The 100,447-nt window shown below is 73.4% G+C and carries 82 protein-coding genes and 6 pseudogenes; 36 read left to right on the top strand and 52 right to left on the bottom strand.

The window, feature by feature from the left end; translation table 11 throughout:
• Window positions 1–129: 129 nt before the first annotated feature.
• Both AB0D46_RS20020 and AB0D46_RS20015 read right to left on the bottom strand, forming a co-directional pair.
• On the bottom strand, window positions 130–333 hold the full coding sequence (locus tag AB0D46_RS20020) for a cold-shock protein (RefSeq protein ID WP_362879098.1): 204 nt from the start codon (window positions 331–333) through the stop codon (window positions 130–132).
• 134 nt (window positions 334–467) lie between these two features.
• Window positions 468–833, bottom strand: coding sequence for an HGxxPAAW family protein (locus AB0D46_RS20015; protein ID WP_362879096.1), 366 nt, complete (start codon window positions 831–833; stop codon window positions 468–470).
• Window positions 834–923: 90 nt separating this feature from the next.
• Here AB0D46_RS20015 and AB0D46_RS20010 point away from each other — a divergent pair, with 90 nt between their 5' ends.
• On the top strand, window positions 924–1,421 hold the full coding sequence (locus AB0D46_RS20010) for a helix-turn-helix domain-containing protein (RefSeq protein WP_362879094.1): 498 nt from the start codon (window positions 924–926) through the stop codon (window positions 1,419–1,421).
• A gap of 287 nt (window positions 1,422–1,708) precedes the next feature.
• Window positions 1,709–3,085, top strand: coding sequence for a DEAD/DEAH box helicase (locus AB0D46_RS20005; RefSeq protein WP_362879104.1), 1,377 nt, complete (start codon window positions 1,709–1,711; stop codon window positions 3,083–3,085).
• 51 nt (window positions 3,086–3,136) lie between these two features.
• Here the strand turns inward: AB0D46_RS20005 and AB0D46_RS20000 are convergent, their stop codons facing one another.
• The 4 genes from AB0D46_RS20000 to AB0D46_RS19985 all read right to left on the bottom strand — a co-directional run bounded on the left by AB0D46_RS20000 (window position 3,137) and on the right by AB0D46_RS19985 (window position 6,559).
• On the bottom strand, window positions 3,137–4,078 hold the full coding sequence (locus AB0D46_RS20000) for a class I SAM-dependent methyltransferase (protein WP_362879092.1): 942 nt from the start codon (window positions 4,076–4,078) through the stop codon (window positions 3,137–3,139).
• Between the two features lie 235 nt (window positions 4,079–4,313).
• Window positions 4,314–4,886 (bottom strand): hypothetical protein, encoded by a 573-nt coding sequence (locus tag AB0D46_RS19995; protein ID WP_362879090.1) that lies wholly within the window; start codon window positions 4,884–4,886, stop codon window positions 4,314–4,316.
• A gap of 73 nt (window positions 4,887–4,959) precedes the next feature.
• Window positions 4,960–5,490 carry an SRPBCC domain-containing protein gene (locus AB0D46_RS19990; protein WP_362879089.1) on the bottom strand — a complete coding sequence of 177 codons (531 nt, stop codon included), beginning with the start codon at window positions 5,488–5,490 and terminating at the stop codon, window positions 4,960–4,962.
• Window positions 5,491–5,551: 61 nt separating this feature from the next.
• The gene (locus AB0D46_RS19985) at window positions 5,552–6,559 is read right to left on the bottom strand and encodes an NUDIX hydrolase (protein WP_362879088.1); all 1,008 of its coding nucleotides are present in this window, start codon (window positions 6,557–6,559) and stop codon (window positions 5,552–5,554) included.
• A gap of 221 nt (window positions 6,560–6,780) precedes the next feature.
• Here AB0D46_RS19985 and AB0D46_RS19980 point away from each other — a divergent pair, with 221 nt between their 5' ends.
• Entirely contained in the window at window positions 6,781–8,532 is a 1,752-nt protein-coding gene (locus tag AB0D46_RS19980; protein WP_362879087.1) for a VanW family protein, read from the top strand.
• A gap of 120 nt (window positions 8,533–8,652) precedes the next feature.
• Window positions 8,653–9,210, top strand: coding sequence for a hypothetical protein (locus tag AB0D46_RS19975; protein WP_362879086.1), 558 nt, complete (start codon window positions 8,653–8,655; stop codon window positions 9,208–9,210).
• 144 nt (window positions 9,211–9,354) lie between these two features.
• Here the strand turns inward: AB0D46_RS19975 and AB0D46_RS19970 are convergent, their stop codons facing one another.
• Window positions 9,355–9,753 (bottom strand): hypothetical protein, encoded by a 399-nt coding sequence (locus tag AB0D46_RS19970; protein WP_362879085.1) that lies wholly within the window; start codon window positions 9,751–9,753, stop codon window positions 9,355–9,357.
• Between the two features lie 81 nt (window positions 9,754–9,834).
• On the opposite strand from AB0D46_RS19970, the gene AB0D46_RS19965 reads away from it, so the two are divergent.
• The 4 genes from AB0D46_RS19965 to AB0D46_RS19950 all read left to right on the top strand — a co-directional run bounded on the left by AB0D46_RS19965 (window position 9,835) and on the right by AB0D46_RS19950 (window position 18,028).
• Entirely contained in the window at window positions 9,835–11,658 is a 1,824-nt protein-coding gene (locus AB0D46_RS19965) for an RNA ligase family protein (RefSeq protein ID WP_362879084.1), read from the top strand.
• Window positions 11,658–14,834: a poly(A) polymerase gene (locus tag AB0D46_RS19960; protein WP_362879083.1), complete on the top strand. Its 3,177-nt coding sequence runs from the start codon at window positions 11,658–11,660 to the stop codon at window positions 14,832–14,834. Before AB0D46_RS19965 ends, AB0D46_RS19960 begins: the two co-directional genes overlap by 1 nt.
• Window positions 14,835–15,235: 401 nt before the next feature.
• Window positions 15,236–17,392, top strand: coding sequence for a discoidin domain-containing protein (locus AB0D46_RS19955; protein WP_362879082.1), 2,157 nt, complete (start codon window positions 15,236–15,238; stop codon window positions 17,390–17,392).
• 399 nt (window positions 17,393–17,791) lie between these two features.
• Complete coding sequence (locus AB0D46_RS19950; protein ID WP_362879080.1) at window positions 17,792–18,028, top strand: discoidin domain-containing protein; 237 nt, start codon at window positions 17,792–17,794, stop codon at window positions 18,026–18,028.
• A 128-nt stretch (window positions 18,029–18,156) separates the two neighbouring features.
• Here the strand turns inward: AB0D46_RS19950 and AB0D46_RS19945 are convergent, their stop codons facing one another.
• The 3 genes and pseudogenes from AB0D46_RS19945 to AB0D46_RS19935 form a co-directional block, all read right to left on the bottom strand.
• Complete coding sequence (locus AB0D46_RS19945; protein WP_362879102.1) at window positions 18,157–19,074, bottom strand: NADP-dependent oxidoreductase; 918 nt, start codon at window positions 19,072–19,074, stop codon at window positions 18,157–18,159.
• 41 nt (window positions 19,075–19,115) lie between these two features.
• Window positions 19,116–19,328, bottom strand: a pseudogene (locus AB0D46_RS19940) (hypothetical protein); the annotation flags it as partial.
• A gap of 87 nt (window positions 19,329–19,415) precedes the next feature.
• A pseudogene (locus tag AB0D46_RS19935) lies at window positions 19,416–19,586 on the bottom strand (sugar ABC transporter permease); the annotation flags it as partial.
• A 198-nt stretch (window positions 19,587–19,784) separates the two neighbouring features.
• Between AB0D46_RS19935 and AB0D46_RS19930 the strand changes: the two are divergent.
• Window positions 19,785–21,167 (top strand): ROK family transcriptional regulator, encoded by a 1,383-nt coding sequence (locus AB0D46_RS19930; RefSeq protein WP_362879078.1) that lies wholly within the window; start codon window positions 19,785–19,787, stop codon window positions 21,165–21,167.
• A gap of 165 nt (window positions 21,168–21,332) precedes the next feature.
• Here the strand turns inward: AB0D46_RS19930 and AB0D46_RS19925 are convergent, their stop codons facing one another.
• On the bottom strand, window positions 21,333–22,139 hold the full coding sequence (locus tag AB0D46_RS19925) for a LacI family DNA-binding transcriptional regulator (RefSeq protein WP_362879076.1): 807 nt from the start codon (window positions 22,137–22,139) through the stop codon (window positions 21,333–21,335).
• A gap of 686 nt (window positions 22,140–22,825) precedes the next feature.
• On the opposite strand from AB0D46_RS19925, the gene AB0D46_RS19920 reads away from it, so the two are divergent.
• Complete coding sequence (locus AB0D46_RS19920; protein WP_362879074.1) at window positions 22,826–24,649, top strand: CocE/NonD family hydrolase C-terminal non-catalytic domain-containing protein; 1,824 nt, start codon at window positions 22,826–22,828, stop codon at window positions 24,647–24,649.
• A gap of 92 nt (window positions 24,650–24,741) precedes the next feature.
• Here AB0D46_RS19920 and AB0D46_RS19915 read toward each other — a convergent pair.
• The 3 genes and pseudogenes from AB0D46_RS19915 to AB0D46_RS19905 form a co-directional block, all read right to left on the bottom strand.
• Window positions 24,742–25,499: pseudogene (locus tag AB0D46_RS19915) on the bottom strand (LysR family transcriptional regulator).
• Window positions 25,500–25,645: 146 nt separating this feature from the next.
• Complete coding sequence (locus tag AB0D46_RS19910) at window positions 25,646–27,841, bottom strand: GAF domain-containing SpoIIE family protein phosphatase (RefSeq protein ID WP_362879101.1); 2,196 nt, start codon at window positions 27,839–27,841, stop codon at window positions 25,646–25,648.
• A gap of 387 nt (window positions 27,842–28,228) precedes the next feature.
• Window positions 28,229–29,017, bottom strand: coding sequence for an SDR family oxidoreductase (locus tag AB0D46_RS19905; protein ID WP_362879072.1), 789 nt, complete (start codon window positions 29,015–29,017; stop codon window positions 28,229–28,231).
• A gap of 125 nt (window positions 29,018–29,142) precedes the next feature.
• Between AB0D46_RS19905 and AB0D46_RS19900 the strand changes: the two genes are divergently transcribed.
• Window positions 29,143–29,745 carry a TetR/AcrR family transcriptional regulator gene (locus AB0D46_RS19900; RefSeq protein ID WP_362879070.1) on the top strand — a complete coding sequence of 201 codons (603 nt, stop codon included), beginning with the start codon at window positions 29,143–29,145 and terminating at the stop codon, window positions 29,743–29,745.
• Between the two features lie 166 nt (window positions 29,746–29,911).
• A complete protein-coding gene (locus tag AB0D46_RS19895; RefSeq protein ID WP_362879068.1) occupies window positions 29,912–30,700 on the top strand; it encodes an SDR family oxidoreductase in 789 nt (262 codons plus the stop codon).
• Window positions 30,701–30,788: 88 nt separating this feature from the next.
• Here the strand turns inward: AB0D46_RS19895 and AB0D46_RS19890 are convergent, their stop codons facing one another.
• Complete coding sequence (locus AB0D46_RS19890; RefSeq protein ID WP_362879066.1) at window positions 30,789–32,753, bottom strand: ATP-binding cassette domain-containing protein; 1,965 nt, start codon at window positions 32,751–32,753, stop codon at window positions 30,789–30,791.
• A 384-nt stretch (window positions 32,754–33,137) separates the two neighbouring features.
• Here AB0D46_RS19890 and AB0D46_RS19885 point away from each other — a divergent pair, with 384 nt between their 5' ends.
• Window positions 33,138–33,998 (top strand): sugar nucleotide-binding protein, encoded by an 861-nt coding sequence (locus tag AB0D46_RS19885; protein WP_362879064.1) that lies wholly within the window; start codon window positions 33,138–33,140, stop codon window positions 33,996–33,998.
• A gap of 44 nt (window positions 33,999–34,042) precedes the next feature.
• On the opposite strand, the gene AB0D46_RS19880 is transcribed toward AB0D46_RS19885, so the two are convergent.
• Window positions 34,043–35,119, bottom strand: a complete 1,077-nt coding sequence (locus AB0D46_RS19880; protein ID WP_362879063.1) for an RNA ligase (ATP) — start codon at window positions 35,117–35,119, stop codon at window positions 34,043–34,045.
• A 224-nt stretch (window positions 35,120–35,343) separates the two neighbouring features.
• Between AB0D46_RS19880 and AB0D46_RS19875 the strand changes: the two genes are divergently transcribed.
• Window positions 35,344–36,087, top strand: coding sequence for an SDR family oxidoreductase (locus AB0D46_RS19875; protein WP_362879061.1), 744 nt, complete (start codon window positions 35,344–35,346; stop codon window positions 36,085–36,087).
• An 88-nt stretch (window positions 36,088–36,175) separates the two neighbouring features.
• Window positions 36,176–36,826, top strand: coding sequence for an HAD family hydrolase (locus AB0D46_RS19870; RefSeq protein WP_362879060.1), 651 nt, complete (start codon window positions 36,176–36,178; stop codon window positions 36,824–36,826).
• 234 nt (window positions 36,827–37,060) lie between these two features.
• Here AB0D46_RS19870 and AB0D46_RS19865 read toward each other — a convergent pair whose 3' ends face one another.
• The 3 genes from AB0D46_RS19865 to AB0D46_RS19855 form a co-directional block, all read right to left on the bottom strand.
• The gene (locus AB0D46_RS19865) at window positions 37,061–37,804 is read right to left on the bottom strand and encodes a peptidoglycan-binding domain-containing protein (protein ID WP_362879058.1); all 744 of its coding nucleotides are present in this window, start codon (window positions 37,802–37,804) and stop codon (window positions 37,061–37,063) included.
• A gap of 158 nt (window positions 37,805–37,962) precedes the next feature.
• Entirely contained in the window at window positions 37,963–39,084 is a 1,122-nt protein-coding gene (locus AB0D46_RS19860) for a choice-of-anchor A family protein (protein ID WP_362879056.1), read from the bottom strand.
• Between the two features lie 96 nt (window positions 39,085–39,180).
• Entirely contained in the window at window positions 39,181–40,485 is a 1,305-nt protein-coding gene (locus tag AB0D46_RS19855) for an MFS transporter (protein WP_362879054.1), read from the bottom strand.
• A 600-nt stretch (window positions 40,486–41,085) separates the two neighbouring features.
• On the opposite strand from AB0D46_RS19855, the gene AB0D46_RS19850 reads away from it, so the two are divergent.
• Both AB0D46_RS19850 and AB0D46_RS19845 read left to right on the top strand, forming a co-directional pair.
• Window positions 41,086–41,601: a hypothetical protein gene (locus AB0D46_RS19850; RefSeq protein ID WP_362879052.1), complete on the top strand. Its 516-nt coding sequence runs from the start codon at window positions 41,086–41,088 to the stop codon at window positions 41,599–41,601.
• Between the two features lie 94 nt (window positions 41,602–41,695).
• Window positions 41,696–42,529 carry a MerR family transcriptional regulator gene (locus tag AB0D46_RS19845; protein ID WP_362879051.1) on the top strand — a complete coding sequence of 278 codons (834 nt, stop codon included), beginning with the start codon at window positions 41,696–41,698 and terminating at the stop codon, window positions 42,527–42,529.
• Here the strand turns inward: AB0D46_RS19845 and AB0D46_RS19840 are convergent.
• A complete protein-coding gene (locus AB0D46_RS19840; protein WP_362879049.1) occupies window positions 42,498–42,836 on the bottom strand; it encodes a hypothetical protein in 339 nt (112 codons plus the stop codon). The genes AB0D46_RS19845 and AB0D46_RS19840 overlap by 32 nt on opposite strands.
• A 115-nt stretch (window positions 42,837–42,951) precedes the next feature.
• Between AB0D46_RS19840 and AB0D46_RS19835 the strand changes: the two genes are divergently transcribed.
• On the top strand, window positions 42,952–43,431 hold the full coding sequence (locus AB0D46_RS19835; RefSeq protein ID WP_362879047.1) for a hypothetical protein: 480 nt from the start codon (window positions 42,952–42,954) through the stop codon (window positions 43,429–43,431).
• A gap of 163 nt (window positions 43,432–43,594) precedes the next feature.
• On the opposite strand, the gene AB0D46_RS19830 is transcribed toward AB0D46_RS19835, so the two are convergent.
• Window positions 43,595–46,327 carry a LamG-like jellyroll fold domain-containing protein gene (locus AB0D46_RS19830; protein ID WP_362879045.1) on the bottom strand — a complete coding sequence of 911 codons (2,733 nt, stop codon included), beginning with the start codon at window positions 46,325–46,327 and terminating at the stop codon, window positions 43,595–43,597.
• A gap of 444 nt (window positions 46,328–46,771) precedes the next feature.
• Here AB0D46_RS19830 and AB0D46_RS19825 point away from each other — a divergent pair, with 444 nt between their 5' ends.
• The 3 genes from AB0D46_RS19825 (at window position 46,772) to AB0D46_RS19815 (ending at window position 48,357) form a co-directional block, all read left to right on the top strand.
• Window positions 46,772–47,074, top strand: coding sequence for a hypothetical protein (locus AB0D46_RS19825; protein WP_281211262.1), 303 nt, complete (start codon window positions 46,772–46,774; stop codon window positions 47,072–47,074).
• A 162-nt stretch (window positions 47,075–47,236) separates the two neighbouring features.
• Complete coding sequence (locus AB0D46_RS19820) at window positions 47,237–47,698, top strand: cyclic nucleotide-binding domain-containing protein (RefSeq protein ID WP_362879043.1); 462 nt, start codon at window positions 47,237–47,239, stop codon at window positions 47,696–47,698.
• A gap of 215 nt (window positions 47,699–47,913) precedes the next feature.
• Window positions 47,914–48,357, top strand: coding sequence for a subtilase-type protease inhibitor (locus AB0D46_RS19815; protein WP_362879041.1), 444 nt, complete (start codon window positions 47,914–47,916; stop codon window positions 48,355–48,357).
• Between the two features lie 58 nt (window positions 48,358–48,415).
• Here the strand turns inward: AB0D46_RS19815 and AB0D46_RS19810 are convergent, their stop codons facing one another.
• Complete coding sequence (locus tag AB0D46_RS19810; protein WP_362879039.1) at window positions 48,416–49,279, bottom strand: GNAT family N-acetyltransferase; 864 nt, start codon at window positions 49,277–49,279, stop codon at window positions 48,416–48,418.
• A gap of 127 nt (window positions 49,280–49,406) precedes the next feature.
• Between AB0D46_RS19810 and AB0D46_RS19805 the strand changes: the two genes are divergently transcribed.
• Window positions 49,407–50,141: a Sir2 family NAD-dependent protein deacetylase gene (locus AB0D46_RS19805; RefSeq protein WP_362879038.1), complete on the top strand. Its 735-nt coding sequence runs from the start codon at window positions 49,407–49,409 to the stop codon at window positions 50,139–50,141.
• A gap of 53 nt (window positions 50,142–50,194) precedes the next feature.
• Here AB0D46_RS19805 and AB0D46_RS19800 read toward each other — a convergent pair whose 3' ends face one another.
• The 7 genes from AB0D46_RS19800 to AB0D46_RS19770 form a co-directional block, all read right to left on the bottom strand.
• A complete protein-coding gene (locus tag AB0D46_RS19800) occupies window positions 50,195–50,677 on the bottom strand; it encodes a VOC family protein (RefSeq protein ID WP_362879036.1) in 483 nt (160 codons plus the stop codon).
• Window positions 50,678–50,821: 144 nt separating this feature from the next.
• Window positions 50,822–54,397 (bottom strand): bifunctional glycosyltransferase family 2 protein/CDP-glycerol:glycerophosphate glycerophosphotransferase, encoded by a 3,576-nt coding sequence (locus AB0D46_RS19795; protein WP_362879035.1) that lies wholly within the window; start codon window positions 54,395–54,397, stop codon window positions 50,822–50,824.
• 185 nt (window positions 54,398–54,582) lie between these two features.
• Complete coding sequence (locus AB0D46_RS19790; protein WP_362879033.1) at window positions 54,583–54,957, bottom strand: hypothetical protein; 375 nt, start codon at window positions 54,955–54,957, stop codon at window positions 54,583–54,585.
• Between the two features lie 95 nt (window positions 54,958–55,052).
• Entirely contained in the window at window positions 55,053–55,493 is a 441-nt protein-coding gene (locus tag AB0D46_RS19785) for a roadblock/LC7 domain-containing protein (RefSeq protein ID WP_362879032.1), read from the bottom strand.
• Between the two features lie 71 nt (window positions 55,494–55,564).
• The gene (locus tag AB0D46_RS19780; protein WP_362879030.1) at window positions 55,565–56,329 is read right to left on the bottom strand and encodes a transcriptional regulator; all 765 of its coding nucleotides are present in this window, start codon (window positions 56,327–56,329) and stop codon (window positions 55,565–55,567) included.
• Window positions 56,326–56,736 (bottom strand): hypothetical protein, encoded by a 411-nt coding sequence (locus tag AB0D46_RS19775; protein ID WP_362879029.1) that lies wholly within the window; start codon window positions 56,734–56,736, stop codon window positions 56,326–56,328. Before AB0D46_RS19775 ends, AB0D46_RS19780 begins: the two co-directional genes overlap by 4 nt.
• A gap of 295 nt (window positions 56,737–57,031) precedes the next feature.
• Window positions 57,032–57,595, bottom strand: a complete 564-nt coding sequence (locus AB0D46_RS19770) for a TetR family transcriptional regulator (RefSeq protein WP_362879027.1) — start codon at window positions 57,593–57,595, stop codon at window positions 57,032–57,034.
• 126 nt (window positions 57,596–57,721) lie between these two features.
• Here AB0D46_RS19770 and AB0D46_RS19765 point away from each other — a divergent pair.
• Window positions 57,722–58,861: pseudogene (locus AB0D46_RS19765) on the top strand (helix-turn-helix domain-containing protein); the annotation flags it as partial.
• Window positions 58,862–58,889: 28 nt separating this feature from the next.
• On the opposite strand, the gene AB0D46_RS19760 reads toward AB0D46_RS19765, so the two are convergent.
• Window positions 58,890–60,884 carry an APC family permease gene (locus tag AB0D46_RS19760; RefSeq protein ID WP_362879026.1) on the bottom strand — a complete coding sequence of 665 codons (1,995 nt, stop codon included), beginning with the start codon at window positions 60,882–60,884 and terminating at the stop codon, window positions 58,890–58,892.
• Between the two features lie 152 nt (window positions 60,885–61,036).
• On the opposite strand from AB0D46_RS19760, the gene AB0D46_RS19755 reads away from it, so the two are divergent.
• Entirely contained in the window at window positions 61,037–61,450 is a 414-nt protein-coding gene (locus tag AB0D46_RS19755; protein WP_362879024.1) for an SHOCT domain-containing protein, read from the top strand.
• An 82-nt stretch (window positions 61,451–61,532) separates the two neighbouring features.
• Here AB0D46_RS19755 and AB0D46_RS19750 read toward each other — a convergent pair whose 3' ends face one another.
• On the bottom strand, window positions 61,533–61,988 hold the full coding sequence (locus AB0D46_RS19750) for a (2Fe-2S)-binding protein (protein ID WP_362879022.1): 456 nt from the start codon (window positions 61,986–61,988) through the stop codon (window positions 61,533–61,535).
• A gap of 15 nt (window positions 61,989–62,003) precedes the next feature.
• Window positions 62,004–64,259 (bottom strand): molybdopterin cofactor-binding domain-containing protein, encoded by a 2,256-nt coding sequence (locus AB0D46_RS19745; RefSeq protein WP_362879020.1) that lies wholly within the window; start codon window positions 64,257–64,259, stop codon window positions 62,004–62,006.
• A gap of 452 nt (window positions 64,260–64,711) precedes the next feature.
• Here AB0D46_RS19745 and AB0D46_RS19740 point away from each other — a divergent pair, with 452 nt between their 5' ends.
• Complete coding sequence (locus AB0D46_RS19740; RefSeq protein ID WP_362879019.1) at window positions 64,712–66,136, top strand: SpoIIE family protein phosphatase; 1,425 nt, start codon at window positions 64,712–64,714, stop codon at window positions 66,134–66,136.
• Between the two features lie 156 nt (window positions 66,137–66,292).
• Here the strand turns inward: AB0D46_RS19740 and AB0D46_RS19735 are convergent, their stop codons facing one another.
• Entirely contained in the window at window positions 66,293–67,792 is a 1,500-nt protein-coding gene (locus AB0D46_RS19735; RefSeq protein ID WP_362879017.1) for a hypothetical protein, read from the bottom strand.
• A gap of 229 nt (window positions 67,793–68,021) precedes the next feature.
• Here AB0D46_RS19735 and AB0D46_RS19730 point away from each other — a divergent pair, with 229 nt between their 5' ends.
• Window positions 68,022–69,146: an aminoglycoside phosphotransferase family protein gene (locus tag AB0D46_RS19730; protein ID WP_362879015.1), complete on the top strand. Its 1,125-nt coding sequence runs from the start codon at window positions 68,022–68,024 to the stop codon at window positions 69,144–69,146.
• A gap of 97 nt (window positions 69,147–69,243) precedes the next feature.
• Here the strand turns inward: AB0D46_RS19730 and AB0D46_RS19725 are convergent, their stop codons facing one another.
• Window positions 69,244–69,738, bottom strand: coding sequence for an FBP domain-containing protein (locus tag AB0D46_RS19725; RefSeq protein ID WP_362879014.1), 495 nt, complete (start codon window positions 69,736–69,738; stop codon window positions 69,244–69,246).
• A gap of 93 nt (window positions 69,739–69,831) precedes the next feature.
• Between AB0D46_RS19725 and AB0D46_RS19720 the strand changes: the two genes are divergently transcribed.
• From AB0D46_RS19720 to kstD, 3 genes and pseudogenes are all read left to right on the top strand, one after another.
• Window positions 69,832–70,437, top strand: coding sequence for a TetR/AcrR family transcriptional regulator (locus tag AB0D46_RS19720; RefSeq protein WP_362879012.1), 606 nt, complete (start codon window positions 69,832–69,834; stop codon window positions 70,435–70,437).
• Window positions 70,434–71,364 (top strand): annotated as a pseudogene (locus AB0D46_RS19715) (hypothetical protein). Before AB0D46_RS19720 ends, AB0D46_RS19715 begins: the two are co-directional and overlap by 4 nt.
• A gap of 159 nt (window positions 71,365–71,523) precedes the next feature.
• Window positions 71,524–73,317, top strand: coding sequence for a 3-oxosteroid 1-dehydrogenase (gene kstD / locus AB0D46_RS19710; protein WP_362879010.1), 1,794 nt, complete (start codon window positions 71,524–71,526; stop codon window positions 73,315–73,317).
• A gap of 47 nt (window positions 73,318–73,364) precedes the next feature.
• On the opposite strand, the gene AB0D46_RS19705 is transcribed toward kstD, so the two are convergent.
• From AB0D46_RS19705 to AB0D46_RS19670, 8 genes are all read right to left on the bottom strand, one after another.
• Window positions 73,365–73,865: a hypothetical protein gene (locus tag AB0D46_RS19705; RefSeq protein WP_281209983.1), complete on the bottom strand. Its 501-nt coding sequence runs from the start codon at window positions 73,863–73,865 to the stop codon at window positions 73,365–73,367.
• 271 nt (window positions 73,866–74,136) lie between these two features.
• Window positions 74,137–76,965: an AAA family ATPase gene (locus tag AB0D46_RS19700; protein WP_362879007.1), complete on the bottom strand. Its 2,829-nt coding sequence runs from the start codon at window positions 76,963–76,965 to the stop codon at window positions 74,137–74,139.
• Between the two features lie 99 nt (window positions 76,966–77,064).
• Window positions 77,065–77,475 (bottom strand): ACT domain-containing protein, encoded by a 411-nt coding sequence (locus AB0D46_RS19695; RefSeq protein WP_362879005.1) that lies wholly within the window; start codon window positions 77,473–77,475, stop codon window positions 77,065–77,067.
• A gap of 346 nt (window positions 77,476–77,821) precedes the next feature.
• A complete protein-coding gene (locus AB0D46_RS19690) occupies window positions 77,822–78,061 on the bottom strand; it encodes a DUF397 domain-containing protein (RefSeq protein WP_362879003.1) in 240 nt (79 codons plus the stop codon).
• A 184-nt stretch (window positions 78,062–78,245) separates the two neighbouring features.
• Window positions 78,246–79,430 carry a thiolase domain-containing protein gene (locus AB0D46_RS19685; RefSeq protein ID WP_362879001.1) on the bottom strand — a complete coding sequence of 395 codons (1,185 nt, stop codon included), beginning with the start codon at window positions 79,428–79,430 and terminating at the stop codon, window positions 78,246–78,248.
• On the bottom strand, window positions 79,427–80,464 hold the full coding sequence (locus AB0D46_RS19680; protein ID WP_362879100.1) for a thiolase domain-containing protein: 1,038 nt from the start codon (window positions 80,462–80,464) through the stop codon (window positions 79,427–79,429). Before AB0D46_RS19680 ends, AB0D46_RS19685 begins: the two co-directional genes overlap by 4 nt.
• A 101-nt stretch (window positions 80,465–80,565) precedes the next feature.
• The gene (locus AB0D46_RS19675; RefSeq protein WP_362878999.1) at window positions 80,566–81,555 is read right to left on the bottom strand and encodes an OB-fold domain-containing protein; all 990 of its coding nucleotides are present in this window, start codon (window positions 81,553–81,555) and stop codon (window positions 80,566–80,568) included.
• A gap of 71 nt (window positions 81,556–81,626) precedes the next feature.
• Entirely contained in the window at window positions 81,627–82,427 is an 801-nt protein-coding gene (locus AB0D46_RS19670; RefSeq protein WP_362878997.1) for a crotonase/enoyl-CoA hydratase family protein, read from the bottom strand.
• A 199-nt stretch (window positions 82,428–82,626) separates the two neighbouring features.
• On the opposite strand from AB0D46_RS19670, the gene AB0D46_RS19665 reads away from it, so the two are divergent.
• Window positions 82,627–84,258: an acyl-CoA synthetase gene (locus AB0D46_RS19665; protein ID WP_362878995.1), complete on the top strand. Its 1,632-nt coding sequence runs from the start codon at window positions 82,627–82,629 to the stop codon at window positions 84,256–84,258.
• A gap of 200 nt (window positions 84,259–84,458) precedes the next feature.
• Here the strand turns inward: AB0D46_RS19665 and AB0D46_RS19660 are convergent, their stop codons facing one another.
• A complete protein-coding gene (locus AB0D46_RS19660) occupies window positions 84,459–84,674 on the bottom strand; it encodes a hypothetical protein (RefSeq protein WP_362878993.1) in 216 nt (71 codons plus the stop codon).
• Here AB0D46_RS19660 and AB0D46_RS19655 point away from each other — a divergent pair.
• The 3 genes from AB0D46_RS19655 to AB0D46_RS19645 all read left to right on the top strand — a co-directional run bounded on the left by AB0D46_RS19655 (window position 84,664) and on the right by AB0D46_RS19645 (window position 87,164).
• Complete coding sequence (locus tag AB0D46_RS19655) at window positions 84,664–84,801, top strand: hypothetical protein (protein ID WP_362878991.1); 138 nt, start codon at window positions 84,664–84,666, stop codon at window positions 84,799–84,801. The genes AB0D46_RS19660 and AB0D46_RS19655 overlap by 11 nt on opposite strands.
• 88 nt (window positions 84,802–84,889) lie before the next feature.
• Window positions 84,890–86,221 carry a phenylacetate--CoA ligase PaaK gene (paaK, locus tag AB0D46_RS19650; RefSeq protein WP_362878989.1) on the top strand — a complete coding sequence of 444 codons (1,332 nt, stop codon included), beginning with the start codon at window positions 84,890–84,892 and terminating at the stop codon, window positions 86,219–86,221.
• Between the two features lie 82 nt (window positions 86,222–86,303).
• A complete protein-coding gene (locus AB0D46_RS19645) occupies window positions 86,304–87,164 on the top strand; it encodes a YhjD/YihY/BrkB family envelope integrity protein (protein WP_362878987.1) in 861 nt (286 codons plus the stop codon).
• Window positions 87,165–87,185: 21 nt separating this feature from the next.
• Here AB0D46_RS19645 and AB0D46_RS19640 read toward each other — a convergent pair.
• The 5 genes and pseudogenes from AB0D46_RS19640 to ctaD form a co-directional block, all read right to left on the bottom strand.
• Window positions 87,186–87,359, bottom strand: a pseudogene (locus AB0D46_RS19640) (acyl-CoA synthetase); the annotation flags it as partial.
• A 126-nt stretch (window positions 87,360–87,485) separates the two neighbouring features.
• Window positions 87,486–87,959 carry a DUF1360 domain-containing protein gene (locus AB0D46_RS19635; RefSeq protein ID WP_362878985.1) on the bottom strand — a complete coding sequence of 158 codons (474 nt, stop codon included), beginning with the start codon at window positions 87,957–87,959 and terminating at the stop codon, window positions 87,486–87,488.
• Window positions 87,960–88,817: 858 nt separating this feature from the next.
• The gene (locus AB0D46_RS19630; RefSeq protein WP_362878983.1) at window positions 88,818–89,111 is read right to left on the bottom strand and encodes a hypothetical protein; all 294 of its coding nucleotides are present in this window, start codon (window positions 89,109–89,111) and stop codon (window positions 88,818–88,820) included.
• 342 nt (window positions 89,112–89,453) lie between these two features.
• Window positions 89,454–89,792, bottom strand: a complete 339-nt coding sequence (locus AB0D46_RS19625) for a hypothetical protein (RefSeq protein WP_362878981.1) — start codon at window positions 89,790–89,792, stop codon at window positions 89,454–89,456.
• Between the two features lie 19 nt (window positions 89,793–89,811).
• Window positions 89,812–91,551, bottom strand: a complete 1,740-nt coding sequence (gene ctaD / locus AB0D46_RS19620; RefSeq protein ID WP_362878979.1) for a cytochrome c oxidase subunit I — start codon at window positions 91,549–91,551, stop codon at window positions 89,812–89,814.
• Window positions 91,552–91,854: 303 nt separating this feature from the next.
• Between ctaD and AB0D46_RS19615 the strand changes: the two genes are divergently transcribed.
• The gene (locus AB0D46_RS19615) at window positions 91,855–92,295 is read left to right on the top strand and encodes a hypothetical protein (RefSeq protein WP_362878977.1); all 441 of its coding nucleotides are present in this window, start codon (window positions 91,855–91,857) and stop codon (window positions 92,293–92,295) included.
• 281 nt (window positions 92,296–92,576) lie between these two features.
• Here AB0D46_RS19615 and AB0D46_RS19610 read toward each other — a convergent pair whose 3' ends face one another.
• Both AB0D46_RS19610 and AB0D46_RS19605 read right to left on the bottom strand, forming a co-directional pair.
• Window positions 92,577–92,978, bottom strand: coding sequence for an STAS domain-containing protein (locus tag AB0D46_RS19610; RefSeq protein WP_362878975.1), 402 nt, complete (start codon window positions 92,976–92,978; stop codon window positions 92,577–92,579).
• Between the two features lie 456 nt (window positions 92,979–93,434).
• Window positions 93,435–94,574: an ionic transporter y4hA gene (locus AB0D46_RS19605; RefSeq protein WP_362878973.1), complete on the bottom strand. Its 1,140-nt coding sequence runs from the start codon at window positions 94,572–94,574 to the stop codon at window positions 93,435–93,437.
• Window positions 94,575–94,728: 154 nt separating this feature from the next.
• Between AB0D46_RS19605 and AB0D46_RS19600 the strand changes: the two genes are divergently transcribed.
• Window positions 94,729–95,277, top strand: coding sequence for a DinB family protein (locus AB0D46_RS19600; protein ID WP_362878971.1), 549 nt, complete (start codon window positions 94,729–94,731; stop codon window positions 95,275–95,277).
• Between the two features lie 45 nt (window positions 95,278–95,322).
• Here AB0D46_RS19600 and AB0D46_RS19595 read toward each other — a convergent pair whose 3' ends face one another.
• Both AB0D46_RS19595 and AB0D46_RS19590 read right to left on the bottom strand, forming a co-directional pair.
• Window positions 95,323–96,888 (bottom strand): acyl-CoA synthetase, encoded by a 1,566-nt coding sequence (locus tag AB0D46_RS19595; RefSeq protein ID WP_362878969.1) that lies wholly within the window; start codon window positions 96,886–96,888, stop codon window positions 95,323–95,325.
• Between the two features lie 124 nt (window positions 96,889–97,012).
• Window positions 97,013–98,119, bottom strand: coding sequence for a nitronate monooxygenase family protein (locus tag AB0D46_RS19590; protein ID WP_362878967.1), 1,107 nt, complete (start codon window positions 98,117–98,119; stop codon window positions 97,013–97,015).
• A 312-nt stretch (window positions 98,120–98,431) separates the two neighbouring features.
• Between AB0D46_RS19590 and AB0D46_RS19585 the strand changes: the two genes are divergently transcribed.
• Window positions 98,432–100,249: a serine hydrolase gene (locus AB0D46_RS19585; protein WP_362878965.1), complete on the top strand. Its 1,818-nt coding sequence runs from the start codon at window positions 98,432–98,434 to the stop codon at window positions 100,247–100,249.
• The last annotated feature ends 198 nt before the right edge of the window (window positions 100,250–100,447 follow it).

Genomic DNA, 100,447 nt, shown 5'->3' with positions numbered 1-100,447 from the left:
CCGCATGGCCACGACCATGTCGATCTCCCCGTCGATCCGCATGATCAGCGCCGGGTGGCCGCACGTGCGGGAGCCCCCGCCGGTGTCCGGCGGGGGCTCCTCGTCACGGGCTGGGCTCGCGAAGCGGTGTTACAGCGCCACCACTTGCTCGGCCTGGGGCCCCTTGGGGCCCTGCGTGACGTCGTACTCGACCTTCGCGCCCTCGGCCAGCTCCTTGAAGCCGGTCGTCTGGATCGCGGAGAAGTGCACGAACACGTCGGGGCCGCCGTCGTCCTGTTGGATGAAACCGAACCCCTTCTCCGAGTTGAACCACTTCACGGTGCCAGTTGCCATGGGTACTGATCCTTCTCAACGTTCCACGCGGGCCGCACGTGCAGCCGTCTCGATAGTGCCCACCCGCCGCTCGCGGCACACGCCGAACGCGGCCAACCGTGGCACTTCGAACACATGACCGCATCGCGCGGGGCTCACATCGCGCCGTCCCCGACGGGCAGCTGCGCTGCCGGTCGGGGGACGCGCGCGGCGGCGGCCCGGCGGGGACCCCCGACCCGACAGCCCAGGCAGTGCGCGTGCCCGGCGCGGGCCGCGGTGTCCCGGGTGCGCCAATCCCACTCGGCGCGCGGCCTGGGGCCGCTCGGCTTGCCCCAGCCGGCGAGGTGGAGCAGCCAGGTGACGATCCCCGCCACCGGGATCAGGCCGAGGCCGAGCCGGATGCCGGGCGTCCAGGCCGCGCAAAGGGCCACGCCCGCTCCCGCGCAGCCCAGCAGGGCCAAGGTCGTTCCGGTCCAGCCGGCCACGGTGTGGCCGAGGTCGACATCGCCGTGCGCGCTCATGATTCTCCCTGGGGGTACGGGCGCCAGTACGCTCGGAGCAGGATCTTTTATCTCACGAGCTAAGTAACTTAGATACTAAGGAGTGTGTGGGTGCACGGCAAGTCCCGCCCCCCGGCGACGGCCGGCGAGGCCATCGCGCGCATGGACCAGTACGTGGCCCTCGGCCTCATAGGCCAGCAGGAAGTGGCCCAGTTGCTCGGCCTGAACGTCACCGACCTCACCTGCCTGGGCCACGTACTGGGCGCCGGGGACGCCCCGCTCTCCGCCGGTGACCTCGCCGAACTGACCCACCTGACGACCGGCGCCGTCACCGGGGTGATCAACCGGTTGGAACGCGCCGGGTACGCGCACCGCCGGCCGGACCCCACCGACCGGCGCCGGGTACGGGTGGTGGCCGACCCGGCGGCGGCAGTGCGGGTCGTCGCGGTGTACGAGCCGTTCTACGCCCGGCTCGGGGCGTTGTTCGCCGACTACTCCCCTGCCGAGGTCGCCGTCATCGCCGACTGGTTCGGGCGGGCCACGGCCGAGATGCAGGCCCACCTGACCCGCGTACGGGCCGGGGAGATCGGCCCCCCGCCCGCGGAGTGACCGGCTGGTAAAATGGCCGGGAAACTTGAGGCGCGGGGTGTTTCCACCCGATGCGGACGCGTACGACGAGCCGGGACCCGTACCGAAGGGGTACGGACCCCGGCTCGTCGCCGTTCCCCGTCCCGTTCGACCGCCGCGCTCGCTCACCTCACGGAAGGTTCTGCATGAAGAACCCGTCAGCTCACAGGCGTTTCGGCATCAAGGCCGGAGCGAAGGCCGGCTCCAAGCCCGGAGCCAAGGGCGGCGGCAAGACTCCCCGCACCCTCGGCCCCCAGGGCGAGTTCACCATGCCCCGGACCGTCACCCCGGCGCTGCCCCCGGTGACCTCGTTCGAGGAGCTCGACCTGCCCGCCGAGCTGCTGAGCACCCTGGCCGAGCAGCAGGTGCGCGAGCCGTTCCCGATCCAGGCCGCGACCCTGCCGAACTCACTCGCGGGCCGCGACATCCTCGGCCGCGGCCGTACCGGCTCGGGTAAGACCCTGGCCTTCGGCCTGTCCCTGCTGGCCCGCACCGCGGGGCAGCAGGCCGACCCGAAGCGGCCGCTGGCCCTGGTCCTCGTACCGACGCGCGAGCTGGCGCAGCAGGTCACCGAGGCACTCGCCCCCTACGCGCAGGCCCTGAAGCTGCGCATGGCCACCGTCGTCGGCGGGCTGTCGATCGGCCGCCAGACCGGCGCGCTACGCACCGGCGCGGAGGTCGTCGTGGCCACCCCCGGGCGGCTGAGCGACCTGGTCGGGCGGCGGGACGTGCACCTGGAACGCGTGAAGATCACGGTGCTGGACGAGGCGGACCAGATGTGCGACCTGGGCTTCATGCCGCAGGTCACCGAAATCCTGGACCAGTGCCACCACGCCGGGCAGCGGATGCTGTTCTCTGCCACCTTGGACCGCAACGTCGACCAGTTGGTGCGGCGGTACCTGAAGGACCCCGTCTCGCACTCCGTGGACCCGCAGTCGGCGTCCGTCGGCACGATGGACCACCACGTGCTGCACATCCACGCCGCCGACAAGATCTCGGCGGCGACCGAGATCGCGGCGCGCGAGGGCCGGGTGCTGATGTTCCTCGACACCAAGCACGGCGTCGACCAGTTCGTGAAGCACCTGCGGGCCATGGGCGTCCGGGCGGAGGGGCTGCACAGCGGCAAGTCCCAGCCGCAGCGCACCCGCACCCTCGGACAGTTCAAGGACAGCCTGATCACCGTCCTGGTCGCGACGAACGTCGCCGCCCGGGGCATCCACATCGACGACCTGGACCTGGTGGTCAACGTGGACCCGCCGGCCGACAGCAAGGACTACCTGCACCGGGGCGGCCGGACCGCCCGCGCGGGCGAGTCCGGCAAGGTCGTCACCCTGGTCACGCCCAACCAGCGGCGGGACATCGTCCGGCTGATGGCCGACGCCAAGATCCGGCCGACGATCACCCAGGTGCGCTCCGGTGAGGCCGCGCTGAGCCGGATCACCGGCGCGAAGGCGCCGTCCGGGGTTCCGCTCTCGGGGGCCGCGCCGACCGACGCGAAGGGTCGGCCGAGCGGCTCCGACCTGGGGTTCCGCGGAATCGGCACCCGCCCGGGCCGCCCCGGCAAGGGCAAGGAGTCCCGCAGGACCATCGAGGCGCGACAGGCCGCCGAGGCCCGCCGCGCGGCCCGGGTCCGCAAGGGACTGTGACGCGCGGGCGCCGGACCCGCGGGGCGGGACCGGCGTCGTACCGCGCTGCCGTCAGGCCCGGCGGCGCCGTCGGGCGACGATGGCGCGGGTGACGATCGGCGGCAGCAGGTCCTTGACCAGCTTGCGCCGGCGGGCGCCCGGTCGCGGCGCGGGCCGGGCGACCGGCGGCGCGGCGACGACGACGGGTTCCACCGGCTCGGGCTCCTTCAACGGCTTCGGCTCGGGGGGCGCCGTCGCGGTGTCGCCGCCGATCCGCACCAGCGGCTCGCCGTGCACGATGTCGACGCCGTGCCACAGGTCGGTGCGGCCCTCCAGCCAGGACAGCATGGCCTTCCGGTGGGGCTCGGGGTCGCCCCAGGTCGCGTACAGCTTCAGGGCCGACACGGCTATCACCCGCAGCTCGCCGGTGGCGACCGCGGCCCAGACGGCGGCGGCGACGCCCGGGCAGTGCTCGGAACGGTAGTCGTCGAAGACGACCACGGCACCCTCGCCGGCGACCAGCCGCGAGGAGTCGATGTCCTGGACGACGTGCTCGTGCAGGTGCGAGGCGTCGATGTGGACGAAGCGGCAACTCCCGGGCCGTACGCGGTCGGAGACCACGGAGGTCGGCGCCTGGATGACCGTGGGCAGCGCCTCGTGGAAGGCCAGGTAGTTCGTCTCGAACCCGCGCCGGGTGAGCGTCGGGTAGGAGTCACGCGTCTCGGCGAGGTTGAAGTCGTCGGGCGCGGGGGAATCGAAGAGGTCGCAGACGGTGAACTCCTCACCGTCGCGCAGGTATCCGCCCAGGAAGATGGCGCTCTTACCCATGAAGGCGCCCAGTTCGAGGATGTCGCCCGGGGTTTCGGCGTCCTCGTTCTGACGGGTGAGGAACCAGTCGAACAGAACCTGGTCATGGGCCGAGAACCAGCCCTTGACCTCTCCGAACGTTCGGGGGACGGGCGGTGCAGGCTCGCCGTCGGGGGTGGTGACGGGGGCCTGTGAAACGTGCGACACGGAGAGTCATCCTCCAGTGGAGTGGCATCGGTTCAACGCTGATACCTGGCCAGGTATGGAGGACCATAAGCCCTCGTACTGGCGTCTGACGAGACTTCGCGGCAGGCACTGCCTCCACTTCGCCGGCGGCGCCGCGCCGCGCACACCGTTCGCAGGCCTCAGAAGCCGCCCCCGCAGCCGCCGCAACCCGCGCAGCCGGCTCCGAGGGACGGGGGGTCCGCGGCGTTGTCCGCGGCTACCTCACGCGGGGGTCGGTCGGCAGGGCCAGGCGGCGCAGGCGCTGAGCGGCGACGTTGCGTGCGCGACCGGTCCGTGCGGAGGTCGCGAGGACGGCCAGCGCCTCGTACGGGGCCGGTGAGAGGGCGGCGGCGTGCTGGCACCAGTCGGAGGCGGCGACCAGGTCGTCGGCCGACCACGGGCCACCGGCCTCCATCGCCTTCAGCAGGGTCCACTCCCGCAGTCGGCGGGCCGGGAAGGGCCGGCCGGCGACGGCGGGTCGCAGGGCGCCCGCCCAGTCGGCGAACGTGGCGTCGGCGGGGAGCCGCACGGCCCGCCGGTCCAGGTGGGTGACGACGGCGCTGTCGGCCATGACGGGGTCGGGGTCGCTCAGTACGGCGGCCACCGCGTCGGGCTCGGCCCGGGTGCCCGAGGCGGCGGCGAGGCGGTCGAGGTGCCCGGCGTAGCCCGAGCGGCCGGGCGCGGGCCGCGGGGGGACGGGCGGCGCGGCGCCGGCCGGGAGCGGTCGCCCGGCCTGGTCCGCCGGGTCGCCGCCCTGCTCCCGGATCGTCTCGTGCTCGCGTGTCCCCATACGGCCATTCCACACGACCGGGGTGAACGGATCGCGCGCAGGGTCCCCGGGGGCCGCCCGGCACCCCGGCGGTTCACCCGCCGCGGGCCTCGTGGCCGCCGGAGCCCTGTTCCTCGTCGTGACCGGTCTCCGGCAGCGGGGCGCCCGTCTCCAGCAGGGTCTTGAGGCTGGACGCGAGCAGCGGCCAGGCCCGACCGCACATGCCGATCAGGGTGCCGCCCGGCAGGAACCCCTCGTGGTGGACCGTGAGGCGGGCGAGGGTGTCGCCGACCGGTTCGATCTCGTACGTCACCCGGGTGCGCGGCTGCTCCGCCAGTTCGGCGCGCAGTTCCTCCTCGATGCCCACGGTGGCGGCCCACTGCGGGGTGAAGGTGTGCCAGGTGTAGGAGAGCCGGCGGTCCGGTACGCAGTCCAGGACCACCTGTTCGGGGTCACTGGTGCGCGCCCCGCGCTCGACCCAGGTCATGGGTGAGCCCACCGCCCAGTCCGTCTCGAAGCTCAGGCCCCAGTAGCGGCGGGTGAGGGCGGGCTCGGTGAGGGCCTGCCAGACCCGGGCGGGGTCGGCCTGGATGTACAGGGTGTAGGTGATGTCACTGTCGATCATGGGCCCATGCTGCGGGACCGGTCGCCCGCGCCGGCGGATTGGTCGGGTCGCGGCGGCGCCGTCACCAGCGGACGCCGCGCTCGGGGAGTTCCGTCGGCGGGGTGCGGGGCGGGGCGGGCAGGACGAGCCGGGCGCGGGCCGCGTGGACGGCCGCGAGTTCGTGGTGGCCCGCGGGGCCCCAGTCGTTGAGCTCCCGTACCTGTTCCGGGGTGGCCAGCAGGCGCGCGTACGCCGCGTCGGCTGTCGGGCTCACCGCGGTGAGCCGGGCCGCGGTGCGGGTGAGGGCGCCCCGGTCGGTGTGGCGGTAGCCCAGGGTGAGGGGAGCGACGGCGGGTTCGGCGGTGGGTGACGGCAGGTGTACGGCGCCGGTGGCGCGGGCGACGAGGAGCAGGACGCGGCCGTCGGGGGCGAAGAGCCACCCGGAGCGTTCCCGCACCGGCAGGTGCGCCGGGACGGGGGCGGGGATCCAGGCCCCGTGCTGCGGGGTGCGGCGGGTGCGCAGGACGCCGAGCCGGTCGAGGGCGGTGGGGGTCGTGGGGCGTCCCGCCTCCAGGAGGGCCGGTCCGCCGCCGCCGATCCGGGCGCGCAGGGCGGACAGGGCGCGGCGGGCGTCGACCGGCTCCATCAGGGCGGTCAGGTCGGCGGGCTCGGCGAAGTCGATGCCGGTGACCTCCTGGGCGGGGAGCCGGACGGACCGGATCCGCTCCGGGGTCCAGGTACCGCCGTCGTAGACGTGGAGGATCTCGCCGGGGAAGCCCATCTCGGGCGGGAAGCCGGGGGTGTCCGCCGGGATCCAGTCCACGGCGAGGCCGTGCGGGTAGTGGCCGTCGACTCCGAGTTCCTCGCGCACCTCGCGGGCGGCCGCGGCGGCGGGCGACTCCCCCGCGTCCACGGCGCCGCCCGGCAGCAGCCGGTCGGGGCGGTAGTCGACGCTCTGGACGAGGACCCGGCCGTCGGGGTCGGTGACGAGGACGACCGCCGCGGTCCAGAGCGTGGCGCGCGAGGCGCCGTACTCCTGCGGGGTCATCCGGGTGCCCGCCCGTCCGGGATCGTCGGTCAGCTGCGGCATCGGAACTCCGTTCACCGTGGGTGGGCCCGCCGGGTTGTGCAACAGCGGGTGCGGCCTGCGGGTTACGGCGCACACCGGGCGGACCACCCGGATCGGCTTTGCCCTCGCTATACCTCCTTATGACCGGGTTATGTCGATCTTGATACCGTCCGCGGTGCGGGCTGGCGGTGTGAAAACCGCCGGTCCGACCACGTACCCGGACCGAAGGAGACAGCACCGCCATGCGACGCGCACCCCGTACGGAGACCGGCGCGGCCACCGGAAAGCGGTGGACCGCGCCAATGGTCGTCGGGATCGCGGGAGGCGCCGCGGTGCTCGCCTTCGGCGGGTTGTACGCGGCCGGGCTGCTCCTCGCCGGGGAAGAGGTCGCGCCGGGCACGAAGGTGCGTGGCGTCGACATCGGCGGGATGTCCCGCGCCGAGGCCCGTCAAGCCCTGGCCCGGAACCTCGGGCCGTCGGCGACGGCCCCGCTGGGGTTGCGGGTCGGCGAGCGCACCGAGCAGGCGGCGCCGGCGAGCCTCGGCCTGTCGCTGGACACCGCCGGGACCGTCGACCGCGCCGCGCGCGCCGGCTCCGACCCGTTCACGGTGATCGGTCGGCTCTTCGCCTCCGGTGACCCGGACGTGCGGCCGGTGGTCCGCTTCGACGAGAGGGCGGCCCGCGCCGCGCTCGACGGCATCGGCGAGAAGACCGGCCAGGGGGCTCGCGAGGGCGCGGTGACCTTCGAGAAGGGCAAGGCGAAGGCCACGGCACCGGCCGCCGGGATCGCCCTCGACGTGGACCGCTCGCTCGACGCGCTGCGGGCCGCGTATCCGCGCACCGCGGGCTCGGCGGCCGACGTGGAGCTGCCCGTGCGGCGCACGGAGCCCCGCGTCGGGCAGCAGGAGACGGACCGGGCCCTGAAGGATTTCGGCGAGCCCGCCATGTCGGCGCCGGTCACCCTCACCGTGGCCGGCAAGCGCGTACCCGTCGCCCCGGCGGCGCTGGGCAAGCACCTGTCGATGAAGGACGACGGCACGGGCCGGCTGGCGCCGGTCCTGGACGAGAAGGCCCTGCTGGCCGATCCCGCCGTCGGCGGTCCGCTGCGCCAGGCCTCCCCCGGGCCGGTCGAGGCGAAGCTGCGGGTCGACGCCGCCGGGCAGGTCACCGTCGCCGAGGACGGCCGGCCGGGCCGGCAGGTCACCGCCGGGACCCTGGGCAAGGCCGTGCTGCCGCTGCTGACGCGCAGCGGGGCGGCGGCCCGTACGGGCGAGATCGCCACCGAGGAGGTCCAGCCCCGGCTGACCCGGGAGAGCGTGGCGCGGCTCGGGCTCAAGGAGCAGGTGTCCTCGTTCACGGTGCCGTTCGAGCGGGCCGCGTACCGGACGACGAACATAGGCAGGGCCGCCGAGCTGATCAACGGCTCGGTGGTCATGCCCGACGAGACGTGGAGCTTCAACCAGCGGGTCGGCGAACGCACGAAGGAGAACGGCTTCGTCGACGGCATCATGATCAACAATGGCGTGTACGAGAAGGCCGCGGGCGGCGGCGTCTCCGCCGTCGCGACGACCGTCTTCAACGCGATGTTCTTCGCGGGCGTCAAACCCGTGGAGCACGGGGCGCACTCCTTCTACATCGAGCGCTACCCGGAGGGCCGTGAGGCCACGGTGGCCTGGGGCAGCCTGGACCTGAGGTTCGCCAACGACTCGGGCAAGGCCCTGTACATCCAGGCCGAAGCCACCGACTCCTCCGTCACCATCACCTTCTTCGGGACGAAGAAGTACGACGAGGTGAAGGCGGAGAAGGGGCCGCGCACGAACGTCAAACCGCCGGCGACCCGCACCGGTACGGGCCCCAAGTGCGAGCCCCAGTCCCCGCTGGAGGGCTTCGACGTGGCCGTGGACCGGATATTCGTGAAGGGCGGACAAGAGGTGAAGCGCGAGACGCTGAAGACGCGTTACACGCCCCGTGACACCGTCACGTGCGGTACCTGAGTCCTTCGGGTCGGGGGTCGCTCGCGCCGCTTGGGCCGAGGGTGCGTCGTCCGTTCTGGATCTCACCCATCAGTGTGACGGGAAAGGTCCCGGCGTGTGCCGGTGCGGCAGGCTGGGCGGATGCAGCCGCGCCGAGTCCCGCCCCTGTCCCCGATCGCACCCCTGCCCCTGTTGCGGGCCCGGCCCCGGTCCCTGATGCCGCTGCTCCTCGGGGTGGTGCTGCCGGCCGCGTTGGTGCTGGCGACGGGATGCGTGACCGTACGGCCGCCCGCTCCGAGCGGGGTGCCGGGGACTGCCGCGTCCAGCCCGGCGGTGCGGCAACCAGCTCCCGTCGGTTGGCCGTTGGGGCCGCTGCCCGAGGTCGGGGCGACGCCGACGCCGGCTCCCGACGGGCCGGCGGGGACGGCGGCCCCCGCCGGGCGCGCCGTCCCCGTCGCCGCACCGGAGCGGCGCGCACCGCGCCGAGCCGTGGACCGTCCGCCGCGCCGGGCCGCCCCCGAACGGCCGGTCCGACCCCCGAAGGCCGTACGCCGGGCGCCCGCTCCCGCCCCGAAGGCGCGTCAGCGCCAACTGCCGCCCCGCCAGGGGCCGGTCCCGCAGCGCACGTTCGACATGGCTCCGCTGTGCGCGGCGGCCCGCGGCCGGGTGGACCCGAGCATCGTCGCCCTGTGCCGCTAGTGCTGTGGCCGGAAAGGTTTGCCGGTGGACCTTTCCGGTCACAGCACTAGACCACCCGGGCCGGCCGGCGGGTGGGCCACGCGGTGCGGACTCCGAGCCGGTCGAGGCCTCCGCTTCCCCCGCCCGCGGCGCGGAACGCGCTGATCACCGTCGGCGGTGGGTGGACTGCTGCTGGAGTACCTCCGGCCGGCCCGACGGGCGGTGGCCGGACCGGACTTCGCCGGTCAGGTGCGCCACGACCCCGCGCGGCGCCGGGCATCCCTGGCCGCGGCCCCGCCCCGTGGCGCGGTGGTCCGGAGCCGCCGGTCCGCTGCTCGCGGCGGCCGCCGCGGAGCTGCCGGAGGGGGCGTACGCGGCGGATCTGCGGGCGGCTCCGATCCCGAGCGAGGTGCGCTTCCCCCCGGGCGCCGGAGCGGGCGTACGGGGCCCGTCCCGACCCGGCTGCTGTTCCCGGCGGGCGGCCGACTTGCGGTGGCCGTCCCGGTGGTCCTCCCGGTCGCCGCCCCGGGTGCGAGTCGCGAGGGAGTCGACCCCCGTAGGCACCCCGGGGGCGGTTATTCGGGTGGATTCACCCGATCCGGATACCTAGAGTGACCGCAGGACGTCGTCGAGCAGGAGCCCCACATGCGCACCCACTACCCCCGTACGGCGCACCTGCCCTGGTCCCCCGGTGCGACCTCGGACGACGTACGGGCCCGCGGGACCGCCGCGCTCGCCGGGCGCGAGGTGGTGGTCACCGAGAAGCTCGACGGGGAGAACACCACCCTGTACCCGGACGGCCTGCACGCCCGCTCCCTCGACTCGGCGCACCACCCCTCGCGGGCCTGGGTCAAGGGCCTCCAGAGCCGCGTCGGCGCCGGGATCCCGGCCGGTTGGCGGGTGTGCGGGGAGAACGTGTACGCCCGTCACTCGCTGGCCTACGAGGACCTCGACAGCTGGTTCTACGGGTTCTCGGTGTGGGACGGCGACCGCTGCCTGGACTGGGACCGGACCGTACGCTTCCTGCGCCGGCTCGGCGTCCCCACCCCGCGCGTCCTGTGGCGCGGCGTCCACGACGAACGCGCCCTGCGCAGGCTCCGCGTCGACACCACCCGCCAGGAGGGCTGGGTCGTCCGTACCGTCGCGGGTTTCGAACGCGAGGACTTCGGACGGTACGTGGCCAAGTGGGTGCGCGGCGGCCACGTGCGCACCGACACCCACTGGATGTACGCGCCCGTGGTGCCGAACGGACTCGGCCCGGCGGCTCCGCTGTGGGCGGCCGCTTCGGGGTCCGAGCCGGACGTACCGGGCCTGCTGGCCGCCCTGGGCGAAGGACCGGAGCCCGCGCCCGGGGCCCGGGAGGCCGCCGCCGAGGTGGCGACGCGGCTCGACGGGGCCGGACGGACCGGGGAGACCCGGCTGACGGGGGTGTTGGCCGCCGTACTGCACCGGGAACCGCGCGGGGCCCTCGCTGCGCGGCTGGCCGCGGGGCCGCTCGGCATGGCCGGGGCGCGCCGGGTCGCGGACCTGGTGGGGCTGTACCCGGCGGTGCGGCAGCCGTTCCCGGACGAGCGACGGCGGGCCGGGTTGGTGCGCATGGCGACGGCCGCCGACCTCGGGGTGTTGCACGCGCTGGCGCTCTCGGTGCCCGGCGGTGCGGACGGGGCGGCGGGGCGGGACTGCGCGCAGTGGTCCGCGCTGCACGCCGAGGAGGCCGGGTTGCTCGGCGCGGACCCCTTGGGCGACCTCCGGACCGGTCTGCGCCGAGCCCTGGGGGGCCTTGACGGGGACGCGGCGGACCGCTGCTGGGCCGAAGCCCGGGAGGCCTTCGGGCGGGGCGGGATCTCCACCGCGGCGGAGGCGGTGGCAGCGACCTGGCGCTGGCGGGACGCGGCGTCCGGGCCGCGGTTGGTGCAGCTGTGCGGGCCGTCGGGCAGTGGCAAGAGCACCTTCGCCCGGGGCCTGCCGGGGGTGTCCGCGTACGTCGGCCTGGACGATCTGCGCGCCGAGCGGGGTGCGCGCGCCGACCAGCGGGCCAACGCCGAGGTGCTGCGCGAGGGTCTGGACCGGTTGGACCGGGCCTTGGCCGCCGGCGGGACGGTGGTGTGGGACGCCACTTCGCTGACCGAGCAACAGCGCGGCCTTGCGGGCGCCGTCGCGCGGCGGCGGGACGCGCTGGTCACGCACGCGGTGGTGCTCGTCGGGGAGGCCGAGTTGCGGCGCCGCAACGGCGTACGGGCGCATCCCGTACCGGAGGCCGTTCTGGTCGGGCAGGTGCGCCGGTACAGCCCGCCCTATCCGGGTCAGGCGCACCGGACCTGGTACGTCGGCGCGGGCGGCACCGTCGAGGACACGGCGGGCGGATTGGGCGGCCCGGGGGACGGACCGTACGGGAGCGGGGTCACGGCCTCGGGAAGCGGCGGCGCCGGCACGGTCCCGGCGGGCAACGACACGGGAGAGTACGTCTGATGCGGACCAGTGAGCAGCTCTACCACCAGGTCCGCTGGGACCCGCGGTTCGATCCGGCGCGGTTCACGCTCGGGCTGCACCAGCGCGGGGCCGCGCCGAAGCGGGTGCCGTTGCCGTCGTTCGTGCCGGGGGGTGACATCCCCTGGCACCGGGTCCTGTTCGTCGAGGCGGACGGCGAGCTGGTGTGGGACCGGGCCGGCGGCGTGGACCTGATCGACACGAGTCCGGCCGGGCGGGTGCGCGAACGGCGCCTGCTGGAGGCCCCCTTCTTCGGCGCCCGGACCCCGCACGCCTGGGACCCGGCGGACGGGGGTGCCTGGCGGCCGGTTCGGTCGAGCCCCGTCGATGCCGCCCCGCGGCGGGTCCGGCTGCTGACCTGGAACACCCTGTGGGACCGCTACGACGCCCCCCTCATCTCCACCGCGCTGCGCAGGCCGCTGCTGCTGGCCGACCTGGCGGCGGCCGACGCCGATGTGATAGCCCTCCAGGAGGTCGAACCCGCCCTGCTGAAACTGGTGTTGGCCGCGCCCTGGGTCCGGGACGGGTACGTCCTGGGCACCGATCCGTACGGCGGCGACGTGTCCGGGTGCGGGCTGCTCCTGCTGAGTCGGCTTCCGGTGCGCGAGGCCGGGCTGCACATGCTGCGGCGGCACAAGGGGGTCGCCGCCGTCACGGTCGACACCGCGGCCGGGCCGCTCGTCGTCGCCGCGACCCACCTGACCAGTGACCACACCGAGAACGGCGCCGGCCGGCGCGCGGAGGAACTGGCCCGGATCGCCGAGGGAACGGCCGGCCTCGACGCGGACCTGGCGCTGCTCGGAGACTTCAACGACGGCCGGTCCGGGGCGGGTCCGGCGACGACGCTGGGCCTGCGGGACGCGTGGAGCGAGGTGCACGGCGCGGACGACGACACCCCGACCTTCGATCCGGTGGGCAACCCCTTGGCCGCGGTGGGTTCCCTGACGGGCCGGCCGGGTCGGCTGGACCGGATCCTGTTGCGGTCGTCGGCCGCGCGGGTACCGGCGGCGGCCCTGCGCGGTGACGCGCCGGCGGCGGAGGGACTGTTCATCTCGGACCACTACGGGGTGGAGGCCACCCTGGAGTACCCCGCCGCGGGCGCGGGCGAGCGGCTCGACGTGACGGCGACGGCCCGGACCGCGGTGGCCTGGTTGCCGCCGGAGGATCCCGCGGTGGCGGAGCTGCGGCGGCGGCACGATCCGGCGTACGGGAGGTGGCCCGCGCACGTGAACCTGCTCTTCGGCTTCGTGCCGGAGTCCTCCTTCGACGCGGCGCTGCCGCTGCTGTCGCAGGTGGCGGCCGCGACGGAGCCGTTCACCGCCCGGCTGGAGGGCGTGCACTCCTTCGGGTACCGGGAGGACGCCACCCTGTGGCTGGACCCGGCGGCGGCCGGCGGGGCCCCGTGGCAGGAGCTGCGGCGGGCGCTGGTGGAACGCTTCCCGGGATGCGCGGGACGGGCCCGGGGCTCCGACTGGACCCCGCACCTGACGCTGGGCCGCAGCCGTGATCCGCGGCGGGCGGAGCGGGAGTTCGAGGCGCGCCTGACCGGCGGACGCGGTGCGACGGTCGGGCGGCTCGCGGTGCTGTCGCGGCGCGGCGACGGGCCGATGGTGGTACGGGCGACCGTGGAACTCGGCACGGGCGAGGTCTGCCCGCTGCCCGAGCCGTCGCCCCTGGCCGCGTACCGGACGGACCTGCGGACCGGGGCGCGGCCGGAGCGGGCCGGGGCACGGTCGGGGCGGGCGGGCTCGCCGCCGGATCGGGACAGGTCCTCGCCGGATCGGGACACGGCGTCGTGGCCGGATGGGGACATGCCGTCGCCGGATCGGGCCGCGCCGTCGCCGGACCGGGCCGCGCCGTTGCCCGAGCCGGCCACGTCGCGGGAGCCGGCCGCGCCGCGGTTGCCGAAGCGGCCGCCCCGGGGAGAACGGCCGTGGTCCGTGGCGGCGATCGTGGTACGGGTGACCGCGGCGCTCGGCGAGGGGGCGGTGGTGCGGGTCGCCGGGTCGCGGCGGATGGCGTGCGCGCCGCCGTGGGCGGACCTGGACCTGGTGGCGACGGTGCCGGGCGCCCCCGGCACCGCCGGGCTGCGGGAGCGGGTCGCGGCCGCGTTGCCGGAGGCCGAGCGGTTGCGGGAGGTCACCGGTGCGCGGGTGCCGGGGCTGCGGTTGCGCCTCGGGCAGCGGGACGTGGACCTGGTGGTGGTCGCCACCGGCGGGACGGACCCCGACACGGCCGTCGCGCGGCGGGCGGAGCTCGGCGGGGCGGCCGCGGTGGCGCTCAGCGCGCTGAGCGACGCGGACGCCGTACGGGAGTCCGTGGGCACGCGGCGGGCCGCGTTCTCCGGACTGGCGCTGGAGGTGAAGTCCTGGGCACGGGTCCGCGGCCTGGACTCGGCGCCCTTCGGCGGGCTGCCGGGGCTGGCCTGGACGGTGCTGGCCGCCAGGACCGTACGTACGGCCCGTGACCTGGAACCGGCGGCGCTGCTGCGGGAGTTCTTCGCGACGTGGGCCGCCTGGGACTGGAACGAGCCGGTGGCGCTGCGGCCCTCCGGGGCGTCCGGTCCGCTGCCCGCGCGGGCGGGGCCCGGACGCGCCTACTCCGTAGCGCCAGGCGGTGCTGCCGCCGGGGGCGAAAGCGGCCCCGTGCCGGATCCCGACGGCCGGTGCGGGGAGGGGCCCGCACCGGTCACCGTGCTGACCCCGTCGGAACCGGTGCGCAGCTGCACGGCCCAGGTCGGGGCCGGGATGCGGGACCTGCTCGTGCGGGAGCTGTACCGGGCGTGGGAGGTCCTCGACGCGGACCCGGGCGACTTCGAGCGACTGCTGTCCGGCCCGCCGCTGCACCGTCGACACGCGGCGTGGGCCGTGGTGACCGTACGGGGCGACGGGCCGCGGGAGTTCGAGGAGAACCTGGGTCGGGCCCGGGGCCGGGTGCGCGCCCTGCTCGGCGCGTTGGAGGGGGCCGGGGTGGCCGACGTACACGCGTGGCCGCGCCCCTTCGAGCGGGCCGCGACGCGGGCCCGCTACGCGGTGGGGCTGGGGGTCGGGGCGGGCGACGCGGGCCGCCGGGAAGCGCTGACGGTCGCGTGGGCGGCCGGCCTGCCCGGTGTCGAGGTCGCCCTGGTCGCCGGCGGCGAGGTGCCGGATCTCACCTGACGGGCTCGGCTGATGGCGACGAGTAGCGAACGCATGACGCCGTCCGCCTCCTCCGTACGAACACTTCCCGAAACCGGACCGGGTTCGGACCGGGCCGGGCCGGGCCGGACCGACGCCGGCACGAACCGGGGACGAACGCGGCCGAAGCCTGCCCGAAGCCCCGTCCCGCCGTCGCGGGCACGGCGGAACGGAGCGGTCAGGAGCCTCAGTAGAGCCTTGCGGGGATTTTTCGTCAACACTTTTCACAAGGATTGAAGAAACCCCAAGTTCACAGGCCTGCAGGCCAATTGACATGCCGATGGGTCTTCGGTTCATGAACGCTGAACCCCTTGACGGCCTCCCTGTCGGGCAGTTCACTCACGCTTCGATCCCCCCGGATCCACGACGTCAGGAGTGCCCCCATGCCACGCCTCTCCGATCATCCGCCCCGACTGACGGTCGCGGCCCTCGCCGCCGCCCTGGTCGCGGCCCTCCTCGTGCTGCTCCCCGGCACCGCCGCCACCGCGGCGCCCACGCTCCTCTCCCAGGGCAAGCCCGCCACCGCCTCCTCGGTCGAGAACGCCGGCACCCCGGCCGGCGCGGCCGTGGACGGCGACAACGGCACCCGCTGGTCCAGTCAGTTCGCCGACCCGCAGTGGATACAGGTCGACCTCGGCGCACCCGCCCAAATCGGCCAGGTGGTGCTGCGCTGGGAGACCGCCGCCGCCAAGGCCTACCGGGTCGAGCTGTCCAACGACGGCAGCACCTGGTCCACCGCGTACTCGACCTCCGCCGGCGTCGGCGGAACGGTCACCCACGACATCACCGGAACGGCCCGGTACGTGCGCGTGCACGGCACGGAGCGCACCACCGGGTACGGCTACTCCCTCTGGGAGTTCCAGGTCTACGGCACCGACGGCACCGGACCGGTCATACCCGGCGGCGGCGACCTCGGCCCCAACGTGATCGTCTTCGACCCGTCGACGCCGAACATCCAGGGCAGGCTGGACCAGGTCTTCGCCCAGCAGGAGTCCGCCCAGTTCGGCTCCGGCCGCTACCAGTTCCTCTTCAAGCCGGGTACCTACAACGGGCTCAACGCGCAGATCGGCTTCTACACCTCCATCTCGGGCCTCGGCCTGAGCCCCGACGACACCACCATCAACGGGGACGTCACCGTCGACGCGGGTTGGTTCGGCGGCAACGCCACCCAGAACTTCTGGCGTTCGGCCGAGAACCTCGCGCTCAACCCGGTGAACGGCACCAACCGCTGGGCCGTGTCGCAGGCCGCGCCCTTCCGCCGCATGCACGTGAAGGGCGGCCTCAACCTGGCCCCGAACGGCTACGGTTGGGCCTCCGGCGGCTACATCGCCGACTCGAAGATCGACGGGCAGGTCGGCAACTACTCGCAGCAGCAGTGGTACACCCGCGACAGCTCCATCGGCGGCTGGTCCAACGCGGTGTGGAACCAGGTGTTCTCGGGGACCCAGGGGGCGCCGGCGCAGTCGTACCCGAACCCGCCGTACACCACCCTCGACACCACCCCGGTCTCCCGGGAGAAGCCGTTCCTGTACCTGGACGGCAACGAGTACAAGGTCTTCGTCCCCGCCAAGCGGACCAACGCCCGCGGCACCTCGTGGGGCAACGGGGCGCCGCAGGGCACCTCGGTCCCGCTGAACCGGTTCTACGTGGTCAAGCCGGGCGCGAGCGCGGCGACGATCAACCAGGCGCTGGCCCAGGGCCTGCACCTGCTGTTCACACCCGGCGTCTACCACGTCGACCGGACCATCCAGGTGAACCGTCCGGACACCGTGGTCCTCGGTCTCGGCCTGGCCACGATCATCCCGGACAACGGGGTGACCGCGATGAGGGTCGCCGACGTGGACGGGGTGCGGCTCGCCGGCTTCCTCATCGACGCGGGTCCGGTCAACTCCCCGACGTTGCTGGAGGTCGGCCCGGCCGGCTCCGCCGCCGACCACGCCGCGAACCCGACGACCGTGCAGGACGTCTTCATCCGGGTCGGCGGGGCCGGCGCGGGCAAGGCCACCTTGGGCATGGCGGTCAACAGCCACGACACCATCGTCGACCACACCTGGATCTGGCGGGCCGACCACGGGGACGGGGTGGGCTGGGAGACCAACCGCTCCGACTACGGCTTCCGCGTCAACGGTGACGACGTCCTGGCCACGGGGCTGTTCGTCGAGCACTTCAACAAGTACGACGTGGAGTGGAACGGCGAACGCGGCCGCACGATCTTCTTCCAGAACGAGAAGGCGTACGACGCACCCAACCAGGCCGCCGTCCAGAACGGCGCCACCAAGGGCTACGCCGGCTACAAGGTGGCCGACTCGGTGAACACCCACGAGGGGTGGGGCCTGGGCAGCTACTGCTACTACAACGTGGACCCGACGATCCGTCAGGACCACGGTTTCCAGGCACCGGTGAAGCCGGGCGTGCGCTTCCACGACCTTCTGGTGGTCTCGCTCGGCGGCAACGGCCAGTACGAGCACGTCATCAACGGCGTCGGCGCCCCCACCTCCGGCACCTCGACCGTCCCGTCCACGGTGGTGTCGTTCCCCTGATCGACCCGCACCACCCCTGACCCCCATCCCCTCCCCCCGCCCCCCGCCCCCCGGAAGGCGTGGGGCGGCCCGGCGGCCGCCCCACGTTGCGGGCCATTCGACGGGCCGCGGCGACGGACCCCGGGGCGACCCGCTCGCGTACGAGGGGCCGTGGGGCGGCACGCACGTGGACGGTGGCGGCGGGCTGGTCTCCGTACGGTCCACCCACCTCGGCGGCGGCACGCTGAAGGCCACGGCTCCGGCGCGGACCGGGGTGTGGAAGCCGTACGTCAGGGTGACGGACGGGCGGGGCAACGTGGGCGTCGAGCAGCGGTCGGTTCGGGTGGTGCCGCCGCCGGTGGCGGGCCCGGACGTGGCCCGCGGCCGGCCGACGACCGCCTGGACCCATCAGAACGACGGGTGGGGCGGCTGCCCTGCACCCCGCAGTTGGCCACGGACCGCCGTACGGACACCCGGTGGGCCGGCACCTGGGCCGATCCGCAGTGGCTCCAGGTGGACCTGGGCTCGGTGCGGCAGCTGCGTCACGCGCGGTTGGTGTGGGGGTCCGCGTACGGGAAGCGCTGGGTGCGGCTGGAGCTGACCGAACGCGGCTCGGGCTACGGGTACTCGCTGTTCCACTTCGGCGTCCACGCCTGACCGCCGCCCCGCACACCCTGCGCGTCGCCCGATGCCTGCCGGGCGGCGCGCGGTCGTGCGTCGGGACGGTGCGTGGGGCGGTTGGTGGGGCGGTGGGTGGGGCGGCAGCCGCGGGTGGGCGACGGGGCTCAGACTTCGATGACGATCTTCCCGGCGGTGTGGCCGTCCTGGCTGAGGGCGAAGGCGGCCGCGAGTTCGGAGAGCGGGAAGGTCTCGGCGACGGTGACCGTGAGGCGGCCCTCGTCGGCGAGCCGGCCGAGGGCGGCGAGGTCGGAGCCGACTGGGCGCACCCACATCCACTGGCCGCCGGCGCCGACGACCGTCTGGTCGGCGATGGAGGCGTGCCGGCCGTCGTCGGCGAGGACGACGCGGGTGACGTCGAGGACGCCGCCGACGAAGTCCGCGACGACGTCGACCCCGTCGGGGGCGAGGCCGCGGACCCGGTCGGCGAGGCCGTCCCCGTACGCGACGGGCTCGCAGCCCAGCTCGCGCAGTCGGTCGTGGTTGCGGGGGGAGGCGGTGCCGATGACGCGGGCGCCGAGCGCGCGGGCGATCTGCACGCCGAGGGAGCCGACGCCGCCGGCGGCTCCGTGGATGAGGACGGTGTCGCCCTCGCGGGTGCCGAGGCGGGTCAGCAGTTGGAAGGCGGTGAGCCCGGCCAGCGGCAGGCCCGCGGCCTGCTGCCAGGTCAGGGAGGTGGGCTTCGACGCGAGGGCGCGTACGGGCACGGTGACGAACTCGGCGAAGGTACCGCCGTGCACCCAGTCCTTGCGGGCGTAGGCCATGACCTCGTCGCCCGCCGCGAACTCGGGGGTGTCGATGCCGACGCGCTCGACGGTGCCGGCGACGTCCCAGCCGGGGACGACGGGGTGGACGACGTCCATCAGGGCGTCGAGGCCGCCTGACATGATCTTCCAGTCGACCGGGTTGACCGACGCGCAGCGGACCCGGACGAGGACCTCGCCGGGGCCGACCTTGGGGACCGGCAGCCGGGTCTCGGTGAGCACCTCCGTGCCGCCGTACGTCTCGTACGTCATCGCCCGCATGGTGTCCTGGCCGTGGTCGGACATGCGCCTCGCCTCTCCGCTTACCGGTGTGGGGGTCCCTTCCGCATCCCACCACGAAAGGCCGTGCCCGCCCCGGCAGGCGGGGCGGGCACGGCGCGGCGCGGCGCGGAAGCACGGGGGTCACAGGGCCCGGTGGGCCGCTCCGCGTAGCGGCGGCCGCTGGACTTCACGGTGCGCCGCTGGGTCGGGCAGTCGACGTGGACCAGGCCGAAGCGCTCGTCGTAGCCGTAGGCCCATTCGAAGTTGGGCGGGTCGCGGCCGGTGCGGGGGCGGGGGCGGGGGCGGGCTGGATCGCTGCTGCCGGCGGGTGGGCTCCAGGCATCGGATTTCCTCCGGCCGTGCGAAGTGACCAGCAGGTACACGGCGGTGCCCAGCAGCAGGAAGAGCAGCAGGAGGACGGACATGGCCGAGCCGGTGCCGAAGTTCCAGGTGAGGAAGCTGGACTGGTGGATGTGGAGGGAGATCAGGTCGGCGGCCTCGGGGGCGGACTTTGCGTGGCGGATCGGCCCGTTTCGGCAGGGTCGTGGGGAGGCCGGTGAGCGGGGCTCCGGTGTCGTCCGCCCGGCACCCCGCCGGCACCTGTTGCGTCCAGGCTTTTATTTAAGTCGTGAGTTAAGCCTCGGGGAGCGGTCGCGTCAAGGGGTCGCGCAGAGGTATGTTGCGAACCATGTCACGGCGGAAGGGGCCAGATGACCACGGGGCGTAGCGGACGTACGGTGCGGGACCTGCGGCGCGGCAACCGCAGCGCCGTGCTGCAGCGGTTGTACTTCGGCGGGCCGATGAGCCGGCAGGAACTGGGGCCCGCGACCGGGCTGAGTTCCGGATCGGTCAGCAACGTCGTCGGTGAACTCGTCGCGGACGGGCTGCTGGAGGAGGCCGGGATCGTCGATTCCGACGGCGGCCGGCCGCGCACCCTGTTGCGGGTGGCCCCCGGCAGCGCGCACATGATCGGGGTGGACGTCGGCGAAACCCGGGTCCGGGTCGAGCTGTTCGACCTCACCCTCACCGAACTCGCGCGCACGGAGCTGCCGTTGCTGCCGCGCGGATGTTACGACGTCGGCCCGATCGTGGACCACGTAAGGACCGGCATCGCCACCGTCCTCGCCGAGGCCGGGGTGGGCACCGAGCGACTGCTGGGCGTCGGCGTCGGCGTCCCCGGGATCGTCGACCGCGAGGCACCCGGTGGGACGGTGGTCCACGGCCAGACCATCGGCTGGGACGCGGTGCCGTTGGAGGCGCTGCTCCGCGCGACGAAGGCCGTGCCGGAGGAGGTCCCGTACCTCATCGACAACGGTGCGCGGACGCTCGGTCAGGCGGAGATGTGGTTCGGGGCGGGTCGGGGCGCGCGGGAGGCCGTCGTGGTCCTCTTCGGGTCGGGCGTCGGCGCGAGCCTGATCACGGACGGCTCGGGCACCGCCCTGGAGTGGGGCCACCTGACGGTGTCGGTGGGCGGCCGGCGCTGCCGCTGCGGGGCGCGGGGCTGCCTGGAGGCGTACGCCGGGGCGGAATCGGTCCTGGCCCGCTGGACGGAACGCGGCGGCGGGGTGGTCGGGGTCGGTGGGATCGGCGGGGGCGGTGGGGTGGCTCGGGACGGCGGTGCCGACGGGACCACGGTGACCGGGACCGGCCGCTTCGGCGAGGTGGACGAGGCCGACGAGGAAGAGGCGCTGTCGGCGCTGCTCGACGCTGCGGTCGCGGGGGACGCGCTCGCCCTGGCCGTGTTGGAGGAGACGGCGGAGTACCTCGGCGCCGGCCTGTCGGACGTGATCAACCTGTTCCGGCCGGAGCGGATCCTGATCGGTGGCTGGGCCGGCCTGCTGCTGGGCCCGCGCATCCTGCCGGCGGTCCGGGAACACGCCACGCGCTACTCGCTGCGGCACCCCGCCGCACGGGTCTCGATCGACCTGGGTTCCCTGGGCCCGGACGCGGTCACGGTGGGCGCGGCGACGCTCCCGCTGTCGGCGTTCTTCGCGGCGGGCGGCCGCCGCGCCCTTCCGGAACCCCCGGCCGAACAGCCGGGCTGGCAGACCGCCCTGGAAGTCCGCGGCGGAACGCACCGGGCCCGGGGTTGACACGTCGCGGCCGGGCGCGCACGCGACGAAGCGGCGCGACGGGCACCCCGGGACCCGGCACCGGCGGAACGGCCCCGCCCGCGCGGCCGGCGTATCCGTACGAGGTCGGCCGCGGTGCGGGCCGTCGGGGATGCGGCGAGGGGCGCAGGGGTGGGGGCGCTCGGGTCAGGTGGAGGCGCGGATCACCAGGGTCGGGGTGAAGAGGACTTCGGTCGGTTCCGGGGGGCCGTCACCCGTGACGCGGTCGAGGAGCAGACGAACCATTTCCGCCGCCATGTCCTCCACCGGCTGGCGCACCGTCGTCAGCCGCGGCCGGCCCGCCGCGGCCGCGCTCGAATCGTCGAAGCCGACCACGGCCACGTCCTGCGGGACCCGGCGCCCGTGCTCGCGCAGCACCAGGCAGGCGCCCCGGGCCATCAGGTCGTTCGCCGCGAACACCCCGTCCAGGTCGGGCCGTCCGGCCAGCAGGCGGCGCATCGCCCGCTCGCCCCCGCCGTCCGCGCCGCCCTCCCCCAGGTACGACACGACCTGCGCGCGGTCCCGCGCCGAGTCGGCGAACATCAGTACCGGGTACACCCCGCCCGGCCGCAGGGCGCGTACCACGCCGGTGACCACCCGTCCGAAGAACGGATCCTGGAAGAACCCGGGCGCCGCGTCCTCGGCCGCGCCGTCCGGGTCCGCCTCCATGTCCAGTTGCACGTCCGCGTCCGTCGCGGCGTCCGTGCCCGCCCCGGAGACCACCAGGGCGACCACGCCCGAGCGTCGCGTGACGAGTGAGCGGGTCGCCCGGTTCGGGACGTACCCCTTTTCGGTGACGGCCCGTCGGACCGCCTCCCGGATGCCCGGGTCGACGTTGCGGACGCCGTTGACCACGCGGGACACCGTCGCCCGGGAGACGCCCGCCGCGCGGGCCACGTCCTCCAGCGTGGGGGCCGTCCCGGTTCCCGCTCCCCTGCGACCCCCTGTGTCCATGGCCGCACTGTAGCCGTCCGGGGTCAGGCGTCGAGCCCCGCCCGCAGCGGGAGATCGCCGGCGCTGCGCCCTGCCAGGAGGGTGCGTGCACCCCGACCACGGCGAGGCTGCCGAGCGCGGCGGCGTCGAGCGGCCACCCGCCGGCCCGGTTCTCCAGCAGCACGAAGCTCGCGGCGGCACTCTCCCGCAACAGGCGGCGGCGCCGCTCGGGGTCGCCGCAGGTGGCAGAGCGCTCTCCCAGATGATCCCAACCACCCGGTTCCGCTGCCAACGGGCAGGAGGGCAAGGGGTGTTCGACGATCACCACCCGCCCGGGCCGAGAACCCGCCGAGGACCCGCCGAGAACCGGCCGAACGCCGACCGGGGCGCCGACCACCGCTCATCGATCACCGATCACCGGTGATTCCAAGCCTGTCGCTTTCGGATGCTTTCGACCGACTCCGACCCACGAGTTCACATAGCTGACCACCTTCTGCGAGAAGCGGTATCGCATCGAACCCAAACCACCCGTCAGGGTGATAACCAGTTGATTCCGGAACCATCGGGTATGTCGAGTTAAGTGCTGCCGGCGCACCCTTCCGCGCTGGAACGATGCGAACCACCGGATCGCCGGACCACCACACCGCCGAGCCACCACACCGCCGGACCACCCCGGCGCCGGCCCGGCACGACGAGAGGACGTTTTCGTGAGCCATCCGCAGGAGGACGGCGCGCTCAGCGCGGTTACCGCAGCACACGTGCACCGCGTCGTCCAGGACGGCGTCTACGCCTCCCCCACCGCGCTCAACCCGGCCGCCGCCAACCTGGCCGAGGCGCTGGTCGCCACGCTCAACGGCTCCGCCCGGACAGCCCTGTTGCCTCCCGACCTCCAGCAACTGACCGAACGGGTGCGGCAAAGGGCGACCATCGGTTTCCCCCGGATCACGTCCGCCCTGGACGGAGTGCGGCTCTCCGCCCACACCATCAAGCTCCACACCACGGAGCCCCGGCCCGTGGTGATCGTGCCCGCGGGCTGGACCCCCTTGGGCTGGGCCCTGTTCGAGTACGCACATCTCCAACTGGCGCTCCGCGGCTACCACGTGCTGGCCTACACCCCGCGCGGCATCGGCACGACGGTGGCCCTTCCGGGCGGCGGCTACGTCGACGGTCCGTTCACCTCCGAAGGCACGATCGACGTCGCCGGCCCGGCGGACTGGGCGGACGGGTCCAGCGTCATCGACTACGCCGAGCGGTACTTCGAACCGAGCACGATCGCGTTCCTCGGCGAGTCGTACGGCTCCGGCATCAGTCAGCTCGTCGCGGCGCACGACCCGGCCGGACGCGTCGGGGCGGTCGTCGCGCTCAGCACCTGGGGCAACCTCGCGAGCAGCCTCTACCAGAACGACACCCGGCACCTGGCAGCGGTGAAGGCCCTGGTCGGCTTCACCGGCGGGCCGGTGGAGCGCAAGTTCGACGCGGCGACGCAGCAGATCCTCGCGGACTTCGACAACGGGCACCACCTCGACGAAGTGGCCGCATGGGGCACGGAGCGGGCCCCGGCGACCTACGTCGGGGCGACCAACGCGCGCGGCGTCCCCACGTTCTTCTCCAACACCTGGCACGAGACGCTCTTCCCCGCCAACCAGGTCATCGAGCACTTCGACCGCCTGACCGTGCCCAAGCGGCTGAACCTGTGGATCGGCGACCACGCCGCCCCCGAGGGCGCCGGTCTGACCGCCCCGTTCAGCGGCCCGAACGTACCCGTCGAGGAGGCGTTCGCCTGGCTCGACCACCACCTGCTGGGAGCGGACAACGGGGTACCCGACTGGTCCGCGGTCAGCACCCAGATCATGTTCACGTACGGCACCCGGGCCGACCCGGAGACCGGCAAGGACGTGATCACCGAGCCCGCCGTCCGCGAGACGAAGCCTTCCTGGGCGGATGTCACCCTCTCGACCGAACGCTGGTACCTGACCGCCGCCGCCCCGGGCGGTCGCGACGGCGGACTCGGCCCGGAGCCGGAGAGCGGCTGGCAGCGGGAGTTCGCCGCGGGACAGCTCACCGAGGCCGTGGCGGTCGACGCCCCCATCACCACCGGTCAGGCCGAGTGGAAGGGCAACCCGAAGACGTACCCCACCGGCAAGTTCGACCGTCGCCACCTCGCCGCCTGGACCAGCGCGCCCCTCGAATCCGCCCGTCGGATCCGCGGCGTTCCCGAACTCTCCCTGACCGTCCGCAGCTCGGCCGGTTCCGCGACCTTGGTCGCCCTCCTCTTCGACCTCGCCCCCGACGACACCGCCCGCATCATCACGCACGAACCACTCAGCCTGCTGGACCTGACGGCCGACCAGGAGCGGGACGTCTCCTGGCGGCTCCAGGCCGCGGGCTACGACGTGGCGGCGGACCACCGACTCATGCTCGTCATCACCGGCAAGGACCCCCTCTACTCCGACGCCGGCGTCGACGGCAGCACCACCACGATCACCTCCGGCGGGGGCGACCCCGCCCACCTGGTCCTGCCCCTGGGCTGATACCGGGGGCCCGGGACCGGGGCACCGCGACCGGTCACCTTGCCGCAGCGCCGACCCGGTCGGCGTTGCGGCGTCGCCGGCATTTCGGCGTTTCAGCCCGTGCGCAGCCAGTCCTCGTAGCGGGTCGGGGCCGGGCGGGCGTCGGGACCGGCGGTGAGCACGTCGCCCTCGACGACGGCGAACATGCCTGCCTGCGCGTCGGTGACGACCGTACGGTCGTCCTGTCGGGCCGCGAGGGTGAGGCGGCCGAGTTCGTCGAGGGCGAAGACGTCGGGGCCGGCGACGTCGAGGACACCGTTCAGCGGCGGGGCCGTGGTGACCTCGGCGAGGGCCGTGACCACGTCGGCCGTCGCGACGGGCTGCACGGGGGTGGCGGGCAACCGTACGGTCCGGTCGTCGGCGGTCCAGGACATGACCGCGTCCATGAACTCGAAGAACTGGGTGGCGCGCACGATCGAGTGGGGGGCGGGGCCGCCGCGCAGCAGCTCCTCCTGGAGGGTCTTCGCACGGTAGTAGTCCAGTTGCGGCACCCGGTCGCCGCCGACGATGGACAGGACCACCTGGTGGCGGACGCCCGCGCCTCGCCGGCCGCCGGCAGGTTCCCCACGGTGGTGCGGAAGAAGGCCGCGGAGGCCTCGTCGAAGGTGGGGAGTCGCTGACGTTCACGACCGTGTCCGCGCCGTCTCACGACCGTATCCGCGCCGTCGAGGGCCTCGTCGAGGCCGGTGCCGGTGAGCAGGGCGACGCCGGTCGACGGGAAGGCCGGCACCACGTCGTGTCCGGCCGTACGGAGCCTGGTGACGAGTTGCGAGCCGATCAGTCCGGTACCGCCGATGACCGTGATCCTCATGTCCGTGTCCTTCCGTGTCCTTCCGTGAGCCGAGTGGGACGCGCTGCCGTCGCCGCGAACCCGGGACCGGGGAGCGGGGAATGGGGAGCGGGGTACGGGGAACGGCGGGGCGAGCAGGGACGGCCGACGATCCGTACGCCGCCCGCCTACCCCGCGTCCGCCTCCTTCCCCGTCCCCGCCCCCGCCCCCGCCCCCGTCGCCGGCGCCGTTTCCGCGCGCCGGAGCAGCAGCAGGGCGATGTCGTCGGTGCGCGGGGCCGTGTGTTGGGCGTGGGCGACGAGCGCTTCGGCCAGCGCGCCGACCGAGTGATCCTGGGTGAGATGGGCCGCGGCTTCGCGGACGCAGACGTCGAGGTCGCGTCCAGGGGTTTCGACCAGGCCGTCTGTGTAGAGCGCCAGGAGCGTGCCGGGCGGGAACGGGATCTCGGTGCTGTCGTAGACCGCGTCGGGATCGATGCCGAGGAGGAGGCCCGGGCGCAGGTCCAGGGTCCGGGCAGGCCCGGTGGGGTGTTGGAGGAGCGGCGGCGGGTGGCCGGCGGTGGCGAGGCAGGCCGTGTGGCGGGCGAGGTCGATCTGGACGTACAGGCAGCTCGTGAACAGTCCGGGGTCGAGGTCGGTGAGGAGCCGGTTGGTGCGGGCGAGGACCTCCCCGGGGGGCGCCCCGGCGGTCGCGTGGACGGCGGTGCGGACCTGTCCCATCAGCGCGGCGGCGTTCACGTTGTGCCCCTGGACGTCCCCGATGGTGGCGGCCACGGTGGTGCCGTCGATGCGGATCAGGTCGTAGAAGTCCCCGCCGACGTCGAGGCCGTGGGCGGCGGGCAGGTAGCGGGCGGCCACGTCCAGCCCGGGGACGCGGGGCAGGGTGTGCGGCAGCAGGTTGGTCTGCAGGCTGCGGGCGAGCCGGCGCGTGGAGTCGTAGAGCCGCGCCCGGTCCAGGGCTTGGGCGATCAGGCCGGCGAGCGCGGTGAGGACGGCGCGTTCCCCCGGGACGAAGGGGTGCGGGTGCTGGTAGGCGAGGACGAGCGAGCCCACGGGGCGGCCCGAGGCGATCAGCGGGAGGAAGGCCCAGGCGGACATGCCGTCCTCGATGGGCGCGGCCGGGTACGCGGCCAGCAGTTCGTCGGGGGTGGCGTAGAAGAGGGCGCTGCCGGTGTGCAGGACGCGGGTGGTCGCCCTACCGGAGGCCATGGGTTCGCCGTCGAAGCGAGCCATCAGTTCGGCGGTGTAGCCGCGGTGGCCGACGATGCGCAGCCGCTGCTCGTCGACGACGAGCAGCGCCATGGCCTCGGCGCCGAGGGCGGGAACGAGCTGGTCGGCGGCTTGGTCGACGACGTCCTGGGCGTGCGCCGCCTCGGTGAGGGTGGCGGCCAGGTGCATCAATTGGTAGAGGGCCGTGGCGCGGCTCGGCAGGTGCGGTCCCCCGTCGGCGGCGGCGTCCGGGGCGTGCGCCCCCTCGGCGTCGGCGGCGGTGATGCGGACGCTGATCCCCGAGCCGTCCGGGTACAGCTCGAAGCGCAGGGTCCGGCCGGGTGGGCGTACGGCGAGGAAGGTACGGGGCATGCGGCTGATGACGGCGGCCCGGTAGTGGTCCTCGATCACCGGGGTGTCCATCCAGGGCAGCGCCTCCCAGGGCAGGGCTCCGATGAGGTCGGCAGCCGGAGCGCCGAGCAGGGCGGCGGCCTCGGTGGTGAGGAAGGTGATCTTCCCGTTGAGGTCGAGGGCGCAGCTGCCGCCGGGGAGGCGGCGTACGAAGGCCAGTCCGGCCGCCGCCTCCACGGGCCCGGGGGTGGGCGGGGGCGGCGGCTTCATGATCACGGGCTGGGCGGCGGCGGTGATCGGACGCCCGGCTTCGGCGGCATCCCGCAGTACCCGCGCGATGCTCCGGCAACCGGCGTCGATGGCGTCCCGCTCGGCGGGGGCGAGGAGAGGCGGGTGCGAACCGGGCCACAGCAGCACCAGGCCGGCCGGGGCGGGCGCCTCCACGGTCGGCGGCGGCTCGGGCGGGCCCGGCTCCGGCGGGCCCGGCTCGGGTGCGGCCTGTCCCGGCGTCTGGGCGACCGGGAGCGGCCCGGACCGGATCGGCGCCGTCGGGATCGGTGCCGTAGGGATCGGGGCCGCCGCGAGGGTGAAGGCGTACGGCAGGACGAGGGCGAGGCGGGGGTAGCGGCGGGCCGTTTCCTCGCGTCCGCCGAGCCATACGAGGCGCCCGTCGCGGGCCGCGTCGGCGACGGGGATCCGGTCGTCGAGCCATACCCGTGACCAGGGGGCCGCGAAGTCGCGGGCGACTCCGCAGGTCAGGGCGAGGTGGAGGACCCGTCCGGTGGGTTCGGCCAGGTAGAGCATGCCGGTGGACGCGCGCGTGGCGCGGACCACGGCGTCCAGGGCCGTCTCCAGTGGTCGCCCGGCCGCCGGATCGTCGCGGCCGGCAGGCTTTTCCGGCACCCTTCCATGGTCTCCCACGATCTCCGGGTCGGTGTGCCGGAAGCGCTCGGGCCGCTCCGCCGGGGCGGGGCCGGTCGGTGTGCCGGAAGCGCTCGGGCCGCACCGCCGGGGCGAGGCCGGTCGGTGTGCCGGAAGCGCTCGGGCCGCTCCCCACGCGGGTCCGGAAGCGCTCGGGCCGCTCCGCCGGGGCGGGGCCGGTCGGTGTGCCGGAAGCGCGGGCCGCTCCCCACGCGGGCGGGACCGGGCCCCTGGGCCCGGACCGGCAGCCCTTCGGCCGGCTTCCCCGGCTCAGGCCTTCAGGGCGCGTCCCGCGACCGTCAGGGCGAGGCGGCGGGGTGCGAGCCCGGAAGCCAGGGCGGACAGCCGGTTGCCGAGGCCCGCGACCACGCTCGGCGGGGTCGTGCCGCGCTCCAGGGCGCGGCGGGCGGTGGTGACGACCTGCTCGGCCGTGGCGACCTTGCCCACCATGGCGTCCCGGCTGCCGACGACGTCGAAGAACTCGGTGCTCGTCGGCCCCGGGGACACGGCGAGGACGCGCAGGGGGGACCGGCGGGTCTCGTACGCGACGGCTTCGGTGAAGCTGAGCACGAACGCCTTCGTCGCTCCGTAGACCGCCATCGCCGGGGTCGGCTGGTAGGCCGCGACGCTGGCGAGGGTGATCAGGGCGCCCCGGCCGTCGGCGACCAGATCGGGCAGGAAGGCGCGGGTCAGGCCGGCCACCGCGGCGACGTTCAGTTGGATCATGCGGTCGACCTGCGCCGGGTCCTGTTCCAGGAGGGCGCCGTGACTGCCGAAGCCGGCGTTGTTTATCAGCGTGTGGACCCGGATGCCGCGGCCTTCGAGCTCCGCGTGCAGGGCAGCGCCCGCGCCGGGCAGGGCCAGGTCCGCGGCGATGGGCGTGGCCCGGATGCCGTAACGCTTCTCCAGGTCCCGCGCGAGTTCTTCGAGCCGGTCCAGGCGCCGGGCGACCAGTACCAGGTCCGCGCCGCGCTCCGCCCATTGGCGCGCGAACTCGACACCGAGTCCCGCGCTCGCCCCGGTGACGAGGGCCACCGTTCCCCTGTAGGTCATCGACATGTCGGTTTCTCCGGTTCCGGTGCGTGGAAGAGGTGCGCCATAATCAATGTAGGCATCGCCACCATTGTAGTCAATGACAACATTGACTCATCGGGGCGCACACCCCACCGGGAGAGGAGACCGTCTTGGCCGTCGACGGGTCGTACCACCACGGCAACCTCAGGGCCGCCCTGCTGGAGCGGGCGGAGATCGTCCTCACCGAGTCCGGAGCGGAGGGCCTCAGCCTGCGCGGTCTGGCCCGCGACCTCGGCGTGAGCCATGCGGCGCCCTCCCGGCACTTCCGCGACCGCCAGGCCCTCATGGACGCGCTCGCCGTCAGCGGTTTCACCACCCTCAACGCGCGGATGAACTCGGCGGCCGACTCCGGCGCACCCCGCCCGATCGGTGCGCGCATGGCCGAACTGGGCCGCGCCTACGTGGACTTCGCCGTCGGGCACACGGCGCTGCTGGACCTGATGTTCACCGTCAAGCACGCCGACGGCTCCAGTGCGGAACTCCGGGAGCTGGGCCGGGAGAGCCTGCTGATCGTCGCCCGGCTCCTGGAGGAGGGGCAGCGGGCGGGAGCGGTCCGCACCGGAGATCCCGTCCGGCTCGCCCAGGTCGCGTTCTCGACCGTGCACGGGCTGGCGACGCTCGCCGTCGCCGCCCTCCTGGACGACACCCCGCTGTCCGAGGCGACGGACCTGGCCCTGGACGTCCTCCTGACGGGCTTGCGGCCGGCCGCCTGAGCGGGAGCGCGCACGCGTTACCCCCCGGACGGATCGTCGCAGAGGTGATGAATCCGGCACTGCGGGGAAGTCGGTACGGGAGTGCGGCACCGAAAACCGCACACCGGCAGGCCCCACCGCGCGCGCGATCGCGCACCACCGCAGGCAAGGCAAGGCAGGTACAGGCGTGCTCATCGACCTCTCCGGCAGGACCGCACTGGTCACCGGATCGACGCAGGGAATCGGCGCGGCCATCGCGTCCGGACTGGCCGGCGCGGGCGCCCGGGTGGCGGTCAACGGCCGCAGCCGGAAGTCCGTGGACGAGGCGGTGGCACGCCTTGCCGAGCGGGGCGGGGAGTTCGTCGCCGCCCCGGGTGACATCTCGACGGAGGAGGGGGCCCGGGCCGTCTTCGAAACGGCGCCGGACGTCGACATCCTCGTCAACAACCTCGGGATCTTCGGCGCGCGGCCCGCGCTGGAGATCCCCGACGAGGAGTGGCGGCGCTACTTCGACGTGAACGTCCTGACGGCCGTCCGCATGACCCGCCACTACCTGCCGGGCATGATCGAACGGGGTTGGGGGCGCGTCCAGAACATCGCCAGCGACTCGGCCGTGGTCATCCCGGCCGAGATGATCCACTACGGGATGTCCAAGACGGCCCTGCTCGCCGTGGCGCGCGGATTCGCCAAGGAGGCCGTCGGCACGGGGGTGACCGTCAACTCCGTCATCGCGGGCCCGACGCACACCGGCGGCGTCGAGGACTTCGTGTACGAGCTGGTCGACCGGGACCTCCCCTGGGAGGAGGCCCAGCGCGCGTTCATGCGCCTGCACCGGCCGCAGTCGCTGATCCAGCGCCTGATCGAGCCGGAGGAGATCGCCCACATGGTGGTCTACCTCGCCTCCCCGTACGCGTCGGCCACCACGGGCGGCGCACTGCGGGTCGACGGTGGGTACGTGGACTCGATCCTGCCGTAGCGGCGGCCCGGCACGGGAACCCGTACGGGCGGGGCACCTCGGGACGGGCGGGCTCGCCCGCTCCGAGGACCCCCCGAACCCCGGCCGGCTACCGGTCCTGGGAGAGGCGTACGAGCTCCGCGAAGGAGCCGTCCCGGCGTACGAGTTCCTCATAGGTGCCCTGCTCCGCGATCCGACCGGCGTCCAGGACGACGATCCGGTCGGCGAGCCGACAGTTCTCCATGCGGTGGGTGACGATCACGGTGATCCGGTCGTCCTTCATGTCGTGCAGGCCCGAGAAGACCATGTGCTCACCGCGCGGGTCCATCGCCGAGGTCGGCTCGTCCATGACCAGCAGACCGGGCCTGCGGTGGAACGCCCGGCCGCAGGCGAGGCGTTGCCACTGCCCGCCGGAGGGTTCGTGGCCGCCCCACAGCGAGCGGGCCAGCAGGGTGTCGAGGCCGTCGGGGAACTCCTCGACGTGGGCGCGCATGCCGACGGCGTCCAGGGCGTCCCAGACGGCTTCCTCGCCGCGCGGGTCGGGGCGGCCGAGCGTGATGTTCTCCCGGGCGGAGAAGGGCCAGTGCCCGTACGACTGGGTGACGAGACCGACGTGCTGCCAGGCGGTGCGCTGGTCGGCCTCCGAGGTCGGGACGCCGTCCCAGGCGACCCGACCGGACGTCGGCGCCGTCAGCGAGGTCAGCAGCCGGATCAGGGTGGACTTCCCGGCGCCGTTCTCCCCGATGACGGCGACGACCTCACCGCGCGACAGGGTGAGGCTGACCGGGCCGAGTGCGGGCCTGTCCTTGCCCGGATAGGTGTAGGTGGCCTCTTCGAGCCGGATCTCCTCCGGGGCGTTCGCCATGACCCGCGGTCCGCGCGGGCCGGACTTCTCGGCGGCCTCCTTCACGAAGGAGGTGTAGTCGCCCAGGTAGAGGGCGTGCTGGAACATGGCCGCCCCGTAGACGACGAGTTGGGAGAGCGCCGCGGTGGAGGTGCGCATGGCGACGATCGCCGTGCCGGCCGCCGCGATCGCCATGTACCCGCCGACGACGAGCCCGGCGAGGGCCCCGTACGTGGCGACGACGAACACCCCGGACGCGGCGGCGGCGACCAGGTACACCGTGAGGTAGCGGGGTGCGGAGGCGACCATCCTGGAGTCGATGCGTTCGCAGACGGCCGCGTACCAGTGGTGGGCGTACGGCCGCATGCCGTTGCCGCGCAGCTCGTCGGCGAGCTTCGGGGTGGTCAGGTGCCAGCGCATCATGTGCTTGATGTTGCGGGAGGCGATGGTCTGGTTGTGGAGGCGGTAGTCGAGCCGGGCGGCGTGCACCGAGCCGAGACCGCGGGGCACCACGGACAGCAGGAGCAGCGGCAACAGCACGGGATGGACGACGGCGAGGACGGACGCGACGGCGACCATGTCGATCAGGCCCCCGGTGAAGCCGAGCGCGTCCTGGAGCAGCATGGCGGAGCGGGCGGATCCGGTCTCGGCGGCCTCGGAGCGCTCGGTGAAGTCGGGGGCGTCGTAGGCGGCGAGTTCGACGTCCATGTGGGCGTCGACCATGGCGAGGTCGGCGAGGGTGGCCATGCCGGGGTTGAGGCGGCGGGCGGCGCTGCCGGCGGTGATGGAGGCCAGGGCGCCGAGCGCGGTCATCGCGGCCGCGACGACCAGCGGCCAGGCGGCGGCCGAGATCCGTTCCTGGACGCCGGCGCCGGTCAGGAGCGGGGCCATCGCCCGGGAGATCGCGGCGAGGGCCGCCGCCGTACAGATCCCGCCGAGGATCTGGGCGGCGACGAGGACGTGGAACGCGGTGCGGTTGACGGCGAGCGCGAGCCGCGCGGTCTGTCGCAGGGCGGACGGCACGCGGCGGGCCATCTGCCCGAGCGACAGCGCCTCCATGGTGCCGCTGTGCCGGCCCCAGGTGTACGTGAACTCCGGCGGGGCGGGGGCGACGGGCGCGGCGGTCTCGGGCGCCGGGGGTGCGGGGGCGGGCGCCGGGGGTGCGGGGGCGGGTGGTACCGGCTGGGGTGGTACGGCCGAATTCGCTTGCGCGGCCTGCTGCTCGGACATGCCCGATCTCCTTCAACTGGCGTGCGATGGAGCCCGGTTCGGGCGGCCGCGGGCATGCGGGGAAAGCCCGGGTCCACGGTGGCGTGGAAGGGCGGCTGCGCGGTCGCGGGAACTGGAGGAGTGAGTACAGCGCAGGCCGGCGGCCGGAGCAGCGGGATCTGGCCGACCTCGCCGCGACGACCCCCTTGGCGCCGCCGCTGATCACGTCCGGACCCCGCCGTGCTGCCGGGCCGCCCGACTCGGGAGGTTGGCCGGAACCGACCGCTACGGGGGTCCGCCTTCCGGAAACCACTTGCGACGCGGCGCCGGGGCGCCGGCCGTCGGCGGATCGGATGCGGCCGACCACCCCCCGGCGGGGTTTCGCGTTGGCTACCGTGTCGGCCCATGACGGTTCTGATCCTGGGCGGCAGTGGTTTTCTGGGCACCGAACTCGTCCGCCAGGCCGTCGGGGCCGGGCACGAGACGGCCGCGACCTTCGCGTCGCGTCCCCGCACGGCCGCGGGGGTCGCCTGGCACCCTCTCGACCTGCGCGACCCGTCGCGGGTCGCCTCGGTCATCGCGGACATCGTTCCGTCCGTCGTGATCAACGCGTCGAGCGGTCAAGCCGATTGGGCGGTCACCGCCGACGGCGCGGTGCGCGTGGCGCTCGCCGCCGCCGACGCGGGGTGTCGTCTGCTGCACGTCTCCAGCGACGCCGTGTTCTCCGGCGCGCGCGTCCACTACGACGAAACCTGCCGGCCCACTCCCCTCACCCCGTACGGGGCGGCGAAGGCCGCAGCCGAGACGGCGGTCCGGGTGCTGTCCCCGGAGGCCGCGGTCGTCCGTACCTCGCTGATCATCGGGCACGGCCGTTCGGAGCACGAACGGACCGTCCACGCCCTGGTGGCCGGCGCCCGCGACGGGGTCCTGTTCACCGACGACGTCCGTTGTCCGGTGCACGTCGAAGACCTGGCCGGGGCCCTGTGGGAGATCGCCCTGTCCGACCTGACGGGCACGTTCCACGTCGCCGGGCCGGACGCGCTGAGTCGCCACGACCTCGGCGTGCTCATTGCCCGGCGTGACGGGCTCGACGTGGCCCGGGTGCCCGCTGGTCGACGGGCGGACACGTCACTGCCGGGGGCCCTCGACGTCCGCCTCGACAGCCGCGCGACCCAGGCCCTGCTGCGCACCCGCATCCGCGGCGCCCGCGACTTCCTCCACGCGGACCCGGGCGAGAGGAGCCCGGCGCCCTCGGGAGCGACCTGACGCACTCGCCGCGTCGCGGCGGCGGGTGACCGCGCCGCCGCGGCTCACTCGAACTCCGTGCCGCCCTTACGGGTCAGGTAGGCGGGGCTGATCGCCTTCGCCATGGCTCGGCCGCCGACCACCGGGCTGTAGCGCTCCGGGACCGGGCGGACGACGACTCCCTCGCGCAGGTGCAGGTCGCGGCCCGAGACCGTCTCCCGGCCGGAGGCAAACGCGAGCACGGTCTCCCGGGCGTAGGGGCCTTCGAAGAGCCGTGGGACCAGCGGTAGTTCACCCTCCTCCAGTACCCGGGCCGGATCCAGCCAGCGCACCTGCCCGTCGATCTCCGCCGACACGTCGTACACGGCGTAGCCGGGCGGCGCGTCCGCGGCGTTGCCCCGGGCCCCGTACGGCAGGTCCTGTACGCCGGTGCCGTAGACCTCCGCGAAGACGCCGACCCGGCTCGCACCCAACCGTTCGGCCAGCCGGGCCGCGACCTCCGGCACGCCGTGGCCGCGTACGGCACGCCAGTACAGGTTGCGCTCGTCCTCCCTCAGCGCGAGCCCCTTCGAGCCGAAGCCTTTGGAGGACACGATGACCCGCTCCCCCTCGACGACGTACGTCAACAGGCAGGCCGTGCCGTGGAGTTTCTCGGTCAGGACCACGGTCTCGCCCGGCTCGAAGAGCTGCGGGTAGCGCTGGAGGTTCTCGATGTCCACCCACGGGAGCAGGTCGGGGGCCGCGTCCACGTCGCCGTCCATCGTCGTGGGGACGGGCGGCGACCATTTGACGATGCCCAGCAGCTCGGCGAAGTCGGTGCCCTCCTTCGCGGCCGCCGGGAGGTCCACGCCGGCCAGCACCCGGGGCCGGCAGACCAGCCCCTGCGAGAGTTCGCCGCGCAACCGCACCGCCTTGACCCGGTCGGCGGAGCTCCCGGCGAGCCGCCCGGTCAAGCCCAGCTCTTCTATCAACTCGGCCGGGAGCACCGCCTGTTCGGGTATGTAGAGCGCGAAGTCACCTGTGCGGTAGGCGCCCTTGGCGACGACGGCACGGTAGAGGCCCACTTGGGCCAGTTCCAGCGCATCGGCGTTCGGATGGTCGTGGACGGTCAGCTCTTCGACGGTGACGCGCAGCGTGGACATGGGACGACTCCTCGGTTCCGGGTCGGATCGGGTCGGGGCGGGGCGAGGCGGGTCGGGATGGTGCGCGCGGGCGGCCCGGTGCAAGCGCGTCGGGATCGTGCTCCGCCCGCCCCGCCGCACCACTCTCCACGCCGCCATTCCCGCTGGTCCAGCGGATATCCGGGTGTTAGCCTGCGCCGCGCGCCCGGGCTCGTGGCTCCGCACGGTTCACTCAGGAGGTTCGCATGACACGTCGTCCCGTCACGGTCGTCACCGGAGGCAGCCGCGGCATCGGTGCGGCGACCTGCCTACGGCTCGCGAGCGAGGGCCACGATCTGGTGCTCGGGTACGCCCGCGACGAGGCCGCGGCGCAGGCCACGGCCGAGCGCGTACGAGCGGTGGGGGTGCGGTGCGTGACGGTGCGCGGGGACGTCTCCGAGGAGTGCGCCGTGGAGCGGCTCTTCGACATCGCGGGTGCCGAACTGGGTTCGGTCACCGGCCTGGTGAACAACGCCGGGGTGACCGGGCCGTTGGGTCGTCTCGTGGACGCCCGGACGGAGGACCTGCGGCGCGTGGTGGAGGTCAACCTCCTCGGGTACCTGCTCTGCTGCCGCCGGGCCGCCCGGGACATGGCGGAGGGCGGCGGCGGGGCCATCGTGAACGTGTCCTCGGCGGCGGCGACCTTGGGCGGCCCCGGCGACTACGTCCACTACGCGGCGACCAAGGCCGCCGTCGACACCCTCACCATCGGCCTGTCCAAGGAACTGGGCCCGGACGGGATCCGGGTCAACGCGGTGTCGCCGGGCATCATCGAGACCGACATGCACGCGACCATGGGCGACCCCGACCGTCCCGCCCGGGCCGCCGCCGGGATCCCGTTGGGCCGGGCCGGGCGGCCCGACGAGATCGCCGGGGCCGTCGCCTGGCTGCTGTCCGCGGACGCCTCGTACACGACGGGCGCCGTCCTGCGGGTGGCCGGCGGCAGATGACCGGCGGGCGATGACCTGCGACCGGCCGCCCGGGGCCCCGGTGCGGGGCCCCCGGTTCGGGGTGATCGGGCCGCCCTATGCTGCGGGAATGATCAAGCCCATTGAACTCGTGATATTCGACTGCGACGGCGTTCTGGTGGACAGCGAACGCATCGCCGTACGCGTCCAGGTCGCTCTCGGAGCGGAGCTCGGCTGGCCGCTGACCGAGGACGAGGTCATCGACCGGTTCATCGGCCGTTCCGGTGTGTCCATCCGCGAGCAGGTCGCCGCACGGCTCGGTGAGGAGACCTCCGTCCTGTGGTGGGACCGGTTCGAACAGCTCCACCGGGAGGCCGTGGACACGGCGTTGTCCCCCGTCGAGGGGTTGCCCGAGGCGCTCGACGCGATCACCCTGCCGATGTGCGTCGCCTCCAGCGGCTCCCACGAGAAGATGCGCCACACGTTGGGCCGCACCGGCCTCCACGACCGGTTCGCGGGGCGCATCCACAGCGCCTCGGAGGTGTCCCGCGGCAAGCCGGCCCCGGACCTGTTCCTCTACGCGGCGCAGCGGATGGGCGTCGACCCCGCCGCGTGCGTGGTCGTCGAGGACAGCCGGCCGGGCGTCCTGGCGGCCCGCGCCGCGGGCATGCGCTCCTTCGGCTACGCCGGCGGGCTGACCGCGCCCGAGCAGCTCGAAGGCCCCGACACCATCGTCTTCGACGACATGCGCGACCTGCCGGGCCTCCTCGCTGGGCGGTGACCACCGCGTCGCCGGGCGACCGCCGGTCACCGCGCCGGTCGGGCGCCCGTCGGGGGCGGCGGCGCTCGGCGCGTGAGCGGGGGGCGATGCACCGGGAGCGGTGGAACGAGCGGGACCCTGGGGGCGTCCCGCAGCCCCACCCCATCGCCGGCGCCCTGTCGACGCCGCACCACCACGCCCCGTGCGGCACCGGAGCGCCCGCACCGACCGCGTAGGACCGGCGGCCGGCGGCGGTCAGCCGAAGGCCGCGCGGGTCGCCGGGCCGTAGACGCCGTACGGGTCGCCCTTGATGCTGCGGTCCCGCTGCAACTGGGCCACGCCGCGTTCGGTCCGGGCGTCGTAGACGCCGGTCGTCGAGACGTACGTGAACCCCTGCCCGTGGAGCCGTTCCTGAAGGTTCCGCACCTCGGCCCCGCGGTCGCCCGGGCGCAGGGTGCCCTGGGTCGCGGGCGTCGGCTTCACGGCGGGGAGGGGCGCCGTCGGGGGCGCCGTGGGGGTGGGCGGCGGCGCGGGGGGCGTCGGCGTCGGGGATCCGGCCGGGGTGGTGGCGGGTGCGGGGGCGGGGGTTCCGGACGCGGAGCCGGAGGGGGCGGTCCCGGCGGAGGTGTGCGGCGCGGGGGTGTCGTCGGTACCCGGGCTGCGGGCCGGCAGTACGGGTACGGACAGCTCCGGCGGCGGGACGGCCCGCGCGGGCTCCGGTTCGGGGGAACGGAGCAGCACGACCAGGGTGCCCGCGGCGGCCAGCGCGAGCAGCGCCAGCACCATCAGCGGTCGCCGGCTCCCGCGCCGCCCCTCGACGGGGGACGCCTGCGCCACCGGAGCGCCCGCCGGGGCCGGCGCCCGTACCGGAGCCGCCGACGGGCCGAGCGGCCAGGCGGGGGTCGTGAAGGGGGCCGGGTGCGCGGGCGGGGTGACGTACGGGCGGACGAGGAGACGGTCGTCGGGAACGATCCCGCTCTCCTCGGTGTGGTGCGACACGCTGGTCTCCGGACTAGGGGGCGTCTTGCCGACGTGCCGACGGGGGCCGGCCGCGGGTGTGGCCCGGGCGGCTGCCCCGGCGGCGGGGGAAAGGGGAACGAAGGAGAAGGAGGACGGGGGTCGGCGCGGCGGTGCGGTACCGACCCCCGTCCGGCCGGTCAGGCCCTGCGCCGCCGGGCGACCAGGACCATGGCCGCACCGGCGGCCAGTACCGCGGCTCCGCCGATGGCGAGGGGCACCGCCTTGCCCGCGCCGGTCAGCGCGAGACCACCGTCGGCGCCGCCCGGGCCGGCGGCTCCGGTCGCCGGGACCGCGGAGGGGCCCCGGTCCCGGGTGCCGGTCGGGGCCGCGGGAGCGGGGCCCGTCGGCGCGTCGGAGGCGGCGACCGTGGCGCGGGGCGCGGGGACGGGCGCGGCGGTGGGCGTGGGTGTGGGCGTGGGCGTGGGCGTGCCGGTCGGCGGGCGCGGCTGGCCGGACTCCACCCGGGCGCGGTTTCCGCCGCCGTCGGGGGCGGGGCCGGGGGCGGTGGGCAGGCAGCCCGTGAAGGGGTGGTGGCGCGTCTCGGCGGAACCGTTGCCGCTGAGCGAGCGGGCGATGAGGCCGCCCTCGAGCGGGCCGCCCTTGCCCAGGTCGACGGCGGCAAGGGGGGCGAGGACGGTACCCGGCCAGGGGTTGGCACCGCGCTTGACGATCTTCGTGGCAGCGGGGAAGTTCCACAGCAACCTCGACCGGACCGGATCCGTCCCGCGGTCGGCCCCGGCGTCGGTGTCGGCTTCCGCTTCCCCCGCCGCGTCCGCGCTCTCGTCCAGGAAGAGGAAGCCGCCGGTGCCCGTCGCGCCCTGGTCGTACGTCGCCCCGGTGACGTTGACCACCGTGACCGCACCCTCCGGGACGTCGAGGTGGACCTTCCGGGTCTTCTCCAACTCGGCGGTTGGGAGCGAGAAGACGTTGTACCGCGCGTCCGTTCCGGTCAGCCGCAGGTGTCCGCCGTGCGGGCTCGGACCGACCGCGTCGGAGCGCACCGCGGCCAGCGCTGCCGAGGTCTTCCGCAGGGCGGTGAACTCGGCGGGCGAGGGGCCTCGGGCCGGACCGATGGCGCGGTCCTCGATCAACTGGGCGTGGAATCGGGCCGCTCCGAGCACATCGGGGCACGGGGCGCCCGCCCGGACCGCCCGACCGGTCCCGTCCGAGGGGGTGGCCGCCCGCGCACCGGTCGGAGCGAGGACGAGGGAGCCGCCGAGGAGGGTGGAGGTGAGTGTGGCACGGACGGATATCGACATCTGGAGTATCTCCGGGTCAGCCCTTACGGCGGTTCTTGATCGGACTCTTTCCCTCCGGGACCACTCCGGTCAAGCCGGATGCCCGATCCACCCGTTTCATCCGTTGTGTGGGGGACGGGCCCGACTCCGCCACCTGCCGTCAGCGCCCCGATTCGGCCCCCCGGACGCGCAGTTGCCCGAGGCCGACGGGGTTCCTCGACGGTCGGCCGGCGAGGCCTTGCCGGGCCGCTCGCGCACCGTATCGGCCGCTGCCCCGAGCCGGTGGTCGGGGACCTCGGCCACGGGGGCCGCCGGGTAGCGGCAGGCCGCCGCCACGGTGAGGGCCGCGAGCAACATGAGGGCCGCCCCTGTCAGCGGGGCGGCGGCGACGGAGACGCCGTCCACCGCGAGGCCGCCGGCGAGCGCGCCCGCCGCGATGGCGAAGTTGAACATGGCCACCATCAGGGAGGAGGCCGCCTCGGACGCTTGTGGCGCGGCCTTGGTCATCCAGCCCTGGAGGCTCACGGAGACCCCGCCGTACACGAGGCCCCAGACGAGCAACAGGCCCGTTCCGACGGCGGCTCCGGGCAGCAGGGCGATCAGCGTGAGGACGACGGTCAGGGTGGCGCTGACGACGAGCAGGGTACGACGTGGATCGCGCGGACCGACCAGGAAGTTCCCGGCGACCCCCGCGACCCCGTAACCGAGGAGCAGGGTACTGACGGAGCCCGGCGCGACGCCGGAGATGTCCCGCAGCACCGGGGTGACGAAGGTGTAGGCGGCGAACTGCCCGGTGACCAGGAGGAAGGTGACGACGACCCCGGCGCGGACGCCGCGGTTGCGGCGGAGCAGGGCGGGCAGTTCGGCCAGGGCGACGGGCCGGGTCGGCGGCAGCGCGGGCAGCAGGAGGAGCAGGGCGGTGAGGGTGACGACGCCGAGTGCCCCGACGGACGCGAAGGCCGTGCGCCAGCCGCCGAGTTCGCCGAGCAGGGTCCCGGCGGGCACCCCGAGCACCGAGGCGGTGGGGACGCCGCCGAAGATCACGGCCATGGCCCGGCCGACGTGACGGGCGGGAACCAGCCGGACGGCGAGTCCGCCCGCCACGGCCCAGAATCCGCCGACGCTGACGCCGACGAGCACCCGGGCGGCCAGCACCGCGGCGAAGTTCGACGCGACGGCGGCGACCAGGTTGGCGACGGCCATCAGGGCGATGAGCAGGCACAGTACGTGCCGTCGGTCGACGCGGGCGGCGCCGACGGTGACGAGCGGGGCGCAGAAGCCGGCGACGAGTCCGGGGACGGTGACCATCAGTCCGGCGGTCCCGTCGGACACCCCGAGCGCGTCCCCGACGGGCGTGAGGAGGCCGACGGGCAGCAACTCGGAAGTGATCAGTCCGAAGATCCCTAGGGAAACGGCCGCCACGGCCGCCCACCCCTTCGCTCCCCCGACCCCGCCGGCACCCACGCCGGCGCCGCGATCAGGGCCGGAGCCCGCATCCGGACCAGTGCGGCAGCCGGGGCCACGGTCGCTGTCACGGTCGGCGTCGGCGTCACGGTCGGCGTCGGCGTCCAGGCGGGAACCGGAGTCGGCCTCACCAGCAAGGAGGCCCGCATCCGGGCCGGGGCGGACGCCTGAATCGGGGTCCACGCCGGGGCCAGGATCGACGTCAGGACCGGAACCGGAATCGGACCCGGAATCGGACCCGGAATCAGGGCTGTTGGGCGCGGCGGCAGCGAAGGGCATGGGCGGGGCTCCGTACGGGTGGGCGGTCCGGCGGGGTGAACGCGGTACGGCGGCACCGGGCTCGGGGGGTCGCGCCTCCCCCGTCGCCCGCGCTGCCCTGCCGTACCGCTCGCGTTCGGGGCCATTCTGCGATGACCGCCACCGATTCGGGCAACACGGTGCGGAATCGATTCAGCAACGCCTCTCCGCCGGAGCCCCGTCGCCCCGTCCTGCACCCCGCGTCACCCGGACGCGTGAGGTTCGGCTTCGGCGCCCCGCCGACTACGGCATGGTGGTCGGATGCAGTTACGCCGGGCCGCCCTGCCCCTCTCCCTACTGGCCCTCCTCGCGAGCGCCGGCTGCGTCTCCGTCGGCCCGGAGTCCGGCGCCTCCGACCCCGTACGCGGCTCCACGCCGCCGCTCGGTCGGCAGGACGCCGCCGAGGGGAGGCTCTCCGACGGCGGGCCCCCGGAGCGGCCCCTGCCCCTGAGCGTGCTGCCCGACCCGGAGTCCGAGACCCCGCCACCCGGTACCGGGCCGGGCGACCGGCAGCAGCGGGACGCGTCGGACGACGGGCCCGACCACACCCGCGGCGCCCCGGCGGCCGCCCCGCGCGCCCGCAAGGCGGACACGCCCGGCCGCCGGCACGCGAAGCCGCCCGCGCCCCGGCGGGTGCGGCCCGCGAAACCCACCCCGCCGCGCGTTCCCCGCCCGGCGGCGCCGCGGCTGCCCCGGGGCGAGGAACTGTGCGCGGCCGCGGAGGGCACCGTCCCGCCGTCGGTCGTCGACCTGTGCGTCCGCCAGTACGGCCACTGACCGACCGCACCCCGCCCGGCCCACGCGTCCGCCATCACGCCCGCCCCGCAGACTTGACCCTCACACCGTGTCAGGCCGTGCAATGGGAGACGTCATGTTCACCATCGGAGACTTCGCCAAACACGGCCGGGTATCGGTCCGCATGCTGCGTCATTACGACGCCCTCGGACTGCTGCGCCCGGCACGTGTCGACCCGTCCAGCGGCTACCGCTACTACGAGGCGGGCCAGCTGGCGCGCCTCAACCGCGTCATCGCGCTGAAGGACCTCGGCTTCACCCTGGAACAGGTGGCGGCGGTCCTCGACGAGAAGGTGACCCCGGAGCAGTTGCGCGGCATGTTGCGGCTGCGCCGGGCGGAGCTGGAGAGCTCCGTGGCCGAGGCGACCGCCCGGCTGAACCGGGTCGGGACGAGGCTCCGGACCATCGAGAGCGAGGGAACCATGCCCACCGACGAAATCGTCGTCAAGAGCCTGCCGCCCGTCCGGCTGGCCGAGCTGACCGGGGTGTCGGCGAGCTACGCCCCCCAGGACATCGGGCCGGTCATCGGCCCCCTGTACGGGGAACTGTGCCGCCGCTTCGAAGGCGCCGGCATCACCCCGACGGGCCCGGGCCTGGCCCGCTACGAGGACGCCCCGGACGCCGAGCCCGGCTCGGTCCTGGTGCGCGCCGGGCTGCCCGTGGCGGCGGGCGTCCGCCGTGAGGACCTCGGGGACGGGGTGCTGATCGTGGAGCTGCCCGGGGTCGAGCGGGCGGCGACGGTCGTGCACCGGGGCGCGATGGACGGCGTACTGCCGACCGCACAGGCCCTGGCGCGGTGGATCGACGCGCACGGCCACCGCTCGGCCGGGTACGCCCGCGAGCTGACCCTGGCCTGCCCGGACGACCCGGAGCAGTGGGTCACCGAGCTGCAGGAACCGCTGGCCTCCTGACGGGACGGCGGCGGGCGCGGACGGAGGCGCAGCGCCGGGCCGTCCCTTCGCGGGCGGTCCGCAGCCGGCGCAGCGCCCCGTGCCCGCGCCGCCGCCACTCGGTGACCGGCAGCCCCGCGCGCTGCCCGCCTCCGCTGATCAGCGCGTTGACGGGGGCGTGCGGATCGGCGGCGACCCCCTTGGCGACGAGCACGCCCACCACGAGCGGTACCAGCGCCACGGCGAGCGCCGAGCCGGCGGTGGTCACGTGCCGCATGCGGGGACGCCACACGGCGATCGCGGCGTCCGAAGGGGGTGCTGAGGTCATGCCGTCATTCCATCAACGGCGGCGCTGCGGGGAATCGGGGCGGATACTCAGGCCGTTGCGCCTGAGGTACTCATTCGGATGCCGGCGGAAAGACGCGGCGGGAAAGGGGGGTTCGATGGCGGGTCCGCACGGGGCGGGCTTCGAACCGGCGAACGGTGACGGTCCGCCGACGGATCCACGGGCGCGGGCGGGCGAGCTGCGCACCGCGTACGAGGGGTTGTTGCAGATCCGCCGCCTGCTGGGCGACGGCCCGCACTGCCCCGCCCCCTGGGAGGTGCGGGCCGTGCCGCGTGCGGTGGCCCTGGTGCTGGAGGCGGCGGGTTTCCCGCCGTCGGCGGTGGACGCCGAGGGTCGGCGCAGCCGCACGGGCTACCGGGTCGCCGACGGCACGGACGCCGCCGGCGCCGGCGGCCCGGCCTCCGCCCCGGTGACGGTGACGGTGACCTGGACCGGTCCCCCGGGTTCGGGCGCCGCCGAGGAGGAACGGGAGCGGCTGACGGCCTGCGCGGCGGAGCTGGAGCGGCACGGCTGGGAGTGCCTGCTCTACCGGGGGCCGCGCGGCCGGCGCTTCCTGGAGGTCGAGCCACCCCGCTGACCGGCGGCCCGCGGTCTCCAGGACCACCGCGGGCCGTGCGGCGCAGCCTGGTCACCCTTCGTGACCTTGTCCTGCGGCGAGAACGCGAAGGGGCGGGAACGCGAGGGGGCGGGGACGGGCGCGGACCGGATGGGTCCGCGCCCCTCCCCTCACCGCGGGGCGGCTACGGCGCGCCGAAGGTCAGCGTCAGCTGCGGCGTCCCTTCGTTCGCCGCCGCCTCCGAGGACCACAGCCACAGCGCGTCACTGCCGGCGGCGGTCAGCGCCAGGTCGTAGCCGCCGCCGAGCGCGCCCGCGACGGTGGCCGTGTCCAGCCCGGTGGTGTGCACGGCCGAACCGTCCGGGATCCCGGCGAAGGAGCCGAGCGCGGGGAAGCCGAGCGCCGGACGGTTGGTGTACGTGGTCCCGCCCTCCGTCCACGCCCCGGTGATCGGGACGATCGCGACGGCGTCCGCGGTGCCCGCGCCGGCCATGGTGCTGGTCTTCACGCTGAGCGTGGCCGCCTTGAGCACCGTGCCCGCGGGTGCGGCCGGCAGGTCGAAGCGCAGGTAGCTCGCGTACGCCGAGGACCCACGCACCGCGAGGGAGCCCGAGGCGCCGTAGTTCGTGCCCGGGGCGCCCGCGTTGGCGTACGTGTCCTCGGCGGCGGTCACCCGGACCGTCGAGTCCGCCGGGGCGGAGGCGAGGGCGTGGTGGTTCTGCACCTGCGCCGCGCTCAGGACCGTCGGGTACACGGCGGTCTCGTCCAGCCGGCCCGCCCAGTGGTCGCTGGTGGGACGGTCCGGCCAGCCGCCGAGCGAGTCCCCTCCGACGCGCCAGAAGCCCGAGAAGTTCTCGTGCGTCGTGACGTTGAGGGTGCCGCGCTGGACGCCGTCGACGTACAGGGTCATGCCGCCCGGCCCCTGGGTGGCGACGACGTGGTGCCACTGGTCGTCGTTGTAGGCGCCGGGGGTGGTGATGGTGCGGGTGGCACCCGTGTACACGCCGAAGACCAGCCGGCCGTCATTGGTCATGTAGACGTGCTTGTCGTACTGGCCGCTGCCGTTGGTCTGTTGGTTGCCGAAGCCCACGACCTTGCCGCCGCGGGTGGTGTTCGTCCTGAACCAGGTCTCCACGCTGTACGTGCTGCCCACCGACTGCCGCAGCTCGCCGTGCACCTGGGCGTTCGTGCCGTTGAAGCCGATCGCCGTGCTCGCGCCGGTCACCGCGGCCGGCGTCTGGCGCAGGGCCGGCCCGTTCAAATGCACGCCGGCCTGGTTGCCGCCGTCCGAGGAGTCCGCCACGTAGGGCGCGGCCGATTCGTCGTAGCGCCAGTACAGCTGGGCTCCGTCCGCGCGGACCCGGCTCGGGTACGCCTCCGCCGACGTCGGGACCGTCACCGCCGACGCCGCCGACAGGGCGCTGGTGTTGCCCGCCGCGTCGGTGGCGGTGACCCGGTAGGTGTACGACTGGCCGGCCTGGGCGGTGGTGTCCGTCCAGGAGGCCTGGGGCCGCCGGAAGAACAGCGAATCGGCGTTCACCGTCGCGATCGGCGACGCGGAACCGTTGCGGTATATCCGGTAGGTCAGGGCGCTGTCGTCCAGGTCGAGGCTGGTGCGCCAGCGCACCTGGACCCCGCCCGGCCCGAAGGCCGAGGCGCTCGCGACGGGCACCGTCGGAGCGCCGGTGTCGCCGGTTGAGGAGAAGCGCGTCAGGCTCTGCTGCGCCGCCCCGTTGACGGTGGTGAACTCACCGCCGACCCACAGGTACTGCGCGCCGCCCTTGGAGCCGACCGTCAGCACGCGCGGGCCGATGCCCTCGCCGATGCCGTCGTTGGTGTCGGGGGCCCAGCCCAGTTTGCCGACGGAGGTGGTGGGCTGCGCCAGCAGGTGGTGGCGTTGGCCGTCGGGGAACTCCCCGACGGTGGCGCAGTCGTGGGCGTGCGAGGCGCTGTAGAGCACGCCCTGGTACGGCAGCACGGCCTGGGTGGCGCCCAGGCAGGTATCGCGCCAGCGCTGGCCGAAGCCCGCGAGGTCCAGGGCGATGCGGCCGTCGAAGACGCCGCCGCCGGTGCCCTCGTTGGCGGTGTAGAAGCCGGTCCCGTCGGTGGCGATGTCCTTGACGACCGAGTTGGTCTCGATGAAGCCCGCGTAGGACCTGGTGAGGGCGCCGCTGTCGGCGTCGACGACGGCCAGCGCGTGGGTGTTCGTCCCGTTGACGGTGAAGAAGTCACCGCCCAGCAGGACGTTCTGGCCGTCCGGGGTGACCTCGACGGCCCGACCCGGCTCGTCGGCGTCGGCCGTGAAGGGGCGCAGGGCGCCGTCGGCGGCGGCGACGGCCGCGAAGCGCTGCCGGGACTGGCCGGCGACGGTGAGGAAGTCGCCGCCCGCGTAGACCGTGTCGGCGGTGACGGCGATGGCCCGTACGGTGGCCGCGAACACGGGGCGGAAGGACTGCTTCACCGTGCAGGTGGCCACGTCGATCGCGGCCATGCTGGAGACCGGCGTGCCGTTGACGGCGCCGAAGTAGCCGCCCGCGTAGAGGGTCTTCCGGTCCGGCGAGACGGTGAGCGCGCGGACGGTGGCGGTGCCCGAGCCGACCGTGAACGACAGGTTGCAGGCCGTCGGGGCGCCGGTCGCGGCGTCCAGGGCGGCGAAGTTCACCACCGGTTTCTCGCTGCCCCCGGCGCCGGCGGGCGGGCGTACGGCGGAGAAGGTGCCGCCGACGAACACCGTGCCGCCGGCCTCCGCGAGGGCCCAGGCCACACCGTTGGGCTGCCAGGTGGGCAGCGCGTCGGCGGTGAAGGCCACGGGCGGGGTGACGGCCGCGGCCGGCGGGGCGAGCCCGAGACCGACGAACGCCCCGGCACCGGCCAGGGACAGGGCGAGAGCGGCCGCGGGTCCTCTGGATCTGCGCATGAACCCCCCAGTTCGTTGTGCGTGGCACTGCCCGTGCGCCGCGCGGGGTGCCCGGCGCACGGCCGTACGCCCGCGTGGCCGCGTACGGGTGGGCGGACGTACGTACGGGCGCACCCTAGGGCGAATCCGCGAGCCGGTCACCAGGATTGACCCATCACGCGCAGAACCGGTCGAAAATCCTCAGCCGCGACCCGCCCCGGACGCCTTCCCGGCCCGGACGGGGTCACCCCACGGAGAACGACCGGCCCGGCGGCGGACCCCGCCGATCCCCGGGCGGGCGCGCCCTGTGGTGCTCGCCGGCGGGCTGTGGGACGCGTCAACCGCGCGAATCGCGGGCCACCCCTTCGCACACGGTCACCCGCCGAAAACAGCCCCGCGCCGCGCGCCGCCCCTCTACGGTGCCTCAAGGCGGGGGACGGGCCATGGCACCGAAGGGCGGGGCGGATGGACGAAGAAGAAGACATGCGGCTGGCGAGGATGACTCCGGAGATCTCCCGGCGCACCCTCACGATGCTGCGCGGCCTCGCCGGGCTGGAGCCGCCGGAGCAGGTGCCGGAGGACGCCATGATCGTCGCGGACGGCATCCTCGCCGATCACGGCACCGACGGCCTGCGGGTGCTGGCGATGACCCTGGCCGCCTGGGCGACGGCACAGATCGAGAACGTCGCCGAGCTGAGCCGGCGCAGCCACGAGGCGGTGCTCGACGCCATGGAGCTGGCCTGCCTGGAGGCCGCCGCCGAGGAGTAGCCGAGGGTGACGGCCCGCCGCCCGCGGTGGCCGCGGCCCCGCCCGGGCGGCGGCCGGCGCGGGCCCACGCACACCCGCCGCGCCGCGTCGGCGCCATCCTGGCCCGCTTCGGCGACACTGGGATGAGCAGCAGGCTCTGGGGGGTCGTGATCGGAGGCCGTCGTGAGCACACCTTCCCCTATCCGAATCGCCGCCGTCCTGTCCACCGAGTACCGGGGACGGTTGATGTCCCACGCCCGGGAGGTCAATTTCCGCGAGGGTGCGCGGATCTTCGACGAGGGCGGCCGGGCCGATTCCTTCTGGATCGTGCGCTCGGGCACGGTGACCCTCGAGATACCGATGCCGGGTCAACGCGCCGCTTCCGTGGAAAGCCTGGGACCCGGCGAACTCGTCGGCTGGTCCTGGCTGTTCCCGCCGTACGTGTGGCAGTTGAGCGCGGAGGCGATGACCCCGGTACGGGCGTACGAGTTCGACGGACCGACCGTACGCCTGCTCATGGACGCCGATCCCGCCTTCGGCTCCGCGGTCGGGCACTGGGTCGGACGCGTCCTCGCCGTCCGTCTCCAACAGACCCGCACCCGGCTCCTGGACCTCTACGCACCGCGCACCGGTGCGACCCGATGAGCCTCCGAAACCCGTAGAAGAAAGGTTTCAGGGTGGGTGTTCGGGCCGATTCGGCGAACCACTCCCCCACAGGTCACGCGCACCCGCACCGCTGCGGAGTGCACACACGCACTTACGATCAGTGACGAGAAATGGGGGTACGCACGGGCGTTCCGGTCGCGGATGGGCAAGACTCCCGTCCGTTATCCGAAACGCCGACCCGAGGAGTGTTCGAAATGCGGTCCACCACCAGGAGTCTGGGGCTGGCCTCCGGCGCCATGGCGCTCACCGCCGTCACCGCGCTCGCCGGAACGGGCGCCGCGGGCGCCGCGCCCGCCGGCACGCAGAGCCTGTTCGCCCCGTCCGCGCTCGTGGTCAGCCTGACGGCGGGCGAGGACGTGGACAGCGGTACGGTGCTGCGCGCGGCGACGCTGACGTGCTCGCCGAGGCCCGGCGGCACGCACCCCGACCCGGCTGCCGCATGCGCCGAACTGCTGGCGAACGGACCCGTGTTGGACGCGCTCGCCGAGCCCCGGCCGGACGTGGCGTGCACCCGGGAGTGGAACCCGATGACGGTCACCGCGGTCGGGGTGTGGCAGGGCCGCAAGCTGAACTACACCTACACCTTCGGCAACCCGTGCAACCTGCGCGCCAGCAACGGCGTGCTGTTCGGGATCTGAGCCCGGCCGGGGATGCGGACCGGGGCCGACGGGGCCTGCTCCGGCCCGACCCCGGCCCTCAGCCCAGTTCGAGGCTGGTGATCCCGTACAGGTGGGCCAGGTCCAGCTCCGGTACCGGGCCCGTGTACATGCGGGCGGTCTCGAACACCGGGGTCAGGCCCAGTCCGGCCGCCAGGGCGGTCGCCGCCGGGTTCACGTCGGGTACGTCCAGGACGACCTCCCCGTCCGGGGCGTACCCGGCCAGCCGCCGCACCAGGGCGGCGGCGACCTCCGGGGTCTGCGCGTAGAGCGGTCCGATCCGCGGGGCGCCGGAGCCGCACGGACGGATCACGCCGAGGCCCTCGATCCGCCCGTCGCGGACGGCGGCGCGGGCGGTGTGGCCGGGTAGTCCCGTCCATAGCGCGAGGAAGGCGTCGCGGGGCTCGGGGAAGAACCGGCGGTCGTAGTCGGCGAGCCGGGCGAAGGGCAGGGTCGCCGCGTCGATGATCTCGATGTCACCGCCACCGCCCGCGACCCGCTCGTCACCGCCGCCCGGCACCCCCTGGTGGCGCAGGTTGGTCCATGCCGAACGGAAGCCGGACGTCCGGTAGTTGTCCTGCTGTTCGACGACGCCGTCCAGGCCGACCAGCCGCCCGGCGAGCCGGGCCGTCGCTGCCCGCCACAGCTGGATCCCGTAGCCCTGCCCGCGCAGGTCGGGGCGGGCGATGTAGAAGCCGATGAAGCCGAAGCCGGTGCCGTAGCGGACGGCCGAGACGCAGGCGGCCGGCTCTCCGTCGAGCCGCCCCACGAGGAAGCCCTCCGGGTCCGCCGCCGCGAAGGCGAACCGGTCGTGGTCCCCCGGGTTCCAGCCCTCGGCGTCGGCCCAGGAGCGCATCAGTTCCATGTCGGCGGCGCCGGCGCCGGCGATCTCGAATCCCGTCATGCCCGGTGTTGTACCAGAGCGGCCCGACCCCGAAGCGGGAACCGGCCGGCCCCCGGCCGCACCCGGCGGGACCGGGCCGCGCCAAATGGGGTCGCGACGACGGGCGGGCGCTGCGTAGGGTCGCGGCATGGGAAAGCCGCTCGTCGCAGTGTTCAGTGGGGCCGGAATGTCCACGGATTCCGGGATTCCGGACTACCGGGGGCCGCAAGGGCTGTGGCGGCGCGACCCCGACGCCGAGAAGCTGGTGACGTACTCGTCCTACATGGCCGATCCGGAGATCCGCCGCCGGTCCTGGCTGATGCGCGCCGAGGTGTGGGCCGCCGCCCCGCGGCCCAACGCGGCGCACCTGGCCGTGGCCGAACTGGAGCGCGGCGGCACTCCGGTCCGGGTGATCACGCAGAACGTCGACGGGTTGCACCAGCTGGCCGGGATGCCCGCCCGCAAGGTGTTCGAGCTGCACGGGACGGCCCGGTCGGTGGTGTGCACCGGCTGCGCCGCCCGGTCGGAGGCGTCCGAGGTGCTGGCCCGGGTGGCCGCCGGGGAGCCCGACCCGGCCTGTCCGGCATGCGGCGGGATCCTGAAGACGGCCACCGTCATGTTCGGGCAGCGGCTCGACCCGGAGGTGCTCGGTCGGGCGGTGGCCGTGGCCAAGGGCAGCCAGGTCTTCATCGCCGTCGGCACCAGCCTCCAGGTCCAGCCCGCCGCCTCGCTGACCGGGATGGCCGCCGAGGCCGGGGCCCGGCTGATCATCGTGAACGCGGAGGAGACCCCGTACGACGCGCTGGCGGACGAGGTCGTCCGCGAGCCGATCGGCACCGCGCTGCCGGCACTGCTGGCCCGGATCGGCGCCGAGAGCGCCTGAGCCCGCCGGCCCCGGCCTGAGGCGCCGCCGGCCGCGGGCGGCGGCGCGCGCCGTCAGCCGGCGTCGGCGGCCCGGCGCATCTCGGCGACGTCGAGCTTCTTCATCCCGTACATGGCCTCCATGGCCCGCGCGGCCCGCTTGGGGTCCGGGTCGGAGACCAGGTCCAGGGCCTCGGTCGGCGTGACCTGCCAGGACAGGCCGAACTTGTCCTTGAGCCAGCCGCAGGGCCCCTCCTCGCCGCCGTCCTTGGTCAGCTCCGCCCAGTAGTGGTCCGTCTCGTCCTGGTCGGCGCAGTGGATCTGGAAGGAGACGGCCTCGCTGAAGGTGAACTGCGGGCCGCCGTTGAGCCCGATGAACTTCTGTCCGTTGATCTCGAACTCGACGACCATCACCTCACCGGCCGTGCCGGGACCCGCGTCGGTGTAGCGGCCGATCCGGCCGAGCTTGCCGTCCTCGAAGACGGACAGGTAGAAGTCGGCGGCCTCCTCGGCCCTGCCGTCGAACCACAGGCACGTGGTGAAACCCTTGGTGACCATGACTGTCTCCCGTCGCGGTGGGCGGGACCTCGCGTCCCACACCAAGAGACCGGCCCCGCGCCCGAAACTCATCGGTGGGCGCGGGGCCGGTCTCTTGGTTCACTCCTGTGGGTTACTTCCCGAGGGCGGGTCGTCCCCTGACGGCTACTTCCCGAGCATGCGGTCGACGACCTGCTCGGCCGCCCGCCCCTTGTCCAGGTCGCAGAACTCCTCGCGGAAGGCCTTCCGCGCCGGGGCGTACTCGGCGCCCACCGCGTCGGCGTTCCGAACGGCCGCGATCAGGCTCGCGGAATCCCGGAGCAGCGGACCCGGCGCCTTCTTCTCCAGGTCGAAGGTGAAGCCGCGCAGGGTGTCGCGGTAGTGCTCCAGGTCGTAGGCGAACAGCAGGATCGGGCGGTCCGTGAGCGCGAAGTCGCAGATCGCGGAGGAGTAGTCCGAGATCAGCACGTCGGCGACGAGCAGCAGGTCCGTGGTGTCCGGCCAGTTGGCCACGTCGACGACGAAGCCGTCACGGACGCCGTCGCGGACCTGTTCCGTCACCCGGTAGTGGCCCCGGACGAGCAGGACGTGGTCCTCGCCGAGCTCGCGCCGGGCCTCGTCGAGGTCGATCCGCAGGTCGAGCTTGTAGCCACCGCTCCAAGCCTCCTGGTTCTCGCGCCAGGTGGGGAGGTAGAGGACGACCTTCTTGCCCTCGGGCAGGCCCAGTCGGCTCCGGACGGCGGCCGCCCGCTCCGCGTCGGGCCGCACGAGGGCGTCGGTACGGGGGCTGCCGACCTCGATGATCTCGCCGTCGTAGCCGAGGGCGCGCTTGAGGACGGTGGTGCCGTAGGAGCTCGGGGAGGCGAGCAGCGTCCACTGGGCGCTGTCGTGCCGCAGGCCGTCCAGCACGTCCGGGCTGGTGTAGTAGTCGTGGACGAAGTCGTAGCCGATCTTCTTCAGCGGGGTTCCGTGCCAGGTCTGGACGACGGTCTGGCCGGGACGACGCCGGAAGTGCTTCGGGACGCTGTCGTTGACGACGTAGTAGCGGGCGCGGGCCAGGACGTCCCAGGCCTCCAGGCTCTCGTGCTGGACGGCGCGCGCGGTCGACGGGACCTCGACGCGACCGTCACGGACCAGCCAGACGTGCTCCAACTTCTCGCCGCGGCGCACCAGTTCCTCGTGGATGGCGCGGGGCGCGTCGCCGGCGCCGTGGCCCTGGAAGACGTCGTAGACGACCATGTCCTTGACCGGCAGGTTCCGCTGCGCCGGGTAGGTCACGTCGCGGGCGATGCGCTGCGCGTAGCGGGAGCGGTCGTGCGGGCTGAGCAGCTGGTCGACCACGAGCGCCATGCGGTCGTGGAAGCGCGCCTCGACGCGCATCCGGCGGCCCTCGACGGTGATCGGGTGCGGTCCGGAGCCCAGCGCGGGCGCTACCAGCTGGACGGGGGCGCCGCGCTCGACGCCGAGGAGCCCGGCGGTGGCGCCGCCCTCGCTCACCGGACGCAACGTCGGCCACCAGCGGCCGTGCGGGATGGTGGTGCGGCCCGCGTACGGGACGGGCAGGACGGGTTCGAAGGAGGCTTCGAAGCGGTCGCCGTCGCGGGTGACGGGGTAGCTGAACTCCACGCCGTTGTGGTTGTGCAGGACCAGCTCGTACGGCTCGTCGGCGGCGGACGCGGGCAGCCGGTAGGTGCCGCCCAGCGTCAGGATGCCGTCCTTGGCGGTGACGGAGTCGACGAGCGGCGGCGAGACCTGGACGGAGAGGATGAGGTGGCCGCTCACCGCGCGCTTGGCGAACACGGCGCGTCCGGCGGTGTCCCCGGGCAGCGTGGCGACCAGGGCGGTGAAGCCGCCGCGCTCGTCGTGCGCCAGGGGGTGGCTGGTTCCGTCGGCGCGGACCACGGTCAGGGTCCAGGGCTCCGGGGTCCATTCGCCGGGCAGCCGGTCGGGGGCCGGTACGGCGCTCAGCCGGTCCAGCGGGATGGCCGCGGTGAACGGGATCCGGCCGCCGGGACGGGCCGTGCCGCCCTCGGGGCTGGTCAGCGGGACGGTGAGGACGGTGCCGCTGATGGCGTGCTCGGCGTGCAGCGTGGCACCGGCGCCGACCTCGGCGGCCAGTTCGCCGGCCACTTCCAGGGTCGCGTCGTCGAGGAGGCGTACGTCCAGGGCGCGGGCCCGGACCACCTCGACCTGGACGGTCAGCGAGCGGGAGATGATCGGCAGGATGCGCACGTCGGGGGTGACCCAGTGCGCGGGCGGGGTGTGACCGCTGTCGTGGTCGCCACCCTTGAGGCGCGCCCGGTGGAGGCCTCCGGCGCCGGTGACGGCGATGGAGGTGGACCATATGCCGTCACGCCAGGTGCCGCCCGACTGGAAGACCGTGGGGTCGACGACGGCGGTGAAGCCGGCCCAGTCGGCGTGGCGCAGGGCCAGGTGCGGGGCGTTGACGGAGGCCATCGGGGAGGCGACCGTGCGGGTGCTGACGACGTTGCGGCGGCGCTTGCCGCTCTCGCGGAAGACCAGCACCTTGCGGGTGCCCAGGCGGCTCTCGGCGCCCAGGTGGCCGGGCAGCGCGTAGCCGCGCAGCAGGAGCTTGCCGTCGGCCCAGGAGGCGTGCTCCAGCCGGCTGACGACGCGGCGCTCGCGCGGGCCGAGCGTGAGCAGCTTCGGCGGGACGGGTGCCTTGAGGAAGGGGTAGTCGGCCTGCGGGCGGGCCAGTCCCTTGACGGGCACGCTGTGGCCGTAGTCCCGCTGGTGGTGGAGGAGACCGATGAACTCCTCGACGCGACCCTCGCGGGCCAGGTACGCCTTGAGCCGATCGGCGACGGTGAGGTCGCGCCAGGGGCCGGTGCCGATTTCCCGGACGAGGCCGCCGACCTCCTTGACGAAGGCCGCGCGGAAGTCGGGGCCGCCCTCGTCGACGTACTTGTAGATGAGGGGGAGTTCCTCGGCCAGTACGTTGTGGTCGTAGTCGCGCAGGTAACGGGCGTACTTCTCGCCGGACTTGCCGAGGAGCGCCTCGCGGACCAGACGGACGGAGGTCACGCGGTCGATGACGGACACCGGGTCGGTGGAGCGCTGGGTGATGGAGCGCTCGCCGGTCTCGCGGACCCGCCAGTGGTAGACCACGTCGCTCAGGACGTCGACGCTGGTGGCGAAGTAGTGGGCGGGGATGCTGACGGGAGCGTCCTCGTAGAGGATGCCCTCCGGGTACTGGAAGCCGTGCTCGTCCCAGAAGGTGCGCCGGTAGACCTTGTTCCACGCGGTGCGGTCGGTGACCAGCGCCGGGAACTTGGAGATGTGGGTCTTCAACCGGTTCTTCGAGAACGCGGCGCGGTGGCCCCAGGACTGCTGCTTGCCGACGGAGCGGAAACGCTCGACGTTGCCCGCAGCGAAGTCCGACCCGGTCTCGTCGAGGGTGTCGATCATCCGCTGGTAGGCGTCCGGGGGCATGGTGTCGTCACTGTCGACGAAGGCCAGGTACTCGGTGCCGTCCGACGCGTGCCGGGCTCCCACGTTGCGGGCGGCGCCCAGCCCCGCGTTCTTCTGGAGGACCAATCGGAAGCGCGCGTCGCGAGCCGCGAAGGCCTCGGCGATCGCCGCACTGGAGTCCGTGGATCCGTCGTCGACGAGGACGACCTCGAAGTCGTCGAACGTCTGAGCGGCGATGGATTCGAGGCACTCGTCGAGATAGAGCTCGACGTTGTAGACGGGGACGACGATGCTCAGGCGCGGGGGCATGGGTGGCGGGTTCTCCAGCGTTTTTTGCTCTGTTGATGAGTTGTTGATCAGCCGATTACAGCATCTTACTCTGTAACGGGATGATAAATTCAGCCCATTCCGGACATAACCCGGTCTCCGCCGGGGCGGACGGCAAAGAATTCAACCGCCCGCCTCCGCAACGTCGCGGCCCTCCCGGGCCGCCGTCACACTTCCAGTTCGAGTTCGATCTTCTTGAGTTGGTGCCGGGCCATGGCGAGGTTGGCCCGCAGGCGGTCCAGGGCGAGGTAGAGGAAGAAGCCCTCCGAGTTCCGTCCCTTCATCAGTCGGATGAGGTGGTACTGGCCGCCGAGCGTGATCAGGATGTCCTCGATCTCGTCCTTCAGGCCGAGCATCTCCATGGTGCGCACCTTGGCCCGCACCACGTCCGTGTTGCCGGCGGCCGCGACGGCGAGGTCGAGGTCCTTGCCGCCGCCGACGGTGCCGAGGGCCATGCCGCTGCCGTAGTCGACGAGGGCCGCGCCGAGCGCGCCGTCGATGGTGGTGAGGGCTTCCTTGAGTGCGGTCTCCACGTTGGCCATGACTGTTCCTCTTTCTTCTGTGACGTCGGCCGGTGCCGGTCGCTCGTGTGCTTTTGCTTACTGTTGGGGGGAAGGCGGGGGCCGGACTGCGCCGGTCACGGCCCGGGGGCGCCGGAGGACGGCGCCGCGGGGCCCCGGCGGCCGAGGCTGTGTTCTATGAGTGCGGTGATGTGCAGGCTGGACCGGCGGGCCTCCAGATGGAGGCGGCCGACGTTGACGCGGGTCTCGGCGATCAGGGTGAGGACGGCGGCCTCGCCGGCGGCGTACGTGGCCACGTACCCGTGCTCACCGCGGACGAGGAGTTCCCGGAACGCGCCCTGACCGGTGCTGTCGCTGAGCCGCTGGGCGACACCGAGCGCGGCCGCGGTCAGGGCGGCGACGGATTCGGTCTCGGTGGCGGCGCTGTCCTGGGCCAGGACCAGACCGTCGGAGCTGGCGGCGAGGGCTCCGGTGAGTTGGGGGAGGCGCGCCCGCAGGCGACGGAGTTCGGCGAGTATCTCGGCCTCGGCCTCGGCCGTCACCATCGACGGGATCATGTCGCCCTTCCTCCCTTCGGGCTGCCTTCGGTCGGGGCGGTCGGTGCGCAGGACCGGCCGCAGCGGGAGCCTCACAGGCTTGCCTCCAGTGCGTCGCGTAGCCGGCGGAGCAGTGCCACGTCCGGGGATTGGGCCTGGGTCATCCAGTCGGGCAGGGTCGGGGCCGGTTCCGGGACCGGCGCCGCGTGGGGGGTCTCGACGAGCCCCGCGGCGGCGAGTCTTCGTACGTCGAGCAGGGTGTGGAAGGCGGGCCGGCCCAGTACCCAGGCCAGGTCCGCGGGGGTCCGTATGCCGTCCGCCCGCTGGAGGAGGAGGCGCTGGCGGGCGGTGACCGTCTGTCCGGGGGCCGCGGCCCGGGGCACGACCGGTGCGGTGTCCAGCAGCGGGTAGGGCCAGACGGCGTCGAGCAGTTCCCGGCGGCGGCGGGTCTCGCGCTCGACGGCGGCGGCCGCCACCGAGCGGACCGAGCCGATCCAGTGGGTGGCGCCCCGGCGGAACCGGGAGGGGCCGCTGCCCGGGGAGAGCGCGAAGAACGCGGCGTCGAAGATGGCGGCGAGGTGACATATCTCCAGTTCGCCGCCCGCCATGCCCCCGCTGTCCACCAGGAAGCGGGCGACCTGGCGGCGGGCGCCGGCCGCCGTGATGGCCTCGTTCCAGCGTTCGGGCGCGAGGCCGCCGCCCGTGGTGAGGAGTACGTCCAGCCCGGGGGTGGAGGGACTCTCGGCGTGCACGATCCTGCCGTCCTCCAGGAAGAGGGTCCCCCGGTCGCGCAGGAGGGCGCCGGTGGCGCGTTCGGCCGCGAGCCGGGTGAGCAGGGGGGATACCGCGGTGGTCATCTGAGCACCAGTCCTTCGGCCAGTGCGCGGAGCCTGAGCCGTGCCAGGGCGAGATTGCCGTCGGCCCTGTCGAGCCACAGGTGGAGGAATACGCTGCTGTCGAAGCTGGTCTCGACGAAGCGCAGGACGTGATATCCGGTACGGGTGGTGACGATGAGGTCTTCCACGGGCGGGCCGGAGCCCGGTCCGCCGCTGTCTCCCGGCATACCGTCGGCGGGGGCGAACGACTCGTACTCGGCCGCCGCCCGGGCCAGTTCGGCGGTCTCGGCGGCGGTGGTCTCGTGATCGCCGACCGGCGAGTCCCCGGCGGTGCCGAGGGCCAGTCCGCTGCTCCAGTCGACCAGCGCGGCCCCACGCGCACCAGGCAGGGCCATGGCTTCGAGCAGGCATTCGTCGATCCCGGGCACGCGGGCTCCCCTCCCGGCCGGACGTGCTGAGTGCACGGTCGTGCGGCGCGACAGGAGGGAACTTACTCAAGTTCCACAGTGCGAAAGGGCGTTCTGGCATTTTCCGCTGGAACATGCGCGGTCCCGGGTGACAGCTTGGCTGGAACCTGTTCGTTTCTGATCAAGCGTGTATGCAGTGGTCGCTGGATTCGATCGTGAAGGGCAACTCGCCGCGACCGGTCCGCTACCGGGTGCGCGTCACGCCCGCCGGGGACGGCGCGCCGGCGACCAGGTGACGGAGGCCCGGGGCCCTCAGTCAGTCGGCCGGGCGCTCCGGGAGCAGCCGGTCCACCATCAGCCCGAGGAGCCGGTCCGTCCCGGCCTCGTCCAGCATCGCCGGAGCGGTCAGGTCGTCCACGATCAGGCCCAGCATCGCCAGGTAGAGCAGGACCACGCCCTCACGGTCCCCGGGCAGACCGGCGTCCAGGTGCCAGGTGACGTTCGCCGCCAGCTCCAGTTTCTGGAAGCCGACGAGCTCCGCCTGGAGTTCGGGGCGGCGGGTGCCCTCCAGCCGCAGTTCCAGCATCGCGACGTGCACGCTGCGCTCGCGCCGCATCCGCTCCAGCAGCAGCCGCATGAGCACCTTGGTGTCGAGCGGTCCGGCCAGGTCGGCCGGGTCGGGGACCAGCCGCTCGCGGGTGCGGTGCAGGATCTGTACGAGCAACTGACCGCGGTTGGCGAAGTAGTTGGAGGCGGTGCCGGTCGGGACACCGGCCTCCGCGTCCACCGCGCGCAGCGTCAGACCGCGCGAGCCCTCGCGGGCCAGCACTTCGATCGCGGCGTCGAGCAGCGCGGCGCGGCGTTGCGGGTTCTGGCGCATGGGGTCCCCGGGGTGTGGGCGGCGGTCTTCCGTGAGCACTGCACCTGCAGTGCTCAGCACACGCTAGCCGACCTGCCGGCTCCGGCCCCTCCCCAGCGCCCCCTCCCCCGTGTCACGCTGCGGTTCATGGAGCGGATCATCGAGGAGATACGTGAGGACCTGGACCGCCGGATCGCCGTCGCGGCCGACCGGCTCGCCGACCGGACCGTGACCGAGGACCCCGCCTACGCCGCCCTGCTCGGCCGCGGCGAACTGCGCGAGCGCATCCACCACACCCTCCGTCAGGCCGTCGACGGTCTGGTCCGCGGCGCGCGGGGGTTGCCGCCGGACCTCTCCGACGCCCGGACCACCGGCGCCCTGCGCGCCGAGCAAGGAGTTCCGCTCGCCTCGTTGCACCGGGTCTACCGCGGCTGCGGCCGGGTGTTGTGGCAGAGCCTGACCGAGGCGGTGGCCGCGCACGACCGGGCCGCGCTGCCCCGGCTGCTGCCCGGGGCGCCGGCCCTGTGGGAGGTGGTCGACCGGATGACGGACGCCGCTTCGGAGGGGTACCACCGGGCCGAGGGGGCGCGGGGCGAGCGCGAACGGGAGCGCCGCGCGGCCCTGCTGGACGCACTGCTCGACGGTACGGGGACGGCGGCGGAGGCCGCCGCCCACCTCGGGCTGCCGGCGCGGGGCCGGTTCGCCGTGATCGTGCTCGGCGAGGGCGCGGCCGAGCCGGGCGGACCGGGCAGACCCGGCGGGCCCGACGGACCCGGCGGGCTGCCCGCCGCCCCGCGCGTCCTGTGGCGGCTGCGCGCCGACGGGGAGACGGGCCTGGCGGAGCTGGGTCACCATCCGCTGGAGTCGCTGCGCGAACTCCTCGGCCCGCTCGCGGTGCGCGCCGGGGTGAGCCCGGTGGTGACCGACCTCCACGAGGTGGCCGGGGCCCGCCGGCTGGCCGGGCTCGCCCTGCGCACGGCGCCCCGCTCCGGCGGGCCGGGTACCGCCCTGCTCGACGAGCGGCTGCCGGGGGCGCTGGTCGCGGCCGACGCGGAACTCGCGGCCCGGCTGCGCCGGGTGGTGCTGGGGCCGGTGCTGGCCCTGCCCCCGGAGGACTGCCGGATCCTGCTGACCACCCTGGGCACCTGGCTGTCCTGCCAGGGCTCGACGACGTACGCCGCGCAGCGGCTCTACTGCCACCGCAACACGGTCTCCAACCGGCTGCGCCGCCTGGAGCAGCTCACCGGACGCGCCCTGTCGGATCCGGCGCACGTGGTGGAGCTGGCCCTGGCGCACGCCGCGGTGACCCAGCGGCCTACCGCCCCGGTCCCGCCGGCTCCCGAGGCGAGCCCGGATCCCGGGGATCCCGCGGCGGCCTCGGTTCCTCCGGCCCGGCAGGCCGGGCCGACTCCAGCAGGTATGGCACGTCGATCACCGCGACCCCCGGGGTGAACAGCAGCCGCGCCTTGAGCCGCAGCGCGTTCTGGTTGTGCAGGGGTTGCTCCCACCAGTGCCCGACCACGTACTCCGGGATGACCACCGACAGCATGTCCGTCCCCTCGGCCGCCGCCTCCGCCTCCAGGTACACCAGCACCGGCCCGACGACGTCGCGGTACGGGGAGTGCAGCACCTTCAGCGGCATGCCCGGGTCGTGTTCCGCCCAGGCCCGGCGCAGCCGCTCGGCGTCCTCCTCGTCGGCGACGACGGAGAGTGCGGTCAGGGTGTCGGGCCGCAGGCCCTGCGCGTAGCCGAGGGCCTTGAGGGTGGGGGCGTGGACGTTCGCGACGAGGACGACCACGTGGTGGCGGGCCATCCGGCGGGGTGTGACGCCGGGGGCGACGGCGACCTGTCGGGCGACCTGGTCGTAGTGGCGGCGCACCCCCTTCATGCCCAGGAACAGCGCGGGCATGGCGATGACGACGAGCCAGGCGCCGTGGGTGAACTTGGTGAGCAGGACGATGACCAGGACCACGGCGGTCATCACCGCGCCGACCGCGTTGATGGCGAGCCTGCGGTGGATGTGGATCCGCTCCTCCTTCGGGGTCGCCGGCGAGGCGAGTTCCCTGCGCCAGTGCCGGACCATGCCGGACTGGGAGAGGGTGAAGGAGACGAAGACGCCGATGATGTACAGCTGGATGAGGCGGGTCAGCTCGGCGTCGAAGGCGACGATGAGGGCGATGGCGGCGAGGGCGAGCAGTACGACGCCGTTGGAGTAGACGAGGCGGTCGCCGCGGTTGAAGAGCTGGCGGGGTGCGTAGCGGTCCCGGGCGAGGATCGAGGCGAGCATCGGGAAGCCGTTGAAGGCCGTGTTCGCGGCGAGGATCAGCACGCCCGCGGTGGCGGCCTGGAGCAGGTAGAAGAGGAAGTGCCAGCTGCCGAAGGTGGCCCGGCCGATCTGGGCGAGGGCGGTGGACATCGGCGTGCCGGGGGGCAGGCCCAGTTCCGTGGGGTCGGCCGCGACGTGCACCTTGTAGGACATCGCGAGGACGGTGATGCCGACGAACATCGTCACGGAGAGCACGCCCATCACGGCGAGGGTGTTCGCCGCGTTCTTCGCCTTGGGCTTCTGGAAGGCGGGTACGCCGTTGCTGATCGCCTCGACCCCGGTGAGGGCGGTGCAGCCGGAGGCGAAGGCGCGCATCGCGAGGAAGACCAGGGCGAGGCCGGTGTAGGTGCCGGTGGCAGTGATCGGCAGGTCGGCCGACTCGGCCCGGATGGTGTCCCCGGTCGCGACGCGGACGGCGGCGAAGGCGAACATGACGTAGATGACGAGGACGAAGCCGTAGGTGGGGATGGCGAAGACGCGCCCCGACTCCCGTACGCCGCGCAGGTTCATCAGGGTCAGCAGGACCACGAAGGCCACGGACAGGCCGACTTCGTGGTCGTTGAGGGCGGGCACCGCCGAGGTGATGGCGGCGACCCCGGAGACGACGGAGACGGCGACGGTCATCACGTAGTCGACGAGGAGGGCGCTGGCGGCGGTCAGCGCCGCGGTCGGCCCCAGGTTCTCGGAACTGACGACGTACGCGCCGCCGCCGCCCGGGTAGGCGTGGCAGGTCTGCCGGTAGGAGGCGATGACGACCACGAGGAGGAAGACGATGGCGGCGGCCGCGTACCACGTGAGGTGGAGGAGCGCGACTCCGCCGAGGGCGAGGATCAGCAGGATCTCCTCGGTGGCGTAGGCCACGGAGGAGAGCGGGTCACTGCAGAAGATCGGCAGGGCGAGCCGTTTCGGCAGGAGGGTCTCGCCCAGGCGTGCGGTGTCGAGGGGCTCACCGACCAGCACGCGTTTCGCATTGATACGCCTCATTCCGGCATGATCAGCCATTTTGACCCGTTTTTCGGGGAAGCTGCCCGATCGTCCGTTCCGGTGGCGATCTTGAAGGGCCGCTGCGATGGTGATCACGTCGACCGCCGCGGGCAACGGACGCGAGCGGTCGCCCGAACGGAAGGAGGACGGCCGTGGACGGATCCGTCTATCTCGCCTACGACTACCCGGTGCTGGGCGCGTTCTGGACCGTGATGTGGATCTTCCTCTGGGTGATGTGGATCGTCCTGCTCTTCCGCATCGTCGTGGACCTCTTCCGCGACCACGAGATGAGCGGCTGGGTGAAGGCGGCCTGGCTGCTGTTCCTGATCATCATCCCGTTCCTCGGCGTCCTGGTGTACGTGATCGCCCGGGGCCGGAACATGGGCAGGCGCGAGATCAAGCACGCGCAGGAACAGCAGGAGGCCTTCAACGCCTACATCCGGGACGCGGCCGGCACCACCGGCAAGAACACCACGGACGAACTGGCGAGGCTGTCCGACCTCAAGGCCAAGGGTGACCTGAGCGAGGCCGAGTTCCAACAGGCCAAACAGAGGCTACTGGCCTGACGCCGGCCCGACGGAGCCGTCGTGAGGGGCCGGCCCCGACGGGCCGGCCCCGCGGTCGTTCCTCACATCCTGGCGGCGGCCGTCACATCCTCGCGGCGGCGCTGCGGATGGCCTCACGGATGCGGAAGTACGTACCGCAGCGGCAGATGTTGGCGATGGCGTCGATGTCCTCGTCCGTCGGCTCGGCCGTCCGCCGCAGCAGGGCGACGGCCGCCATGATCTGGCCGGGCTGACAGAACCCGCACTGGGCGACGTCCTGTTCGAGCCAGGCCTCCTGCACGGGGTGCAGTACGTCCCCCTCGGCCAACCCCTCGATGGTGGTCACCGTCCGGCCCGCGCAGGCCGAGACCGGCACCACGCAGGGGCGCACGTCCACCCCGTCGAGGTGGCTCGTGCAGGCCTTGCAGACGTCCACCCCGCAGCCGTACTTGGGCCCTTGGACGCCGAGCAGGTCGCGGAGCACCCACAGCAGGGGCAGGTTGTCGGGCGCGTCGACGGTGACGTTGCGCCCGTTGACGATGAAGGTGTGCGAGGGCACGGCGTACTCCAGCGGTCAGCGCGGGTAGGGGGTGAAGTCGACGTCGAAGTCGAGCGGGAAGCTGCGCGGCTTCGACCCGGTGGCGCGGGCCCAGGCGTTGGCGATGGCACCGACCGCGGCCGGCACCCCGAGCTCACCGGCGCCGCCCGGCTCCGCGCCGGTCGCCCGGAACACGAAGACCCGGACGTCCCGCGGGGTGTCGCGCTGCCGCGCCCAGTGGAACTGGCTGTAACTGCCTTCCAACGGCAGCCCCTTGTCCAGGTGCAGCCCGGCCCGCAGGGTGGTGGAGATGGCGTCGGTGAGACCGCCGATCATCTGGGCCTCCAGCCCGCGCGGGTTGACGGGCAGGCCGACGTCGACGGCGATGACCGCCTTGGTGACGCGGACCCGCTCCCGGTCCCGGGCGTCGATCTCCACCAGGCACGCCGTACGGGACTTGTACTCCTCGTGGAAGGCGATGCCCTGCGCGCAGCCGGCCGGCAGGGCGCGGCCCCACTCCCCCTCGGCGGCCACCTTGTCGAGGACGGCACGCTGGGCGTCGGTCTTCAGGAAGGCCCGGCGGAAGCGGTACGGGTCCTTGCCGGTGGCCGCCGCGAGTTCGTCGACGACGATCTCCTCGGCGCCCCTGGTGTTGGCCGAGTAGACGGAGCGCCAGGAGGCGGTGGGGATGCCGGTCGGCACCTCGGTGAGGGCCTGGGTGGTGAGCCCGAAGTGGTAGGGGCTCTTGACCGTGGTGTGGAACAGGGTCTGGGCGAGGGTGGCGTTGCCGAGGCCCGTCGGCAGGCTCGCCGCCGTCGCGGTGATGATCTCGCCGAGGCCGTGCCGGAAGTCGGTCTCGGCGGCGGCGACCCGGTGCTCGAAGCTCAGCACCTCGCCCAGCAGGTGGGTGGCCCGGATCCGGTGGTGGGTGGCGGGCCGCATCCGGCCGTGCCGGGTGTCGTCCACCCTGGTCCACATCAGCTTCACCGGTCGGCGGCAGGCCTTGGAGATCCGGGCGGCCTCCAGCGCCGCGTCGAAGAACAGCCGGCGGCCGAAGGACCCGCCCGCCTGGACCACGTGCACCGTCACCTTGTCCAGCGGCAGCCCGAGGTCCGCGGCGATGGACTGGCGCGCGACGATGGGCGACTTCAGTCCCGACCAGATCTCCGCCCGGTCGTCCCGCACGTCGGCGATCGCGGAGTTGGTCTCCATCGGGGCGTGGCTGACGAAGGCGAAGTCGAACGTGGCGTCCACGTACGGGGTGAGCAGGGGCGGCACCAGCAGCGGTGGGACGGCGGCGCGCAGCTTCGTCCGGATCTGCGGGTCCGAGAGGTGGTCGGCCGGTCCGGGTCCCCAGGTGACCTGGAGGACGGACTTGGCGTCGATGGCCTGGCCGAAGGTCTCGGCGATGACGGCGACACCGGTGGGGACGGTCACCACGTCCAGCACCCCCGGCATGGCCAGGACGGCCGCGCGGTTGCCGACGGCGCGCACGCCGCCACCGAGGGTGGGCGGGCGGCGCACCACGCAGGGCTTGGCGCCGGGCACGTCGAGGTCGAGGGTGTAGCGCTGGGCCCCGGTGACCATGGCGCGGGCGTCGACGCGGCTGGTCGGGGTACCGACCAGGGTGTGTTCCGCGGCGGGTTTCGGGGCGGCCCCGAGGACGATCAGCGCGGGTGAGGCGGCGGCGACGGTGAGGCTGCCGTAGCTCGCGGTGCGGCCGTCGGGCGCGCGGACGGCTCCGTGCGCGGTGGTCAGTCGGGAGGCGGGCAGGCCCCAGCCGGCGGCGGCCGCCGCGACGAGGCGGGCCCGGGCGGTGGCCGCGGCCTGCCGCACCGGCCCGTAGAGGGAGCGGACGGAGTTGGAGGAGCCGGTCAGCTGGTTGAAGAGCAGCTCGGGGCGCGCGTCGTCGAGTTCGACGCGGACGCGGGCGAGCGGGGTGTCGAGTTCCTCCGCGACGAGCATGGCGACGGCGGTGGTGAGCCCTTGCCCGACCTCCTCGCGCGGCAGGCGGAAGCGGACGGTGCCGTCCGGGTCCACGGCCAGGGCGAGGAGGGCCGACGTGGGAGCGCCGGCCAGGATGAACAGGTCTCCGAGGTCCACCAGGTCGGCGAGGGCGGGCAGGCTCGGGATCACGGCGTGGGCGGATTGCGGCGCGAGGACGTCGGCGCCCGCCCGGGTGACCAGGGCCAGCGTGGGCGCGGCGACGAGGTGGGTGAGGAAGGAGCGTCGGGTCCGACCGGCGGAGTCCGGCGCGCGGGCGCCCTCGTCCGCACGGTTCTGCGCTGTCATGTCGTGCTGTCCCCCGCCCTGCCCCGGGTCCGCCGGTGCGGACCGCCCCCGGCTCGTTACCGACGCGTAGCGTAGCGATCACCGAGGGGGGTGGGAAGCGCCGGCGACCGGCGAGCCCCGTCATCCCCGGGCAGGGGGGTCCTTCGTTCGGGGGGTGACCCGGAGGTGCGTCCGACACGTCGGGCGGGGCGCGCCCGTCCGCATGCGGCTCGCACAACTCGACCGCACGATCGAACCCTCCCGTCCCGAAGGCCGCTTTCCGGCCGGTCCGCCGACGCCCCGACCGGTTTCGTTCGCACACGGCACGAGGTCCCGGATCGCCGCTGGCATATGCCCGTCGCAAGACCGCTACGGATGTTGCCAAACGCCTTACAGCCCAACTCGCCCTGTGCAACAGTCGTAACCGGTCCTTCTTTCAGACCTGGCCGCGCCGCGCCTGTATCGGAGTTCTCATGCCGTCCCACCTGTACGCGGACCTTCCCGCGCAGCCGCCCGAGCCGGGATCGGTGGACGCGCTGATCTCGCAGACGCGCCGACTGCGGGGCGAAGTGGACGCGGTGCGTCGTGACACCGTCGTGGACGACGACGACGCCCAGGGGCGGTGGCAGCGCGCGCTGTGCGACCTCGCGGTACACCACCTCGACGACCTCCGTCAGCACCTCGGCCAGCTCAAGGAGGGCCTCCCGCCGGCGCCCGAGCCCGTAGCAGCGCCGCAGGCGGCCCCCGAGACCACCGCCGAGGACCGTCCGACGCGCGTCGGCAGCGCCGAATGGAACCTGCTGACCGACGAGGTGACCTGGTCCGAGGAGCTCTTCCAGATCTTCGGCCGGTCCCCCGAGGCGGGCGCGCTCCCCCTCGACGAACTGGGCTCCACCCTGTTCTCCGAGGACCAACCGACGTTGACCGCGATGGTCACCGACTGCCTGGTGGACGGCAAACCGATAGACGGCGAATTCCGCATCGTCCGGGCCGACGGCCGGGTACGGACGCTGCACATGAGGGGCGAGCCGGTACTCGACTCCGACGGCTGCACCGCCTCCATGTGGGCCGTGCTGCGGGACGTGAGTGAACTGCGCCGGAGCCAGCGGGCGGTACGCGAGTCGCACGACTCGCTCCAACGCCGGCGGGAGATCGCGCAGACCGAGCACCGGCTGGCGGTCGAGCTGCAGGAAGCCGTGCTCCCCCCGTGGCGCGGCTCCCTGCGGTTCCCGCACGACAACGCGGGCACGCTGGACGTCGCCGCCCACTACCTGCCCTCCGCGACCAGCGCGCTGATCGGCGGCGACTGGTACGACGCCTTGGAACTCCCCGACGGGCGCTCCCTCCTGACGGTCGGTGACCTGACGGGCCACGGGGTCAGCGCGACCTCCGGCATGGCGATGATGCTCGGCGCCCTGCGCGGCATGGCCATGGCCGGCATCGAGCCGGGACCCCTGATGGGCTGGCTCAACCAACTGCTGGAGACCTCCGTCCAACCCGCGCTCGGCTCGGCCGTCTGCTGCCGCTACGACCCGGTCCGGCGCGTCCTGTCCTGGGCGCAGGCCGGCCACCCCGCCCCCCTGTTGTTCCGCCGGGGCCAGGGCCGCCCGTTGCTCCCGCCGGAGGGCGTCCTGCTGGGCGCGACATCCGGCGCGGTCTACGGGCAGGCCGAGGAACGTCTGGAAGCGGGCGACGTACTCGTCCTGCACACCGACGGACTGACCCCGCGCAGCATCGGGTTCAGCCGGGCCGACGGGACCGAGCGGCTGCTGGCCCTCGCGCCCCGGTTCTCCGCCGCCCGGTCCGCGCGCGACTGCGTGCGGATGGTGACGGAGGAGTTCGGCGAGAACGAGCGCGAGGACGACGCCTGCATCCTGGTCGCCCGGATCGGCGACTGACCGACACGGTCGGTCCGGATCGGCGACCGGCCGACTGCGCCGGTCGTGTGATCGGGCGTGTGAGGAGCCCGCCGCGCCACGGGTACGTGGGGCATCAGGGGCCGCGCCGAACGGCGCGGCCCTTCTCGTCCCCGGGGTCCGACACCGGCGTCCCCCTCAGACTCCGGTGCCGCGCGGGGCGCGCGGCGCCGGGCTGTCGGGGAGGGCCAGCTCGATCTCCTCGCGCAGGTCCTCGATCCGCGCGTACCCGGCGTACTGGCCGGTGAGCCGGTACATCTCGCGCAGCCGGTCCCAGGTCCGGTGCGAGGAGGTCTCGTTCATCGAGACCAGGGCGAGGCGGGCGTAGCGGTCGGCCTGCTCCGGATCGTCGGCGATGAAGCAGGCCGACGCCAGGGAGATGTAGTCGAAGGTCTGCGAGCGCTGGTAGCCGTCCCCGCGCAACCGCAACGCCGCCTTGGCGTGGCGCGCGGCGACCGGAGCCGCCGTGGCGTCGTGGTCGGCCAGCGTCCGGTAGGCCAGGGCCTGCATGCCGTGCAGGTCCGCCTCGTCGAAGTGCTGCATCCAGGACGGCGGCGGAACGTCGCCCTTGTCGGAGACGAAGAGGTCCTCGGCCTCGCCCAACGTGCGCCGCATGGCCTGGCCCTTGCCCATGGCGGCCTGCGCCCAGGCCTCGATGGTGTGCAGCATGGCCCGGGTGCGCGGCAGGGTCTGCTCGCCGGAGCCGGACTTCGCCAACTTCATCAGGTCCAGGGCCTCGTGGGGCTTGCCCAGGTGCACCATCTGACGGGCGGCCCGGGACAGGGCCTCGCCGGCGCGCGGCCGGTCGCCGCCCTCGCGCGCCGCGTGCGCGGCGATGACGAAGTACTTCTGGGCGGTGGGCTCCAGGCCGACGTCGTGCGACATCCAACCCGCGAGCACCGCCAGGTTCGCCGCCACCCCCCACAGCCTGCGCTGGAGGTGGTCCGGGTGGTGGTAGGCGAGCATGCCGCCCACCTCGTTGAGCTGCCCCACCACGGCCTTGCGCTGGAGTCCGCCACCCCTGGAGGCGTCCCAGGCCCGGAAGACCTCGACCGACCGTTCCAGGGCCTCGATCTCCTGGGAGCCGATCGGCGCGGCCTCGTAGCGGTCGTAGCCCGCCGGATCGGCGTGGTGGGCCTCACCGCCGAAGCTCCGCGCTTCCTTCGCGGCGGCGGGGTCGGTGTGCAGCCAGTCGTACATGGCGTTGCTGAGGGCTGAGCCGGCGGTGAGCGCGGCTCCCGCGCCCATCAGACCGCGACGGTTGAGCATGAGGTCCATTCCCGTGAATTCGGTGAGGACCGCGGCTGTGCGTTCGGGCGCCCAGGGCACTCCGTCGGGGTTCTCCTTCGCCCCGTCCGGCTGCCGTTTCGTGGCGCGCCGTTGCCGTACGAACCCGAGGTCCTCGATGGTCACGACACGACCGAGCCGCTCGGTGAACAGGGCTGCCAGTACCGTGGGAACCGGTTCGCGCGGGGTCTCCCCCATGTCGATCCAGCGCCGCACCCGCGAGGTGTCGGTCGCCAACTGGTGGTGGCCCATGGAGGCCGCCTGCCTGTTGACCATCCTCGCGAGTTCGCCCTTCGACCAGCCGGCCAGGCCGAACAGGTCGTTCAGACGGGTGTTTGGTCCCTTGCTCACGTCAAGCCCCCAGGTTCTCGGCTGAGTTGACAGTAGCCCCCCGTCAGATGCCCAGCGACTATTCGCCAGGCTTCGCCAGGGCACGCCCGATGGTTCGCCATGGGCCACCCGGTGTCAGGTAGGAATGCGCCTCCCCGACCCGGTCACCGGCGGAACTCCCCAGGGTGAAGCCGGGATCGGCGGGGTGGCGTACGCAACTCGTCGGCGCACGAAGGGAACCGTAAACGCCATGTACGCAGCCACGTCCTCCGTGTCCGCCCCGGTCCGGCCGCACCGCACGCTCCAGGCGGGCGGCAACCCCTACCTCGATCCCGCTCGTCCCACGGCCCCGGCGCAGGGCGCCCTGCGGGCCCGGCGGATGCCGGGGGCCGGGTCACAGCCGCTCAGCGGACGGATCGACCTGTCGGGGCCGCAGGGCGCGCAGTTGCGCACCGCGCTCGCGTCGGTGCAGCGGATCTGTCCGGAGTTCACTCCCGTCCAGGTGCTGCGGCGCAGCGGACGGTCGGTCCTGCTGGTCGGGACGACCGGACGGATGACCGCGGTGGCGAAGGTATTACTGGATCACTCGCCCGAGTGGCGCGAGCGGTACCGGCACGAAATAGCGACGTACCGGACGTTCGTCCGGCACCGCCCGCCGGTCCGGGTGCCCCGGCTGATCGCCGCGGATCCCGAGAACTGCGTCCTGGTGGTCGAGCGGATGGCGGGCCGGGTGGCGGCGCTCCAGCGGCACCCCGTCGAGGCCCCGCCGCGGGCCGATGTACGGGCCGCGTTGGGCGCGGTGTGCCGGGTGAACCAGTGGCGGCCGCCGACGGAGCTGTTCGGGCAGCCGGTGGACTACGCGCGGCGCATCGCGCGGGACCACCAGTTGGGTCTGCTGACCGACCGGGACTTCGGGGACCTGCAGAAGCTGCTGCACGGGCTCCGGCCGGCGAGCACCCCCTGGCAGTTCAACCACGGTGACGCCCTGCTCTCGAACCTGTTGCTGTCCCCGGCCGGGCCGGTGCTGCTCGACTGGGAGCACGCGGGCTGGTACCTGCCGGGCTACGACCTGGCCACCCTGTGGACCGTATTGGGCGACGCCCCCGCGGCGCGCAGCCAGATCAGTCGGCTGGCCCAGTCGGCCGGCCCGGCGTCCCGGGACGCCTTCCTGGTCAACCTGATGCTGGTGCTGACCCGGGAGATCCGGATGTCGGAGACGGCGGTGCAGCGCTCGATGGTGGCGACGGCCCCGAGCCGGCCGCTGCCGGTGGGGGCCCTGTCCTCGGGCGAGGAGCAGCGCCTGTTGCTGCGCCGACTGCACGACGACGCCGGCATGGCCCGCAGGGCCGTCCGCGCGGCGGTCGGCACGCGCTGAGCCAGCGCCCCGGATCCAGCCGCGATCCCGTGTCCCGCACCCCGTGTGCGGGCACGGGATCGCGTGCGTGCGCGCGGGCCCGGTCGGCGACCTCGCCTCAGTCGGTGACCTTGGCGAGGAACGCGGCGAGGTTCGCCTCGGTCCGGGCGATCTTCTCCTTCCGCGTGAGCGACTCCTGGAGCCGGCCGCCGACGCCCGCGTCCTTGCGGCCCCGCAGGTAGAGCGAGCAGGCGAGGTCGTCGCACATGTAGACGCCCACCGAGTTGCCCTGCTGGCCGGCCTTGCCCGCCTTGGGCGCCACGAGCAGGGACACGCCGCCGGTGTGGGTGGTCAGGCAGACCGTGCACATGCTGCGCCGCGCCTGCCCCGCGCCGCCGCCCGTCGAGGCGCGCAGCTGGACACCGACGGGCCGGTCGTCGAGCAGCGTGACGAGGTAGGCGCGGTCGGGGGCCTGGGGGTCGCGCCATCCCAGGAAGTCGAGGTCCTCCCAGGGCCGTTCGGCCAGGTCACGGGGGATCGACAGGCGCTTCGCCTCACCCTTGGTGCAGTTCACGAAGGCGGTGCGGATCTCTTGCTCGGTCAGCGGCTTCATGACCGACACGCTAAGTTGCCTAAACGAATTAGGCAAATGCATAATGTCAATAGGCGTTGTCGGCGAGCGGTGGCGCGGAAGCGGAGGACGGACATGGCGGCGCGGGCGGAACGGGTGGGACTGACCACGGAACGCCTGGTCCGGGCGGGAGCCGAGCTGGCCGACGAGATCGGCTTCGAGCAGGCGACCCCCGCGGAACTCGCCCGCCGCTTCGGGGTCAGGACCGCGAGCCTGTACTCGCACGTGCGCAACGCCCACGACCTGAGGACCCGGATCGCCGGGCTCGCCCTGGAGGAGCTCGCCGACCGGGCCGCGGACGCCGTGGCCGGCCGGGCCGGCAAGGACGCCCTGACCGCCTTCGCCCACGCCTACCGCGACTACGCCCTCGCCCACCCCGGCCGCTTCGTGGCCGCCCGTTGCCCGCTCGACCCGGACTCCGCCGCGGCCGGCGCCGCCGTCCGGCACGCGCGACTGATCCGCTCGGTGCTGCGCGGGTACGGTCTGGCCGAGCCGTACGAGACGCACGCGGTGCGCCTGCTGGGCAGCGTGTTCAGCGGCTTCGTGACCTTGGAGGGCGCCGGCGGCTTCGACCACAGCGCGCCGGAGTCCCGGGAGAGCTGGACGGAGATCCTCGACGCGCTCGACGTACTGCTGCGCCACTGGCCCACCACCCCCCTGACCGAAGTGAGCGGGACATGAACGGACGAGCCGGCTGGACCACCACCCCCGTCACCGCTGAACTGCTGCGCGGCGCAATCGACTTGGAACACACCGAACGCGGCGTGCTCCCGCACCGGCTGCCGCCGCGGGCCCGGCTGCAGATCCCGGTCGGCGGGCCCGCCCTCGCGGAGGCGCAGCCGTCCGGTGTGCGGATCGCCTTCCGCACCCGGGCCACGACCGTCGAACTGGACGTGGTCGCCACCAAACGCGTCCACCCGGGCATCGCACCCGCTCCCGACGGCGTGTACGAGCTGCTCGTGGACGGCCGGCTCGCGGGCACGGCCCGCGCACCCCACGGCGACGTCCTCACCATCGACATGGCCGCCGGGACCGCGGTGACCCGACCCGGCCCGATGGCGACCCTGCGGTTCGACGGGTTGAGCGGCGCCGACAAGGACGTGGAGATCTGGCTGCCGTACGACGAGAGCACCCGCCTCGTCGCCCTGCGCACCGACGCCCCCGTCCGGACCCCGCCCCCGACCGGCCGCAGGGTGTGGCTGCACCACGGAAGCTCGATCGCACCCCTCGACCCCACTGCTCGTCGTGTCGCCGCTCCATTGCGCCCTCCACGAGCGCACTCCGGGTCCCAGCGCCATGAACGTCGAGGGGGCGACCGAGGGGCGCCTTCGGTTCAAGGCCGCGGGTGATCCCGCCGAGGTCGCCGCCGGAAAGCTGACGCTGCGGGTCGTCCGGGAGGAACTCGCCCGGGTCGTCCGGCAACGGGCCTCCGAGGACCCGCACCTGCACCACCTCGACGGGCTCGCCCTCTACGGCGAGGCCGACGAGGCCGCGCTGCCGATGCCCGACGACCTCCATCCCGACGCCGCCACGCACCGCCTCATCGGGGAGCGCTTCGCCCGCGCCGCCTTCGGCGCCGGCGGGCCGTTCACCGCCGACTCCCGCTGAGCGGGGCCGCGTTCACTCGTACCACTCCCCCGATTTCCGACGGTCGGGGGCGCCGGCGGCGGCGCATCCCTTGACATCACATGATCCCCCTAACACCTTTTCTGACTCAGCATCAGAAATGCTGGAGCCGCCCTCCTCCCCTCCCGCTGGAGCCCGCCCATGACCGAAAGCCCCGCCCCTTCCCTGCCCTCCCGCCCCGCCTCACCCTCCCTGCCCTCCCGCCGGACCGTCCTCGCCGGGACGGGCGCGGGGGTGCTCGCCGCCACCGTCCTGCCGGGGACCGCGCGGGCCGACGGGGCGCCGCTCGGCGAGTACGACGTCGTCGTGGTCGGGTCGGGGGCCGCCGGGATGACGGCCGCCCTGACCGCCGCGAAGCGGGGCCTGAGCGTCCTGGTCGTCGAGAAGGCGCCGACCTTCGGCGGTTCGGCGGCCCGCTCCGGCGCCGGGATATGGCTGCCGAACAACTCGGTGATCCTGGGCGCCGGGGTGCCGGACACCCCGCAGAAGGCGGCGACGTACCTCGCGGCGGTGGTGGGCCCCGACGTGCCGGCCGACCGGCAGCAGGCGTTCCTCGCGAACGGGCCCCGGATGCTGGACTTCGTCATGGCCAACAGTCCGCTGCGGTTCCGCTTCATGGACGGCTACAGCGACTACTACCCCAACCTGCCGGGCGGTTTGCCGAACGGCCGCTCCATCGAGCCCGACCAGATCGACGGGAACGTCCTGGGCTCCGAGCTGGCGCACCTGAACCCGGCGTACATGCCGGTGCCCGCCGGGATGGTCGTGTTCAGCCAGGACTACAAGTGGCTCAACCTCGCGGCGGTCAGCGCGAGGGGGCTCGCGGTGTCCGCCGAGTGCCTGGCGCGCGGCACGGCGGCGGCCCTGCGCGGGGAGAAGCCGCTCACGATGGGGCAGGCGCTTGCCGCCGGGCTGCGCGCCGGGCTGCGGCGGGCGGGGGTTCCGGTGTGGCTGAACAGCCCGCTGGTGGACCTCGTCCAGGAGGGCGACGCGGTCACGGGCGTGGTGGTGGAGAAGGCGGGCGCACGGGGCGTGGTGCGCGCCCGCAAGGGGGTGGTGATCGGCTCCGGCGGCTTCGAACACAACGCGCAGATGCGGGCGCAGTACCAGCAGCAGCCGATCGGCACCCAGTGGTCCGTCGGCGCCAAGGAGAACACCGGCGACGGCATCCGCGCGGGCCAACGGGCCGGGGCCGGGCTGGCGTTGATGGAGGACGCCTGGTGGGGACCGTCGATCCCGCTGCCCGGGGAACCGTACTTCTGTCTGGCGGAGCGGACGCTGCCCGGCGGCTTGATCGTCAACCGGGCGGGGGTCCGGTTCGTGAACGAGGCGGCCCCGTACAGCGACGTGGTGCACGTCATGTACGACAAGGACCGCGGCGCGGCCGGTTCGCACATCCCCGCCTGGCTGATCGTGGACCAGCACTACCGCAACAAGTACCTGTTCAAGGACATCCTGCCGACCCTGCCCTTCCCGGACTCCTGGTACGAGGCGGGAGCGGCGAAGAAGGCGTGGACCTGGGACGCCCTCGCCGGCCAGATCGGGGTGCCGGCCGGCGCGCTGCGGGCAACGCTGAACCGGTTCAACGCCCAGGCGTGGAACGGCACCGACGCCGACCACCACCGGGGTGACACGGCGTACGACCACTACTACACGGACCCGAACGTGCACCCGAACTCGTGCCTGGCGCCGGTCTGGGTGCCGCCGTTCTACGCGTTCAGGATCGTGCCCGGTGACCTGGGGACGAAGGGCGGCATCGTGACGGACGCACGGGCCCGGGCGCTGCGCCCGGACGGCTCGGTGATCCGCGGTCTGTGGGCGGCGGGCAACGCGAGCGCGGCGGTCATGGGCCACAGCTACGCGGGCGCCGGATCGACGATCGGGCCCGCGATGACGTTCGGCTGGGTGGCGGCGAACGACATCGCGGACGCCTGACGCGGACCGGGCCGCCGCGACCCTCGCACCGTGCGGTTCCGGCGGGCTCAGCCCTGCTGGAACAGCTCGGCGGGGAGCGGCTTGAGCAGCGCGTACAGGTCGTCGGTGATCGGCCGGTCCCAGCTGGCGATGGTCACGAGGACGTTGTCGCTGCGGTCGAACTGCACGCAGGAGATCCGACTCTCGGAGAGCTTGACCTTGCGGACGATGAGGAGGTTGTCGCCCTGCATGACGGGGCAGTCCTCCGAGCCGGTGACCTCCACCTCCTCCTCGTTCTCGAGGGCGTCGAGGAGCTGGGCCACCTCGAAGGGGACCTCGCCCTCGGCGAGGTCCCGGGCCGGGGACCCCTCGGGGAGGTTGCCGATGATCATCGCGGGGCCGCGGCCGCCGAACAGGTCGTAGCGCAGGAAGACGCCCTGGCAGCTGCCGTCGGGGGCGGGGAGCAGCCCGGCCCCGAGGTTGCCCGGCCAGTCCCCCGGGTCCATGGCCAGGACATCGAAGTCCGGGCCGGCGGGTGTGGCGGCGCGGTGGCGGCGGAGGAAGGACATGCCGCCATGGTACGTGGCCGCGCGCGTTTTCCGGCGCGGGGGCCCCGGGGGTGGCGGATCTGCGGGTACGGACCTTCGGAGGAATCCGCTCCTTACCGGAGACGGGCGCTCGCGCCGCCGGGCCCGGCGGCGGCCCGGACCTGCGGGGACCGGTGTGCACGGGTGGGGCGGGAGTGGCGTTCCCGGGGCCGGTCGGGCGCCCTCCTCGGGTGCCGGCCGCGCGACGGAGGGTGCGGTCCGGGTGGGCGGCCCCCGTCAGCGCCGGGGTGGCTCACCCCGCGCCGCGGGCGAAGGAGGCGAGCGCGTCCGCGAGGCCGGCCGGGTCGGTGCCCAGCTTGCGGCAGACGGCGGAGAGTTCGGGGCCGGCCTGGGAGGGGACGCCCTCGATCACGGCTTCGGCGGCGCTCAGTTCCTCCGGGGTCGGCTCGTCCTCCCAGGAGGAACCGCAGGGCAGCTCCCCACCGAGGGTGAGCAGCCGGCTCGCGAGGGTGGCGGTGAGGGCGTCCGCGCCGCATTCGCGGCTGGTGAGGAGCGCGCGGGTGAGGACGGCCCGGTCCTGGAGTTCGGTGCCGAGCACGGCCAACGCGAGGGCCAGTTCGTAGCCGGCCGGGGAGGCCGCCAGCAGGGTGACCGCCTCCCGCAGCAGCGGCAACCGGTCCTGCGGGGCGGCGACCTCGGCCGAGACCCGCAGGGCCTGCCCGATGCCGGAGGGGGCCCCGAAGGCGCGGGCCCGGCGCAGGGCCTCGGCGGCCAGCGCCCGGGCCCCGGCCGGGTCCTCGGGTGCGACCGCCCGGGCCAGGTGCAGCTGCCAGGGGCACCAGGACGGGTTCTGGATGCCGCGCGGGGTGAGCCGTCGGTCCACGGCTTCGAGTTCGGCGGCGGCGGCCTTGCGGTCGCCGCGGGCGAGCAGCAGTTCGGCGTACACGGTCTGGGAGTCGGGGAAGACCACGGCGGCCGGGAAGGGTTCCCCGTAGTCGTGGTCGTGGGCCAGTTCCCAGGCTTCGTCGGTCCGGCCGCGGGCGATGAGGGTGGTGACGAGGATGGCGATGGCGTACCAGTGCACGGGCGTACGACGGCCCACGCGTTCGGCGAGCCGCAGGCCGGTGCGGGCCAGTTCCTCGGCCTCTTCGAGCCGGCCGCGGCGGTAGCGGACGTAGCCGCGCAGGCTGTGCGCGAAGGAGAGGTGGGCGCCGTACCAGCCCTGGCGTTCGAACTCGGCGGTGCCCGCTTCGAAGAGTTCCTCGGTGCGGCCGGGCCGGTCGGCGTACATGTGGACCATGGCGGTCAGGACGGGGACCTCGAAGCCGCGGTCCTCGTAGGCCCAGCTGAAGTGCTCCTCCAGCACGCGGTCCGCGTGGTGCAGGACCACCTCGACGGGTTCGCCGCGCAGGCAGGCGTCCCAGGCGCGCAGCCCGATGATGTAGCGCTCGGTGAGGTCGCGGCCGGTGAGGTGCTCGGCGAGTTTGGTGAGCCGGCGGGAGCGGGCCGGGGAGTCGGGTTCGGCGGCGTTGAAGGCGTCCCACATGAACTGTTCGGACTGCAGGCGCAGTCGGGCGCGGGCGTCCTGGGTGTGCGGGATCTCCCGGGCGAGGAGTTCGGAGGCCTCGGACAGCAGGTCGCTGTGGGAGAGGACCTGGGCGAGGCGGATGACGATGCCCTGCCGCAGGGCGGGGTCGTCGAAGGGCTCGGCGAGGGCCGCCCGCAGGTGGTTGACGGTGTTCGCGGGTTCGGTCAGCAGGGAGGCGCAGCCCAGTTCGTAGAGCACGGCGGCGCGTTCGTCGAAGTCCGGGGGTTCCTGGAGGGCGCGGGCGAGTTGGCGACGGGCGGCCTCGGGGGCGCCGGCCCGGAGGTTGTCGGCGGCGGCCTCGCGCAGGGTGCGCACCACCCAGGGGTCGTTCTCCGGCTGGGTTTCCAGCAGGTGGCGGGCGGCGGCGGAGGAGCCGAGTCCGGCGTCGACGACGGCGGAGGCGGTCTTGCCGTGGAGGGCGACGCGCAGGGCGTCGGGTATGCCGCGGTAGATGGCGGTGGCGATGAGGGGGTGGACGAACTCCAGTCCGGCGTGCTCGCCTTCGGGGGCCGCGGACAGGATGCGGGCGTCGCGCAGTCGTTGGGTGGCGTCGGCGGCCTCTTCGGCGCCGAGGCCCGCGACGCGGGCGGCGATGCGTTGCGGGATGGCGGTGCCGAGGACGGAGCAGGCCCAGGCGAAGCGCACGGTGGAGGGCCCGAGGTTGTGCAGGCGGGCGACGAGGCCGCTGCCGCGCTGTGCGGCGACGAGGTCGCGCAGCAGCGGGGCGCTGGCCTCGACCGGGGCGAGGCCCTTGTCGCGGACCTTGGCCGTGAGTTCGACGGCTTCGAAGGGGTTGCCGGTGGTGACGGTCCAGGCCTCCTGGCAGAAGGCGTCGTCGGCGTGCTCCCCGACGGCCTCGCGGACGAGGGTGGTGACGGCGGCGGCGCTGAGCGGGGCCAGGGTCAGGGGGCGCTGTCCGGCCCGGCCGGGGAGGGTCCGGAAGGACTCGGCGTGCGCGGGCAGTTCGTCGGGGCGGTAGGCGACGACGAGGAGCAGCGAAAGGTGCTCGGCGCGCGGGGCGAAGGCGGCGAGCCAGCTCAGGGATTCGGCGTCGGCCCAGTGGGCGTCGTCGAGGACGAGGACGACGGGGGCGCGCTGGACGGTGAGGTGGGTCAGGACCCAGTCGAGTCCGTCGCGCAGGCCCTGGGGGTCGGGCGGGGCGCCCTCGGGGGCGCACAGGCCGAGGGCGGGGCCGACGATGGCGTACCAGCTGCCGAGGGCGTCGCGCAGGGCGGCTTCGGAGCGGCCGGCCAACTGGGGCTGGATGAGCTGGCGGGCGACGTGGAAGGGCTGGCTCTGCTCCTGTTCCCCGCCGCGGGCGGCGAGCAGGGTGCAGTCACGGGCGAGCGCGCGGCGGCGCACTTCGGCGAGCAGGGTCGTCTTGCCGAGGCCGGCCGGGCCGGAGAGGGCGAGCAGGGCGCCGCCCGCGTCCGGTCCGGAGTCGGTGAGCCGGTCGAGGGCCTCGTCGACGGCGACGAGTTCCGCTTCGCGTTCGAAGATGGGGCGCCGCGTCCGGGTCCGGCGGTCCGTCATGGCTGGTACCCCCCAGGCCTGTTCGGAGGATCAGCGTACGCCCGCGCGTGCGCCGGGGGAGGGCCTGAGTTCGGGAAAGATCGGAATGTTTTCCGGATTTCACCATCGCGCCGAACGGGTGGCGAGTTCCTCCAGTACGGAGACCGCTTCGGCGGCCCGGTCGGCGGCCACGAACAGGTGGTCGTGGTGGTGGCCGGCGATCACGTTGCAGCTGAGTCCGTGGGCGGCCAGTTCGGCGGCGAAGGCTCCGGTCAGGCCGACGGCGTCCAGGGCGGAATGGATCCGCAGGGTGATCCAGCCGGCCGTCCAGTCGTAGGCGAGTCCGGCCGCGTCGGCGTCCTCCTGGCGCAGGACCAGGGTGAGGCCCTCGGGCTCCAGGACGGTGGCGACGGGAGTGAGGCCCTCGGGTGCGCGCGTGGAGGTGGGCAGGGTGCAGAAGACGTACCGCCCCTCGTTCAGTTCGGGTCGCATGCCGCTCAACAGTCTGCGCAGGTCGCTCTCTCCGCTCATCCACCCACCCTACCTATCATCCCGATATGACCGAATCGGTCGCCCCGGTGGCGAACGAGCCGGGGGAACGGCACGCCGATGTTCGGCATGGCGGTGACGGCGGCCTCGGTGCACGGGGTGCGCGAGGACAAGGCGTGGGCCTTCGCGCTCGCCTACAACCAGGAGCACGCGGCCGGCTGATGTGGACGCTGGTGCCGGCCGTGGGGTGGCCGCTCCTGGTGGAACGGCTGCGCCCGTCGCCGCCCCCGGCCCGGGTGTCCTCGTAGCGGAAGACCGCGCCGCGCCGGGCTCGGGCGGGCCCCGGGAGCGGCGGATTCCGCTCGCGGGGCCGCGGCCGTGCTCCGGATCAGGTCGGGCCGAAGCGGCCGACGCCCGCCTGGACGACGAACTTGCGCCACTCGTCCGGCGCGAAGATCACCGAGCGGGCTTCGGGGCGCTCCCTGTCGCGCATCGCGATGAACCCCTCGACGAAGGCGATCTGTACGTCGCCCACCCCTCGGCCGCCCGGCCGCCAGTCCGCGCCGCTGAGATCGAGATCGGGCCTGCCCCAGCCTGCGAGGGGTCGCGAAGTCATGCTCTCGGCCACGTGCGTGCTCCTCCCGGTACGTCGTCCGGCCGCCCAGGGTAGCCACCGCCGCGGGTGCCGCACAGGCCGCCCGCGGAACCCGGTGACCGGGCCGCGGTCCGCCGTCGCGCGGCCACCGGGCGGCCACCGGGAGGCGACCCGCCGGCCATCACCGACCGCCGACAGGCCCGCTCCGCCGGTGCGGTCAGGAGTTCGGGGGCTCGGACCCCACCAGCCACATCGCGAAGAACTGCGCGCCGCCGCCGTACGCGTGGCCCATCGCCCGGCGGGCGTCGGGCACTTGGTGCTCCCCGGCCCGGCCGCGGACCTGGAGCGCCGCCTCCGCGAAGCGGATCATGCCGGAGGCGCCGATCGGATTGGTGGACAGGACCCCGCCCGACGGGTTCACGGGGAGGTCCCCGTCGAGTTCGGTGACCCCGGCCTCGGTGAGCTTCCAGCCCTCGCCCTCCTGCGCGAAGCCGAGGTTCTCCAGCCACATCGGCTCGTACCAGGAGAACGGGACGTACATCTCCACCGCGTCGATCTCCCGCCGCGGGTCGGTGATCCCGGCCTGCCGGTAGACGTCGGCCGCGCAGTCCTTGCCGGCCTGCGGGGAGACGAAGTCCTTGCCCGCGAACAGGGTCGGCTCGCTGCGCATGGCGCCGCCGTGCAGCCAGGCCGGCGGGTGCGGCGAACGGGCCGCGCCCGCCCGGTCGGTGAGGATCATCGCGCAGGCTCCGTCGGAGGACGGGCAGGTCTCCGAGTAGCGGATCGGGTCCCACAGCATCGGCGAGGCCCGGACCTTCTCCAGGGTGATGTCGTGCTCGTGCAGGTGGGCGTACGGGTTCTTCAGCGCGTTGCGCCGGTCCTTGTAGGCGACGAGCGAGCCGACCGCGTCGGGCGCGCCGGTGCGCCGCATGTACGCGCGCACGTGGGGGGCGAAGAACCCGCCCGCGCCGGCCAGCAGCGGTTGCTGGAAGGGGACGGGCAGGGACAGGCCCCACATGGCGTTGGACTCGGACTGCTTCTCGAAGGCGAGGGTGAGGACGGTCCGGTGGACGCGGGCGGCGACCAGGTTGGAGGCGACGAGGGCGGTCGAGCCGCCGACGGAGCCCGCCGTGTGCACGCGGAGCATCGGTTTGCCGACCGCGCCGAGGGCGTCCGCGAGGTACAGCTCGGGCATCATCACCCCCTCGAAGAAGTCGGGGGCCTTGCCGATGACGACCGCGTCGATGTCGGACCAGGTCAGTTCGGCGTCCGCGAGGGCGCGGGTCGCGGCCTCGCGGACCAGTCCGGCGATGGAGACGTCGTGGCGGGCGGCCACGTGCTTGGTCTGGCCGATGCCGACGACGGCCACCGGCTCCTTGCCCGTCGTGCGCGTCGTACTCAACGGGGGTCTCCTTCCAGGACCGCGACCAGGTTCTGCTGGAGGCAGGGTCCGGAGGTGGCGTGGGCGACGGCCCGGTCGGACGCGCCGCGGTGGATCCGGGCGGCGGCCTCGCCGATCCGGATCAGGCCGGCGGCCATGACCGGGTTGGCGGCGAGCGGGCCGCCCGAGGGGTTGACGTCGACGGAGTCGCCGAGCCCGAGGGCCTTGCGGAGCACGACTTCCTGGGAGGAGAACGGCGCGTGGAGTTCCGCCGTGTCGACGGGAGCCTCGAAGACCCCGGCGCGTTCGGCGGCGAGCCGGGTGGACGGGGAGTCGGTGAGGTCGCGCAGGCCGAGTCCGTGGGCCTCGATGCGGTGGTCGATGCCGGTGATCCAGGCGGGGCGTTCGCAGAGCCGCCGGGCCACGTCGCCCGCCGCCAGGATCACGGCGGCGGCGCCGTCGCCGATGGGCGGGCAGTCGCCGGTGCGCAGCGGCGCCACCTGGTAGTCGCCCGGCGGGACCTCGCCGGTGAGCTGGGCGTGCGGGTTGGCCGCGGCGGCGGTCCGGCTGCGGGCGGCGATGGCGGCCAGGGCGGCCTCGTCGGTCTCGCCCGCGTCGATCAGCGCCCGGGCCTGGAGGGCGGCCAGGGCCACGGAGTCGGGCCAGAGCGGTGCGAGGTAGTAGGGGTCGAGCTGGCGGGTGAGGACGTCGCGCAGCGGGCCCGGGGAGGACTTCCCGTACGAGTACACGAGCGCGGTGTCCGCCTCGCCGGTCTGGATCTTGACCCAGGCCTCGTAGAGGGCCCAGGCGCCGTCCATCTCGACGTGCGACTCGGAGATCGGGGGCCAGGCGCCGACCCCGTCGAGGGTCATGGTGAAGGAGAAGGCCCGGCCGGCGAGGTAGTCACTGGAGCCGGAGCAGGTGAAGCCGATCTCGCCGGCCTTGAGGCCGGTGGCGGCGAGCACCTGGTGGAGGACCGGCATGACCATCTCGACTTCGCTGAGCTCGTCGGTGCGGCGGCGGTGGTCGCTCTGCGCGAAGGCGACGACGGCCACCTCGCGGGCGTACCGCTGCGCCCGCCGGGGCCCCTGCGTGCTGGGCGTGCTCGGCGTGCTCGGTGTGCTCGGTGTGCTCGGTGTGCTCGGCTTGGCGGGCATCAGATGAGCTCCTTGTACGCGTCGTAGTCCGCGTCCGGCTCACCGGTCGGGCGGTAGTGGTCGGGGTGACCGCCGTCTTCCCCCCACACCGGTTCGACGCGCAGGCCCATGCGGACCCGGTCGTACGGGATGCCGCCGATCCGGCCGTGGAGGGCGAGGTCGGCGCCGTCGAGGGCGATGTGGGCGTAGACGTAGGGGACTTCGATGTCGAGATTCTTGGCTTTGATGTTGACGATGCAGTACGTGGTGACCGTGCCGGCCGGGCCGACCTCGACCCGGTCGGTGGTCGCGACCCCGCAGGTGGGGCAGGCGCCGCGCGGCGGGACGTACACCTTGTGGCAGGAGGGGCAGCGCTCGCCGACGGTCCTGCGCTCGGCGAGGGCGGCTATGTAGGCGGTCTGGGCGCGGCCGGGGCTGTACGTGTAGTCCAGGCGGGCCTCGGCGACGATGCCGGTGACGGCGTCGTCGAAGAGCCCGTCGTGGGGGGTGGCGCGGCGGCCTTCGGTGGGGGCGCCGTCCGGAAGCTCGGCCGGGCCCTCGGCGGGTTCGAAGCAGGCGATGTCGGTGATGGCGCCGGTCCGCCGCTCCGCCCAACGGACGCGGACGCGCATGCCGGTGGTGACGGCGTCGGGACCGGGGGCGTCGAGGGCGTGCAGGATCGCCGTGTCGGCGCCGTCGAGCCGGACGAGGACCCAGGCGAACGGGGTGGCCAGGGGCTGCTGCGGGCGGGGTTCGCCGTTCCAGGCCCAGGTGGTGACGGTGCCGGTGGCGCCGACCTCGACCAGTTCGCGGATCTCCTCGGCGGTGACGGGGTCGTACTCGGTCGGCGGCACCATCACCCTGCCGTCCGAGGTCCGCACCCCGAGGACGACGCCCTCGCGCAGCCCGGTGAGGAAGGCGCTCTGGACGGGGCCGAGGGACCGGGTGAAGGGGAACTCTACGACGAGGGGCGCGCGCAGCACCTCGGGTGGGGACGCGGCGGCTGTCACGGGGGTCTCCGATTCTCCGGAACGGGTCGGGCGGGGAGGGAAGGGCGCGGGGGAAGCGCGGGTCGGACGGGTCAGGCGCGGCGGTACACCGGCGGGCGCTTCTCGGCGAAGGCCCGGGCCCCTTCCTTCGCGTCGGCCGTGTCGAAGACCGGCCAGCCCCGGACGAGTTCGGCCGCGAGGCCCTCCGTCTCCGTCAGTTCGGCGCTCTCGTAGACGGACGCCTTGACGGCCTCGACGGCGAGGGGCCCGCACGCGTTGATCCGTTCGGCGATCTCCAGGGCCGCCTCCAGGGCGGTCCCGTCGGGCACGACCCGTCCGATCAGCCCGATCCGGGCGGCTTCCTCCGCCGGGTAGGGGCGGCCGGTCAGCAGCATCTCCAGGGCGTGGGTGCGCGGGATCTGCCGGGGCAGCCGCACCGTCGAGCCGCCGATCGGGAAGAGGCCGCGCTTGACCTCGAAGAGTCCGAAGGTGGCCCCGGCGCCGGCGACCCTGATGTCGGTGCCCTGGAGGATCTCGGTGCCGCCGGCGACGCAGTACCCCTCGACGGCCGCGATCACCGGCTTGCGCGGCCGGTGGTGGCGGAGCATCGCCTTCCAGTGCAGGTCCGGATCGGCTTTGAGCCGGTCGCGGTACTGGTCGCCGTCCATGCCCTTGCCGGCCAGGGCCTTGAGGTCCATGCCGGCGCAGAAGTCCCCGCCCGCCCCGGTCAGCACCACCGAGCGGATCGTGTCGTCCGCGTCCGCCTCCAACCAGCCGTCGTACAGCCCCACCAGCAGCGGCAGCGAGAGCGCGTTCTTCGCTTCCGGTCTGTTCATGGTGAGCACCAGTGTGGCGCCGTGGCGTTCCACGGTGAGGTGTTCCGTCCCACCCATTGCCGTCCTCCCGTCTCAAGACCTAGAACAGGTTGCAGTAGGGGCGGGTGCAGTTCAATAGTTTTCTGACACTCAGTCAGTTTTCTTGGGCGACTCCCTTCCCACTTCCGTGCGGCGGCGCTGTAATGACCGCCGAAGCGGACCGGCACGGACCCGGGAACGGGCCCGGCACCAGATGTCACCAGGGTCAGGAGGAACGGTGGAGTACAACCTTGCCGACCTGTTCGAGTCGGTCGTGGACGTGGTCCCGGACCGCGAGGCCCTCGTGTACGTGGACCACCCGGGGACCGGCGCGGAGCGTCGGCTCACCTACGCCGAACTGGACGCGGCGGCCAACCGCGTCGCCCACCACCTGCTGGACAGCGGGCTGGAGGCCGGCGAGCACCTGGGCCTGCACATGTACAACGGCGTCGAGTACCTGCAGACCGTCCTGGCCTGCCTCAAGGCCCGCCTGGTGCCGGTGAACGTCAACTACCGGTACGTGGAGGAGGAACTGGTCTACCTCTACAACGACGCGGACCTCGCCGCCCTCGTCTTCGAGGGCGAGTTCACGGAGCGGGTCGCCGCCGCCCTGCCGCAGACGCCGAAGCTGCGCCACCTGGTCCGGGTCGGGGAGGCGCCCGCGGGGGCCCCGCGGCCGACGATCGAGCCCGTCGCGTACCGGGACGCGGAGGCGGCCGGCTCCCCTGACCGCGGATTCCCGGCGCGCAGCGCCGACGACCTGTTCATCATCTACACCGGCGGTACGACCGGGATGCCCAAGGGCGTCATGTGGCGGGCCGAGGACCTGTTCTTCGCCGGGCTGTTCGGTGGCGAGCCGACCGGGGAACCGGTGAAGCGGCCGGAGGAATTGGCCGAGCGGGTCGCCTCGCGGGGCGCCGGCCTCACCTTCTTCCCCGCCCCTCCGTTGATGCACGGCACCTCGACGTTGACCTCGTTCATCGCCTTCAACTACGGGCAGCGGGTGGTCATCCACCGCAAGTACGTCCCGGAGGAGGTGCTGCGCACCATCGAGAAGGAGAAGGTGTCGAGCGTGTCGCTGGTGGGCGACGCGATGTTGCGGCCGCTCATCGACGCCCTCGACGGGCCCTTGGCGGGGACTGACCTGTCCTCGCTGTTCAGCGTCTCCTCGTCCGGGGCGATCATGTCGGAGACGGTGCGCGCCGAGTTCCAGCGCCTGGTGCCGAACGCGATGCTGCTGAACAACTTCGGGTCGTCGGAGTCCGGTTCCAACGGCAAGGCGACGAACGACTCCGGACCCGAGCGGGGCTTCCGGCTGGAGGTCAACGACCGTACGCGGGTGGTGGATCCGGTGACGTACGAGCGGGTGGCGGTGGGGGTTCCGGGCCGGCTCGCGCAGCGCGGACACGTCCCGCTCGGCTACTACAACGACCCGGCGAAGACCGCCGAGACCTTCTTCCGCAAGGGGGACGAGCGGTGGGTGCTGCTCGGCGACATGGCGACGGTCGACGAGGCGGGCATCGTCACGGTCCTGGGCCGTGGTTCGCAGTGCATCAACACGGGCGGCGAGAAGGTGTACCCGGAGGAGGTCGAGCAGGCGCTGAAGTCGCATCCGGACGTGTACGACGCGCTCGTCGCGGGCGTCCCGGACCCGACCTGGGGCAGTCACGTCGCCGCGGTGGTGCAGGTACGGGCCGGGGCGGCGGAGCCGACACTGGACGCGATCCAGAGCCACTGCCGGACCCGGCTGGCGGGGTACAAGATCCCGCGCCAGTTGGTCATCGCCGACGCGATCCAGCGTTCGCCGAGCGGCAAGGCGGACTACCGCTGGGCGAAGACGGTGGCGACGGAGGCGGACGCGGCGGGCTGAGCGGCCCGCCGGCGCGCCGAACCGACGGCGGCTCCACGCACGACACGGGCCCGGGGGCGATCCCGCCCTGCGGGCCCCCCGGTGTGCGCGAAGTGGCGCGTGGGCGGGCGGCGGGTGACCGGCCCCGGCGCCCACCCGACCGGCGTCCGTGGCCGCGGCGCGCGCATCGGACGTCGGCGATCGGAAACCGCGGGCGGAGTTCAGACCTGCGCGCGGAGTTCGGCCGCGACGCCGCGGGCCCAGCCGGCGAGTTCGGGGCGGCCCGCGCCCCGGCCCAGCGTCTCGACCTGGGCGTCGGCGAACCGCTGCGGACCGGAGTCCTCCAGCAGGTGCGCCACCTCGGCCAGCAATCCGGCGAGCCGGCGCGCTTCGGACGCGCTGAGCCGCACCGATACCGCGGGGTCGATGACGGACATGCCCGTCGCCTCCCTTCGCGCCTCCTCCGGCGGGGGCACCTCCTTCGACCGTACGCCGACGCCCGAACGGGCGCCGCCCAGGGGCCGGTCGGGTGCCGGTCTGGAGCAGGTCTGGAGCAAGTCGTAACGATCACTCGTTCGAGTCATTGATTTACCCCGCCGGGTCCGGCACTCTACCGAATGAACGTTCGGTTGGTTCTCGGTGAGGTGACGACATGACGGCGTACGCGGATCTCCACGACGAAGGCGAGCGGCTGGGCGCCGACGAGCTGGCGGCGCTCCAGCTGAAGCGGTTGCGCGCGACCCTGCACCGCGCGTACGAGCGGGTGCCCTTCTACCGGAAGGCCTTCGAGACGGCGGGGCTGCATCCCGACGACTGCCGCTCCCTCGCCGACCTGGCCCTCTTCCCGATGACCACGAAGGCCGACCTGCGCGGGCAGTACCCGTTCGGGATGTTCGCCGTACCCCGCTCCGAGGTCCGCCGCATCCACGCCTCCAGCGGCACCACCGGCCGCCCCACCGTGGTCGGCTACACCGACGGGGACCTGTCCACCTGGGCCGATGTCGTCGCCCGCTCGCTGCGCGCGGCGGGCGCCCGACCCGGCCACCTGGTCCACGTCGCCTACGGGTACGGCCTCTTCACCGGCGGCCTCGGCGCCCACTACGGCGCGGAGCGCCTCGGCTGCACGGTCGTCCCCGCCTCCGGCGGCATGACGGACCGCCAGGTCAGGCTCATCCAGGACTTCCACCCGGAGGTGATCATGGTGACCCCCTCCTACATGCTCACGCTGCTGGACGAGATGGAGCGCCAGGGCATCGACCCGCGCTCGACCTCCCTGCGGACGGGCGTCTTCGGCGCCGAACCGTGGACGGAGGAGATGCGCCGGGAGATCGAGGAACGGCTCGGCATCGACGCGGTGGACATCTACGGCCTCTCGGAGGTGATGGGGCCGGGGGTGGCGCAGGAGTTCGCCTCCCACAAGGACGGCCTGCACATCTGGGAGGACCACTTCTACCCGGAGGTCGTGGACCCCCTGACCGGGGCGGTGCTGCCCGACGGCGAAACCGGCGAGCTGGTGTTCACCTCCCTCACCAAGGAGGCCATGCCGATCATCCGCTACCGCACCCGGGACCTGACGCGGCTACTGCCCGGGACGGCCCGACCGGCCTTCCGGCGCATGGAGAAGGTGACGGGCCGCAGCGACGACATGATCATCCTTCGCGGGGTGAACCTCTACCCGACCCAGATCGAGGAGATCCTGCTGCGCTCCCCCGCCCTCGCCCCGCACTTCCAGCTGCGGCTGACCCGTGAGGGCCGGATGGACGCCCTGACCGTCCGGGTGGAGGCACGCCGCGAAGCCGGTGCCGGGCAGCGTGAGGCGGCGGCAGCGGAGGTGGTCCGGGCCGTGAAGGAGTCCGTCGGGGTGTCCGTCGCCGTGGAGGTGGTGGATCCGGAGACCCTGGAGCGCTCGGTCGGCAAGATCAAGCGGTTGAAGGACCTCCGCGAGGTCGGTGATCAGGGAGGGGAGGCCGCCGCGCCGCGCTGACGCGCATCCGAAACCACCCCTTCGGGCCCATTTCGGTGCCGCTGCCGGGAGCGGGCGGGCCGACCCGGGTAGTGCATGAGGCGTGACCTCGATCCTGCGGCGGCTCTACGACCGGCTCCAGGGCTCCCCCGCCGGGCTGGCCTGGAGCCGCGGCCGGGAGATCGAGCTGATGCACCGCGCCATGGGCTTCGCGGCGCTCGGGTTCCTGACCCTGGTGCCGCTGCTGGTGGTCGTGTCGGCTGCGGCGCCCGGCAGCGGCTCGGGCTTCGGCCGCTGGCTGGGGCAGGCCCTCGGGGTGACCGCGTCCTCCCGCGCCCGCGTGGAGGCGCTGTTCGGGGCCGCCGACCTGGCCCTGGAGCGGACCACCGCCTTCGGTCTGGCCGCCCTCGCGGTGTTCGGCCTGACGTTCGGCTCCGCCGTGCAGACCGGGTACGAGAAGGTCTGGGACGTGCCGACCGCCCGCTGGCACACCATGTGGCGGCACGTCGTCTGGCTCGCCCTGCTCGTCTGCTACCTCGCGCTGCTCGTCGGCATCCCGGCCCCCTCCGACGACGCCGTCGGCGCGGCGCTCGGAACCGTCGGCGACGTGGTCGGCACCTGCCTGTTCTTCTGGACCTCGGGGCGGCTCCTGCTGGGCGGTCGGGTCCGCTGGCGGGCGCTGTTGCCGGGCGCGGTGGCCACCAGCCTCGGCCTGCTCGGCCTGCGGGTCTTCTCGCAGCTGGTGTTCTCCCCGCTGATCGCCTCCAACGCCGTCACGTACGGGCCGTTCGGGACGCTGCTCGTCGTCCAGTCCTGGCTGGTCGGCGTCGGCTTCGTCGTCTACGGCGGAGCCCTCGTGGGCCGCCTCGTCCACGAACACCTCACCCGGCGCCGGCTGTGCCACAGCGGGGTCCTGACCACCGATAACGCGCCGCCGCCGGATCCCGGAGAACCCGCTCACTGACCGTCCCGACGCGAGGGGAGTTCAGTCGGTCGGCGGCGTGAGGCGGTCGCGGAGTTCACACTTGAGGATCTTGCCGCTGGCGTCGCGCGGCAGGGTCTCGGCGAACACCACCCGCTTCGGGGCCTTGAAGTGGGCCAGCCGCTCGCGGGCGTGGGCCATCAGCTCGGCCTCGGCCACCTCCCCGCGCGGCACCATACGTAGCGGCCGGGAGGCCGTTGGTGGCCCGAAGGAATCCGCTCGCTTCCGCATTCGAGAAAGTCACGCCAACTGCGCCTGCCCTTGCGTCACCCCGCCAAACGACGCGAGCGTAGCGCTGCCGAGTCAGTGACCCGCGCGCTCCGAGAGAGCCGAATGCCCGAACTGCAGGGCGTCCGAGAGAGTGAGAGCGGTCAGGGCGCCGGTCACCGTGCGGGTGGCTTCGGGCCAGATGGCGCGGGCCCCGGTAAAGGTGGTGACGATCCACACGCTCAGGCAGAACGGGCAACTGATCAGCTCGCCCACCGTCCTGCGACCGGGATCCTCGCGCGGGGTCTCATTCAGCTCCGCCGGAGCACCGGCGCCGTCCACCTGCGTGAACGGGGCACGAACGGGCCGAGTCACCGTGGCCTTGCCGATCAGCCGACTCAGCCGGAACGTGGCAGTGGCAAGGAGAGCGAGGTCCCAGGGTCCGGGTGAGGGGGGCCGGGGCCGGCCGCTCCGGCGCTGCAGCACCGTCCAGCCGGCCGCATACCCGGCGAACCCGGCCATCGCACACAGATGTCCGCCATGAGATCGCAACCCCTGGACCATGCCCATGTACATACCTCGTTCCGCCCGCTCGGCGACCGTCGCGGCGCCGTCGCCGTGATCGCAGCCAGTGGGCTGTCAAGGCAGCGCCTACCCGGCTCCCGCCAGGGAACGCCCCCCGCCCGCACTCTTGAGTTCCAGCGCGGGAGGCACTCCTCGAGGAGCCCGAGCCCACGGGAAGCTTCGAGGGGAGCGAGCGGGGATCGAGGAGGTTTCGCCCGTCGGCCATATCCCGGTAAGCGGGAGGCAGGGTCGGCTGCGCACTGATCCACTGCGCAGCCGGCTGACGGGGGGGGGTGTCCTGAAGCGTCCGGGTCGGTGTCCTTGTCCATCCCCTTGCGGATGGCGTCGCGTGTCCGGTCCACCACGGCGGCCATCGGGCCGAGCGGCACGTTGGCTGCAACGCTCTCCACGCCCGGATGAGGACGAGTCGAAGCCACCTTCTCCGGCGCTCGAACCGCCTTGGCCATGGTCATGAGGTGGGCCGGGGCTGTTGCGGCGTAGCAGGGCGAATTCGTACCGTTCCTCGGCGCGGGCGTGCAACAGGACGGCGTCACGCAGGGAAAGCAGCACTGGCACGAACCTCGGATCTCCGGGGTCCATCCCTTCCAGGCTCGCCGGCATCTCCTTGACGGCGTTCTCCTCGGCGAGGCGTTCCTGCCCGACGTCGTCGCCACCCTCGAACGCTCCGCGGGCGGGGGGTGCACGACGCACGAGGCGAGCCAGCACGTCCTCGCCGGCCGCGGCGTCCCAGACCTGCTTCTCGTCGTCCTGCCGTCTTTCACGACATCCTCCTGGGGATAGGGGTGCGCTTCCGCGTCACGTTGGATGACGGCCGGTCTCGGCCCGCTGTGCGGCAGGTCCGGTTCACGCGCGTTGCGCGGGGTCGGGGTGGGGGCTCTCGGTTTCCACGCGGTAGTCCCGCCCGAACATCTCCTGGTGCTGCTGCATGACCCGGTCGCTGGGCGCTGCTTCCCCGCCGTGGATCGTTGCCTGCATCTCCTCGAAGTGCTCGTGCGTCTCCCGGACGTAGCCGGCGCCCAGGGTGGTCAGGTCGATCTGGGTGGCGAGCAGTTCCCGCAGGTAGGCCTTCTTGGGTTCGAACGCGAGGACGTTCGGCAGCTCGGGGGGCGAGGTTCTCCCGCAGCTCGCGCCCGTCATGGCGACATATCAGGTCGCATGCGATCCGCAGGTTCTCCAGCTCCATGTTCAGGTGCAGCTCCCATACGCGGGCCCCGACTGTCCTCACAACGCAGAGAGCCCTGCGGCGCGGTGTGAAATGCGGACCGGAAGTGACCATGAGACGGATAAGCGGACACGCTGGTCCGGATCGGCGCCGCGCCGCCGACAGCGGCAAAGCGGGGCCTGCGGCCTGGCCGACAAGGCCTGCAAATACAGCATCGCTGAAGAATCAGCTGGATCAACCCCCGCCGTCCGCCCGGTGATGCCGACGACTCGGTACCTGCTGGAGCATTGCCGCGCACGGCCTCCCCCCGGGGCGGTTCAGAAGCGGCAGAGGAGGATCAGGACGGCCGTCCACAGAGCCAGAACTCCTACCGCCAGGCCGGTCGCGCGCCGGCACAGCCGGCCGTACCGGTATGCGTACTCGCCTCGGAGTTCCGCCGCCCGCGCCACGGTCGCGGCCAGTATCTCCCGGCGCAGGCGCAAGTGGTGCTGGGCGAATCGTTCGCTGATCTCGGCCTGTTCTCCGGGTCCAAGCCAGGTCAGGGCGCGGACGAATGCCTGACTTTCCGTATGAGCCTCCTGAAGGGCCGCCTGGCTCATCAGGTACCCCTCGATCCGGGCGAGCCCGGCCGCTGTTTCCTCGGAACGTTCACTCATCAGCCGTGGCCCCGGTCTGCTACTTGGGCGGGGTCGGGCCTGACCCGGGAAGGGATCCGCGGGGACCGGAAGCCCCGTCCTGGTCGACGACGTCGCGTTTGTGGTCGCCGACGTAGTCGAGGGCCGCGATGTCCGGGTGGTGGAGGTCGAAAGCGGGCGATTCGGAGCGCACCCGGGGCAGGGTGACGAAGTTGTGCCGAGGTGGGGGGCAGGAGGTGGCCCATTCCAGGGAGCGGCCGTAGCCCCAGGGGTCGTCGACCTCGACGCGGGGTGCGAACTTCGCGGTCTTCCACACGTTGTAGAAGAACGGGAGGGTGGAGGCGCCGAGGAGGAACGCGCCGATGGAGGAGAAGGTGTTCAGCGCGGTGAATCCGTCGGCCGCGAGGTAGTCGGCGTAGCGGCGCGGCATGCCCTCGGCGCCGAGCCAGTGCTGGACGAGGAAGGTCATGTGAAAGCCGATGAACAATGTCCAGAAGTGAATTTTCCCGAGGCGTTCGTCGAGCATCGTCCCAGTCATCTTCGGCCACCAGAAATAGAATCCGGCGAACATCGCGAAAACAACCGTCCCGAAAACCACGTAATGGAAGTGCGCCACCACGAAGTACGAGTCCGTGACGTGGAAGTCCATCGGGGGCGAGGCCAGAATGATGCCGGTCAGGCCACCGAAAAGGAAGGTGACAAGAAACCCGATCGCCCACAGCATGGGAGTCTCAAACGAAATCGAGCCCTTCCACATGGTGCCGATCCAGTTGAAGAACTTGACCCCCGTCGGTACCGCGATCAGGAACGTCATAAAGGAGAAGAACGGCAGAAGGACAGCTCCGGTGGCGAACATGTGGTGCGCCCACACCGTCAGCGAGAGGCCGGCGATCGCGATGGTGGCACCGACCAGGCCGAGATATCCGAAGACCGGTTTGCGTGAGAACACGGGAAAAATCTCGGTGACGATCCCGAAGAACGGTAGCGCGATGATGTAAACCTCGGGATGCCCGAAGAACCAGAACAAGTGCTGCCAGAGAAGGGCTCCGCCGTTCTCCGGGTCGAAGACCTGCGCGTTGAAACGTCGATCCGCCTCCAGCACCAGCAGAGCGGCGGCCAGGACGGGAAACGCGAAAAGCACCAGGACCGAGGTCAGCAGAATGTTCCAGGTGAAGATCGGCATCCGGAACATCGTCATGCCCGGCATCCGCATGCAGATGATCGTCGTGACGAAGTTGACCGAACCGAGGATCGTGCCGAACCCGGAGAGCGCCAGGCCCATGATCCACATGTCACCGCCCACGTAGGGGGTGCGCTCGCCGCCGCTGAGCGGAGTGTAGGCGGTCCAGCCGAAGTCGGCCGCTCCCTGCGTGGTGAACAGGCTGGCCACCACGATCAGCCCGCCGAAGAGGAACAGCCAGAAGGAGAGCATGTTCAACCGCGGGAACGCCACGTCCGGCGCGCCGATCTGCAGGGGCATGATCGCGTTGGCGAAGCCGGCGAAGGTCGGCGTCGCGAAGAACAACAGCATGATCGTGCCGTGCAGGGTGAAGACCTGGTTGTACTGCTCGTTGGAGATGATCTGGAGGCCCGGCCGGGCCAACTCGGCCCTCAGCAGCAGTGCCATCACTCCGCCGATGACGAAGAACCCGAACGACGCGATCAGGTACAGGTGCCCGATCTTCTTGTGATCCGTGGTCGTCAGCCAGGAGATCACCACGGATCCCCCTGAGCGGCCCCGTACCGGGATCGGCGTGACGGGCTCGGTCGAGGTCGCCATGGGCGATTCCTTTGCGTCGGACACGGTGATCACAGATGGACGTGCGGCTACCCGCCATAGCGAGTCTTACGCACGGTTCACACATCTACTACGGAACGTGACGGCAGGCCATATTCGCAGTCGTACGGCAACCCGATTGGCCCCCAAGTCGGTCCAGGGTTCTGCCCGAGCTGTCCGTTCCTCGTCGCGGCACCGCACGGCATGCGGCCACGCCACGGGGTGCCTCGCACTCACCGGTCGGTCCGGGCATTCCAAACGGGGTGCTCAGCGAGCGACGGGGTAGGCGACGGTCAGGAGGATGTCATGGCCGTCTACCACTCACACCACACCGCAGTCCCACCGCCTCAGGCACACGCATTCCGCCGGGGCATTCACGACCAAGTTCTCGGGATCGTCATGTTCGCCGCCTCCGCGGCCCTGTGGATATTTCCGATGGCGACGCACGACGGAGCGAAGGACGCGCAGGTCAACGAAGCGGTGGTCGGGACCTTCCTGATGTTCGTCGTGGGGCTGCGGCTCTACCGCGGCAGCAGCTGGCGCTCCGATGCGATCGTTGGTCTGGCCGGCGTGTGGATGATCGTGTCGCCCTTCGTCCTGGGACTGCAGGACGCCGCAGTCGACAGCGGCAGCACGGTCCTCGACATCGCCGTCGGCTCCGTGCTCGCGACCGCCTCGCTGATCTCGTTGCTGATTCTGCGCGCCGACCGCCGCGCGGAGGCCGCCGAGGCGGCCCGCCGCCCCTGAGCGTTCACACGGGTGCTGTCACGACCGGCACTGCCCAGTGCGGCCGGCGCGATCGGCCAAGAACACCCGCCATCGATATCACCCAGGTCCCGGTCTACCCGGCCTGACCTCGTCGCGAGATCAGCGCCGATACGGGTCCGTCCACGGTTGTGTCTACGGGGATCCGGTCCGGTAGGTGCGCCGGGGCGGGACCGACAATGACATGCCCGGGTTCGGCGGGCAGGCCGCAAGGGCGGGGTCACAGCCAGGCAACCGAGGCTCAGGTCGTGGCCGTGCGCCCGCTATGTGGAACACGGGCCGGTGAGGCAGTTCGCGTCCTGAGCGCGTTGTGCGCGTTGCTCGATGAGACGACGGAACCCGGCTACGCCGTAACGCTCGCCGGTGGAGGAGCCGGGGCCGGGAATGCCGGCGACTTGGGCCATGAGCTGCTGGGGCTGGGCCTGCCAGCCGATGGCCAGGACGCGCAGGCCGAGGCATTCCGCACGCCGGTGCAGGTCCAGAAGGTGGAGCAGGCCGCAGGCATCCATGGCCACCACGCCGTGAAGATCGAGCACGAGGTCCCGTGCGTCGACGGAGACGTCGTCCAGCGCCTTCTGCAGCACCGCCCCCGCGTACTCGTCGAGTTTTCCCTCGGCGCCGATCAGGACCGAGCTGCCACCGTGCCGAACGTCCGTGGTGATCATGCGATCTCCTTCCCCCGGAGGCGTCAAGGCCAGCGGGGCCCCCATCCTGGCCCGCCGCGCCCCCGCGCCGGCGTCAGGCGCGCTGAACCGTGGCCGTGGACCGTGCGTCCCGCTCGCCTTCATCTTGGGACGAGCGTTCCGAGCGCGGGTTCCGGCCACCTGCAGGCCGTCGGCCGGGACGGGATCCGCTGCTTGGAGGCGCGGACCCTGCTGACGTACGGCCGGTCGGCGAACGCGAACTCGGCGTCCTCGCCGACCACAACCGCCTGTTCTCCCAGGAGCGCCGGGTGACCTCGTGGTTCTGCGAGCGGTTCTGCGAGCGGTTCTGCGAGCGGGACATCCTGAGCTCGCCGAAGCGCAGGGTGGTGTGGCCGGCGAGTGGCGCTGACCGCCGGAGCGGTCCGTCCGGTGGGGCCGGGACTCCCGGCCCCACCGGGGCGCGTACGAGGCGGTCGGCTACGGGCTGACGGCCAGGAACAGGTAGGCGGCCAGCAGGACGAGGTGCACGCCGCCCTGGAGCAGCGTGGCGCGGCCCGGCACGATCGTGAGGGCGCTGACGACCACGGTGAGGGCGAGCAGCACCATGTGGATGGGGCCGAGGCCGAGCATCAGCGGTCCGGAGAGCCAGATCGAGGCGAGGGCGATGGCCGGAATGGTCAGGCCGATGCTGGCGATGGCCGAGCCGTAGGCGAGGTTGAGGCTGGTCTGGACCCGGTCACGGCGGGCGGCGCGGACGGCCGCCAGGGTCTCGGGCAGCAGTACGAGCAGGGCGATGATCACACCGACGACGGCGTTGGGCAGTCCCGCGTCGGCGACGCCCTTCTCGATGGTCGGGGAGACGGCCTTGGCGTCGCCGACGACGGCGATGAGCGCGACGAGCAGCAGGCCGAGGCTGATCAGGGCGGCCTTGGAGCTGGGCGGTTCGGCGTGCTCGTCCTCCTCGCCCGCGGCGGCCGCGGCGGCGGCGCGGGCGGCCTCCTTGCGGATGCGGTGGGTGTCGACGGGCAGGAAGTAGTCCCGGTGACGGACCGTCTGGACGGCGATGAACAGTCCGTACAGGGCGAGCGAGGCGACGGCCGCGAAGGTCAGCTGGGCGGTGGAGAACTCGGGGCCGGGCTTGCTGGTGGTGAAGGTCGGCAGGACGAGGCTGAGCGTGGCGAGGGTCGCGACGGTCGCCAGGGCGGCCCCGGAGCCCTCGGCGTGGAACACGGCGACCCGGTTGCGCAGGGCGCCGACGAGCAGGGACAGCCCGACGATGCCGTTGCAGGTGATCATGACGGCGGCGAAGACGGTGTCCCGGGCGAGGGAGGAGGTCTTGGGGCCGCCGTCGGCCATCAGGGTGACGATGAGCGCCACTTCGATGACGGTGACGGCCACGGCGAGGACGAGGGAGCCGAAGGGTTCGCCGACGCGGTGGGCAACGACCTCGGCGTGGTGGACGGCGGCAAGGACCGCGCCCGCCAGGCAGAGGGAGACGAGGAGCACCGCGAGTCCGGGCAGGTCACGTCCCCAGCTGAAGACGAGCGCGACCAGCGCCACCACGGGGACCACGACGGTCCAGTCGGTCAGGGGGGATCTGTGGGTTGCCGTACTCATATGTGCCAAGTTGCCAGAACTGTTCCCCCGGTGCGGTGTTCGGCGCGGATCACGGGCCCCCACGTGGCCCTTCTCACGAAATGTTTGGTCGTGGCGGGCGACGAGGGGCGCCCGGGGCTTTCGCGCGGGCACCGGTCCGGTCCATGATCCGGGGATGGAGAGCGTACGCAGGAGAGCGGGACTGTTCACCGGCGCCGAGGACGATCCCAGGTTCACCGCCCCCGCGACCGGGGCGGAACGACTGGTGCTGGCCGGTGTCCTGGCCGCGCAGCGGGCGACGCTGGAGTTGAAGTGCGCCGGGGTGGCGGAGCTGTCCCGGCGTTCCGTGGAGCCGTCGACGTTGTCGCTGCTGGGGCTGGTGCGTCACCTCGCCGATGTGGAGCGCCGCTGGTTCCGCCAGGTGCTGGCCGGTCGGGACGCGCCGCCCCGCTTCTCCTCGCCGGCGGATCCGGACGGGGACTTCGAGGGCGCGCGGGAGGAACCCGGGGCGGCGGCGGAGGCGTGGGCGGCCTGGCGCGAGGAGGTGGCCTTCGCCGACCGGTTCACCGAGGAGGCCCCCGACCTGGACGTCGAGGGGTACGACGGGTGGCGGGGGACGGTGTCGCTGCGCTGGGTGCTGATCCACCTGGTGGAGGAGTACGCCCGGCACAACGGCCACGCCGATCTGCTGCGGGAGCGGATCGACGGGGCCGTCGGCGTCTGAGCCCTCCCGGACGCGACCGGAGCGCCGGCGCACCCGTCCGGCCCGTCACAGCGCCCGGTCGCGGCCCTCCCAGTAGGGGTCGCGCAGTCGGCGCTTGTAGAGCTTGCCGTTGGGGTCGCGGGGCATCGTCTCGATGAAGTCGACCGACTTGGGGCGCTTGTAGCCGGCCAGCTGCCGTTCGCAGTGGTGCAGGATCTCGGCGGCCAGCGCGTCGCCCGCCTCGAACCCCTCGGCGGGCTCGATGACGGCCTTGACCTCCTCGCCCCAGGCGTCGTGCGGGATGCCGAAGGCGGCGGCGTCGGCGACGGCCGGGTGGGTGAGGAGGGCGGACTCGATCTCGGCGGGGTAGATGTTCACGCCGCCCGAGATGATCATGTCGATCTTGCGGTCGCGGAGGAACAGGTAGCCCTCCGCGTCGAGCACGCCGAGGTCGCCGACGGTGAAGAAGTCCCCGATGCGGTTCTTCTTCGTCTTGCCCTCGTCCTTGTGGTAGCTGAAGCCACCGGTGTTCATCTTGATGTAGACGGTGCCCAGTTCGCCGGGCGGCAGCCGGTTGCCGTCATCGTCGAAGACGGCGAGTTCGCTGATCGGCCAGGCCTTGCCGACGGTTCCCGGCCGCTTGAGCCATTCCTCGGCCGTCGCGAAGGCGCCGCCGCCCTCGCTCGCCGCGTAGTACTCCTCCACGCAGTGGCCCCACCAGTCGATCATCGCCCGCTTCACGTGGTCGGGACAGGGCGCGGCGCCGTGGATGGCGTGCCGCATCGAGGAGACGTCGTAGGCGTCCTTGGTCTCCTGCGGGAGGGCCAGCAGGCGGTGGAACTGGGTGGGGACCATGTGGGTGTGCGTGCAGGCGTGCGCGTCGATCAGGCGCAGCATCTCCCGCGGCGTCCACTTGTCCATCAGCACGAGCGGGTGCCCGATGTGCAGGGACGCGCCCGCGAACTGGAGCACGGCGGTGTGGTAGAGCGGCGAGCAGACGAGGTGGACGTCGTCGCCGAAGGGGCGGATCCCGAAGATGCCGAGGAACCCGCCGAGGTACGTCTCCTCCGGGAGCTTGCCGGGCAGCGGCCGGCGGATGCCGCGGGGGCGGCCGGTGGTGCCGGAGGTGTAGTTCATCACCCACCCGAGGGTGCGGGCGTCGGGCGCCGAGGCGGGTTGTCCGTCGAGGAGTTCGGCGTACGGGCGGAAGCCGGGGACGGAGCCGACGCCGTAACGGCGCTCGGCGGGCAGTCCGGCCTCGTCGGCGGCCGCGCAGGCCGCGTCGGCGAACCGCTCGTGGGCGACGAGGACCTTCGCGCCCGAGTCGGACACGATCCAGGCGATCTCGGGGCCGACGAGGTGGTGGTTGACCGGGACGAGGTAGAAGCCGGCCTGGGAGGCGGCGAGGTACGCGGTGAGGAACTCGACGCCGTTGGGCAGGACGACGGCGAAGACGTCGCCCCGTTCCAGCCCGGCGGCGCGCAGGCCGTGGACGAGGCGGTTGACGTCGGCGTGCAGCCGGCCGGCGCTCCACTCCTCGCCGTCGGGGGCGACGAGGACGACGCGGTCGGGATCGGCGGCCGCCTGGGCCCAGAAGCCGTTCGGGGGCTGGCCCTGCTGCTGGTCGGTCATGCTGCTGCTCGCTCCTCTGCTCGCTCCGGTGGGTGCTGCCCTGCCCTGCCCTGCCCTGTCCCGTTCCGTCGTGTCCTGTCCGGGCGCCGAGGGAAGGGGGTGCCCGGCCGTCGGCGCCGGACGGTCAGGGGCGGCCGGCGATCCGGTTCATGCGGGTGATGGCGCGTTCGAAGCCGGCGGTGAGTTCGTCGAAGACGACCTGCACGCCGCGTTCGCTGTTCATCCGGCCGACGATCTGGCCCACCGGGGTGCCGAGCAGGGGCCGGACCTCGTGCTTCTGGATCCGGGAGACGGCTTCGGCGACCAACAGGCCCTGGAGCGGCATGGGGAGCGCCCCGGGGCCGTCCGGGTCGTCCCAGGCGTCGGTCCACTCGGTGCGCAGTTGGCGGGCCGGCTTGCCGGTGAGGGCGCGGGAGCGGACGGTGTCGCCGGAGCCGGCGGCGAGGAGCTTCTCGGTGAGGGCGCGGGAGTACAGGTCGGCCTCGGTGGTGGTGAGCCAGAGGGAGCCCAGCCAGGCGCCCTGGGCGCCGAGGGCGAGTCCGGCGGCGATCTGTTCGCCGCTGCCGATGCCACCGGCGGCGAGGACCGGGAGCGGGGCGACGGCCTCGACGATCTCGGGCACCAGGACCATGGTGGCGATGTCGCCGGTGTGGCCACCGGCCTCGTAGCCCTGGGCGACGACGATGTCGATGCCCGCCTCGGCGTGCCGGCGGGCGTGCTTGGCGCTGCCGGCGAGGGCCGCGACGAGGACGTCGTGGTCGTGGGCGCGCGCGATGACGTCGGCGGGCGGGGAACCGAGGGCGTTCGCCAGGAGTTTGATGGGGTAGTCGAAGGCGACGTCGAGCTGGTTGCGGGCGACCTGCTCCATCCAGCCGGTGATCCGCCAGCCGGAGGCCTCGCCCTCGGCCAGTTCGGGTACGTGGTGCTTGGCGAGGGTGTCGCGGACGAACTCCCGGTGTGCCGCCGGGATCATCGCCTCGATGTCGGCCTCGGAGATGCCGTCGACGGCCTTCTTGGCGGGCATGACCACGTCGAGGCCGTAGGGCTTGCCGTCGGTGTGCGCCTGCATCCAGTCGAGGTCCCGCTTCAGCTCGTCGGGGGCGGTGTAACGGACCGCGCCGAGCACGCCGAGGCCGCCCGCGCGGGTGATGGCCGCGGCGACCGCGGGGAAGGGCGTGAAGCCGAAGATGGCGTGCTCGATTCCCAGTTTCTTGCTCAGCTCCGTCTCCATGGGCGTGAGGATGCCGCAGGGCGGCGAGCGAGGGAAGAGGTTTTCTGATGCAGTGTCAGATTCTTTGCGGGCCGGTCGGTGCGGAGGGTGCGGGGTGGGCGGGCAGATACCCAGTAGCGTGCGCGGGCAGGAACAGGAGGGCCGGACATGGGCGGTACGGCGACGGGTGACGGGGTGGCTCGTGGCACGGTTCCACGGGGCACGGTTCCACGGGGCACGGATCGCGACGACGGCGCGGGGCAGGTACCGACGCCCGCGGGCCCGTCAAGTGGAGTCGGGGCGCGACCTCTTGGGAGGCGGGCGGCGTACGCGGTGGGGCCGGCCGCGGGCCCTGACGGTGGTGGCGCCGGCGGCTTGAGTCGGCGGCGGCTCGGGGCGCGACTGCTGGCGCTCGGCGGGGTCCTCGTCCTGCACGCCGCACTGCCCGGCGCGGGGGCCGGGGCCGCGGGGAACCCGTCCGAGCGGCGGGCCCTGCAAGGGCTGCGGCTGCGGTACGGGTCCGCCCGGCAGGCCGGGTTGCTGGAGAAGCACCTGGAGGGCGTCGCCGACGAGGCCCGGCGTTTCCTCGGTCCCTCCCCCGAACACCCCTACTACGCCGGGGCGGTGGTCCTCGCCGGGCGGGGTCGGACGATCGCGCTGCACCGGGCGATGGGCGACGCTGTCCGGTACGCGGACTACGACGGGCGGACCGACCGGCCCCGCGAGTTCCCGGCCGCCGAACGGATCGCGATGGCCGAGGACACCGTCTTCGACCTGGCCTCCCTGAGCAAGCTGTTCACCTCCATCCTGGCCGTGCAGCAGATGGAGCGCGGCCGCCTGGACCTGGAGGCGACCGTGGACCGCTACCTGCCGGAGTTCACCGGCGGCGGCAAGGAGGCCGTCACCGTCCGGCAGCTCCTGACGCACACCTCGGGGCTGCGCTCGTGGGCGCCGTTCTACCAGGAGCCCACCCATGCGGGGCAGTTGAGGCTGCTGTGGTCGGTGCGTCCCCAGGAGACGCCGGGGACGGTGTACCGGTACTCGGACCTCAACCTCATCGCGCTCCAACTGCTCCTGGAACGCATCACCGCTCGCACTTTGGACGTCCTGCTCCACGACGAGATCACCGCTCCGCTCGGGATGCACCGCACGCGCTACAACCCCCCGCTGTCCTGGCGCCGGGTCACCGCCGCGACCGAGGTGCAGCGCCCGCCCTGGTCGGGACTGGACCGGGGCCTGGTGTGGGGCGAGGTGCACGACGAGAACGCCCACGCCCTCGGCGGCGTCGCCGGCCACGCCGGCGTGTTCGGCACCGCCTGGGACCTGGCCGTCCTCGCCCGCGCCCTGCTCGACGGCGGGGTCTACGCGGGCAAGCGGATCCTGCGCCCCGCCTCCGTGGAACTGCTCTTCACCGACTACAACACCGCCTTCCCCGGCGACGACCACGGCTTGGGCTTCGAGCTGTACCAGCACTGGTACATGGGCGCGATGGCCACCCCGCACTCCGCCGGGCACACCGGCTTCACCGGCACCTCCCTCGTGCTCGACCCGACCACCGACTCCTTCCTGATCCTGCTCGGCAACTCCGTGCACCCCGTGCGGACCTGGCGGGCCGGCAGCGCGCCCCGGGTCGCCGTCGGCAACCGCTTCGCCCGGGCCGTGCCGGTCCGTACGAAGCACGGCGGTCCCGCCTGGTACTCGGGCATGGAGACCGGCGGCGCCGGCACCCTCACGCTGCCGCCGCTGACCCCGACCACCGGCAACGCCCGGCTGCGCTGCGCCGTGTGGTGGGACACCGTTCCGGGCGCGGGCGCGTTCCACTTGGAGGTGTCCGCCGACGGGACGACCTGGGAGCCGCTGCCCTTCACCACCGTACGGACCACGGGCGGCGCCCCCGAGCAGTGGCCGTCGGGCTCCGCCGGCGGCTGGTCGGGCCGCATGTGGCACCGATTGGAAGCGCCCCTGCCCGGCCGCCCGGGCCAGGAGGTCCGGCTCCGGTTCCGCCACGTGGCGACCGGACGCTACGTCGGGCGGGGGGTGTACGTGGACGTCCTGCGCGTGGCCGAGCCGGCCCGTCTGCTGTTCGCCGAGGACCGCCCCGCCGACGCGGCCCGCCTCGAAGCCGCCGGCTGGACCCGATCGGCGGACTAGGCCGTCCCTTCCGGATCGCGTGCTCGCCGGCTCGGAGCGCGACGTGACCGGTGGCCGGGCCGGTCGGACTCGGCTGCCGGAGAACCGTCGTGGGGGGGGGGGGGGGGGGGCCGCCCCCCCCCCCCCGGCCGCCCCGCCCCCCCCCCCCCCCCCCGCCGGCGCCGGCGGACAGAAGCGGGGGTTGGCGGGCGTGGGGCG

The sequence above is a fragment of the Streptomyces sp. NPDC048383 genome, assembly GCF_040651775.1.
Lineage (GTDB): Bacteria > Actinomycetota > Actinomycetes > Streptomycetales > Streptomycetaceae > Streptomyces.
This window is presented reverse-complemented; position numbering and strand designations above follow the sequence as displayed.

What these genes read in the sequence shown, in the direction of transcription:
- AB0D46_RS19905 (WP_362879072.1), bottom strand. Translation starts at nt 29,017, where the DNA reads ATGTCGATGACCTACAGGGGAACGGTGGCCCTCGTCACCGGGGCGAGC.
- AB0D46_RS19875 (WP_362879061.1), top strand. Translation starts at nt 35,344, where the DNA reads ATGACACGTCGTCCCGTCACGGTCGTCACCGGAGGCAGCCGCGGCATC.
- AB0D46_RS19760 (WP_362879026.1), bottom strand. Translation starts at nt 60,884, where the DNA reads ATGAGGCGTATCAATGCGAAACGCGTGCTGGTCGGTGAGCCCCTCGAC.
- AB0D46_RS19590 (WP_362878967.1), bottom strand. Translation starts at nt 98,119, where the DNA reads ATGGAGACGGAGCTGAGCAAGAAACTGGGAATCGAGCACGCCATCTTC.
- AB0D46_RS20015 (WP_362879096.1), bottom strand. Translation starts at nt 833, where the DNA reads ATGAGCGCGCACGGCGATGTCGACCTCGGCCACACCGTGGCCGGCTGG.
- AB0D46_RS20005 (WP_362879104.1), top strand. Translation starts at nt 1,709, where the DNA reads ATGCCCCGGACCGTCACCCCGGCGCTGCCCCCGGTGACCTCGTTCGAG.
- AB0D46_RS19695 (WP_362879005.1), bottom strand. Translation starts at nt 77,475, where the DNA reads ATGAGCGGAGAGAGCGACCTGCGCAGACTGTTGAGCGGCATGCGACCC.
- AB0D46_RS19655 (WP_362878991.1), top strand. Translation starts at nt 84,664, where the DNA reads ATGACGGACATGCCCGTCGCCTCCCTTCGCGCCTCCTCCGGCGGGGGC.
- AB0D46_RS19780 (WP_362879030.1), bottom strand. Translation starts at nt 56,329, where the DNA reads ATGACCACCGCGGTATCCCCCCTGCTCACCCGGCTCGCGGCCGAACGC.
- AB0D46_RS19610 (WP_362878975.1), bottom strand. Translation starts at nt 92,978, where the DNA reads ATGATCACCACGGACGTTCGGCACGGTGGCAGCTCGGTCCTGATCGGC.
- AB0D46_RS19730 (WP_362879015.1), top strand. Translation starts at nt 68,022, where the DNA reads ATGTACGCAGCCACGTCCTCCGTGTCCGCCCCGGTCCGGCCGCACCGC.
- AB0D46_RS19840 (WP_362879049.1), bottom strand. Translation starts at nt 42,836, where the DNA reads ATGACCTCAGCACCCCCTTCGGACGCCGCGATCGCCGTGTGGCGTCCC.
- AB0D46_RS19870 (WP_362879060.1), top strand. Translation starts at nt 36,176, where the DNA reads ATGATCAAGCCCATTGAACTCGTGATATTCGACTGCGACGGCGTTCTG.
- AB0D46_RS19995 (WP_362879090.1), bottom strand. Translation starts at nt 4,886, where the DNA reads ATGGGGACACGCGAGCACGAGACGATCCGGGAGCAGGGCGGCGACCCG.
- AB0D46_RS19595 (WP_362878969.1), bottom strand. Translation starts at nt 96,888, where the DNA reads ATGACCGACCAGCAGCAGGGCCAGCCCCCGAACGGCTTCTGGGCCCAG.
- AB0D46_RS19770 (WP_362879027.1), bottom strand. Translation starts at nt 57,595, where the DNA reads ATGCGCCAGAACCCGCAACGCCGCGCCGCGCTGCTCGACGCCGCGATC.
- AB0D46_RS19975 (WP_362879086.1), top strand. Translation starts at nt 8,653, where the DNA reads ATGCAGCCGCGCCGAGTCCCGCCCCTGTCCCCGATCGCACCCCTGCCC.
- AB0D46_RS19850 (WP_362879052.1), top strand. Translation starts at nt 41,086, where the DNA reads ATGCAGTTACGCCGGGCCGCCCTGCCCCTCTCCCTACTGGCCCTCCTC.
- AB0D46_RS19910 (WP_362879101.1), bottom strand. Translation starts at nt 27,841, where the DNA reads ATGCTCTACCTGGCCGAACCCACCGGACGGGTCCTCCACCTCGCCCTG.
- AB0D46_RS19790 (WP_362879033.1), bottom strand. Translation starts at nt 54,957, where the DNA reads ATGGCCAACGTGGAGACCGCACTCAAGGAAGCCCTCACCACCATCGAC.
- AB0D46_RS19890 (WP_362879066.1), bottom strand. Translation starts at nt 32,753, where the DNA reads ATGTCCGAGCAGCAGGCCGCGCAAGCGAATTCGGCCGTACCACCCCAG.
- AB0D46_RS19670 (WP_362878997.1), bottom strand. Translation starts at nt 82,427, where the DNA reads ATGGGTGGGACGGAACACCTCACCGTGGAACGCCACGGCGCCACACTG.
- AB0D46_RS19630 (WP_362878983.1), bottom strand. Translation starts at nt 89,111, where the DNA reads ATGACGGGCGCGAGCTGCGGGAGAACCTCGCCCCCCGAGCTGCCGAAC.
- AB0D46_RS19945 (WP_362879102.1), bottom strand. Translation starts at nt 19,074, where the DNA reads ATGCGGGCGATGACGTACGAGACGTACGGCGGCACGGAGGTGCTCACC.
- AB0D46_RS19825 (WP_281211262.1), top strand. Translation starts at nt 46,772, where the DNA reads ATGGACGAAGAAGAAGACATGCGGCTGGCGAGGATGACTCCGGAGATC.
- AB0D46_RS19705 (WP_281209983.1), bottom strand. Translation starts at nt 73,865, where the DNA reads ATGTCCTTCCTCCGCCGCCACCGCGCCGCCACACCCGCCGGCCCGGAC.
- AB0D46_RS19625 (WP_362878981.1), bottom strand. Translation starts at nt 89,792, where the DNA reads ATGAGTGAACGTTCCGAGGAAACAGCGGCCGGGCTCGCCCGGATCGAG.
- AB0D46_RS19925 (WP_362879076.1), bottom strand. Translation starts at nt 22,139, where the DNA reads ATGGACACAGGGGGTCGCAGGGGAGCGGGAACCGGGACGGCCCCCACG.
- AB0D46_RS19785 (WP_362879032.1), bottom strand. Translation starts at nt 55,493, where the DNA reads ATGATCCCGTCGATGGTGACGGCCGAGGCCGAGGCCGAGATACTCGCC.
- AB0D46_RS19740 (WP_362879019.1), top strand. Translation starts at nt 64,712, where the DNA reads ATGCCGTCCCACCTGTACGCGGACCTTCCCGCGCAGCCGCCCGAGCCG.
- AB0D46_RS19600 (WP_362878971.1), top strand. Translation starts at nt 94,729, where the DNA reads ATGGAGAGCGTACGCAGGAGAGCGGGACTGTTCACCGGCGCCGAGGAC.
- AB0D46_RS19845 (WP_362879051.1), top strand. Translation starts at nt 41,696, where the DNA reads ATGTTCACCATCGGAGACTTCGCCAAACACGGCCGGGTATCGGTCCGC.
- AB0D46_RS19635 (WP_362878985.1), bottom strand. Translation starts at nt 87,959, where the DNA reads ATGGGCATGGTCCAGGGGTTGCGATCTCATGGCGGACATCTGTGTGCG.
- AB0D46_RS19615 (WP_362878977.1), top strand. Translation starts at nt 91,855, where the DNA reads ATGGCCGTCTACCACTCACACCACACCGCAGTCCCACCGCCTCAGGCA.
- AB0D46_RS19985 (WP_362879088.1), bottom strand. Translation starts at nt 6,559, where the DNA reads ATGCCGCAGCTGACCGACGATCCCGGACGGGCGGGCACCCGGATGACC.
- AB0D46_RS19805 (WP_362879038.1), top strand. Translation starts at nt 49,407, where the DNA reads ATGGGAAAGCCGCTCGTCGCAGTGTTCAGTGGGGCCGGAATGTCCACG.
- AB0D46_RS19930 (WP_362879078.1), top strand. Translation starts at nt 19,785, where the DNA reads ATGACCACGGGGCGTAGCGGACGTACGGTGCGGGACCTGCGGCGCGGC.
- AB0D46_RS19810 (WP_362879039.1), bottom strand. Translation starts at nt 49,279, where the DNA reads ATGACGGGATTCGAGATCGCCGGCGCCGGCGCCGCCGACATGGAACTG.
- AB0D46_RS19880 (WP_362879063.1), bottom strand. Translation starts at nt 35,119, where the DNA reads ATGTCCACGCTGCGCGTCACCGTCGAAGAGCTGACCGTCCACGACCAT.
- paaK (WP_362878989.1), top strand. Translation starts at nt 84,890, where the DNA reads ATGACGGCGTACGCGGATCTCCACGACGAAGGCGAGCGGCTGGGCGCC.
- AB0D46_RS19725 (WP_362879014.1), bottom strand. Translation starts at nt 69,738, where the DNA reads ATGAAGCCGCTGACCGAGCAAGAGATCCGCACCGCCTTCGTGAACTGC.
- AB0D46_RS19965 (WP_362879084.1), top strand. Translation starts at nt 9,835, where the DNA reads ATGCGCACCCACTACCCCCGTACGGCGCACCTGCCCTGGTCCCCCGGT.
- AB0D46_RS19795 (WP_362879035.1), bottom strand. Translation starts at nt 54,397, where the DNA reads ATGCCCCCGCGCCTGAGCATCGTCGTCCCCGTCTACAACGTCGAGCTC.
- AB0D46_RS19830 (WP_362879045.1), bottom strand. Translation starts at nt 46,327, where the DNA reads ATGCGCAGATCCAGAGGACCCGCGGCCGCTCTCGCCCTGTCCCTGGCC.
- AB0D46_RS19980 (WP_362879087.1), top strand. Translation starts at nt 6,781, where the DNA reads ATGCGACGCGCACCCCGTACGGAGACCGGCGCGGCCACCGGAAAGCGG.
- AB0D46_RS19955 (WP_362879082.1), top strand. Translation starts at nt 15,236, where the DNA reads ATGCCACGCCTCTCCGATCATCCGCCCCGACTGACGGTCGCGGCCCTC.
- AB0D46_RS19815 (WP_362879041.1), top strand. Translation starts at nt 47,914, where the DNA reads ATGCGGTCCACCACCAGGAGTCTGGGGCTGGCCTCCGGCGCCATGGCG.
- AB0D46_RS19720 (WP_362879012.1), top strand. Translation starts at nt 69,832, where the DNA reads ATGGCGGCGCGGGCGGAACGGGTGGGACTGACCACGGAACGCCTGGTC.
- AB0D46_RS19960 (WP_362879083.1), top strand. Translation starts at nt 11,658, where the DNA reads ATGCGGACCAGTGAGCAGCTCTACCACCAGGTCCGCTGGGACCCGCGG.
- AB0D46_RS19660 (WP_362878993.1), bottom strand. Translation starts at nt 84,674, where the DNA reads ATGTCCGTCATCGACCCCGCGGTATCGGTGCGGCTCAGCGCGTCCGAA.
- AB0D46_RS19800 (WP_362879036.1), bottom strand. Translation starts at nt 50,677, where the DNA reads ATGGTCACCAAGGGTTTCACCACGTGCCTGTGGTTCGACGGCAGGGCC.
- AB0D46_RS19700 (WP_362879007.1), bottom strand. Translation starts at nt 76,965, where the DNA reads ATGACGGACCGCCGGACCCGGACGCGGCGCCCCATCTTCGAACGCGAA.
- AB0D46_RS19605 (WP_362878973.1), bottom strand. Translation starts at nt 94,574, where the DNA reads ATGAGTACGGCAACCCACAGATCCCCCCTGACCGACTGGACCGTCGTG.
- ctaD (WP_362878979.1), bottom strand. Translation starts at nt 91,551, where the DNA reads ATGGCGACCTCGACCGAGCCCGTCACGCCGATCCCGGTACGGGGCCGC.
- AB0D46_RS19745 (WP_362879020.1), bottom strand. Translation starts at nt 64,259, where the DNA reads ATGACAGCGCAGAACCGTGCGGACGAGGGCGCCCGCGCGCCGGACTCC.
- AB0D46_RS19835 (WP_362879047.1), top strand. Translation starts at nt 42,952, where the DNA reads ATGGCGGGTCCGCACGGGGCGGGCTTCGAACCGGCGAACGGTGACGGT.
- kstD (WP_362879010.1), top strand. Translation starts at nt 71,524, where the DNA reads ATGACCGAAAGCCCCGCCCCTTCCCTGCCCTCCCGCCCCGCCTCACCC.
- AB0D46_RS20020 (WP_362879098.1), bottom strand. Translation starts at nt 333, where the DNA reads ATGGCAACTGGCACCGTGAAGTGGTTCAACTCGGAGAAGGGGTTCGGT.
- AB0D46_RS19860 (WP_362879056.1), bottom strand. Translation starts at nt 39,084, where the DNA reads ATGTCGATATCCGTCCGTGCCACACTCACCTCCACCCTCCTCGGCGGC.
- AB0D46_RS19990 (WP_362879089.1), bottom strand. Translation starts at nt 5,490, where the DNA reads ATGATCGACAGTGACATCACCTACACCCTGTACATCCAGGCCGACCCC.
- AB0D46_RS19885 (WP_362879064.1), top strand. Translation starts at nt 33,138, where the DNA reads ATGACGGTTCTGATCCTGGGCGGCAGTGGTTTTCTGGGCACCGAACTC.